The organism is Mycolicibacterium hippocampi, assembly GCF_010723735.1.
GTDB lineage: Bacteria > Actinomycetota > Actinomycetes > Mycobacteriales > Mycobacteriaceae > Mycobacterium > Mycobacterium hippocampi.
Genome location: NZ_BLLB01000002.1, coordinates 2,500,135 through 2,614,495 on the forward strand (window position 1 = coordinate 2,500,135; position 114,361 = coordinate 2,614,495).

The 114,361-nt window shown below is 67.4% G+C and carries 104 protein-coding genes, 1 tRNA gene and 1 pseudogene (2 of these 106 running past the window's edge); 57 read left to right on the forward strand and 49 right to left on the reverse strand.

The window, feature by feature from the left end:
• Both G6N53_RS13160 and G6N53_RS13165 read left to right on the forward strand, forming a co-directional pair.
• Positions 1–695, forward strand: partial view of an APC family permease gene (locus tag G6N53_RS13160; protein ID WP_163888934.1) — the 3' portion only. The gene continues 652 nt to the left of window position 1, outside the view; 695 of the gene's 1,347 nt are visible here — the last part of the coding sequence; its start codon lies beyond the left edge, outside the window; its stop codon occupies positions 693–695.
• A gap of 172 nt (positions 696–867) precedes the next feature.
• The gene (locus G6N53_RS13165; protein WP_163888935.1) at positions 868–1,551 is read left to right on the forward strand and encodes a sensor domain-containing protein; all 684 of its coding nucleotides are present in this window, start codon (positions 868–870) and stop codon (positions 1,549–1,551) included.
• Positions 1,552–1,558: 7 nt separating this feature from the next.
• On the opposite strand, the gene G6N53_RS13170 is transcribed toward G6N53_RS13165, so the two are convergent.
• The gene (locus G6N53_RS13170; protein WP_163888937.1) at positions 1,559–2,233 is read right to left on the reverse strand and encodes an alpha/beta hydrolase; all 675 of its coding nucleotides are present in this window, start codon (positions 2,231–2,233) and stop codon (positions 1,559–1,561) included.
• A 50-nt stretch (positions 2,234–2,283) separates the two neighbouring features.
• Positions 2,284–3,441 (reverse strand): LLM class flavin-dependent oxidoreductase, encoded by a 1,158-nt coding sequence (locus G6N53_RS13175; RefSeq protein ID WP_163888939.1) that lies wholly within the window; start codon positions 3,439–3,441, stop codon positions 2,284–2,286.
• 219 nt (positions 3,442–3,660) lie between these two features.
• Here G6N53_RS13175 and treS point away from each other — a divergent pair, with 219 nt between their 5' ends.
• Positions 3,661–5,901, forward strand: a complete 2,241-nt coding sequence (gene treS / locus G6N53_RS13180) for a maltose alpha-D-glucosyltransferase (RefSeq protein ID WP_163888941.1) — start codon at positions 3,661–3,663, stop codon at positions 5,899–5,901.
• Between the two features lie 150 nt (positions 5,902–6,051).
• Here treS and G6N53_RS13185 read toward each other — a convergent pair whose 3' ends face one another.
• Genes G6N53_RS13185 through G6N53_RS13195 form a run of 3 tightly spaced genes read right to left on the reverse strand, consistent with a single transcriptional unit; the run spans position 6,052 to position 8,761 of the window.
• Positions 6,052–7,314 carry a metal-dependent hydrolase family protein gene (locus G6N53_RS13185; RefSeq protein ID WP_163888942.1) on the reverse strand — a complete coding sequence of 421 codons (1,263 nt, stop codon included), beginning with the start codon at positions 7,312–7,314 and terminating at the stop codon, positions 6,052–6,054.
• On the reverse strand, positions 7,311–7,844 hold the full coding sequence (locus G6N53_RS13190; protein ID WP_371870886.1) for a nuclear transport factor 2 family protein: 534 nt from the start codon (positions 7,842–7,844) through the stop codon (positions 7,311–7,313). Before G6N53_RS13190 ends, G6N53_RS13185 begins: the two co-directional genes overlap by 4 nt.
• A 2-nt stretch (positions 7,845–7,846) precedes the next feature.
• Entirely contained in the window at positions 7,847–8,761 is a 915-nt protein-coding gene (locus tag G6N53_RS13195) for an NYN domain-containing protein (protein WP_163888945.1), read from the reverse strand.
• 90 nt (positions 8,762–8,851) lie between these two features.
• On the opposite strand from G6N53_RS13195, the gene G6N53_RS13200 reads away from it, so the two are divergent.
• Positions 8,852–10,291 carry a DUF2252 domain-containing protein gene (locus G6N53_RS13200; RefSeq protein WP_163888946.1) on the forward strand — a complete coding sequence of 480 codons (1,440 nt, stop codon included), beginning with the start codon at positions 8,852–8,854 and terminating at the stop codon, positions 10,289–10,291.
• A gap of 41 nt (positions 10,292–10,332) precedes the next feature.
• Here G6N53_RS13200 and G6N53_RS13205 read toward each other — a convergent pair whose 3' ends face one another.
• Together G6N53_RS13205 and G6N53_RS13210 are read right to left on the reverse strand one after the other, a co-directional pair.
• Positions 10,333–10,767 (reverse strand): SRPBCC family protein, encoded by a 435-nt coding sequence (locus tag G6N53_RS13205; RefSeq protein WP_163888948.1) that lies wholly within the window; start codon positions 10,765–10,767, stop codon positions 10,333–10,335.
• Positions 10,767–11,615 carry a 1-acyl-sn-glycerol-3-phosphate acyltransferase gene (locus G6N53_RS13210; protein ID WP_163888950.1) on the reverse strand — a complete coding sequence of 283 codons (849 nt, stop codon included), beginning with the start codon at positions 11,613–11,615 and terminating at the stop codon, positions 10,767–10,769. Before G6N53_RS13210 ends, G6N53_RS13205 begins: the two co-directional genes overlap by 1 nt.
• Before the next feature lie 203 nt (positions 11,616–11,818).
• Between G6N53_RS13210 and G6N53_RS13215 the strand changes: the two genes are divergently transcribed.
• Entirely contained in the window at positions 11,819–12,820 is a 1,002-nt protein-coding gene (locus G6N53_RS13215) for a glycosyltransferase family 4 protein (RefSeq protein ID WP_163888952.1), read from the forward strand.
• A 33-nt stretch (positions 12,821–12,853) separates the two neighbouring features.
• On the opposite strand, the gene G6N53_RS13220 is transcribed toward G6N53_RS13215, so the two are convergent.
• A complete protein-coding gene (locus G6N53_RS13220; RefSeq protein WP_163888954.1) occupies positions 12,854–13,213 on the reverse strand; it encodes an Rv2640c family ArsR-like transcriptional regulator in 360 nt (119 codons plus the stop codon).
• Positions 13,214–13,310: 97 nt separating this feature from the next.
• Between G6N53_RS13220 and G6N53_RS13225 the strand changes: the two genes are divergently transcribed.
• The 5 genes and pseudogenes from G6N53_RS13225 to G6N53_RS13240 all read left to right on the forward strand — a co-directional run bounded on the left by G6N53_RS13225 (position 13,311) and on the right by G6N53_RS13240 (position 17,136).
• Positions 13,311–13,778, forward strand: coding sequence for an ArsI/CadI family heavy metal resistance metalloenzyme (locus G6N53_RS13225; protein ID WP_163888957.1), 468 nt, complete (start codon positions 13,311–13,313; stop codon positions 13,776–13,778).
• A 119-nt stretch (positions 13,779–13,897) separates the two neighbouring features.
• Positions 13,898–13,999: pseudogene (locus tag G6N53_RS30620) on the forward strand (short-chain dehydrogenase); the annotation flags it as partial.
• Positions 14,000–14,075: 76 nt separating this feature from the next.
• On the forward strand, positions 14,076–14,642 hold the full coding sequence (locus tag G6N53_RS13230) for a DMT family transporter (RefSeq protein ID WP_163888958.1): 567 nt from the start codon (positions 14,076–14,078) through the stop codon (positions 14,640–14,642).
• Positions 14,639–15,691, forward strand: a complete 1,053-nt coding sequence (locus G6N53_RS13235) for a phosphotransferase (RefSeq protein ID WP_163888959.1) — start codon at positions 14,639–14,641, stop codon at positions 15,689–15,691. The genes G6N53_RS13230 and G6N53_RS13235 overlap by 4 nt, the downstream gene beginning before the upstream one ends.
• A 20-nt stretch (positions 15,692–15,711) precedes the next feature.
• Complete coding sequence (locus G6N53_RS13240; RefSeq protein ID WP_163888961.1) at positions 15,712–17,136, forward strand: SDR family NAD(P)-dependent oxidoreductase; 1,425 nt, start codon at positions 15,712–15,714, stop codon at positions 17,134–17,136.
• A gap of 106 nt (positions 17,137–17,242) precedes the next feature.
• Here the strand turns inward: G6N53_RS13240 and G6N53_RS13245 are convergent, their stop codons facing one another.
• Both G6N53_RS13245 and G6N53_RS13250 read right to left on the reverse strand, forming a co-directional pair.
• Positions 17,243–18,286, reverse strand: a complete 1,044-nt coding sequence (locus G6N53_RS13245; RefSeq protein ID WP_163888963.1) for a cupin domain-containing protein — start codon at positions 18,284–18,286, stop codon at positions 17,243–17,245.
• A 216-nt stretch (positions 18,287–18,502) separates the two neighbouring features.
• Entirely contained in the window at positions 18,503–18,979 is a 477-nt protein-coding gene (locus tag G6N53_RS13250; protein ID WP_163888965.1) for an acyl-CoA thioesterase, read from the reverse strand.
• Positions 18,980–19,070: 91 nt separating this feature from the next.
• On the opposite strand from G6N53_RS13250, the gene G6N53_RS13255 reads away from it, so the two are divergent.
• Positions 19,071–20,027: an LmeA family phospholipid-binding protein gene (locus G6N53_RS13255; protein WP_163888967.1), complete on the forward strand. Its 957-nt coding sequence runs from the start codon at positions 19,071–19,073 to the stop codon at positions 20,025–20,027.
• Between the two features lie 81 nt (positions 20,028–20,108).
• Here the strand turns inward: G6N53_RS13255 and G6N53_RS13260 are convergent, their stop codons facing one another.
• Positions 20,109–20,582, reverse strand: coding sequence for an Lrp/AsnC family transcriptional regulator (locus G6N53_RS13260; RefSeq protein WP_163888970.1), 474 nt, complete (start codon positions 20,580–20,582; stop codon positions 20,109–20,111).
• Between the two features lie 139 nt (positions 20,583–20,721).
• Here G6N53_RS13260 and G6N53_RS13265 point away from each other — a divergent pair, with 139 nt between their 5' ends.
• Complete coding sequence (locus tag G6N53_RS13265) at positions 20,722–24,216, forward strand: indolepyruvate ferredoxin oxidoreductase family protein (protein ID WP_163888972.1); 3,495 nt, start codon at positions 20,722–20,724, stop codon at positions 24,214–24,216.
• On the opposite strand, the gene G6N53_RS13270 is transcribed toward G6N53_RS13265, so the two are convergent.
• Together G6N53_RS13270 and G6N53_RS13275 are read right to left on the reverse strand one after the other, a co-directional pair.
• Positions 24,199–24,891 carry a cutinase family protein gene (locus tag G6N53_RS13270; RefSeq protein WP_163895850.1) on the reverse strand — a complete coding sequence of 231 codons (693 nt, stop codon included), beginning with the start codon at positions 24,889–24,891 and terminating at the stop codon, positions 24,199–24,201. The two genes, G6N53_RS13265 and G6N53_RS13270, sit on opposite strands and share 18 nt — an antisense overlap.
• 88 nt (positions 24,892–24,979) lie before the next feature.
• Positions 24,980–25,201 (reverse strand): hypothetical protein, encoded by a 222-nt coding sequence (locus G6N53_RS13275; protein ID WP_163888974.1) that lies wholly within the window; start codon positions 25,199–25,201, stop codon positions 24,980–24,982.
• 241 nt (positions 25,202–25,442) lie between these two features.
• On the opposite strand from G6N53_RS13275, the gene G6N53_RS13280 reads away from it, so the two are divergent.
• Together G6N53_RS13280 and G6N53_RS13285 are read left to right on the forward strand one after the other, a co-directional pair.
• Positions 25,443–26,375 carry a universal stress protein gene (locus G6N53_RS13280; RefSeq protein WP_163888976.1) on the forward strand — a complete coding sequence of 311 codons (933 nt, stop codon included), beginning with the start codon at positions 25,443–25,445 and terminating at the stop codon, positions 26,373–26,375.
• Positions 26,375–27,253, forward strand: coding sequence for a universal stress protein (locus G6N53_RS13285; RefSeq protein ID WP_163888977.1), 879 nt, complete (start codon positions 26,375–26,377; stop codon positions 27,251–27,253). Before G6N53_RS13280 ends, G6N53_RS13285 begins: the two co-directional genes overlap by 1 nt.
• A 14-nt stretch (positions 27,254–27,267) precedes the next feature.
• Here the strand turns inward: G6N53_RS13285 and dosR are convergent, their stop codons facing one another.
• Complete coding sequence (dosR, locus tag G6N53_RS13290) at positions 27,268–27,915, reverse strand: hypoxia response regulator transcription factor DosR/DevR (protein WP_163888978.1); 648 nt, start codon at positions 27,913–27,915, stop codon at positions 27,268–27,270.
• Between the two features lie 91 nt (positions 27,916–28,006).
• Positions 28,007–29,002 carry an Acg family FMN-binding oxidoreductase gene (locus G6N53_RS13295; RefSeq protein WP_163888979.1) on the reverse strand — a complete coding sequence of 332 codons (996 nt, stop codon included), beginning with the start codon at positions 29,000–29,002 and terminating at the stop codon, positions 28,007–28,009.
• 125 nt (positions 29,003–29,127) lie between these two features.
• Here G6N53_RS13295 and G6N53_RS13300 point away from each other — a divergent pair, with 125 nt between their 5' ends.
• Positions 29,128–30,591 carry a bifunctional aminoglycoside phosphotransferase/ATP-binding protein gene (locus G6N53_RS13300; protein ID WP_163888980.1) on the forward strand — a complete coding sequence of 488 codons (1,464 nt, stop codon included), beginning with the start codon at positions 29,128–29,130 and terminating at the stop codon, positions 30,589–30,591.
• Between the two features lie 46 nt (positions 30,592–30,637).
• The gene (locus G6N53_RS13305) at positions 30,638–31,438 is read left to right on the forward strand and encodes a sigma 54 modulation/S30EA ribosomal C-terminal domain-containing protein (RefSeq protein ID WP_163888981.1); all 801 of its coding nucleotides are present in this window, start codon (positions 30,638–30,640) and stop codon (positions 31,436–31,438) included.
• Positions 31,439–31,450: 12 nt separating this feature from the next.
• On the opposite strand, the gene G6N53_RS13310 is transcribed toward G6N53_RS13305, so the two are convergent.
• Positions 31,451–32,326, reverse strand: a complete 876-nt coding sequence (locus G6N53_RS13310; RefSeq protein ID WP_163888982.1) for a universal stress protein — start codon at positions 32,324–32,326, stop codon at positions 31,451–31,453.
• 198 nt (positions 32,327–32,524) lie between these two features.
• Here G6N53_RS13310 and G6N53_RS13315 point away from each other — a divergent pair, with 198 nt between their 5' ends.
• Complete coding sequence (locus G6N53_RS13315) at positions 32,525–33,121, forward strand: Rv1733c family protein (protein WP_163888983.1); 597 nt, start codon at positions 32,525–32,527, stop codon at positions 33,119–33,121.
• A 19-nt stretch (positions 33,122–33,140) separates the two neighbouring features.
• Here G6N53_RS13315 and G6N53_RS13320 read toward each other — a convergent pair whose 3' ends face one another.
• Genes G6N53_RS13320 through G6N53_RS13345 form a run of 6 tightly spaced genes read right to left on the reverse strand, consistent with a single transcriptional unit; the run spans position 33,141 to position 38,605 of the window.
• A complete protein-coding gene (locus tag G6N53_RS13320) occupies positions 33,141–33,389 on the reverse strand; it encodes an acyl carrier protein (RefSeq protein WP_163888984.1) in 249 nt (82 codons plus the stop codon).
• Positions 33,390–33,398: 9 nt separating this feature from the next.
• Positions 33,399–34,580: a dihydrolipoamide acetyltransferase family protein gene (locus G6N53_RS13325; RefSeq protein ID WP_163888985.1), complete on the reverse strand. Its 1,182-nt coding sequence runs from the start codon at positions 34,578–34,580 to the stop codon at positions 33,399–33,401.
• Entirely contained in the window at positions 34,577–35,554 is a 978-nt protein-coding gene (locus G6N53_RS13330) for an alpha-ketoacid dehydrogenase subunit beta (protein ID WP_163888987.1), read from the reverse strand. The genes G6N53_RS13325 and G6N53_RS13330 overlap by 4 nt, the downstream gene beginning before the upstream one ends.
• Positions 35,551–36,546, reverse strand: a complete 996-nt coding sequence (gene pdhA / locus G6N53_RS13335; protein ID WP_163888989.1) for a pyruvate dehydrogenase (acetyl-transferring) E1 component subunit alpha — start codon at positions 36,544–36,546, stop codon at positions 35,551–35,553. Before pdhA ends, G6N53_RS13330 begins: the two co-directional genes overlap by 4 nt.
• Positions 36,543–38,348, reverse strand: a complete 1,806-nt coding sequence (acsA, locus tag G6N53_RS13340; protein ID WP_163888991.1) for an acetate--CoA ligase — start codon at positions 38,346–38,348, stop codon at positions 36,543–36,545. Before acsA ends, pdhA begins: the two co-directional genes overlap by 4 nt.
• Positions 38,345–38,605: a hypothetical protein gene (locus G6N53_RS13345; protein WP_163888993.1), complete on the reverse strand. Its 261-nt coding sequence runs from the start codon at positions 38,603–38,605 to the stop codon at positions 38,345–38,347. Before G6N53_RS13345 ends, acsA begins: the two co-directional genes overlap by 4 nt.
• 187 nt (positions 38,606–38,792) lie before the next feature.
• Here G6N53_RS13345 and G6N53_RS13350 point away from each other — a divergent pair, with 187 nt between their 5' ends.
• Complete coding sequence (locus tag G6N53_RS13350; protein ID WP_163888995.1) at positions 38,793–39,215, forward strand: nitroreductase/quinone reductase family protein; 423 nt, start codon at positions 38,793–38,795, stop codon at positions 39,213–39,215.
• Positions 39,216–39,227: 12 nt separating this feature from the next.
• On the opposite strand, the gene G6N53_RS13355 is transcribed toward G6N53_RS13350, so the two are convergent.
• Positions 39,228–40,037, reverse strand: a complete 810-nt coding sequence (locus G6N53_RS13355; protein ID WP_163888997.1) for a universal stress protein — start codon at positions 40,035–40,037, stop codon at positions 39,228–39,230.
• Positions 40,038–40,198: 161 nt separating this feature from the next.
• On the opposite strand from G6N53_RS13355, the gene G6N53_RS13360 reads away from it, so the two are divergent.
• Together G6N53_RS13360 and G6N53_RS30770 are read left to right on the forward strand one after the other, a co-directional pair.
• On the forward strand, positions 40,199–41,182 hold the full coding sequence (locus G6N53_RS13360; protein WP_163888999.1) for a magnesium transporter: 984 nt from the start codon (positions 40,199–40,201) through the stop codon (positions 41,180–41,182).
• A 114-nt stretch (positions 41,183–41,296) separates the two neighbouring features.
• On the forward strand, positions 41,297–41,554 hold the full coding sequence (locus G6N53_RS30770) for an Rv2628 protein family (protein ID WP_163889001.1): 258 nt from the start codon (positions 41,297–41,299) through the stop codon (positions 41,552–41,554).
• Positions 41,555–41,598: 44 nt separating this feature from the next.
• Here G6N53_RS30770 and arcC read toward each other — a convergent pair whose 3' ends face one another.
• From arcC to G6N53_RS13390, 5 genes are all read right to left on the reverse strand, one after another.
• Complete coding sequence (gene arcC, locus G6N53_RS13370; protein ID WP_163889003.1) at positions 41,599–42,507, reverse strand: carbamate kinase; 909 nt, start codon at positions 42,505–42,507, stop codon at positions 41,599–41,601.
• Between the two features lie 6 nt (positions 42,508–42,513).
• Complete coding sequence (locus G6N53_RS13375) at positions 42,514–43,518, reverse strand: ornithine carbamoyltransferase (protein WP_163889005.1); 1,005 nt, start codon at positions 43,516–43,518, stop codon at positions 42,514–42,516.
• 12 nt (positions 43,519–43,530) lie between these two features.
• On the reverse strand, positions 43,531–44,790 hold the full coding sequence (locus G6N53_RS13380; RefSeq protein ID WP_163889007.1) for an arginine deiminase: 1,260 nt from the start codon (positions 44,788–44,790) through the stop codon (positions 43,531–43,533).
• The gene (gene arcD / locus G6N53_RS13385; protein WP_163889009.1) at positions 44,787–46,265 is read right to left on the reverse strand and encodes an arginine-ornithine antiporter; all 1,479 of its coding nucleotides are present in this window, start codon (positions 46,263–46,265) and stop codon (positions 44,787–44,789) included. Before arcD ends, G6N53_RS13380 begins: the two co-directional genes overlap by 4 nt.
• A 132-nt stretch (positions 46,266–46,397) precedes the next feature.
• Entirely contained in the window at positions 46,398–46,748 is a 351-nt protein-coding gene (locus G6N53_RS13390; RefSeq protein WP_163889011.1) for a cupin domain-containing protein, read from the reverse strand.
• Between the two features lie 139 nt (positions 46,749–46,887).
• Between G6N53_RS13390 and G6N53_RS13395 the strand changes: the two genes are divergently transcribed.
• Genes G6N53_RS13395 through G6N53_RS13415 form a run of 5 tightly spaced genes read left to right on the forward strand, consistent with a single transcriptional unit; the run spans position 46,888 to position 51,980 of the window.
• Positions 46,888–48,699, forward strand: coding sequence for an NAD(P)H-dependent oxidoreductase subunit E (locus tag G6N53_RS13395; RefSeq protein WP_237166514.1), 1,812 nt, complete (start codon positions 46,888–46,890; stop codon positions 48,697–48,699).
• The gene (locus G6N53_RS13400; protein WP_163889015.1) at positions 48,696–49,409 is read left to right on the forward strand and encodes a 2Fe-2S iron-sulfur cluster-binding protein; all 714 of its coding nucleotides are present in this window, start codon (positions 48,696–48,698) and stop codon (positions 49,407–49,409) included. Before G6N53_RS13395 ends, G6N53_RS13400 begins: the two co-directional genes overlap by 4 nt.
• Positions 49,406–50,023 (forward strand): NADH-quinone oxidoreductase subunit B family protein, encoded by a 618-nt coding sequence (locus G6N53_RS13405; RefSeq protein WP_163889017.1) that lies wholly within the window; start codon positions 49,406–49,408, stop codon positions 50,021–50,023. The genes G6N53_RS13400 and G6N53_RS13405 overlap by 4 nt, the downstream gene beginning before the upstream one ends.
• A 14-nt stretch (positions 50,024–50,037) precedes the next feature.
• Positions 50,038–51,507, forward strand: coding sequence for a Ni/Fe hydrogenase subunit alpha (locus tag G6N53_RS13410; protein WP_163889019.1), 1,470 nt, complete (start codon positions 50,038–50,040; stop codon positions 51,505–51,507).
• Positions 51,504–51,980, forward strand: coding sequence for a hydrogenase maturation protease (locus G6N53_RS13415; RefSeq protein ID WP_163889021.1), 477 nt, complete (start codon positions 51,504–51,506; stop codon positions 51,978–51,980). Before G6N53_RS13410 ends, G6N53_RS13415 begins: the two co-directional genes overlap by 4 nt.
• On the opposite strand, the gene G6N53_RS13420 is transcribed toward G6N53_RS13415, so the two are convergent.
• The 3 genes from G6N53_RS13420 to ppsA are packed head-to-tail and all read right to left on the reverse strand — an operon-like array spanning position 51,977 to position 59,356.
• Positions 51,977–53,236, reverse strand: a complete 1,260-nt coding sequence (locus G6N53_RS13420; protein WP_163889024.1) for an HNH endonuclease signature motif containing protein — start codon at positions 53,234–53,236, stop codon at positions 51,977–51,979. The two genes, G6N53_RS13415 and G6N53_RS13420, sit on opposite strands and share 4 nt — an antisense overlap.
• A gap of 49 nt (positions 53,237–53,285) precedes the next feature.
• Positions 53,286–56,963, reverse strand: a complete 3,678-nt coding sequence (gene otsB / locus G6N53_RS13425; protein ID WP_163889026.1) for a trehalose-phosphatase — start codon at positions 56,961–56,963, stop codon at positions 53,286–53,288.
• Complete coding sequence (gene ppsA, locus G6N53_RS13430; protein WP_163889027.1) at positions 56,960–59,356, reverse strand: phosphoenolpyruvate synthase; 2,397 nt, start codon at positions 59,354–59,356, stop codon at positions 56,960–56,962. Before ppsA ends, otsB begins: the two co-directional genes overlap by 4 nt.
• A 188-nt stretch (positions 59,357–59,544) precedes the next feature.
• Here ppsA and G6N53_RS13435 point away from each other — a divergent pair, with 188 nt between their 5' ends.
• Both G6N53_RS13435 and G6N53_RS13440 read left to right on the forward strand, forming a co-directional pair.
• A complete protein-coding gene (locus G6N53_RS13435) occupies positions 59,545–60,912 on the forward strand; it encodes a WS/DGAT/MGAT family O-acyltransferase (protein WP_163889028.1) in 1,368 nt (455 codons plus the stop codon).
• The gene (locus tag G6N53_RS13440; protein ID WP_163889030.1) at positions 60,912–62,285 is read left to right on the forward strand and encodes a wax ester/triacylglycerol synthase domain-containing protein; all 1,374 of its coding nucleotides are present in this window, start codon (positions 60,912–60,914) and stop codon (positions 62,283–62,285) included. Before G6N53_RS13435 ends, G6N53_RS13440 begins: the two co-directional genes overlap by 1 nt.
• A 3-nt stretch (positions 62,286–62,288) precedes the next feature.
• Here the strand turns inward: G6N53_RS13440 and G6N53_RS13445 are convergent, their stop codons facing one another.
• On the reverse strand, positions 62,289–63,008 hold the full coding sequence (locus G6N53_RS13445; protein ID WP_237166515.1) for an SRPBCC family protein: 720 nt from the start codon (positions 63,006–63,008) through the stop codon (positions 62,289–62,291).
• 202 nt (positions 63,009–63,210) lie between these two features.
• On the opposite strand from G6N53_RS13445, the gene G6N53_RS13450 reads away from it, so the two are divergent.
• Genes G6N53_RS13450 through G6N53_RS13460 form a run of 3 tightly spaced genes read left to right on the forward strand, consistent with a single transcriptional unit; the run spans position 63,211 to position 66,759 of the window.
• The gene (locus G6N53_RS13450) at positions 63,211–63,648 is read left to right on the forward strand and encodes an Hsp20/alpha crystallin family protein (protein WP_163889033.1); all 438 of its coding nucleotides are present in this window, start codon (positions 63,211–63,213) and stop codon (positions 63,646–63,648) included.
• Positions 63,649–63,706: 58 nt separating this feature from the next.
• Complete coding sequence (locus G6N53_RS13455) at positions 63,707–65,752, forward strand: erythromycin esterase family protein (protein ID WP_163889035.1); 2,046 nt, start codon at positions 63,707–63,709, stop codon at positions 65,750–65,752.
• Positions 65,753–65,790: 38 nt separating this feature from the next.
• Positions 65,791–66,759 carry a 1-phosphofructokinase family hexose kinase gene (locus G6N53_RS13460; protein WP_205390376.1) on the forward strand — a complete coding sequence of 323 codons (969 nt, stop codon included), beginning with the start codon at positions 65,791–65,793 and terminating at the stop codon, positions 66,757–66,759.
• Here G6N53_RS13460 and G6N53_RS13465 read toward each other — a convergent pair.
• Positions 66,750–67,634 (reverse strand): 3-oxoacyl-ACP synthase, encoded by an 885-nt coding sequence (locus G6N53_RS13465; RefSeq protein ID WP_163889037.1) that lies wholly within the window; start codon positions 67,632–67,634, stop codon positions 66,750–66,752. The two genes, G6N53_RS13460 and G6N53_RS13465, sit on opposite strands and share 10 nt — an antisense overlap.
• A complete protein-coding gene (locus G6N53_RS13470; protein ID WP_163889039.1) occupies positions 67,618–68,724 on the reverse strand; it encodes a 3-oxoacyl-ACP synthase III family protein in 1,107 nt (368 codons plus the stop codon). Before G6N53_RS13470 ends, G6N53_RS13465 begins: the two co-directional genes overlap by 17 nt.
• A gap of 116 nt (positions 68,725–68,840) precedes the next feature.
• Between G6N53_RS13470 and G6N53_RS13475 the strand changes: the two genes are divergently transcribed.
• The 3 genes from G6N53_RS13475 to G6N53_RS13485 all read left to right on the forward strand — a co-directional run bounded on the left by G6N53_RS13475 (position 68,841) and on the right by G6N53_RS13485 (position 73,159).
• Positions 68,841–70,565 (forward strand): sensor histidine kinase, encoded by a 1,725-nt coding sequence (locus G6N53_RS13475; RefSeq protein WP_371870824.1) that lies wholly within the window; start codon positions 68,841–68,843, stop codon positions 70,563–70,565.
• 73 nt (positions 70,566–70,638) lie between these two features.
• Positions 70,639–71,448, forward strand: coding sequence for a universal stress protein (locus G6N53_RS13480; protein WP_163889041.1), 810 nt, complete (start codon positions 70,639–70,641; stop codon positions 71,446–71,448).
• Position 71,449: 1 nt separating this feature from the next.
• Complete coding sequence (locus tag G6N53_RS13485; RefSeq protein WP_163889043.1) at positions 71,450–73,159, forward strand: SulP family inorganic anion transporter; 1,710 nt, start codon at positions 71,450–71,452, stop codon at positions 73,157–73,159.
• A gap of 35 nt (positions 73,160–73,194) precedes the next feature.
• Here the strand turns inward: G6N53_RS13485 and G6N53_RS13490 are convergent, their stop codons facing one another.
• Positions 73,195–73,635, reverse strand: a complete 441-nt coding sequence (locus G6N53_RS13490) for a pyridoxamine 5'-phosphate oxidase family protein (protein WP_163889045.1) — start codon at positions 73,633–73,635, stop codon at positions 73,195–73,197.
• A 184-nt stretch (positions 73,636–73,819) separates the two neighbouring features.
• Here G6N53_RS13490 and G6N53_RS13495 point away from each other — a divergent pair, with 184 nt between their 5' ends.
• Complete coding sequence (locus G6N53_RS13495; RefSeq protein WP_163889047.1) at positions 73,820–74,827, forward strand: Acg family FMN-binding oxidoreductase; 1,008 nt, start codon at positions 73,820–73,822, stop codon at positions 74,825–74,827.
• Positions 74,828–74,837: 10 nt separating this feature from the next.
• On the opposite strand, the gene G6N53_RS13500 is transcribed toward G6N53_RS13495, so the two are convergent.
• A complete protein-coding gene (locus G6N53_RS13500) occupies positions 74,838–75,698 on the reverse strand; it encodes a class I SAM-dependent methyltransferase (protein ID WP_163889049.1) in 861 nt (286 codons plus the stop codon).
• A 156-nt stretch (positions 75,699–75,854) separates the two neighbouring features.
• On the opposite strand from G6N53_RS13500, the gene G6N53_RS13505 reads away from it, so the two are divergent.
• Genes G6N53_RS13505 through G6N53_RS13515 form a run of 3 tightly spaced genes read left to right on the forward strand, consistent with a single transcriptional unit; the run spans position 75,855 to position 77,883 of the window.
• Entirely contained in the window at positions 75,855–76,562 is a 708-nt protein-coding gene (locus tag G6N53_RS13505) for a phosphodiesterase (protein WP_163889051.1), read from the forward strand.
• Positions 76,559–77,041, forward strand: a complete 483-nt coding sequence (locus tag G6N53_RS13510; RefSeq protein ID WP_163889053.1) for an SRPBCC family protein — start codon at positions 76,559–76,561, stop codon at positions 77,039–77,041. Before G6N53_RS13505 ends, G6N53_RS13510 begins: the two co-directional genes overlap by 4 nt.
• A gap of 2 nt (positions 77,042–77,043) precedes the next feature.
• Positions 77,044–77,883, forward strand: a complete 840-nt coding sequence (locus tag G6N53_RS13515) for an SDR family oxidoreductase (protein ID WP_163889055.1) — start codon at positions 77,044–77,046, stop codon at positions 77,881–77,883.
• A gap of 16 nt (positions 77,884–77,899) precedes the next feature.
• Here the strand turns inward: G6N53_RS13515 and G6N53_RS13520 are convergent, their stop codons facing one another.
• Complete coding sequence (locus G6N53_RS13520; RefSeq protein ID WP_163889057.1) at positions 77,900–79,417, reverse strand: FAD-dependent oxidoreductase; 1,518 nt, start codon at positions 79,415–79,417, stop codon at positions 77,900–77,902.
• A gap of 100 nt (positions 79,418–79,517) precedes the next feature.
• Between G6N53_RS13520 and G6N53_RS13525 the strand changes: the two genes are divergently transcribed.
• The 5 genes from G6N53_RS13525 to G6N53_RS13545 all read left to right on the forward strand — a co-directional run bounded on the left by G6N53_RS13525 (position 79,518) and on the right by G6N53_RS13545 (position 85,789).
• Positions 79,518–80,201 (forward strand): PAS and ANTAR domain-containing protein, encoded by a 684-nt coding sequence (locus G6N53_RS13525; protein ID WP_163889059.1) that lies wholly within the window; start codon positions 79,518–79,520, stop codon positions 80,199–80,201.
• A gap of 84 nt (positions 80,202–80,285) precedes the next feature.
• Positions 80,286–80,636: an STAS domain-containing protein gene (locus G6N53_RS13530; RefSeq protein ID WP_163889061.1), complete on the forward strand. Its 351-nt coding sequence runs from the start codon at positions 80,286–80,288 to the stop codon at positions 80,634–80,636.
• A gap of 1 nt (position 80,637) precedes the next feature.
• Complete coding sequence (locus tag G6N53_RS13535) at positions 80,638–84,786, forward strand: SpoIIE family protein phosphatase (RefSeq protein ID WP_163889063.1); 4,149 nt, start codon at positions 80,638–80,640, stop codon at positions 84,784–84,786.
• Positions 84,786–85,097 carry an STAS domain-containing protein gene (locus G6N53_RS13540; protein WP_163889065.1) on the forward strand — a complete coding sequence of 104 codons (312 nt, stop codon included), beginning with the start codon at positions 84,786–84,788 and terminating at the stop codon, positions 85,095–85,097. The genes G6N53_RS13535 and G6N53_RS13540 overlap by 1 nt, the downstream gene beginning before the upstream one ends.
• Positions 85,094–85,789, forward strand: a complete 696-nt coding sequence (locus G6N53_RS13545; protein WP_163889067.1) for an Ntn hydrolase family protein — start codon at positions 85,094–85,096, stop codon at positions 85,787–85,789. Before G6N53_RS13540 ends, G6N53_RS13545 begins: the two co-directional genes overlap by 4 nt.
• Here the strand turns inward: G6N53_RS13545 and trhA are convergent.
• The 3 genes from trhA to G6N53_RS13560 form a co-directional block, all read right to left on the reverse strand.
• Positions 85,786–86,460 carry a PAQR family membrane homeostasis protein TrhA gene (gene trhA / locus G6N53_RS13550; RefSeq protein ID WP_163895856.1) on the reverse strand — a complete coding sequence of 225 codons (675 nt, stop codon included), beginning with the start codon at positions 86,458–86,460 and terminating at the stop codon, positions 85,786–85,788. The two genes, G6N53_RS13545 and trhA, sit on opposite strands and share 4 nt — an antisense overlap.
• 278 nt (positions 86,461–86,738) lie before the next feature.
• Positions 86,739–89,192, reverse strand: coding sequence for a cadherin-like domain-containing protein (locus G6N53_RS13555; RefSeq protein ID WP_163889069.1), 2,454 nt, complete (start codon positions 89,190–89,192; stop codon positions 86,739–86,741).
• An 87-nt stretch (positions 89,193–89,279) separates the two neighbouring features.
• Positions 89,280–89,966: an HAD family hydrolase gene (locus G6N53_RS13560; RefSeq protein WP_163889071.1), complete on the reverse strand. Its 687-nt coding sequence runs from the start codon at positions 89,964–89,966 to the stop codon at positions 89,280–89,282.
• A 140-nt stretch (positions 89,967–90,106) separates the two neighbouring features.
• Here G6N53_RS13560 and G6N53_RS13565 point away from each other — a divergent pair, with 140 nt between their 5' ends.
• Positions 90,107–91,060: a DUF808 domain-containing protein gene (locus tag G6N53_RS13565; protein WP_163889074.1), complete on the forward strand. Its 954-nt coding sequence runs from the start codon at positions 90,107–90,109 to the stop codon at positions 91,058–91,060.
• A gap of 7 nt (positions 91,061–91,067) precedes the next feature.
• Here G6N53_RS13565 and G6N53_RS13570 read toward each other — a convergent pair whose 3' ends face one another.
• Entirely contained in the window at positions 91,068–91,262 is a 195-nt protein-coding gene (locus G6N53_RS13570) for a hypothetical protein (RefSeq protein ID WP_163889076.1), read from the reverse strand.
• A gap of 31 nt (positions 91,263–91,293) precedes the next feature.
• Between G6N53_RS13570 and G6N53_RS13575 the strand changes: the two genes are divergently transcribed.
• Both G6N53_RS13575 and G6N53_RS13580 read left to right on the forward strand, forming a co-directional pair.
• Positions 91,294–91,719 (forward strand): hypothetical protein, encoded by a 426-nt coding sequence (locus tag G6N53_RS13575; RefSeq protein ID WP_163889078.1) that lies wholly within the window; start codon positions 91,294–91,296, stop codon positions 91,717–91,719.
• Positions 91,720–91,773: 54 nt separating this feature from the next.
• A complete protein-coding gene (locus G6N53_RS13580; protein ID WP_163889080.1) occupies positions 91,774–92,406 on the forward strand; it encodes a GNAT family N-acetyltransferase in 633 nt (210 codons plus the stop codon).
• Between the two features lie 52 nt (positions 92,407–92,458).
• On the opposite strand, the gene mbtN is transcribed toward G6N53_RS13580, so the two are convergent.
• Genes mbtN through crcB (G6N53_RS13610) form a run of 6 tightly spaced genes read right to left on the reverse strand, consistent with a single transcriptional unit; the run spans position 92,459 to position 97,394 of the window.
• Positions 92,459–93,643: a mycobactin biosynthesis acyl-ACP dehydrogenase MbtN gene (gene mbtN, locus G6N53_RS13585; RefSeq protein WP_371870887.1), complete on the reverse strand. Its 1,185-nt coding sequence runs from the start codon at positions 93,641–93,643 to the stop codon at positions 92,459–92,461.
• An 8-nt stretch (positions 93,644–93,651) separates the two neighbouring features.
• Positions 93,652–95,226: a long-chain-fatty acid--ACP ligase MbtM gene (gene mbtM / locus G6N53_RS13590; RefSeq protein ID WP_163889084.1), complete on the reverse strand. Its 1,575-nt coding sequence runs from the start codon at positions 95,224–95,226 to the stop codon at positions 93,652–93,654.
• The gene (locus tag G6N53_RS13595) at positions 95,223–95,543 is read right to left on the reverse strand and encodes an acyl carrier protein (protein WP_264063484.1); all 321 of its coding nucleotides are present in this window, start codon (positions 95,541–95,543) and stop codon (positions 95,223–95,225) included. Before G6N53_RS13595 ends, mbtM begins: the two co-directional genes overlap by 4 nt.
• Positions 95,540–96,625: a putative PII-like signaling protein gene (locus tag G6N53_RS13600; protein ID WP_163889088.1), complete on the reverse strand. Its 1,086-nt coding sequence runs from the start codon at positions 96,623–96,625 to the stop codon at positions 95,540–95,542. The genes G6N53_RS13595 and G6N53_RS13600 overlap by 4 nt, the downstream gene beginning before the upstream one ends.
• 2 nt (positions 96,626–96,627) lie before the next feature.
• Positions 96,628–97,002, reverse strand: coding sequence for a fluoride efflux transporter CrcB (gene crcB, locus G6N53_RS13605; RefSeq protein WP_163889090.1), 375 nt, complete (start codon positions 97,000–97,002; stop codon positions 96,628–96,630).
• The gene (gene crcB / locus G6N53_RS13610) at positions 96,999–97,394 is read right to left on the reverse strand and encodes a fluoride efflux transporter CrcB (RefSeq protein ID WP_163889092.1); all 396 of its coding nucleotides are present in this window, start codon (positions 97,392–97,394) and stop codon (positions 96,999–97,001) included. The genes crcB (G6N53_RS13605) and crcB (G6N53_RS13610) overlap by 4 nt, the downstream gene beginning before the upstream one ends.
• 72 nt (positions 97,395–97,466) lie before the next feature.
• Here crcB (G6N53_RS13610) and pgm point away from each other — a divergent pair, with 72 nt between their 5' ends.
• From pgm to G6N53_RS13635, 5 genes are all read left to right on the forward strand, one after another.
• Positions 97,467–99,098, forward strand: coding sequence for a phosphoglucomutase (alpha-D-glucose-1,6-bisphosphate-dependent) (gene pgm, locus G6N53_RS13615; protein ID WP_163889094.1), 1,632 nt, complete (start codon positions 97,467–97,469; stop codon positions 99,096–99,098).
• 13 nt (positions 99,099–99,111) lie between these two features.
• Positions 99,112–100,380 (forward strand): MFS transporter, encoded by a 1,269-nt coding sequence (locus G6N53_RS13620; protein WP_163889096.1) that lies wholly within the window; start codon positions 99,112–99,114, stop codon positions 100,378–100,380.
• Between the two features lie 56 nt (positions 100,381–100,436).
• Positions 100,437–100,512 (forward strand) — tRNA-Ala (locus tag G6N53_RS13625).
• A 26-nt stretch (positions 100,513–100,538) separates the two neighbouring features.
• Positions 100,539–100,796 (forward strand): DUF3297 family protein, encoded by a 258-nt coding sequence (locus G6N53_RS13630; protein WP_163889098.1) that lies wholly within the window; start codon positions 100,539–100,541, stop codon positions 100,794–100,796.
• A gap of 169 nt (positions 100,797–100,965) precedes the next feature.
• On the forward strand, positions 100,966–102,861 hold the full coding sequence (locus G6N53_RS13635; protein ID WP_163889101.1) for a metallophosphoesterase family protein: 1,896 nt from the start codon (positions 100,966–100,968) through the stop codon (positions 102,859–102,861).
• A 51-nt stretch (positions 102,862–102,912) separates the two neighbouring features.
• Here G6N53_RS13635 and G6N53_RS13640 read toward each other — a convergent pair whose 3' ends face one another.
• Positions 102,913–104,376: a hypothetical protein gene (locus tag G6N53_RS13640; RefSeq protein ID WP_163889103.1), complete on the reverse strand. Its 1,464-nt coding sequence runs from the start codon at positions 104,374–104,376 to the stop codon at positions 102,913–102,915.
• Between the two features lie 270 nt (positions 104,377–104,646).
• Between G6N53_RS13640 and G6N53_RS13645 the strand changes: the two genes are divergently transcribed.
• The 5 genes from G6N53_RS13645 (at position 104,647) to G6N53_RS13665 (ending at position 112,194) form a co-directional block, all read left to right on the forward strand.
• Positions 104,647–106,002, forward strand: a complete 1,356-nt coding sequence (locus G6N53_RS13645; RefSeq protein WP_163889105.1) for a diguanylate cyclase domain-containing protein — start codon at positions 104,647–104,649, stop codon at positions 106,000–106,002.
• Positions 106,003–106,095: 93 nt separating this feature from the next.
• Entirely contained in the window at positions 106,096–108,513 is a 2,418-nt protein-coding gene (locus tag G6N53_RS13650; RefSeq protein WP_163895858.1) for an MMPL family transporter, read from the forward strand.
• A 68-nt stretch (positions 108,514–108,581) separates the two neighbouring features.
• The gene (locus tag G6N53_RS13655) at positions 108,582–109,739 is read left to right on the forward strand and encodes a polyprenyl synthetase family protein (protein ID WP_237166516.1); all 1,158 of its coding nucleotides are present in this window, start codon (positions 108,582–108,584) and stop codon (positions 109,737–109,739) included.
• Positions 109,739–111,247 carry a phytoene desaturase family protein gene (gene crtI, locus G6N53_RS13660; RefSeq protein WP_163889107.1) on the forward strand — a complete coding sequence of 503 codons (1,509 nt, stop codon included), beginning with the start codon at positions 109,739–109,741 and terminating at the stop codon, positions 111,245–111,247. The genes G6N53_RS13655 and crtI overlap by 1 nt, the downstream gene beginning before the upstream one ends.
• Positions 111,244–112,194 carry a phytoene/squalene synthase family protein gene (locus tag G6N53_RS13665; protein ID WP_163889109.1) on the forward strand — a complete coding sequence of 317 codons (951 nt, stop codon included), beginning with the start codon at positions 111,244–111,246 and terminating at the stop codon, positions 112,192–112,194. The genes crtI and G6N53_RS13665 overlap by 4 nt, the downstream gene beginning before the upstream one ends.
• On the opposite strand, the gene idi is transcribed toward G6N53_RS13665, so the two are convergent.
• Positions 112,191–112,736 (reverse strand): isopentenyl-diphosphate Delta-isomerase, encoded by a 546-nt coding sequence (gene idi, locus G6N53_RS13670; protein WP_163889111.1) that lies wholly within the window; start codon positions 112,734–112,736, stop codon positions 112,191–112,193. The two genes, G6N53_RS13665 and idi, sit on opposite strands and share 4 nt — an antisense overlap.
• Positions 112,737–112,964: 228 nt before the next feature.
• On the opposite strand from idi, the gene G6N53_RS13675 reads away from it, so the two are divergent.
• Both G6N53_RS13675 and G6N53_RS13680 read left to right on the forward strand, forming a co-directional pair.
• Positions 112,965–113,852 (forward strand): universal stress protein, encoded by an 888-nt coding sequence (locus G6N53_RS13675; RefSeq protein ID WP_163889113.1) that lies wholly within the window; start codon positions 112,965–112,967, stop codon positions 113,850–113,852.
• Positions 113,849–114,361 carry the 5' portion of a hypothetical protein gene (locus G6N53_RS13680; protein ID WP_163889116.1) on the forward strand. The gene runs 132 nt beyond the window's last position, so the window shows 513 of its 645 coding nt (coding positions 1–513); it begins with the start codon at positions 113,849–113,851; the stop codon falls past the right edge of the window. Before G6N53_RS13675 ends, G6N53_RS13680 begins: the two co-directional genes overlap by 4 nt.

Genomic DNA, 114,361 nt, shown 5'->3' on the forward strand with positions numbered 1-114,361 from the left:
ACTACTCGTTCGTCGGGTTCGAGACCTCGGCCAACGTGGCCGAGGAGATCCGCAACCCCAGCAAGGTGTATCCGGCGGCGCTGTTCGGTTCCCTCATCACCGCCGGGGTCGTGTACGCGTTGGTGGGGGTGGCCAGCGCCATCGCGCTCCCACCCGCAGAGCTGTCCGAGTCGTCGGGGCCGCTGCTGGCGGTCGTCGACGCGTCCGGCGTCGGCGTGCCGGCCTGGGTGTTCAGTGCCATCGCGCTGGTGGCCGTGGCCAACGGCGCCCTGCTGACCATGATCATGGCGAGCCGGCTCACCTACGGCATGGCCGACCACGGTCTGCTGCCTGCGGTGCTGAGCAGGGTGCTGCCGAACCGGCGCACCCCTTGGGTGGCCATCCTGGCCACCACGGTGGTGGCGATGCTGCTCACGCTGGTCGGAGATCTGTCGACGCTGGCCGAGACGGTGGTTCTACTGCTGTTGGTCGTGTTCATCTCGACCAATGTGGCGGTGCTGGTGCTGCGCCGCGACACCGTCACCCACGACCACTTCCGGGTGTGGACGGCCGTCCCGGTGCTCGGCGTGGCGTCGTGCGTGCTGCTGATGACCCAGCAGAGCGCCACGGTGTGGCTGTTCGCGGCGATCCTGGTCGCGGTCGGTGCTGTGCTGTACGCGGTGGCGCGGGTTGCGGATCGCCGCGCGGCGTCGTGAGGCCGGGCCCGCGGCCCGATCGTTATCAATAAGGGCCGTTCATCGTGACCAGGAAACACCGGAAGAGATTCCGTCGGTGTCGGCGACGTTGCTGCACCATTTTTTCAGTGCCGCGCTCGGGGGATGTCGCGCCACGTTCGTAGTTGGTCCCGGTTCGAAGGGGGAGTGGTACATGCGCCGATCGACGGCCTCGCTGGCGGCGGTAGCCATCTGTGTTCTCATCGCGGGGTGCACGAGCACCGGTCACGCCGAGTCGACGACACCGACCAGGACGTTGATTCCGCGTCCCCTCGTCGAGCGGGAACTGGCCAGCTTGCTGCTCAGCCCCGAAGAGGTCGACGTGGCCATGGGAACACGCGGGATGGCCGTCACCCAGAGCCAGTCCGCGATGAGCGACCACAGCGCCGCCATGTCCCCGCCGGAATGCCTGGCTGTCGACGGCGCGGCCGAGGCTCTGGTATACGCCGACAGCGGTTTCCGGGCCGAGCGCGATGAAAGCCTCAACAACGGTGACAACTTCACGCACTACCTCAAGCAGGCCGTGGTGTTGTTCCCGACCGTGGACATGGCGGCGGCGTTCTTCGACGCCTCGGCTGCGCAATGGCCGGCCTGCCGTGAGTACACCCATACCCAGAGCGGAACCCAGTGGTCGCCGGGGCAGATCACCAACGCTGACGGGATCCTGAGTACCGTTGCGACCCAACAGGATGCGGCGGCCCCGGGCTGGGCGTGCGGCCGTGCCCTGGCGCTGCGGAACAACATCATCGTCGACATCAACACGTGCAGCGCCGACCCCGCGGACTCGGCCCCCAAGATCGCCCGCCAGATCGCCGACGACGTCACGTCACGTTGGTGAGCGTGACTCAGCGCCCGAGGACCGCGGCGACGCGCGCGGCGACCTCGGCGGCCACCGCCAGCGTCGGCGCATCGTCGGCCGGGACGTAGCGGTCGGCGGCCGCGTCGTAGCGCGCCCCGGCGATGGCGCCGTGATCGGTGTCGATCTCGGCGATCTCCACCGGCCAACCGGCCTGCCGCAGCTCGGCGGCGAACTCCCGGCTCGAGCTGACCGGGACGACGTCGTCGTGGATCCCGTGCAGCAACGTGAACGGGGCGCCGACGACCGCCGAGCGCAGGCCGTCAGTCAGTGTCGCCCCGGAGATCGGGTCCCGCGCCGTGAACGCGCCGCCGAGGCAGACGGTGTGCGCCAGCGTGACGTCGAAGCCGGACGAATGCAAGGTCAGTCCCGCTGCGGCGGCAGCACCCATCGACCAGCCCACCAGAAGCAGCCCCTCAGCAGCTCCGGGCAGTCCCTGAGCGAACGCGACGGAGTTCAACAGGTCCGCGCGCCCGCCGTCGTCAGCGTGGGAGTTCCAGTCGGGCGCCGCGACGCCGAGGCCGTGGCCGGCGAGCATCCCGGCGAGCGGTCCGACCGCGGCGCGGGCATCGGTCTGCATGCCGTGCCACAGCAGCACCGTGGGGTCCGAGGTGTTTCCGTACACGTCGACCAGTCGTCCCGGGGCGTACCGCGCAGTCTCCATCCGGCAGGTGTTCCCCGAATACGGCGACCGACACGTCCCGTTCGAGCCGGCTACGGGGTGCTTTTGGCCGCCTGCTCGGCGGCGTGGTCCTCGATGGCCTTGCCGATCGCATGCGCGGCGCGGTCCACGAACTCGGTCCCGCTACCGGTCACCCAGTCACACGACGCGGCCGGCGCTGCGAGTTGGCCGGTGAAGTGCGGGATCACGTGCTGCGCGAACAGTTCGTAACTGTGCAGTTTCGCCGCGGGAGGGGCCCAGTCGTGATCGAAGAGCAGGAAGGCGCCGAACCCGCCGTTGCTGGCCTCGACGAGGTCTTCGATCTTGGCGACCGCGTCTTCCGGCGCGCCGATGACCGCGAAGCCGGATTCCCGGTTGTTCGCGATGATCTCGGCGGCGGTGTCTCCCTGAACCGGGCCTGCAGGCAGGATGTGGGTGAAATAGCGGGAGAATTCCGCGATTCCGTACTCGACGTCGCGCTCGGCCTGCTCACGGGTGTCGGCCAGATGCATCGGCCCGACAAGTCGCCACTTCGAGCGGTCGGCGACGTGCCCGTGCTCGAGCGCGACCTCCTCCCACGTCGACCAGTGCTGGGCGAGCAGGTCCATTCCCTGTTTGGCGGTGGCGGCGATAGAGAGCATTCCGATCCCGTGCTTTCCGGCGCCGCGCGGACCGGTGGGGGAGAAGGACGCCGCGACCGCGACGTCGAAGCAGGGATCGCTGTAGGGCCGCAGCTGTAACCGCGCGTCCTGGAGGGTGAACCCGTCGGTGTGCATCGTGACGGTTTCGCCGCGCAGCAGGCGCATGATCGCGTCGAGGGACTGCTCCATGCGCGGCCGCTGCTGGTCGGCCGGGATCCCGAGCATATGGGCATCCGAGGTGAGCTGGCCTGGTCCGCAGCCCAGCATGGCCCGGCCGCGGGTGAGGTGGTCGAGCAGCACCATCCGGTCGGCGAGCATCAACGGGTGGTGGTAGGGCAGTGAGCTCACGCCCGTGCCGAGCTTGATGTGTTTGGTGCGCTCGGCGGCGGCGGCGATGACGACCTCGGGGGAGGCGATGATCTCGAATCCCGCGGAGTGGTGCTCGCCGATCCATGCCTCCGAGAAACCGAGGCGGTCCATCAACACGATCAGGTCGAGGTCTCGTTCGATGGCAAGGGTGGGGTTCTGTCCGACGGGGTGGAAGGGGGCCATGAAGTTTCCGAAGCGCATCCGCCCATTGTGTCCAGGTGACGGGTCCTGATGTCAGCGTTTCCTCCCGGATCATCGGCTCGTCGCCGGCTGGACGGTATGAGGTGCTCCGAAGTCCTCTACCGTGGAGATGATCGATCTTGGAAGTCGGCGGCGTTTCCGTATGCGGCCAGATGGCAATACGGCCATGATCGCGTCGCGGCCGCTCCCGCGCGTGTTCGGACTGAGGAGGAGAGGCCCATGTCGGAGTTGGAGGAGTTCGGTGACGAGCACGCTCCGGAACCCGTGGAGCCGACGTACGCCGAGCACCTCCACCCGGCCCGCCCCCGCACGTTGCGGTTCCGGCCCCGCGTCAAGGCGCCCTTCACGCGCCGGTCGATCGCCCAGGACGGGTCGGCGAACGGCAACAACCCCGCTTACGTCGAGTGGTTGCGCGCCCAGTCGATGCTCGCCGACGCCAACGAGATCAGCCAGCAGTTCTCCGGTCAGGGTTCGATGTGGCAGAACCCGTATGCCACGCCGAATCCGCGCGCCGCGGTGGACACCGCCTCGGTCTGGTTCACCGCCTACCCGCTGTCGCTGATCACCCGGCCCGACGAGTCGTTTCTCAAGGCGATGGCCAGTGACGAGATGTGGCAGGCGTTCGCCGAGATCGGGATCGAGGCGATACACACCGGTCCGGTGAAGCGCGCCGGCGGTATCTCGGGATGGCAGTACACCCCGAGTGTCGACGGCCACTTCGACCGGATCAGCACCCAGATCGACCCCGCCTTCGGGACCGAGGACGAGTTCCGCCAGATGTGCGCCACCGCAACGTGGTACGGCGGCACCATCATCGACGACATCGTTCCCGGCCACACCGGCAAGGGAGCCGACTTCCGGCTCGCCGAGATGAAGTACGCCGATTACCCGGGCATCTACCACATGGTGGAGATCGATCCGAGGGACTGGCACGAGCTGCCCAAGGTGCCCGCCGGTGCGGACTCGGTCAACATCGACGCCGCCACCGAGGAATGGCTTGCCAAGGCGGGCTACATCATTGGCCGTCTCCAACGTGTCATCTTCTACGCCGAGGGGGTCAAGGAGACCAACTGGAGCGTCACCCGGCCGGTCACGGGAATCGACGGGGTCGAGCGTCGCTGGGTCTACCTGCATTACTTCAAAGACGGTCAGCCCTCGATCAACTGGCTGGACCCGTCGTTCGCCGGTATGCGGATGGTCATCGGCGACGCCCTGCACTCGCTGGCAGACCTCGGCACCGGCGCGCTACGTCTGGACGCCAATGGTTTCCTGGGGGTCGAGAAGGCCGCGTCCGAAGGCAGTAGCGCATGGTCGGAAGGCCATCCGCTGTCCGAGGCGGCCAACCACCTGATCGCGAGCATGGTGCGCAAGGTCGGCGGGTTCACCTTCCAGGAACTGAATCTCACCATCGACGACATCCGCCAGATCGGTGAGGCGGGGGCGGATCTGTCCTACGACTTCGTGAACCGGCCCGCCTACCACCATGCACTGGCCACCGGGGACACCGAATTCCTCCGGCTGACACTGCGCACCACCCTCGAGCTGGGGGTCGACCCGGCGTCGCTGGTGCACGCACTGCAGAACCACGACGAACTGACTTACGAACTGCTGCACTGGGAGAACGGTCACCGCGACGACATCTACACCTACAAGGCTGCCGAACTCACCGGCGAACAGATCGCCCATGCGGTGCGCAGCGATCTCATCGAGCGTCTGACGGGCCCGGACGCCCCCTACAACAGCCTGTTCACCACCAACGGCATCGCGTGCACGACGGCGACCGTCGTCGCCGCGGCACTCGACATCCGCGAGCTCGACTCCATCGAGGACATCGACCTCATCCGGCGCGCGCACCTGCTGCTGGCGATGTTCAACGCGTTGCAGCCGGGAGTGTTCGCGTTGTCCGGGTGGGATCTGTGCGGAATGCTGACACTGCCGATCAGCAAAGTGTCCGAACTGGTTTCCGGCGGCGACACCCGCTGGATCAACCGGGCTGCCCACGACCTGATGGGTATCAACCCGCACGCGCACCAGTCGACTGCCGGCATGCCGCGGGGCCGCAGCCTCTACGGGACGCTGCCCGAACAGCTCGCCGACGACACCAGCTTCGTGCGGCAGTTGCAGGCCATCCTCAAGGTGCGATCACACTACGGCGTCGCGACCAGCCGCCAGCTCGACATCCCGGAAGTGTCCCACCGCGGAATGCTGGTTCTGGTCCACGAGCTCGATGGGGAAGGACGCCTGCAGCTGACGGTCCTGAACTTCGCCCACGAGCCGATCGCCGGGACCGTGCGCTCGGAGCACCTACCTCCGGGGGCGCGGGTGTCCGACATGTTCACCGGACACGAGCTGGCGGCCGTTGACGATCTGCACAGCTTCGCTGTCGAGTTGACCCCGCTGCACGGGATGTCGCTGTTGGTGGAGAGCCAGGTCGAGGCCGACCCCGTCCTTCAGCGTTGAGGTCGAGCCCAGCCGTTCAGTTCAGGAACCGGTCGAAATAGCGCGTTCGCCAGCGCGGCAAACGAATTCGGCGAGCCATAGCATGCGGGAGCCGCAAACTTCGGTTGGCCGGCGACGGCGGAGGTGACGACGCTCGCAGAAGCGCCGACCTCAGTGTCCTGACGGCGAGTCGGTGCCGGTGAGGCGGTCGCGGTGCATCACGCCGTCCTTCATGACGAGGAGCAGGTTGGTCTCCGGCTGACACAGGATCCGAGCGTCGCGCAGCGGGTCACCGTCGACCACGAGAAGATCGGCGAATGCGCCTGGCCGGATGGTGCCGAGTTGGCCCGTCATCATGAGCAGATCGGCGTTGACCGCGGTCGCCGACCGGACGACGTTGCGGGACTCGTCCAGCTCTGAACGAAGCTGCAGCTCCCGCAGCTGGCTGCGGCGGGCGTCGGGACCCCACAGATCGGTGCCCAGGGCGATAGGCACACCATGCTTGCGCGCCCAGGAGTAGACGGTTCGCCCTTGCTCGATGGCATGGGTGATGTTGCCCACGACGGTGCCCGAGAGTCCGTTCTCTCCAGCACTTTCCACCCGCTGGACCAGGGAGATGAACGTGGGATCGAAAAACGCCCCGTGCTCACCCATCAACGCAACCGTCTCTTCGTCGACGAAGTTCGCGTGTTCGATCGATCGGACCCCGGCCTGCAGGCAGCGTCGAACAGCCTCATCGGTGTACGCGTGGGCCATCACGTAGGTGTCGCGAGCGGTGGCCTCCTCGACGGCCGCCGCCAGTTCCGAAGGCGAGAACTCATAGCGGGTGGCGTGGGATTTGGCGGGGAATACCACCCCGCCGGACGCGAAGAGCTTCAGCTGCGTTGCGCCCAGGCGCAGTTCCTCGCGGGAGGCCCGGCGCACCTCATCGACCCCGTCGACGATGACGGACATCACCGAGTGCGGCATCGCGTGTCCACAAGGATCGACAGACTCGTCCACGGTTCGGAAGTCCGCACCTCCGCCGGTCTGGGTCAACGCCCGTCCCGAATAGAACAGGCGGGGCCCTAAAATGTCACCCTGCTCCAGCCGACGGGCGATGCGGTGGTCGGCCCCGCCTGCCTCCCGGACAGTGGTGAAACCGTCCATCAGCGCACCGCGCAGGTATCCTGCTGCAGCCGCTGCGATCTCGTCCACCGTGGCCGCGGCGTTGCGTGGGCTCAGCGACAGCCCGGTGACGTGGGCGTGGGCGTCGATCAAGCCCGGCATCAAGGTCCGGCCGCCGACGTCGATCACCCGCTGCAGGCCGGACGCCGGGCCATCACCGCCGACGCTGCCGATCCTGTTGCCGTCGACGGTGACTCGGCACGGCTCGGTGAGTTGGTCGGCGTCGTCCAAGACGAGCCGTGCGTTGACGAACAGCGTCGAGCTCATCGGGTGTCCTTGGTCAAGAATGCGAAGAACCGGTACGACGGATCGCTCGCGTCCGGCGCTCCCCTCTGGGTCTGCCGTGTTATCGGGTGGCTCAGGTCGACGGTTGAGGGGTCGTTCACGTGCGCCCAGTCGGTGACGATCGTCCGTTCGGCGATTCGCCACGTGTCGTCCCGCTTCTGGTACCTGTCGAGATAGCGCCCGCCTACGATCACGTCGACGTCGTGATCGCCCGCGCCGAACGTGTGCGTCGCGATTGTGTATATCTCGCCTTCGGCGGTGTGGCCGCTGACGCCGAAGTTGACCGTCGTGATGTTGTGCTGCATCGACCGTAGATACGGGCGGGCGGCGTCGAGTTCGCGAAGGAAGCCATCGGCAGAGCCGGTCGAGAAGCCGCCGTGGCCGTCTTCGGCGTCGTGGTGGTAGAGCGTTCGCAGTGTCGCCATGTCCCCGCGATCGACGGCGCGGCAGTAGCGGTGCGCCAACTTGTGTAACTCGAACTCGTCCAGCATCTGCTGCAGCCGGGGGTCCATTGTCATGGCTTGTCCCGCAACCGCACCATCCGGGTGGTCGAGCTCTCGTCGAGTTCTACGACATCGGTGCGGGATCGCAGGAAATCGCTGAACGACTTGAATCCCAACGACTTCTCGCTGAACGACGGGTCCATGCGCTTCATCTGGGCTTTCACCGCGGAGTTGTGCAGCCAGTCCGCGTCGTCCTTCTCCAGCCCGATCCGCAGCGCCCGGGTCAGCAGCCCGGTGGCCGTGGCCTGCGGGTCCGGCGGCTCCGGCTCCTCGGGGGGCTCGGACTTGGCGGCTGCCTTGGCCCGCCCGGACCGTTTCTTCGGCGCCGGTTTCTCGTCGGTGGTGTCGCTGGGGCCGGGGCTGGGTTCCAACACCGGGATCCCCGGCAGCGTGTCGTAGGTGACGAACTCGTCGCACGCCGCCGCGAGCATCCGGCTCGACGATCCGGCCACCCCGATCCCCACCACGTAGCGGCCGAGGCGCTTGCACCGCTGGGCGAGCGCGATGTAGTCGGAGTCGCCGGCGACGATCACCACATGTGTCAGATCGGGCAGCCGGAACATGTCCTCGACCGCGTCGACGGCCAGCCTGATGTCGGCCCCGTTCTTCCCGTAGGCCGCAGCGGGGAACAGCTGCACAAGGTCGACCGCGCGTCCCACCAGCTGGCCGCGGTAGCCGGCGTTGATGTCGGCCGACCAGTCGGCATAGGCCCGGGTCAGCACCAGGGTGCCGAATGACGACGCGAAATCGATGATGGCCCCGACGTCGACTGTGGCGCGCGCCAGCCGGCCGGGGTCGTCGTCCAGACCCTTCGCCTTGTCACGCTGGAAAGAGTTGCGGCCGTTGACCTGGTCGTACCGCGAGATCACGATGTTGTCGAAGTCGAGGTACACCGCAACGCGGGCGGCGGCGCCGGATTCCGTCATGGCCCCAGTGTGCTCGATGAACCCCCCGGGTAGTCCCTCGACCGTGAGGATTCACTCAAGTCACCCCCGCAACACGGCTGATCGCGCACCATGAGAACGGTGAGCAGCGCCGCGACGGGTCCTGAACCGACCCGACACACCGTGCTGGCCGAAGCCGACAGCGGCGCCTACCACTCGCTGCGGCAACGGCCCGTGACCCGGGCCGAGCGGTATGCGCTCGGCAAGAGCCTGCGCAAGCGGGTGCCCCGACGATCGATGGCCGACTGGACTCCGCCCGCGGACCGACCCGACCCGATCGAGCTGATCAACGCCAACCATCGAGGCCGGCTGGAACCGTTGATCCCGGTCCGGGTGGGGCGCATGGTCGCCTCCCCGTACGGATTCCTGCGCGGCACTGCTGTGGTGATGGCCGACGACGTGGCCCGGCTACCGGCGACCGGTATCAGGCCGGTGGTCTGCGGTGATTCGCACCTGGGCAACTTCGGTTTCTACGCATCGCCGGAACGTGACCTGGTGATCGACCTCAACGACTTCGACGAGGCGCACCCGGGTGGCTGGGAGTGGGACCTGCGTCGCCTGGTGGCCAGCATCTGGGTGGCGGGTCGCCACAACGGTGCCTCCGAGGACGACTGCGGCTCCGCGGTGCGCTCCTGCGTCTCGGCCTACCGGCGGGAGCTGCGGCGACTGTCGAAGGAGCCGCTGTTCTCGCGGTCCTTCGCGCGGCTGGACGTCGACCAGCTCGAGGGGGAGGCAGCCGGTCCGCTGGCCGACGAGGTACGGCGTTCGGCCAAACGGGCGCGCAACCGCACCAGCGACCGCGCGCTGCCGCGATTCACCAAGGAGGTCGACGGTGTCCGCAGGATCGTCGAGGAGCCGCCGCTGATCAACCGGCTACCGCAGCGGGAGGCCGACGCGTTGGCCGAGGCGCTCGACGACTACCTGCCCACCCTGTCCACCCACTGGCGCCGCGTGCTGGGTGGTTACACCCTGCTCGATGTCGCGCAGAAGGTGGTCGGGGTCGGCAGTGTCGGGCTGCGCGCGTATGTGGCCCTGCTGGAAGGATCTTCACCGGAGGACGTGGTTTTCCTGCAGCTCAAACAGGCCCGCCGCTCGGTCCTGGCGCGCTACGTGCACGGCGAATCCGCGCTGCATGCGCATCAGGGTCAGCGGGTGGTGGAGTACCAGCAGGCGCTGCAGACGGTCAGCGACCCACTACTGGGCTGGACCACCGTCGACGGCCTGCAGTACTACGTGCGGCAGTTCCGGAACATGAAGGGGACCATCCCGCTGGACGCGATGGACTCCAAGGCGCTCATCGACTACACGGGTGTGGTGGGTCAGTTGCTCGCCAAGGGCCACGCCCGCACCAGCGGCGCCTCGATGATCGCGGGCTACCTCGGGCAGTCGAAGAAGGTGGACAAGGCGTTGGTCACCTTCGCCCGTCGATACGCCGACCAGACCGAAGCCGACCACGCCGCGTTGGTGGCCGCTGTGGACCGGGGACGGCTGCCGGTCGAGCGTGGTGTCTGAGGGTCGAGTGTCTGAGGGCCGAGTGTCTGAGGGTCGAGGGTCTAGGGCTCGACGAGCCTGCGCAGGTTGTCGAGGCTGGCGGACAGCACCCGGCCGACCTGGCGGGACGCGATGTGGTCGGCGAGCAGCCCGAGCACTCCGCCCGGTGACTGGTAGGTGAGCCGGAACGTCACCTTCGTGCCGTCATGGCCCGCGTCCCGCAGCCGGAACCGGCCGCGGATGCTGACCCCGGTGATGCTGACCCATGCCAGATCGCGCGCGGGGTCGAACTCGACGAGCTCGATCACGCCGCCCACCGGCGCCGCGCCGATCTTCCAGTGCACGGTGTAGCGGGAACCGATGCCGGCGGGGCCGTCGGTGACGGTCTCCCACCGTTCCAGGTTCGGCATGAAATCCGGGTAGTGGTCGGGGTCGCTGACAATCGACCACACGGTGTGGCGGTCGGCCCGCAGGATCCGGTGGCGTTCGACGCGCATCAGCCGATCACCGGGAACCTGCGCTCGGCCGCCAGTCGGTCCACACCGGCCTGCAGGCTGGCTCGGACCGCCTCGTCGACCGTGTCGTCGTCCCCGTCGACATCGATCGGGTCCTGGACCTCGATGGTGATCTTCGCGGGCAGCGGCACATGCCCGGCCAGGTCACTGATGTTCAGGCCCCACGGAAGGGCCAGCGAGATCGGCACGCTCTTGAGCCGCAGCCGCTTGTCCACCCCCAGCAGTCTGGCCAGCCATTGTCCGCGGTCCAGGAACAGCGCGGTCTCCTGGCCGCCGACGCTGGCCACCGGCACGATCTGCACCCGGGCTTCGCGGGCGAGTTGGACGTAGCCTTTGCGGCCGCCGAAGTCGACGACGTTGCGCTGCCACGACGGGCGGAAGACCTCGTAGTCACCACCCGGGTAGACCAGCAATGCGCTGGCCCGCCCGGCTTGCAGCGCCAGGCGGGCGTTCTCCGGGGTCGCGGCCACCGTGCCGAACTTCCGGAGCCAGCCCAGCCCGGGTGCGGACACCACCAGATTGTGGGCGAGCTGGAAGAACGGCCGCTCCACCCCGAAGTAGGAGCAGAAGGCCAGGGTGAACACAAAGGTGTCCGGTGGGACGTTGCCACCGCTGTGGTTGCCCACCAGCAGCACCGGTTTGTCGGGCGGAATCCGGTGCAGCCCACGAACATCGGCCCGGAAGTACAGCGACGCGAGCAGCCAGGTCCCGGGCAGCCGATCGCGGATGTAGTCGGGATCGCGATGGTCGAGGTCCGCCTCGGGGACTTGTGGCGTGACCTGCTTTTTCGCCCAACCGAGGGCATCGTCGAGCAGGGAACGCGCCGACATCGTCACGCGGCTCCGGTGACTGCGACAACCATCCTGGCGAACCCCCTCGTCCGTGCCCTTCTTTGCCGCGCTGCACCTGCGGTGCACTCCAGTACTGCCCCGATGTTTCCGGCGTCAAACTGGCGGGCGGCCCGACGACCGGGGGCGGGTAGCCTGAGACCATTCCCATCCGACCTGAGTCCGGCGGCCCGTTCCGCGTTGCCGTGCTGGCACCGATCGCGTGGCGGACGCCGCCGCGCCACTACGGGCCGTGGGAGCAGTTCGCCTCCCTGCTGACCGAAGGTCTGGTGGCGGCCGGTCACCACGTCACCCTGTTCGCGACCGCGGACTCGATCACCACCGCCGCTCTGCATGCGACCGCAGCGACCGGATGGTCCGAGGACGAGACGATCGACGCCAAGGTCGCCGAGTGTCTGCACGTTGCGTCGGTCTTCGAACGCGCCGACGATTTCGACGTCATCCACAACGGGTTCGACTTCCTGCCGCTGACCTACAGCGCCCTGGTCGCGACGCCGGTCGTGACGACCATCCACGGCTTCTCGTCGGAGCGGATCGTTCCGGTCTACGAGCGCTACGACAGCACCACCACCTACGTGTCGATCAGCGACGCCGACCGACACCCGAACCTGACCTACGCCGCCACCATCCACCACGGCATCAACACCAGTGCGTTCACCACCCACCCCGAGCCGGGCGAGCATCTGTTGTTCTTCGGGCGGATCCACCCCGACAAGGGCACCGCTGACGCGATCGAGGTCGCCCGCCGTAGCGGCCGCCGCCTCGACATCGCCGGAATAGTCCAGGACGAGAGATACTTCCGTGACCAGGTCGCTCCGCACATCGACGGCGACCGGGTGCGCTACCTCGGCGCCGTCGACGCCACCGCCCGTGCCGAAGTGTTGGGCGGTGCACACGCGCTGCTGCACCTGATCGACTTCGACGAGCCGTTCGGCTACAGCGTGGCGGAGGCGATGGCCTGCGGCACGCCGGTGATCGCGAACGACAGGGGGTCGATGAGCGAGCTGATCACGCACGGCGTCACCGGCGCTCTGGTCACAGATATCGACTCCGCGGTCGCCGCCGTCGCCGCTGTCGCCGACCTCGACCGCAGCCGGATCGCGGCGATCGCCGAAGAGCGCTTCGCCGTGGAGGTGATGGTCGACAAGTACGTGGACGTGTACCGCACAATCACCGACCGACGGTGAAAGCGCCTCTGCGCAAGGGAAACCCGTTGCCGCTCAGGTGCAGCAGTCAGGGTTGAGCACCGCGCACAGCGCGCCGAGCGCGTCGGTGGCCACCCGGTGGTAGACGTTCATGCCCCGCCGTTCGGATTCGACGAAACCGGCGCGGCGAAGTTGGGCCAGGTGATGGCTGACGGTGGATTCGCCGAGTCCGAGGACCCCAGCGAGGTCTCCGCTGTTTTCCGCACCGGCCGCCGAACTGTAGAGCAGCGACATGATCTTCACCCGTGCCGGGTCCGCCAGCGCCTTGAGGCGCAGCGCCACCTGCAGCGCATCGTCGTCGCTCATCGGGCCGGCGGCCACCGGCGCGCAGCACACCGGTGCGGAGATGTCGATGGTCGGCAGGGTCTTGGGCACGGCTCGATTCTGCCAGAAGATTGACATATATCAAAAAGGTGGCAGTGTGGCGGTAGCGCGCTAATTCGATATAAGTCACACAGGTATGGAGGTTCACATGTCCCGAGTTCAACTCGCCCTCAACGTCGACGACCTCGACACGGCGATCACGTTCTACACCAAGCTGTTCAACACCGCACCCGCCAAGATCAAAGACGGGTACGCCAACTTCGCGGTCGCCGAGCCGCCGCTCAAACTGGTCCTCATCGAGAACCCGGGCAAAGGCGGTTCGATCAACCACCTCGGCGTGGAGGTGGCGACGAGCGAGGCCGTGCACACCGAGATCGGCCGGCTCAGCGCCGAGGGTCTTTTCACCGAAGAGGAGATGAACACCACCTGCTGCTTCGCCACCCAGGACAAGGTGTGGGTCACCGGACCCGCAGGGGAGAAGTGGGAGGTGTACACGGTTTTGGCGGACTCCGAGGTGTTCGGCGCCAGCCCGCAGCATGCCGAGGGCGGTACCGGGGAGACCGGCGTCTGTTGCGGCGCTGACGCGGGCGACAAGGCGGAGAACGCCTGCTGCTGACGAATACCGTGATTTGCTGCGGACCCGGCGGCAGCGCCATAGATTGGTAGCGAGTTCGGCCACGCCACGCGCCGACCCACCAGAGGTGCAGGGTTGTGATTGCGAATTTCAAGACGGCGATGAGGCTGGCCGGAATGCGCCCCCTGCCGCGATGGCCCGCCCGCTCTGTGGTGGATCTGGCCGGCAAGCGGATCCTGTTGACCGGTGCGTCGTCGGGGATCGCACCGACCCGCGCCTACGACGGGGTGGCGGCGCTCACCCCGCAGGAGGCGGCCGACTGGATGGTGCCCGCTGTGGATGCCGCTGATCGCGTGGTGTGTCACGCGCCAGCGGGTCTCGGCCCCCACCTGGGTCGGTGCCGGTGTCGGTTTCGCCGGGGTGATCCTGGTGCTGCAGCCGCAGGGCCACAGCTTCGGCATCGGTGAAATGTCAGCGGTTGCCGGCGCGCTGTTCCTGGCTGTCGCCATGATGTCGGTGCGTTGGCTCGGCGCGACCGAGCCGATGACCCGGATCCTGTTCTACTACTTCCTGCTGTCTACGGTCATGGCGATCCCGCTGGCTGTCATCGACTGGCAACCGTTCCCGGCCCGGGCGTGGGGCGGGTTGATCGGTCTCGGGTTCGCCCTGTTGTTCTCGCAGGTTTTCATCGTGCTGGCCTACCGGTACGCATCGGCGGAGAAGGTCGGCCCGTTCATCTACACCGTGATCGTGTTCACCGCGCTGATCGACTGGATCATCTGGGACCACCGCCCCACGCTGACAACGTATCTCGGGATGGCGCTGGTCATCGGCGGTGGCCTGGTGGCGGTGCGCAGCAGGAACCGCGTCCCCGCGGGCACACCGGCCCTGGTGTCCCCGCCATGACCGTGCCGATCCACCCCGACGACATCACCGCCGAGGTGTTCCGGTCGTTGACGGGCCTGAACCAGGTCACGGACGTACACCTCACCGGTGCCGATCACGGCACCGCCGTGCGGGCGCGACTGGAGGTGACGGGCCCGCCGGGCACGCCGCGGCGGGTGTTCGCCAAGCTGACTCCCACCCGGCCGGTGGAACGGCTGTTCGACAATGTGATGCGGTTGGGGCGCAACGAGGTCGAGGTCTACCGGCGGCTGGGACCGGATCTCGGCGACGTGGCACCGACGGTCTACGGCGCCGCGTCGAGCGGGGGCAGGTCCGTGCTGTTGATGGAGGATCTGGCGCAGGCCGGTGCCCGCTTCGGCGACGTCGCCGGCTCGTGCACCCGCGACGAGGCCGTCGCGGTGGCCAGGGCGCTGGCCGGATTCCACGCGATGTTCTGGCAGTCGGCCCGGTTCGCGGCGGATCTGGCGGCGTTCACCCCGCCCGCGGCCAGGTCCGTGTCGTGGGGCCCCCAGACCTGGAGGCTGCTTGCCCTGCTGCCCCGCCGGTACCACGACGTCGTCCCGGCGAGGGTCCGCGCCGACGCCGTCCTGCTGCGCACCCGGCGCAGGGCCGTCGCCGCGGCGCTGCGCGATTTCCCGCTGACCTTCCTGCACGGCGACACCCACCGCGGCAACGTCTGTTTTGTCGGCGACCGCCCCGTCCTGTTCGACTGGCAGGTCGCTGCGCAGGGCCCCGGCCTCAAGGATCTCGCCTACTTCGCGGTCACGTCGCTGGAGCCCGAGCTGCGGCGCAGCGTCGAACGCGAACTGCTCACCGAGTACCTCGACGTGCTGTGTGCGCGGTCCGGGCCCCGGCTGCAGGTCGCAGCGGCCTGGGACGACTACCGGATGCTGGCCGTCACCGCCTACATCGCGGCCGCGGTCACCGCGGCTTTCAGTGGACGGCTGCAGGGGGAGGAGGTGACCCGCGCCGGCCTCGACCGCGGCGCGCAGGCGGTGCAGGACCTCGATTCGTTCGCCGAGCTCCGGCGACGCATCGGCGAGCGGTGAAAGCCCCGTACTCTTCCACCGTGACCGCGATCGATCCCGACAAGCTCAGCACGTGTCTACAGGTGCTGGCCGACATCGAGTCGTTGCCGCCCGAGCACCCCGACGCCGTCGCCGTCCGCCGGGCCACCGCGGGGATATTCAAGTCGGTGAAGAGGGCCCGCCGGCACGCCAAGCGCGACGCGGTCGCCGCTGCCGATCGTGCCGTCATCGCCGCCACCGCCACCGGCGCGCCCGGGCGCATCGACGACGAGACCGCCGGCCTGCCGCTGGTGTCCGCCGCGGCGGGAGCCACCGCGGGAACCCTGCTGCGGTCCCGGGCCTGCTACATCTGCAAGAACCACCACACGGTGGTCGACGCGTTCTACCACCAGCTCTGCCCGGAATGCGCTGCGCGCAACCGCGCCAAACGCGACGCCCGCACCGACCTCACCGGCAGGAGCGCCCTGCTCACCGGTGGCCGCGCCAAGATCGGGATGTACATCGCGCTGCGGCTGTTGCGCGACGGCGCCCAAACGACCATCACCACCCGGTTCCCGAACGACGCGGTGCGCCGTTTCGCTGCGATGGACGACAGCGCCGACTGGCTGCACCGGCTGCGCATCGTGGGTATCGACCTGCGCGACCCGGCCCAGGTGGTCGCGCTGGCCGACAATGTGGCCGCGCAGGGCCCGCTGGACATCCTGATCAACAACGCCGCCCAGACGGTGCGCCGCGCTCCGGGCTCGTACACCGCGCTGGTCGAGGCGGAGCGCACCCCGCCGGCCGAGCTCGCGGACGTCGACGTCGTCACGTTCGACCGGGTCAGCGACGCCCATCCGGCGGCGCTCGCCGGGAGCCTGGCCGAACACCCGGATCCGCACGCCGTCACCGAGCTCGCACTCACCGCGCGAAGCGCATCCCCCGAGCGGATCGCCGCGGGTACCGCGATCGACGCGGGGGGCCTGCTGCCCGACACCGCCGCGGTGAACAGCTGGACCCAGCGGGTACACGAAGTGGACGCGATGGAGCTGCTCGAGGTGCAGCTGTGCAATCAGACTGCACCGTTCATCCTGGTGAGCCGGTTGCGTCCGGTGATGGCCGCGTCACCGGCCCGCCGCAAGTACGTCGTGAACGTATCGGCGATGGAGGGGCAGTTCAGCCGCGCCTACAAGGGCCCGGGGCATCCGCACACCAACATGGCCAAGGCCGCGCTGAACATGCTCACCCGCACCAGTGCCGCCGAGATGCTGGAGCAGGACGGCATCCTGATGACCGCCGTGGACACCGGCTGGATCACCGACGAGCGCCCGCACCCGACCAAGCTCAGACTCGCCGACGAGGGGTTTCACGCTCCGCTGGATCTGGCCGACGGCGCCGCCCGCGTCTACGACCCGATCGTGCGCGGCGAGGCCGGTGAAGACCTGCACGGCTGCTTCCTCAAGGACTACTCGCCGACGAACTGGTAGCGGACACCCCTGGCTCGGCTCCCGCTTGGCCACCGCGAGCAGACACAAACTCGCACAAAAGCCGGGATGTTTGTGCGAGTTTGTGTCTGCTCGCGGCAGGGGGCGGTCAGTCCAGCGGGTTGACGCGGCTGACGATCAGCGGGTCGGCCGGGGTGAAGGGGAAGTTCGGCAGATCGTCGATGTGGGTGTTGAAGGCCGCGGCCAGCACTTCGCGGGAGTACGCACTCACCGAGGCGCGGTAACCGATGTCAGCGGGGAACGGCTGGTCGAAGAAGATCAGGAAGTGCCACTCGTCGGTGCCGATGTTCTCGATGTGGTGTGGGTAGGCCCGTGGGATGAAGTACATGTCCCCCGTGGTCATGGTCCAGGTGTCTAGTGTCCCATCGGGATTCATGACGGTCATCCGGGCGTCGCCGTGGTGGACGTAGCCCATCTCGGCGGTCACCGGGTGCCAATGCGGCTCGCGCATCCCGACTTCGCTGACCCGTAGTGAGTACATCGACATGTCCTTGAGCACCGGCCAGTACTGGTCGCGGGCGAAGCGGGCGCTGCCACTGACGTAGTTCAGTCCCGGCGCCTGGGTTTCGATGTCGAACTTGTGCGGATCGTTGAAAAGTGCGCGGGCCGGGATTTCGGGATCGCCGGTGCGGGCAGCCAATTTGTGGTCGGTGGTATCGCGGCGGATTTTGGCCAGGTCGGCGGCGGGCAGGTCGTAGGTGTTGCCCAGCACTGCGTCGGAGAACGCGCCCAGGGTGGCGGCGAAGCCGAAGTCCTCAGGCCGTTCGCTGCGGAACGCGATGATGAACTCGGCGACGTCGTCGCCGATGTTCTCGATGTGGTGCAGCGATCCGGAGGCGGCATAGAACATCTGCCCGGCGGTGACGATGAAGGTGGAGAACCTGCTGCCGTCGTCGAGGATGGACACCAGCGCGGTGCCTGACACACAGTAGGTGAGCTCGTTGGCGTTGGCGTGCCAATGCGGGGTGCGCATCGTTCCCGGGTTCAGGAGCACCCTCTTGATCGACAAGCCTTTCAGGATCGGCAGGGTGTCGGCGGTGACGCGCCGCATCGAGCCGAGTTCGGACTCTTCGACGACCTCACCGTCGAGGAGTGAGGCGGTGTGATTGCTGGGCGCGATGGACGTCGTCATGTGGTCCTCCTGAGTGTCATGTGCGGCGACTGGGAAAGACTCTGCTCGGTCAGCGGACCGCTGTCGATTTCGAGCCGGTGGCATCGCCGCACGACTCGATGCCGAGCTGTCGTACGAGTGACAAGGTGGAGACCAGGGTGTCGGGCACGTTCGAGGGTTCGCCGCCGGGGTCCGTCCGGATGGCCGTGAGCAGGGCATCGAACGAATGCTGTTCTGTCAGTTCACTTCCAGACGCAGCGACGCAAGGCGGGCGCGGGCGTCCTCCGGGATGGGTGTCGGCCCGCTGTCGTCGAGCAGCACCAGCACGGTGTCGCACAGGCTGATACATGTGTCGTCGTGAAACAGGGCGGTGGAGGCGACGAACGACGTCGTCCCCACATGGCCGATGCCGATGGCGGTGTCGATCGCTGCCGGCCACGGCGCCTCGTGCAGATAGTGCACGACGATCGTCGACGTCACGATGCGGAGAGTTCGCACGGTGCGCGCATACACATCAGGGAACACCTGCCGGTTGAGGCCTGCCCGGGTGTTCTCGTGCAGCGATTCCAGCGCGACGTTGTTGAGGTGTCCGTTGGCGTCCATGTCCCCGAAGCGCGCGTCGATCAGCTGGTGGACCGGGTACGTCGTCGCCTCCAGCCGTGCCGGGTGCGGTCGCGGCACGGAGCTGATCAACGGGTTCGATCCAGACTGCATGAGGTGAAACTAGCGCCTCGGTCATGTCTGGCTCGCCAGGCGCTGACGAGTCGGACCCGGCACTGGTGGTCGATGAGGCAGACTTGCGCAGGTGACGAACAGGCCGCAGCGACCCGGGCAGCCTGGCCGGCGCGACCGGGGTGCTCCGCCGTCCGACCCGGCGACCCATCGGCTCCCGCGTCCGGGCCGCCACGAGCAGCCGACCGAGAAGATCCGCGCGCGATCTGCGGATGCGGTGCCCACCGAGCAGTTCCGGCGGCCGCCGCCACCGCCGCCACCTCCTGCTGTGGACCGTGCGCAGCGGCCCGCTGTCCCCGGGCGCGGTGCCGGTCCCCGTAACCGGCAGACGAACATCCTGATCGCGGTCATCGTGGTCGCCCTGCTGGTCGGCGGCCTGGCCCTCGGCGAGCTCTACGCCAGACATCGCGCCGATGGCATCCTGGTCGGCGTGGCCGAATGTGTCGTCGAGGACGGCGCGACGATCTCCTACGGCGTGAACCCGCCGTTCCTGTGGCAGCACCTCACCGGTCATTACACGAACATCTCGGTACGCACCGCGGGGGACCGGGTGCAGTCCGCAGAGGGAATGACCGCGGCGGTCACCCTCGAAGACGTGCGACTGCAGGACTCCGGCGACTCCAAAGGCACCATCGGGTCGCTGGATGCCACGCTGACGTGGACATCGGCGGGCATCAGGGACACCGTCGCCGACAATCTTCCCGGTGTCGGCAGCCTCGTGACCGGCGTCGTGACCGACCCGGCGGCGGGCACCATCGTGCTGCAGGCGGGCGAGAACAGCGTCACGGCCAGGCCGGTGGTCACCGACGGCGATCTCGAGCTCGAGGTGCTCGATGTCGTCGGCCCGTTTCCGCGCGACGCCGTGCAGAGCGCACTCGACGACCTCACCACGCGGCTCAACGACAACTACCCGCTCGGAATCCAGGCCGACAGCGTCGTGGTGACCGACGCCGGCGTCGTCGGGGAGTTCTCCAGCCGCAACGCGTCGATCCCGCAAGAGGACACCAATCCCTGCTTCGCGCGACTCTGAGCACCTACCCGCCGGAACGGTACTCCAGCAGAGAAATCGCGAGTGGCGGCGTGCTGGAATACCGTTCCGGCGGAGGGCGGTTCACCGCCCGCGGGCCAGCTGCTCCAACAGCGGCCGCGTCCGGTAGGCAACGACCTCGTGCATCGCCACCGACATCGTGGTGCGTTGCACGCCGGGCACCGCGAGCACCAGTCCGGCGAGGCGGTACAGGTCATCGGCGTCGGTGGCAACCACCGCGATCAACAGGTCGGCCGCACCGGAAAGCCCCGTCACCTGGGTGACCTGAGCGATGGTCTCCAGCGCCGCGAGGACGTCTTCGAGCTGGTGCTGGTCGACGACGGCGGTGATGAACGCCTTGAGCGGATAACCGAGATCGCGCGGTGACACGCAGCGGTCGATCGGCGCGAGCACCTTCTCCTGCTCCCACCGCGACAACCGCGCCTGCACGGTGTTGCGCGCGAGGTTGAGCGTGGCCGCCAGTTGCACCCCGGTGGCCCGGGGGGCGTCACACAGCGCCAGCAGCAGACGGGCATCGGTGCGGTCCAGCTTCGTCATGCCGCGCAGTATCGCACGTCACACTCCACCGACAATGGGCAACATGCTCAATCCGATCGTCATTGCTTGCTCAGTCTGTATGTCAGTGCCACCCTGGAGGTAGCAACACACCCATCGAACGCCGAGGTGGTGAGCCCCGATGACCGATCTCGACACCCGCCGACCGGACCCGGGGCCCGACACGAATCCGTACCGACTTGGCGACCGCTACCGCACCGGGTCGGGCCGGGTTCTGCTGACCGGGGTGCAGGCCATCGCCCGGGCGCTGATCGAACAACACGAGCGCGACGCCCGCGCGGGTCTGCGGGTGGCGACGTTCGTCTCGGGTTACCAGGGCAGCCCATTGGGTGGGGTCGATCGGATGCTGTCCGGGATGCCTGAGGTGCTGCAGGCGCACGACATCACCTTCGTGCCCGGCCTCAACGAGGAGCTGGCCGCCACCGCGGTGTGGGGCAGTCAGGCCGACTTCGCAACGTTCTCCTCGGGCGCCGCACGCTACGACGGCGTGGTGGGTGTCTGGTACGGCAAGGGGCCCGGTCTGGACCGGGCCACCGACGCCCTGCGGCACGCGAACATCTACGGCACCAACCCACACGGCGGGATGCTGCTCTTGGTCGGTGACGATCCGGCGTCGAAGTCCTCCACCGTGCCCGCGGCCAGCGAGCGTTCGTTGGCCGCGCTCGGTATCCCGGTCCTCTTCCCGCGCAACGCTCGCGAGATCGTCACGATGGCCATGCACGGCGTGGCGCTGTCGCGGGCGTCGGGGTGTGTGGTCGCACTCAAGATCGTCGCCGACGTGGCCGACGGCGCCTGGTCCGTCGACGCCGCTGACGTCGACGTCGACCTCGTCGCGCCCGAAGTGCTCTGGGAGGGAGAGCCGTTCGTCTACCGGCAGCGTCCGATGGCGGCACCCGCCGCCAGCCTCGACGCCGAGGCGGATCTGTACGGACCACGGGCTGAGGTGGTGCGCGTCTACGGTGCCGCCAACGGTCTGGACGTCATCGAGCTCGACCCACCAGACGCCAGGATCGGCATCGCCGCCGCGGGAACGACCTTCGACTCGGTACGGCAGGCACTGCACGACCTCGGCGCCGACGACCTCGCACTGCATCGTGGTGGCGTCAGGCTGTTGCGGATCGGCATGCCCACCCCGCTGGGACCCGACGCCGTCACCGCCTTCGCCGACGGTCTCGACGAGATCTTGGTCGTCGAGGACAAGACCGCGTTCGTCGAGAGTCAGGTTCGGGAGATCCTCTACGGACGTGCCGGCGCGCCGCGGATCGTCGGCAAGAAGGACGCCGCAGGAAGGCCGCTGGTGCCCGCCGGTGGTGAACTGACCGCCGGACGGTTGATGGCGCCGCTGCGTCGTGCTCTCGGGGACCGGTTGGACTTGAAGAAGTCTCCGCCGCCGGCCCTGTCGCTGGAAGTGCTTCCCGCACAACGCACCGCGTACTTCTGTAGCGGCTGTCCCCACAACCGGTCGACCGTCGTGCCGGAAGGCTCGCTGGCAGGCGGCGGGATCGGCTGTCACACCATGGTGACGATGTCTGGCCGCACGGACACCGCGGTCACCGGGCTGACCCAGATGGGTGGAGAAGGCAGCCAGTGGATCGGCCAGGCTCCGTTCACCGACATTCCTCACCTGTTCCAGAACATCGGTGACGGAACGTTTTTCCACTCCGGTCAGCTCGCGGTGCAGGCCTGCGTCGCGGCAGGCGTCAACATCACCTACAAGCTGTTGTTCAACGACGTGGTGGCGATGACGGGCGCTCAGCACGCCGAGGGGGCACTCGCGGTCGCCGAGCTGACACACAAACTGGCCTCCGAGGGTGTCAAGCAGATCATCATCTGCGCTGAGGAACCCGGGCGCCACCGCAAGCGTGCTCTGGCCCCCGGCACCGTCGTCTGGCACCGTGACCGCCTCGACGAGGCGCAGAAACGGCTGCGTGACGTCAAAGGTGTCACCGTGTTGATCTACGATCAGCACTGTGCCGCCGATGCGCGCAGACAACGCAAACGCGGGACGTTGCCCGCCCGCACCACCCGGGTGCTGATCAACGAAGCGGTGTGCGAGGGCTGCGGAGACTGTGGTGTGAAGTCCAATTGCCTGTCGGTGCAACCGGTCGACACCGAGCACGGTCGCAAGACGCGCATCGACCAGAGCTCCTGCAACACCGACTACAGCTGCCTGGATGGTGACTGCCCGTCGTTCGTCACCGTCGAGGTGCAGCCTGCGCGGTCGTCGCACCGGACCCCTCGCCGGCCGGAGCCGCCGGCTCTGCCCGATGTCGAACCGGAGCCGGTGACCGGCACCCACAACGTCCTCTTCGCCGGGATCGGCGGCACCGGCATCGTCACGGTGAACCAGGTGCTCGCCACCGCTGCGCTGCGCACCGGCTACGACGTGGCGAGCCTGGACCAGACGGGGCTGAGCCAGAAGGCCGGCCCCGTGGTGTCCCACCTGCGGTTCGCCGCAGGCACACTCGACCCCGCCAACCGGCTCACCCCCGCCGCAGCGGACTGCATCGTGGGCTTCGATCTGCTGGTCGCCGCCGACGCCAAGAACCTCGGTTACGGTGACCCAGCCAGAACCGTCTGCGTGGTGTCGACGAGCAAGACGCCCACCGGAGAGATGGTGTACGACAAGACGATCGCGTACCCGGATACGGCCTACCTGCTCAACCGGTTGGACCAGGTGTCGCGCGATGTGCACTCGTTCGACGCCCTGGAGGTCTCCCGAGCGCTCTTCGGGGACACGGCCCCCGCCAATTTCCTGCTCATCGGGGCTGCTCACCAGAGCGGTGCGCTGCGAATTCCGGCCGAACACATCGAGGAGGCCATCACCATCAACGGTGTGGCCGTTCAATCCAACATCGCTGCGTTCCGGTGGGGCCGGCTCGCGGTCGCCGACCCCGTGCGGTTCGGTGATCTCGTTGCGCCGGAGCCTGTCCCGTCCGGGGCGGCTGACGGCACCCGCGTCTTGGAGGGCACCCGCGTCCTGGAGGAAACCACGTTCTTCGGGCACGTCGGTCATCTCATCAACAGGCGGGCCGCTGACCTCATCGCATTCCAGAGCGAGAAGGTCGCCCGCCGCTATGTCGAAGTGCTCGAGTCGGTCTGGTCAGCGGAGCGCGCGGTGGGGGAGCAGACCGAGTTCAGCGAGACCGTCGCCAGGGGGCTCTACAAGTTCACCGCCTACAAGGACGAGTACGAAGTGGCACGGCTGCTGACCGACGCACAGTTCCTGTCGTCGGTGCACGAGCAGTTTCCGACCGGCGAGAAACTGACCTACAAGCTGCACCCGCCGGTGCTGCGGGCGATGGGTCTGCAGAAGAAGATCGGCCTCGGCCCGCACAGCCACGTCGTTCTGCGCGTGCTGGCGAAAGGAAAACATCTGCGGGGGACCAAGTTCGATCCCTTCGGCTACGCCCACGTGCGCAGGGTCGAGCGCGGCCTGCTCGCCGAGTACACGGCCGTGGTGACCCGGCTGGCTGCCGAACTGGAGCGGTCCAACTATGGCCGGGCCGTGGAGGTTGCCGGCCTGGCGGACATGGTGCGGGGCTATGAGGACATCAAACTGGCCAGTGTGCGGGCCTATCACGATCGACTGCGCGACCTAGGAGTTCGCCGTTGACGGCTCCTGCTGCTGGACGTGCTTGGTGATCCACTGCGCGGCGAGCTTGACCAGGCCGGACTGCGGGTAGCGGCTGTGGGCGTCGAAATCGTCGCCACGCGAACAGATCGGGTCGTTGGTGTTGCACAGGTCGGCGGTACGGGCGCCGAAGTCGGGGCTCAGGATCGTCAACGGCCGGCCGAGTCGTGCCGCGGGGTTGCCGAACACCGCGACGGCGGCGACGTGGGGGACCACCGAGGCCGGCAACGGCGCGGTGTAACCGAACGCCGCGACCGGTGACGTGGTGACCACGTCGATGACAGCGGCGCCCTGCGAGTAGCCGCCGAGCACGATCTTGCTGTCGGGGCACGTGGCGGCGATGGACTGGATCCGTCTGCTGGCGTCATTGGCTCCCACCGCGACCTGAAGGAAGTCCCACGAAGCCGGGTACTTGACCGCATAGGTCCCGATCGTCTGGTCCTCCACCATGGGCGTCAGGGTGTCCACCAGCGCGCTGCCCACTTTGCCGAGCCCGGCGGGCTCGTCGGTGCCCCGGGCGAACACGACCTCGATGTCGTTGCACTCGGGCGCGGCGATGGCGGCTGCGGGGCTCAGTGCGCTCAGGCCGGTGAGGCCGGTGAGGCCGATGAGGACAGCAAGGGCTGACAAGGCGGCGCGCCGGGCGGCGGGGCGGATTGCCACGGTCTCTCCTCGACCTGAAGCGTGGGGGTGATCGTCCGCCAGTATCTACCCAATATTCACAGCTGTCACACCTGTAACACCGTCAGCGGAACAGCTTCACCCTCGAACCGAGCGCGAGGGCGCGTCGCCGTCCTCGAACGAGCTCGCGTGCCATCACCCCGCACACCACGCCCGCGAGGAAGACCCGGCGGGTGCGACGTCTCGGCCGGCGGGTCACCACGGCGGCGAAGAATCCGGACATGGCTGCGGCCACGGTGACGGCCAGCAGCAGCGAGATCAACTGTGTCGTCCCGAGTGAGTCCATTTCGCAACCTCCGGCCGTCGTCCGTGTCGGCGGCTCGCCCGATCCAACCACCGTTGCCGCCGGATCCGGCTCGACGGTGATCGTTCGTGACCGAAGCGAGCGCCAACCGTTAGCGCCGTCGTGAGGTCTTTAGGCCTCTGCGGGCGGGACCAACGCCAGCAGACGTGTGACGGTGGCCGAGATAGCGTCGGGGCCACGACGCAAACCAGGCCTCGACCTCACCGTCGAAGGGGGAAATGCCATGTCCGAGAGTTCTTCGCACTACGGGATCGTGGTGGGCGTGGACGGCTCACCGCAGTCCGACGCGGCGGTGGCGTGGGCGGCCCACGAAGCCGGGATGCGGGGCACGCGGCTGACCCTGGTTCACGCGCTGACCGATCCGACCGCCGCGGCATGGCTGGACGTTCCGTTGCCCGCGGAGTACTGGGAGGCGCAACGCGCACGGGCAACAGTCCTGCTCGAGGATGCGACCCGGATCGCCCAGCAGGAACTCCCAACCGACACCCCCGTCACGGTGGACCGACACGTTGCCTCCGACAGTCCGCGCGCGGTGCTGGTGGATTTGTCGAAGGACGCCGAGATGGTGGTGGTGGGCTGCCGTGGTTTCGGCGCCATCCAGCGGGCGCTGCTGGGTTCGGTCAGCTCGGGGCTGGTACGCCATGCCCACTGCCCGGTGGCTGTCGTCCACAACGACGACATCCACGACGACGACATCCACGACGACGACATCCACGACGACGACCCGACGCGGGACCGGCCCGCCGACGCACCGGTCGTGGTCGGCATCGACGGCTCGCCGGCATCTGACCGGGCGGTGCAAATCGCCTTCGACGAAGCCTCACGGCGAGGCGTCGACCTCGTGGCACTACACACGTGGCTGGAGAGCACTGACGACTTCATCGACGTCGGCTGGCCCAACGTCAGCGAGCGGGCCGAGGAGATACTCGGAGAACGACTCGCTGGCTGGCAGGAGCGCTATCCCGACGTCACGGTGCGCCGGATGGTCAAGATGAACAACCCCGTGCATGAACTGCTCGACCTGTCCGAGTCCGCCCAGTTGCTGGTGGTCGGTAGCCATGGCCGCGGCGGCATCGCCGGACTGGTGCTCGGTTCGGTCAGTTCGGCGGTGGTCCAAGGAGCCCGGATTCCGGTGATCGTCGCACGGCAGTCCTGATGCCGGAAGACAATCCACCCGTCGTCGTCGGGGTCGACGGTTCGGAAGGTGCAATCGCGGCGGCACGCTGGGCGGGGGTCATCGCCGCACAACTTCGCACCGGGTTGCACATCGTGCACGCGCTGCCCAGCATCGGACGCAACCTGGCCGAGTCGGCAGCGGCAATCGCGGCCGCGGCGATGAGCTACCAGGACGATGCAGTCGCGATCCTGCTCCGAGAAGCCACCGACGCGGTGCGCGCCGATCACCCCGCGCTGTTGATCAGCACTGAGGCGCTGGACATCCCGGTCGACAAGGCGCTGATCGAAGCCAGTCGCAGCGCGCGCTTGGTGGTTCTGGGTGGTGATGGCCTGATACCCGCGGTGGCACTGCTGGTCGGATCGACCACCCTGTCGGTGGCCACCCATGCCTGCTGCCCGGTCGTGGTCTGGCGTGGCGGACAGATGCCCGACGACGATCGCGCGGTGGTCGTCGGGTTCGACTTCACGCCGGCCGCGCGAAGCGCGCTGGAAAATGCCTTCATGGTGGCCGAATGCCTCGGCGCACCGCTGCGCGTGGTGTACTCCTGGCCGACGCGCACACCCGCGGCGCCGGTCAGTATCCCGTTCCTGATCGACTGGGAGGCGTTGGAAGCCGCAGAGTGGAGTCGGCTGGCCGACACCGTCAACCGCGCCAACAAACGTCATCCGGGTGTCAGTGCCGAATTCCGCATCGAAGCGGTCAGCCCGGCCAAGGCATTGCTGGGACGTAGCGCCGACGCTCAGCTACTGGTGGTCGGCACCCGAGGCCGCAACACCGTCGCCAGCGCGCTGCTGGGCTCGACGAGCATGAATCTTCTGCAGCACAGCAGGATTCCGATCATGATCTGCAGGCCGTAGCACGCCGGCCGCCGTCACTCCGCGGGGTGGCGGGACTGATCCAGCTTGGAGACGAAGATCGCCGCCTGGGTGCGCCGTTCCATGCCGAGTTTCGCCAGGAGCCTGGAGACGTAGTTCTTCACGGTCTTCTCGGCGAGAAACATCCGCGCCGCGATCTGCTTGTTGGTCAACCCCTCGCCGAGAAGGTCCAGCAACACCCGCTCCTGATCGCTGAGCCCGGACAGCGGATCGGAATGGTCGGCGTCGTGGCGCAGCTTGGCCATCAGCGCCGCCGCCGCTCTGTTGTCGAGCAACGAACGACCGGCGCCCACTTCCTTGATGGCTGCAGCGAGTTCCATGCCCTTGATGTCCTTGATGACATATCCACTGGCACCGGCGAGGATCGCGTCCAGCATCGCCTCGTCGGAGGTGAACGACGTCAGCATCAGGCATCGCAGGTCCGGGAGCAGCGAGAGCAGGTCTCGGCACAGCTCGATGCCGTTGCCGTCGGGCAGCCGGACGTCCAGGACGGCGACGTCGGGCGCCAGAGCCGGTATCCGGGCCAACGCCTGTGACACCGATCCTGCCTCGCCGATGACTTCGAGGTCGTCGTCGGCGCTGAGGAGGTCGACCAGCCCGCGACGAACCACTTCGTGGTCGTCGACGAGAAATACTCTCACCACACGACGTCCTCCCTGCCGATCACCCGCTACCCAGAGAGTACGTTCTGCAGTTCCCGGATGACGCCGAACCGGTCGGCTGGGTGAGGACAGGCTAATTCTGCGGGGCGACGCGCCGGACTTCGAAGACCTCGTCGATCGGCCGGCGCGGGGTCGGGGCAGGGACATCGGCGGCGGCCGGGGCGAGCCCGACCCGGACCAGGACCTGTGGCGTGTTCGACCCGCTCAGCGTCGCCACGATCTCCCGGGTAGCCGGCAACTCCATCAGGTGAGTCACCGTGCAGGTGGCCAGCCCTGCCATCGTGGCGTCGAGGAGAAGGGCGGACAACGCTTCTCCACACCGCAACACGCTGTCACGGGTGTCGTCGAACGTCGACAACACCACGATCTTGGAGCGGTCCTCGCTGACTTCTGCACGCCGGTGCGAGTCGCCGGTGACCGGAAAGCTGCGCCCGACGTCGACGCGGTCGCCTTCGGCCGCCGAGACCAGCGCGCTCTGCGGGATGCCTTCGTCGCGGGCCGCACCTGAGGTCCACCAATGGATTTCCTTGTGGTAGGACGAGTCGTACAGACGCAGCGACTCGACAAGATCAGAGGCCTGCGCGAGTTGTGGTCGATGCTCCTCCGCGACCACCGCGACCGGCACCGCTGCGGTATCGAGCGTGGCGCGCAGTTCCGACTCGAACAGCTTCCAATCCGGTGGCGCGGCGAACGGGAGCCTGTCGGTGCGCCTGGCCAGGATCGCCTCGGCGCGACGGCGATGCCCCTCTGTGACGAACGTGTTCGCGCTGAAATCGATCGAGGCCAGATGGTCGAGGTCATTGGGGTTGGGAAATCGTTCGACGTGGGCGGTCCACCCGGACGCGGCCATCGCCACCCGGAAGTGGTCGAGGACCGCTCCGCAGCTGATCAACGCCTCCCGGCCGGAACGGTCGGTGGACGGGGCGACGTGGTCTGGATCGATGAACAGATGGACGGCATCACCCTCGAGTGTCCAGCGCCAGGGCTGGCTGTTGTGCACCGACGGCGCCCGGCAGGCCAGCTGCACCGCGCTTTTGATGATCTCGGCGTCCACCGGAAAGTCCCGCATCGGTACTACCTCCTCATTCACCACCATCGTCGTCCGGCCCTGCGGGGCAGGCCAGGGCCAATGGTCCTCTCTGCGGTGGCCTAGTGCTCTGGCGACACCGAGGACCGCGGTCGAGCCTTGAGGGCATGAACGGTGACCTGGCCGCGCAGGTGCGAGAAACACATACCGGCGTTGTCCTGCTCCTCGGTGACAAGGCATACAAGGTCAAAAAGCCGGTCGCGACCGACTTCCTGGACTTCAGCACCACTGCCGATCGGGAACGCGCGTGCCGGCACGAGCTCACCCTGAACAGGCGGCTCGCCCCGGGCAGTTACCTCGGCGTGGCCCATCTGAGCGATCCGCAGGGCGGCCAGCCGGAACCGGTGATCGTCATGCGGCGACACCCGGATGCGGCCCGGCTGTCGACGCTGGTCAAGAGCGGCCGATCGGTGGGCGACGAACTGCTCGCCATAGCGGGTGTGCTGGCGCGCTTTCATTCGACGGCGGAGCGCGGGCCCGCAATCGACAGCCAGGGTTCTGTCGAGGCCGTCTGGGGACGATGGCAGCAGAACCTGCGGGAACTGGAGGCGTTCACCGAGCACGTGCTGCCGCAGGACTCGGTTCTGGAGTTGACGCGCCTGGTCGGTCAGTTCGTTGCAGGCCGTGAGCAGCTGTTCACCCGCCGCATCGAGGAGGGCCACATCCTCGACGGACACGCCGACCTGCTGACCGACGACATCTTCTGTCTGCCCGAAGGGCCCGCGCTGCTGGACTGCCTGGAGTTCGACGACCGACTCCGCTACGTCGACGGCATCGACGATGCCGCGTTCCTCGCGATGGATCTGGAGTTCCTCGGAAGGCGTGACCTCGCCGACCACTTCCTTGCTCGGTACACACAGCTGGCTCGGGACCCCGCACCGAGCTCGTTGGTCGACTTCTACGTCGCCTACCGTGCACTTGTCCGCGCCAAGGTCGACTGCGTGCGGGTCTCGCAGGGCCACCCCGAGGCAGCCGACGACGCCCGCCGGCATCTCGACATCGCCGTGCAACGGCTGCGCGCAGGCACCGTGCGGCTCGTCATCGTCAGCGGCGGCCCGGGAACCGGAAAAACCACTCTGTCAACAGCGTTGGCTGCGCAGATGACAGCCCACGTCGTCTCGACCGACGCTGTGCGTCGGCGGTTGCAGCAAGACGGCGTGATCTGCGGAGCGGCCGGCGAGCTCAACGCCGGTCTGTACTCACCGGAAAACGTTGCGGCGGTGTACGACGCGGTACTGCGCGAGGCGCAGACATGGTTGCACACCGGGCATTCGGTGATCCTGGACGGCACATGGCGAGAGGTCAGGCAGCGTGACCGCGCACACGAACTCGCCGGCCGGACATCGGCAGCACTGGTCGAATTCAACTGTTCGGTACCGATCACCGAGGCATCGGCCAGGATCGAGCTCAGACCGCGGTCGGATTCGGATGCCACGCCGCAGATCGCCGCGGCCCTCGCCGATGCCGGTTGCGGTCGCAGCGGTGCCCACGACATCGACACCTCCCGGCCCCTGGCGGACACCGTGAAAGAAGCTGCGGAAATTTGTTCCCGGACAACGGAGTCGCAGTGACCTTTGGCCCTCGCCGCAACCGCGGGCCCGGCGTAGGAAGTAGAGCATGAGCAACAGAGCCGACCTGCCGGACACCATCGATGTCACCGTGACGACCGACGGTCGACTGCCCGGGGCCGCCGAATACGCCCGCAACCGAATCAGCGAGATCGCCAGGTTCACCGGCCGGCCGGTGCTGCACGCACGTGTCAGACTCACCCGGCACACCGACCCGGCGGTGGCGCGACCAGTCGTCGCTCAGGCCAACCTCGACGTCGACGGCCGACTGGTCCGGGCCCAGGTTGATGCTGCCACCGCACGCGAAGCCATCGATCGGCTCGACGAACGGTTGCGGCGGCTGCTCGACAAGACAGCCGAGCACTGGGAAGCGCGGCGCGGCCGGCTACCCGAATCGGCCCCGCACGAATGGCGCCACCAATCCGAGCCCACCCAGCGGCCACGCCATCATCCCCGGCCTGCGGAGGACCGCCAGATCGTCCGTCGCAAGTCGTTCACCATGGCCGCCTGCACCATCGACGAAGCCGCACTCGAAATGGAGCTGCTCGACTACCGGTTCCACCTGTTCACCGAGAAGGGCAGCGGTATCGCCAGTGTGCTCTACCGCAGCGGGCCGACCGACTACCGGCTTGCCCAGGTGGTAGCGGTGTCACCGGAGCAGCTGGCGCCGTTCGAGCTGCCGGTGACCTTCAGTTCGCAGCCGGCGCCCTGCATCACGGTCGAGGCGGCCACCGAGCGGCTCGGGATCCTCGACTTGCCGTTCCTGTTCTTCATCGATGCCGCGCAAGGCCGGGCCAGCCTGCTCTACCACCGCTATGACGGCCACTACGGGCTGATCACCCCTGCGTGACGATGGGCATGCCTAGCCGCGGACGACCGTCACCGGGGCGTGTGCTGCCCGGGCCACCGCAGCGCTCACCGACCCCAGAAGCATCGAGGTGAACCCGCCGCGACCGCGGCTGCCCACCACGACCAGCCCTGCGTTCTGGGATTCGTCGATCAACCATCGACCAGGCCTGTCGCAGACGATCCGCCGGTGCACATGGACGTCGGGATACTGTTCCTGCCAGCCGGCCAGCCGTTCGGCCAGCGCTTCGTGGCCCTGGTCCTCGTACTGATGCCAGTCCGCGCCGAGGATCGTGAAGACGCCGACGTCGCTCCACGCGTGCAGCGCAACAAGATCCACACCCCGGCGGGATGCCTCGTCGAAGGCGAACGCAGTGGCCGCTTCGGAGGCGGGCGAGCCGTCGATGCCCAGCAACACCGGCGACTGCGAACCAGTAGGGCGGGCGTCATCGTGGACGACGGTCACCGGACAACGCGCATGGTGCAACACTCCACCGCTGACCGAGCCCAGCACCGCACGGCCGACGCCGCCGATCCCAGTGCTGCCCACGACCACCATCCAGGCGTCCGGCGCGGCGTCGACCAGTGCCGTGACGGCGCCCGCGTATCGGATCTCGACGCGCACCGATAGTTCGCTCTCGGTTTCACTGGCGGACAGGACCTTCTGCGACGCAGCGATGACCGCGCGGGCGTTGTCCTCCTGCCATTCGGCGATGTTCGCCTGGACCGGACCCATCGGCCAGCCCACGATGACGGGCGTGACGACGTGCATCAGTGTCAGCGGCAAAGCGCGCAGCACAGCTTCGTGCGCTGCCCACCGGACGGCTGCATCGGACTGCGCCGACCCGTCGACCCCGACGAGAATTCCGTACCCGGCCGCGTTCTCTGACATCGTGCCCCCACCTGTTCGGCTGAGTGGAGACTAAGGGCTGACTCCGCCGATGGCCAGGGTCGTTCGTCACCGATGTCGACGCCCGCGGGCACTTCATCCTGTGACGGTCGCAAGGCCGTTCGCCCCTGGAGCGGCGACGCGGTCGTTGCCAGGATCGATGCATCAGCAGGCGCACGCCGCCGGCACAGGAGGCATCTGATGGACACCGTGACGTTCTACCTCCGACGGAGCTGGTTGGCGCGCGCCTTCGGGAGCAGCCCCTTGGTTCGAACCACCGACCGAGTGGAAGCCCTGGTGCTAATCCTGGCGTTCACAGCCGTCGTTGTGGTCACACCGATCGCCGGGGCGATCGGCACCGCCGTCCACGAAACCCGCGCTCACCTCTACGCCGAAGAGGCTCGCGGTCATCAGGCGGTGGTCGCCACGGTGACGGGCAGCCCGGCATCGAACATGCAGTCCGACCGCGTGGTCATCACCGCGCCGGTCGAATGGCGTGTCGGCGACGTCGAGCGACGCGGCGAAGTCGAGGTCGGTTCCGCGACCGAAGTCGGTGACCGGCTGCAGATCTGGGTGGACGAGGACGGCGACCAGGTCAGGCAGCCGCCTGCGAAGTGGCGGGCGGGAGCTGACGCCCTGGCCGTGGCGACCGGGTTCTGGCTGAGTGCGGTGGCCTCGGTGGCGGGTCTGACCGTGTGGCTGCGGTCCCGTCTGGCCCGGCAACGTGACGCTGCGTGGGAACGCGCCTGGAGGTCGATGATCGACAACGGTGGCGGCCGGACGGACAGCCAAGCCTGACTGCTCGGGGGCGCGCCCGTCAGCGGTCCGAGTGCTGGGCGACGTATCGCACGATGTCGTCGAGTGTCCGCAACTTCGCGTATTCGGATTCGGGGATGTCGACGTCGAGTCGCTTGTGGAGGCCGACGAGGAAGTTGAGCCAGTCCATCGAGTCGAGATCGACCTGATCACGAAGCAGGAGATCGTCGCTGATGTCGTCGGGATCGACTTCAGGGGCGATCGTGGTCAGCACGGACAGGACTTCGCCGCGGACATCGTGGTGCACCATGGTCGGGTCTCACTTCTCCAGTTCATCTGGCTGCTGTAGCAGTTCGTTGATCGTGGCCAGGAACAATGCGCCCCGGTGGCCGTCGCTGGCGCGATGATCGGCGGCGAGCGACGCCTGCACCGTGGTGGCGATCCGGATGCCTCCGTCGACCGCACACACCCGTTGCGCGGCTTTGCCGAAACCGACCAGAGCGACCTGAGGGGGATAGATCACCCCGAACACGGAGTCGACGCCCTTGTCTCCCAGGTTCGTGACGGTGATGGACGGATCCGACATCTCGGAGCTGCGCAACGACCCGGCCCTGGCGCGGGCGACCAGATCGGTGAGGTCGGCCATCAACTCGTCGAGGTTCTTCTCCGGCACATCATGGATGGCAGGCGCCACCAATCCGCCGCCGCGCAACGAGATCGCTACGCCGACATGCACTCCCGTGGCAGGTTCGTAGCCCTGGTCACGCCAGAACCCGTTGAACTCGCCGTAGCGCGCTGCCGCGACGGCCACGGCTTTGAGTTGCAGCACGGCCGGCAGCACGCGTTCGGTGATCGGCCGCTGCGTATTGCGCTCGGTCAGCCAGGTCAGTGCCCGGTCCATGGTGATCTCGTCGGCCAGGTAGTAGTGCGGGATCTCCCGCTTTGACCGGCTCATCGCCGCCGCGATCGACTTGCGCATCGCAGCAGCGCGGTCGGAAACCGCGGTGGCCCTCGGCTTTTCTCGGGGAGCCGCCGCAGCGGCATGTTCCACGTCGCTGAGCGTGACCGCGCCCTGTGGGCCGCTGCCGGTGAGCGTGTCGACGTCGACGCCCAGCGAGGCGGCCAGCCGGCGTGCAGCGGGGGACACCCAGCGGCGGCGGTGGAACGCACCGGGTGGGCTCGGCGGGACCGCGACGGAAGGCTCCGCGACGGCTGGCTCCGCGGTCTCCACGGCCGCCTTCGGGCGGCCGCCGTCGTCGGTCTCGTCGGGACTCACCAGGGTCGCCAGCGGGGTGCCCACCTGAACTGTGTCGCCGACCGGTACCAGCAGCTCCTGAACCGTCCCGGCGTGCCAGCATTCGATCTCCACCGCGGCCTTGGTCGTCTCGACGACAGCGACCACCTGGCCGCGAGCCACCTCGTCACCCGGTTTGACCAGCCATTCCTGCAGGGTTCCCTCGTCCATGTCCGAGCCGAGAGCCGGCATCTTGAACTCGATCATGGTCGGCTACCGAAGAGGCTCTTCACGGCCGCGACGATCGTGGCAGGTTGCGGCAGGGCAGCCTGCTCCAGGTGTTTGGCGTACGGCATCGGCACCTCGGCGCTGCAGACCCTGCCGACGGGAGCGTCGAGTTCGAAGAATGCGTTCTCGACGATGCGGGCGCTGATCTCCGCCGCCAGACTGCCGGTGCGCCATGCCTCGTCGACGATCACCGCGCGGTGGGTCTTGCTCACCGACGCGACGACGGTATCGGTGTCCAGGGGGCGCAGCGACCGGAGATCGATTACCTCGCAGTCGATTCCGGCCAGTGCCAACTCGTTGGCCGCATCCAGGGCCTTCGGTAGGCAACCGCCGTAGGTGATCACCGTGACGTCGCCTCCACTGCGACGGACCGCGGCACCCGACAATTCGGTGGGACCGAGCGCCTCGACGTCCGTCGCCGTGTTGTAGAGCTGGACGTGCTCGAAAATGATGACCGGGTCCGGGTCGGCGAGCGCGGCGCCGAGCATTCCGTAGGCGTCCTCCACCGTCGCCGGGGCCACCACCTTGATGCCCGGGATGTGCGCGTACCACCCCTCGAGGCTGTGTGAGTGCTGAGCTCCGAGCTGCCGTCCGGCGCCGGTGGCCATCCGTACCACGAGTGGGACCGAGAACTGGCCGCCCGACATGTGCCGCAGCGCCGCGGCGGTGTTGACGATCTGGTCGAGCGCCAACAGGCTGAAGTTCACGGTCATCACTTCGACGATCGGGCGCAGCCCACCCAGAGCGGCCCCGATGCCGATTCCGACGAAGCCCAGCTCCGACAGCGGGGTGTCGCGAACCCGATCCGGGCCGAACTCGTCGAGCAGACCCTTGGACACGGCATACGTTCCCCCGTAGCGGCCGATATCCTCCCCCAGCAACACCACTCGGGTGTCCGCACGCATGGCGTCGCGGATCGCGTCGTGGATCGCGGTGCGATAGGTCGTCTTCACAAGACCATCTCCGAGGGTGGTGTCAACACATCGCGTTCGAGATCGTCGACGCTCTCCCATGTCCCGGCCTCGGCGAACGCCACTGCCTCGGCGACCTCACGGTCGGCCTCGGCCTCGATGGCAGCTACGTCTTCGGCGGACAGGGTGTCTTCGGAGAGACATTTCCCGGAGAACGCGGCGATGGGGTCGCGGTGGCGCCATACCTCGACTTCGGCCTTGTCGCGGTAGAGCTCGGGGTCGAACATCGAGTGCGCACGGAATCGATAGGTGCGGAACTCGATGAAGAACGGGCCACCGGAGTTGCGGATGTGGTCGGCACCCTGTCGGGCCGCCTCGTGGCAGGCGACGACGTCCATCCCGTCCACCGCGAGGGTCGGGATCCGGTACGACGCCGCCTTCACCGTGAGGTCCGGCTGTGACTGCTCCAACTCCAGCGCGGTGCCCATCGCATAGCGGTTGTTCTCGCAGCAGAACAACACCGGCAGCTGCCACAGCTCTGCCATGTTCAGCGATTCGTGGAACGCCCCTTCGGCGACAGCCCCCTCGCCGAAATAGCAGGCCGTCACCCGGCTTTGGCCGAGCATCTTGTCGGCCAACGCCAACCCTGCCGCGACCGGCAGGCCGCCGGCGACGATGGCGTTGCCGCCGTAGAACCGGGTGGCGGCGTCGAACAGATGCATCGACCCGCCACGGCCACGTGAGCAGCCCTGCTGCTTACCGAACATCTCGGCCATGATCGATTTCATCGGGATGCCCCGCAGCAACGCATGTGCGTGCTCGCGGTAGGTGGCGACCACGGCGTCGCCGGCGGCCAGGGCGCGCAGCGACCCGACGGCCACCGCCTCCTCACCGACATAGAGGTGCAGAAAGCCGCGAATCTTGCTTTCGCCGTACAGCTCTGCGCATTTCTCCTCCATGCGCCGCACCCGCACCATGTCGGAGAGCAGTGCCCGGGCCCGCTCCGGGTCGGGCGTGGTATCGGTATCGGTCATAGTGAGGCCTCTGTCACGTGGGTGTCGGGCGTCGACTCGATGGTGGACGTGTCACCTTCGGGCAGACCCAGTTCGCGGGCCTTCAACAGGCGGCGCATGATCTTGCCGCTGCGGGTGTGCGGCAGCGCGTCGACGAACTCGATGTGCTTGGGCGCCACCGCAGCTCCGAGCCGTTTGCGGGCGTGCCCCAACAACTCCATTCGCAGTGCGTCGTCGGCGTCGTACCCGTGCTTGACTGTGACGAACGCCTTCACCACCTCGCCGACGGTCGGATCCGGGATTCCGATGACGGCAGCCTCTGCCACCGCGGGATGATCGGTCAAAGCGCTCTCCACCTCGAACGGACCGATGAGATGCCCGGCCGACTTGATGACGTCGTCGGCGCGACCGACAAACCAGAAGTAGCCGTCGGCGTCGCGTTTGACGAGATCACCCGTCAGGTACATGCCATCGGTGAAGGATTTCCGGTAGCGCTCCTCCTGGTGCAGGTAGCCGCGGAACATCGACGGCCAACCCGTTTTCAGGGCCAACTCGCCCTCGACGTCGGGCTCATCGACAACGGACACGGAGCCGTCCTCACCGCGGCGGACGACGTAGGCATCTACGCCGGGCAACGGCCTTCCCATGGAGCCCGGTTTGATGTCGAAGGCCGGGGTGTTGGCGATCATGATGCCGCCTGTCTCGGTCTGCCACCAGTTGTCGTGGATCGGCAGGCCCAAGACCCGCTCTCCCCACCAGACGGCTTCTGGGTTGAGGGGCTCGCCGACGCTGGCGATGAACCGCAGCTGTGGGAATCGGTAGTCTCGGGCCACTTCCGCACCCGCTTTGATCAGCATGCGGATCGCCGTCGGTGCGGTGTACCACACGGTCACATTCTGGTCCTGCAGGATTCGGTACCAGCGGTCGGCGTCGAACTCCGCCTCGTCGACGATCGAGGTGACGCCGTGCAACAGGGGAGTGATCACGCCGTACGACATTCCGGTGACCCATCCGGGATCGGCGGTGCACCAGAAGATGTCGTCTGGGTGCAGGTCGAGAGCGTAGGACCCGGTGACGAAGTGCATCGTCACGGCGCCGTGGACGTGGATGGCGCCCTTGGGGGTACCGGTGGTGCCGCTGGTGAAGTGCAGCAGGGCTGGGTCGTCGGCGGTGGTGGGCTCGATGGGAGCGACGTCGTCGACGGCCTCCATCCGGTGCCAGAAATCCAGCGGTGCGTCGTCTCCGACGACTTCTGCTTTCCCGTCGTCTCCGACGAGGATGACATACCTGACCGAGGCCAGCCTGTTCCGGATCTTGGCGATCTTGCGCCGGTAGAGGGCCTTGGTGGTGACCAGCACATCGGCCTGGCCGATGTCGATCCTGGTCGCGATCGGCTCGGGGCCGAATGCGGAGAACAACGGAGACACCACGCTGCCGTTGCGCAGCGCACCGAGAATGGTGATGTACAGCTCGGGGATGCGGTCCATCATCGTGAAGACCCGATCACCTTTGCCGATGCCCAGCGAGCGCAGCACATTGGTGAATCGCGCCGTGAGGCTTCCCAGTTCGGCAAACGTCAGGTCGCGTGTGCCGGGTGTGCCGTCCTGATCTGACTGCGTGACGAACCGAAGCGCGGTGCGGGCCGCCGTGGGACCGTCGACGTGCCGGTCGACCGCCGCGTAGGCGATATTGCATCCGCCGGAGGGCATGCCGGCGCAGACGTCGGGAACTTCGGTCCAATCGAAAGTCGCCCGGGTCTGCTGATAGTCGACGAAGTTGGGCTGCAGTCGCCAGGTTTCCGGAGTCTTGTGGATGACGGTCATGACGGGACCTGTTCCTTTGGCGGACTCAACACGCCGCGACGGAGAGCGGGACCGATGTTCGCCATCACCCGCTCCAACAGGGCAGCGCATACGGTTCCGTCGTTGGCGATTGCGGTCAGGCCGCGGTGGCGAAGGTATACCTGCAGCCGCCGGTCGATCGACCACTCGGCGTAAGTGGGCCCGGTGAACTCGGACTTCAGGAATTCCCAAGAGATCGACTCCAGATCCTTGTACATCGGGGTGTTCGGCGGCGTCATCGGCGATCCCTTTCAGTCGCTGCAACCCATCGTTCGCGAACCCGGATGGCTGAAATAGAGACAAAAGTCACTTACACTTCCGGCGGTTGTATCGCTACATCGGGGCCCTGACAGAGGCCCTAAGTCACTTCGCTTCTGGTCCGGTCGGCTCTGTCTGACCCATCCTGCGGCGCACGACAATCGACAGATGCCTACCAACAGGATGATCTGGGACGCGGTGCGGACCTTCAACAAGCATGTGCTGAACCCGGCGATGCTGTTGTTGGCCGGCCGGAAGCACTGGTATGCCGCGGCGCTGCGGCACACCGGGCGACGCTCCGGGAAGACCTACACCACACCGGTAGTGGCCGAGCGAGTGGCGGACGGTGTCATCGTGCCGTTGCCGTACGGAACCGGAGTCGACTGGCTACGCAACGTGGTCGCCTCTGGGGACGCCATGATCACCGTGCACGGCCGGACCTACGCGGTCACCGATCCGCAGCTCATCGATGCCAAAACCGCCGGAGCGCAGCTGTCACTTCGGCGACGGCGCGTGTTCGAACGGTTCGGCGTCGACTGCTTCCTCAAAATGCGGTGGGACGAAAGCGATAGCGCGCGTTTCCGTCAGTGACGGACGACTCGGTCAGTGACGGACGACCAGGACAGAACATTCGCTGTGGTGGAACCAGGGATGGCCGGCCGGGCCGACGATGTCGGCAAGTTGGCCCGACTGCGTGCCACCGATCACGGCAAGGCCGACCTGCTGGTCGAAGTGCTTCAGGAAATACGCGACATCTGCCTGATCGGCGACCGGATAGATGTGTACGTCGGGATGGCGTTGTCGCCATTTGGTGACCGCGGCGTCGAGACCTTCACCTGACCCGAGGCGGGTTTTGTGTTCCCCGATGACGAGTACCGGGCCGTCGCGGAGTTCCGCCTCCCGGAACGCGTGCTCGACGACCTCGCCGGTGTCGGGTTCGTCGTTGACCCCGACGACGATCCAGCTGATATCTCGCGACGACTCGTCGTCTGTGTGGGTGCGGATGATCGCAACGGGGCAGTGCGCCTTCTCGGCCAGATCGGTTGCCGTCGATCCCAGTATCGAGCGGACGTAGCGTCCGATCCCGACCGAGCCGACGCAGACCAGCTCGGCATCATCGGATTCCGCGATCAGAGCCGCACCGGGAGGTCCCGTGACGATGGCGGTCTCGACCTTCACCGGACGGCTGCAAGCTTCGACGGCAGCCTGTGCCGTGTGTAGCGAGGCTTTGCCGTGCTGCACGTCGCTTTCGTAGTCCTCAGCCGACGGGTGGGTGGCCTTGGTCACGTAGACCAGACGCAGCGGCACGTCTCGGCTGAGGGCTTCGTCGACCGCCCACAGGGCCGCCTGCACAGCCGCTTCGGAACCGTCGATGCCTGCGATGACCGGCGCGGTGGGGTGGTTGTCGTTCATCGTCTCACCCTTTCCTCTCCACTTCGTGTCTCAACGGTATCGGGAGTCGGCACGAGCGGATTGAGGCGAAAGTCCCCGTATGTGGGCCGATGGTCCTCTCATCAGGACCCCAATTTTCGCCGATCACTGTCTCAACTCGCCAGTCGGTAGAGTCCGGTCGCATGCCGCGTGACCTCATCCTCGATCCGATCGGAGCTACGGGCACCGCGCTGTCACATGCATCGACGCGGGTGCCCATTGCCGCAGCCGATGACTTGGCCACTGCAACGCTCGACCGAATGCGCGGTGCGAAGTACGACAGTGCCGCGACGGTAGCGGTGCTCGACAGCGATCGCCTGATCGGCGTCGCCACCATCGAGAGCATCCTCGCTGCGCCGGAGGGCGCCACGCTGTCGGATGTGATGGATGCGACGCCACCGGTCGTGGCACCCGACACCGATCAGGAGCATGCGGCGTGGCAGGCGGTGCAGCGTGGAGAACCCGGCCTCGCTGTGGTCGACGGCGAAGGGCGATTTCGCGGACTGATCGCCCCTCAGCAGTTGCTGGCGGTCCTGCTGGCCGAGCACGACGAGGACATGGCACGGTTGGGTGGCTTCCTGCACTCGGTCCAAGAGGCGAGAACGACCACAGTGGAGAGTGTCAGGCGGCGGCTGTGGCACCGAATGCCGTGGCTGTTCGTCGGGCTCATCGGCGCTATGGTCGCCGCGGGGCTGATGGCGGCGTTCGAGGCTCGACTCGGCGCGACGCTCGCGGTCGCATACTTCGTGCCGGGCATCGTCTACCTTGCTGATGCCGTCGGCACGCAGACCGAGACCGTCGCCATCCGCGGGCTGTCGGTGGGCGTGGGAATCCGCCGCATCCTTCGTCCGGAAGTGCTGACGGGGCTCCTGGTGGGCGTGTTGCTGGGCGTTGTCATCTTGCCGATGGTGGGTCTGATGGTCGGCGACTGGATGCTTGCCTGCGCGGTGGCCGTCGCTTTGCTGGCCGCCAGCGCGATCGCCACTCTGGTGGCACTGGTGCTGCCCTGGCTGTTCAACCGGCTGGGCAAGGATCCCGCGTTCGGTTCGGGACCGTTGGCCACCGTGATCCAGGATCTGCTGTCGATCGGAATTTACCTTGTAGCGGTGACGCTACTGCTTTCGTGACTGCCGAAAGTCCTCCTCACTGCGGGACCTAGGCAGCATCGAGCACGTGCCTTCGCCCCTCACCTCAGACGTTCGCTGGTGGTCTGATCGAGGGATAGGGCGAGGGGGCTGATCATGAGATCACTGAACCACCGGATACGTGCACACCGGGATGCCGCGCCGACCTACCAGCTCACGGACCGGTTACACGAGGGACGTACTGCTCGCGTGTCGGTTGACGGGATCGCCGGCACGGTGTCGGCGTGGCTTGCCGACCTCGACGTGCACAGCCCGTTGGCCGAGGATCTTGCACAGACGGTGCGTGACGGCCAGTGGGCGGCTGCGTATGCGATCGCTGACCGTCTCTCGGTCGAAGTGACGATCGCTGTCTAGAGCTTCCGGCGGATCGGCGCGGGACGAGGCGTTTGTGCACGGCGTCACGGCATTCGGACGCGTGTTCCCGCGCTGCCCTCGACGATCCCGGTGATGTCGCTGAGTGCCCCGATGACGGCTTCGTTGCCGGTGTGGCGCGTGAAGTCGCATGCGGCTTGGACTTTGGGGCCCATCGAACCTGCCGGAAAGTCCGCACCCGCGAGGTCGTCGGGGGTGACTCGGCCCAGGCGCGTCTGAGCCGGGGTGCCCCAGTCGAGGTAGACGCCGTCGACGTCGGTGGCGATGACAAGCAGGTCGGCGTCCAGTTGCTCGGCCAGCAGCGCGGAGGCGAGGTCCTTGTCGATGACGGCTTCGACGCCACGCAGGTCCCCGCGTTCGTCGTACATGGTCGGGATACCGCCACCACCGGCACAGATCACGATCGTGCCGTGCTCGACCAGGTTTCGGATCGGTCCGATCTCGAAGATTCGCTTGGGTTTCGGGCTGGGCACCACCCGCCGGAACATGTCACCGTCGGCGGCGATGGTCCAGCCGCTGGCCGCTCGCAGTCGCTCTGCTGTGGCCCGGTCGTAGACCGGCCCGATCGGCTTGGTGGGGTGGTCGAACGCGGGGTCGCCGCGGTCGACCTCGATCATCGTCAGCAGGGTGGCCAGCGACTGCTCAGCCGGCAGCAGGTTGCCCAACTCCTGCTCGATGACGTAGCCGATCATCGCCTCGGTCTGGGCCCCGAGCACATCGAGTGGGTAGGGCGCCACCTCGTGGTAGGCCGCGGCCTGCAGCGCCAACAGCCCGACCTGGGGTCCGTTGCCGTGCGCCACGACGATCTCGTTCCCCGCGGTGATGGCGGCGATGCACTCCGCGGCGATGCGGATGTTCGCCCGCTGATTGTCCGCGGTCATCGGTTGGCCCCGCTTCAACAGCGCGTTCCCGCCCAGCGCGATCACGATCCTCACAACGGATCAGCTCAGTGCCGAGACGAGCACGGCCTTGATGGTGTGCATCCGGTTCTCCGCCTGCTCGAAGGCGATGTTGACCGGGCTCTCGAAGACATCCTCGGTGACCTCGATCCCGTTGGACAGCACCGGATACTGGGCCGCGATCTTGGCGCCGAGTGTCGTCTCGCAGTTGTGGTAGGCCGGCAGGCAGTGCATGAACTTCACCCGCGGGTTGGCGGCTGCCTTGATCAGCGCCGAGTTCACCTGGAAGGGGAGCAGCATGTCGATCCGCTCACCCCACGTCTCCAGCGGTTCCCCCATCGACACCCACACATCGGTGTGGATGAAGTCGACCTCGCTGACCGCCTCGCCCGGATCATCGGTGATGGTGATCCTCGCCCCGGATGCGGCGGCGAAGTCCTGGCACATCGCCACGTGGGCATCGCTGGGCCACAGTTGCTTCGGCGCGCCGATGCGGACATCCATTCCCAGTTTGGCTCCCACCAGCAACAGGGAGTTGGCCATGTTGTTGCGGCCGTCGCCGACAAACGCATACGAGATGTCGTGCAACGGTTTCGGGCAGTGCTCGGTCATGGTCAGCACGTCGGCGAGCATCTGGGTCGGGTGGAACTCGTCGGTGAGCCCGTTGAAAACGGGCACCCCTGCGTACTCTGCGAGTTCGTCGACGGTCTCCTGGGCGGCGCCCCGGTACTCGATGGCGTCGTACATCCGGCCCAGCACCCGTGCGGTGTCCTTCATCGACTCCTTGTGCCCGATCTGCGACGACGTCGGATCGATGTAGGTGACGTGAGCGCCCTCGTCGTACGCGGCGACCTCGAATGCACAGCGGGTACGGGTGGACGTCTTCTCGAAGATCAGCGCGATGTTCTTGCCCGCCAGGCTGTTACGCGGACTGCCTGAATATTTGGCGCGCTTGAGATCGCGCGCCAGATCGAGCAGATAGTGCAGGTCCCGATCGGTGTGGTGAACGAGGCTGAGCAGGCTGCGGTTTCGGGTGTTGAATGCCATGGCAGATGTCCTTCAGGTGTAGAGCGGGTCGCGCAGGATCGGACAGGTCATGCACCGGCCACCGCCGCGGCCGCGGCCCAGCTCGCTGGCGTCGATGGTGACGACCTCCACCCCGGCCTTACGCAGGGCGGTGTTGGTCAGGGTGTTGCGGTCGTAGCCGATGACCACGCCCGGTTCGAGCGCGACCACGTTGTTGCCGTCATCCCACTGTTCGCGCTGCACGCCGTAGACATCACCGGCGGTGGTGACGACCCGGAACTCCACACCGACGGCGTCGCCGATCGTCTCGATCAGGCCCCGGGGTTCGCGCCGGACGTCCAAGCCGGATGGTGAGCTGTCGTCGGGCCGAAGGCTGATCGGCACGATCCCGTCGACGATCGGCGCGAACACCGTCACCAGGTCGCGGTCGCAGAAGGTGAACACCGTGTCCAGGTGCATCGCCGAACGGGTCTTCGGCAGGCTGGCGACGATCACCCGTTCGGCCGCCCCGGCGGCGAACAAGTTGCGGGCCACCTGCGTGATCGCCTGGTGGGAGGATCTCTCGCCCATGCCGATCACGACGAGCCCCTTGCCGATCGGCATCACGTCGCCGCCCTCGAGGGTGGCCAGGCCGCGATCGGCGGGCAGTCCGTCGGGATCGCCCAGCCACACGTTGTACTCCTGATCCGCGAAGGCAGGGTGGAACCTGTAGACGGCGGTGGTGAGCAGCGTCTCGCGGCGCCGTGCCGGCCAGTACATCGGGTTGAGCGTCACGCCGTCGAAGATCCAGGCGGAGTTGTCGCGCATGAACTGTGTGTTCGGTAGCGGCCGGACGACAAACCCTGCGGGGTCCAACTCGTTGAACAGCGACAGGAAGCCGCTGTCCACCTCGTCGATCACGTCCTGGTAGGCCACGCCGCCGATCAGGAACTCCGCCAGCCGGTCCGGCGACAGTTCGGTCAGCCAGGACCGGATCTCCCGGGTGAGCGCCGGTCCGACGAGGTCGTCGGTCACCGTGCGATCCAGCACCCACTCGCGGGCGTCGGGCTTGGCCACGACGTCGCCGAGCAGATCCTGGAGCTCGAGCACCTCGACGCCGCGGTCGACCATCTTGGCGACGAAGTCGAAGTGGTCACGTCGGGCCTGCTGCAGCCAGATGACGTCGTCGAACAGCAACTCGTGACAGTTCTGCGGGGTGAGCCGCTGGTGGGCCAGGCCGGGAGCGCAGACCATGACGCGACGCAGCTTGCCGGCCTCCGACCAGACGCCGAGCCGGGATTCGGTCGCGCTCACAGGACCGACAGGTTTCCGGTTGCCATCAGCACGGCGGCCAGCACCGATGTCAGCGCCACCACCGCCACCACCACGAATTCGGGCTTGCTGAACGCCGGGAGCCGGCTTTCTCGTCGTGCCCACAGGTACAGCGCGGTGCCCGCGAGGTAGAACATCGCCGCCACCAGCAGGTACTGCCACCCGCCCGCATACACCAGCCACACCGCGTACCCGAGCGCGACGATGCCGATCAGCAGATCGCGGGTGCGTCCACCGCCGGACGCGTACGTCTCGCCGCGCACCGCCAGCAGCACCTGGTAGGCGGCCGACCACAGGTAGGGCAGCAAGATCAGCGACGTCGCCAGGTACACCAGGTTGGTGTAGGTGCTGGCGTTGGCCAGAGTCCACAGCAGCAGGGCCTGAACACAGATGTTAGTCAGCCACAAGGCATTTGCCGGTGCGCCGTGAGAGTTCTCCCGAGCCAGCGCCCGCGGCATCACATGTTCGAGGGCGGGTAGCCGCAGGATCTCGACACAGAGCATCACCCACGCGATCAGGGCGCCGAGCAGTGAGACCACCAAACCGATCGAGATGAATGCCGCGCCCCAGGCGCCCACCTCGTTCTCCAGCACCCCGGCCATCGACGGATCGGCGACCCCGGCGAGCTCGGCCTGGGTCATCAGGCCGTACGACAGCAGGTTGACCATCAGCAACAGGGCCAACACCCCGACGAAGCCGAGCACCGTGGCGCGGCCGACATCGCGACGCTTGGCGGCACGCTGCGAGTACACGGCGGCACCCTCGATGCCGATGAACACCCACACGGTCACCAGCATCATGTTCTTGACCTGGGTCATCGTGTCCCCGAGCGGCGCACCGTCGATCTCCGCCGTGCGGCCCCAGAAGTCGGCGCTGAACAGTCCGGCCCGGAACCCGACGGCGGCGATCGCGATGAACACCAGGATCGGGACCACCTTCGCGATGGTCACCACCACGTTGACCGCCGCGGCCGTTTGGATGCCGCGAAGCGTCAGGAAGTGCACGACCCACAACACGATCGAGGCGCCGATGATCGCGGGAACGGTTGCGCCGCCCTCGAACCCAGGGAAGAAGTAGCCCAGAGTCGAGAACAACAGCACGAGATAGGCCACGTTGCCGACCCACGCCGACACCCAATAGCCGAACGCCGAGGTGAACCCGATGTAGTTGCCGAAACCGGCGCGGGCGTACCCGTAGACACCGCCGTCGACGTCCGGTTTGCGGCTGGCCAGGGTCTGGAAGACGAATGCCAGGGTCAACATGCCGACCCCGGTGATCGCCCAACCGATGAGCAGTGGGCCCGGGGCCGCACTGCCGGCCATCTGCGAAGGCAGCGCGAAGATTCCGCTGCCGATCATCGAACCGACGACGATCGCGGTCAGGGCGGCCAGGCCCAGGCCGGGTTTCGCACCGGTGGAGCGGGCTTCAGGGGGTGGAGACACCAGTGTCTCGGACATCGTCGTCCTCCATGCTCGAGTGGTGGTGTGCCAGATCACACCGCGCCACCGACGCTATGGACACCACCGGCGTGCAGAGAGGAGGCTTTGGTCCTCGGTTTCGGACGCTTAGGTCACCTGCCCGCGCCGCGGCTACGAGCCGGCTTGTGGGGAAGTGGATTTCGCCACGGTCAGCAGCACACTGGAACCCTCGACGGCCTCCAGTGAGTGGCGTGAATCCGGCACGATGATGAGATCCCCGGCGGAACCCTCCCAGCTGTCGTCACCGGCGATCAGCCGTACGCGTCCATGCAGGACGTGGACGGTGGCTTCGCCGGGATTCTGGTGTTCGTCCAGCTTCTGACCAGCCACCAGTGCGATCACGGTCTGCCGCAGGACGTGTTCGTGGCCGCCGTACACGGTGTGTGCACTACGCCCGCTGGAAGCACGTTCAGCGCCTGCCAGCTGCTCGCGGGCCAACGCCGTCAGCGAGATCTTGTTCATGGACCCTCCTCGGTCGGGTCGTGCCCGGACAGTCGTCGAACTGTTCACCGTATCTCTTGGACCAGACCAGTTCCGGCACGATGTCGCAAAGTGACCAAATGCCCTGGTCACTCCTCAGCAACAGAGGAAGATGGTTTCGGTGAACCCGGACATCGACGCCGTGCTGCGGCGCTATGGCTTCGACGGCACCCGGCTGATCGACATCCTCTGGGACATCCAGAATCTGTACGGCTACATTCCCGATGACCACCTCCCGCCGATGGCGACCGCGTTGAACCGGACTGCACGTGACATCGCGGAGACGGCGTCGTTCTACCACTTCTTCCACACCGAGCCGTCAGGCAGGTACCGCATTTTTCTGAGCAACACGGTGATCGCCAAATCACGCGGATACCAGGCGGTGCACGACGCGCTGGAGCATGAGACAGGGGTCCGCTTCGGCGAGACCGGGACAGGGATGTTCGGCCTGTTCGAGACGCCGTGCATCGGGCTCAGTGACCAGGAGCCGGCGATGTTGCTCGACGACGTGGTGTTCACCCGGGTGACGCCCGACAGCGTCGCAGACATCATCGGCCAGTTGAAGACGGGCAGAACCCCCGCGGACATCGCCAACCCGGCCGGGCTTCCCGCTGACGACGTCGGCTATGTCGACAGCCTGGTGGAGTCCAACGTCCACACCCGCGGCCCGGTGTTCTTCTGCGGTCAGGTCGATCACCAGGTGACACTGAAGCGCTGCCTCGCCGGTACCCCTGAGCAGATCATCGACGCCATCACCGAGTCAGGGCTGCGCGGATACGGGGGTGCCGGCTTCGCCACCGGGCTGAAGTGGCGGCTGTGCCGGGCTGCGCCGGGCGCCGACAAATATGTCATCTGCAACGCCGACGAGGGTGAACCCGGCACGTTCAAGGACCGGGCGCTGCTCACCCGCTCACCCAAGGACGTTTTCACCGGTATGGTCGTCGCCGCCTACGCGATCGGCGCCAGGCACGGGATCATCTATCTACGAGCCGAATACATCTACCTCCGGCGGTATCTGGAACGCCAGCTGCAGGAACTCCGCGACGACGGACTCCTCGGATCCGATGTCGGTGGGCTGCCGGGCTTCGATTTCGACATCCGCATCCAGATGGGCGCCGGCGCCTACGTCTGTGGCGAAGAGTCCGCACTGATCGAATCCTGCGAGGGCAACCGGGGGACACCGCGGCTGAAACCGCCCTACCCGATCCAGCAGGGATACCTCGGCAACCCCACCTGCGTGAACAACGTCGAAACCTTTGCTGCCGCAGGTCGGGTCGCGGCCGAAGGCGCCGAATGGTTCCGCAGTATGGGTACACCCACCTCGGCAGGCACGCGCCTGCTGAGCGTCGCCGGCGACTGCGGCCGACCGGGCGTCTACGAGGTCGAATGGGGTATCACCCTCGACGAAGTGCTGGCCATGGTCGGCGCCCAGGACGCTCGGGCGGTCCAGATCAGTGGCCCTTCGGGGGAGTGCCTCTCGGTGAAGGCCGACGGTCACCGCCGGATCGCGTACGAAGACATCCCCTGCAACGGCGCCGTCACCGTCTTCGATGCCACCCGCGACCTGCTCGACTGCGTCAAGGACTACACCCGGTTCTTCCGCGACGAATCCTGCGGCATCTGTGTTCCGTGCCGGGCGGGCACCGTCGATCTGCACGAGAAGATGGAGCGCATCCTCGCGGGTGTCGCGGTCCAGAGCGACCTGGACGACGCGGCCAGTTGGGGAGCCCTGGTCCAAAGGACCAGCCGGTGTGGACTCGGGGCCACCGCAGCCAATCCGATCCTGACGAGTCTGAACAAGTTTCCGGAGATGTATCGCAGCAGGCTGCGGGGCGGGGAGACAGACGTCCTGCTGCCGTCGTTCGACCTCCAGGCGGCCCTCGCCGGATACGGCGATGCACTCACCGAATTGGGAACGGATCCGACGACATGAGCATCCGAATCGAGATCGACGGAACTCCGGTGTCCACCGAGGAGAATCGCGTCCTGGTCGATGTCGCCGCGGAGGCAGGTGTGTACATCCCGACACTGTGTTACCTCGAGGGCAAACCATGCCTGGGGACCTGCCGGGCGTGCTCGGTCAAGGTGGACGGCGTCGTGGTCGCGGCGTGCACGGTTCGGGTGCGCGACGGGATGATCGTCGAGGTCGACGAACCGGAGACCAAAGACATGCGGAAGGCATTGGTGGAGTTGCTCTTCACCGAGGGCAACCACAACTGTCCGAGTTGCGAGAAGAGCGGCCGCTGCACTCTCCAGGCGGTCGGCTACGAGGTGGACATGCTGGTGTCCCGCTTCCCGTACCGGTTCCCGGTGCGCGAACGCGACCACGCGTCCGAGCGGATCTGGCTCGAGCGGGATCGCTGCATCTTCTGCCAACGGTGCGTGGAATTCGTCCGCGACGACGACGGGCAGAAGATCTTCAGCATCAGCCACCGCGGTCGCGAGTCGCGCATCGAAGTTGATGCCGAAAGGGCCGACGCCATGCCGATCGAGCAGGTCCGCTACGCGGTGGAGATCTGTCCGGTAGGCGCCATCCTGGAAAAGGGGGTCGGATACGACGTGCCCATCGGCCGCCGCAAGTACGAAGTGAAATCCGTTCGCGACCGGGCCCTCGACCCGGCAGACGAGTCAGAGGCACCGTGACCGAGGAAACCAGGTCGGACCAACTACCCAAGACGCCACCCGATCCTGCCCTGTCGGCGGGCCGCGACGGCAAGATCAACGTGGCGATGATCAGTCTGTGCGGCTGCTGGGGATGCACCCTGTCGTTTCTCGACATGGACGAGCGGATCGTGCCGCTGTTGACGAAAGTCACCATTCACCGGTCCTCGCTCACCGACATCAAACGGATCACCGAACGCTGCGCCATCGGGTTCATCGAAGGTGGTGTCGCCAACGAGGACAACATCGAGACACTGCGCCATTTCCGGGAGAACTGTGATGTGCTCATCTCCGTCGGCGCCTGTGCCGTCTGGGGCGGCATCCCGGCGATGCGCAATGTCTTCGAGTTGAAAGACTGTCTGGCGGAGGCCTATCTCGACTCGCCGACAGCGGTCCCGGGCGCCGAACGTGTTGTCCCCTCCCATCCGGACATCCCCCGGATCACCACCAAGGTCCACCCCTGTCACGAGGTGGTCGAGATGGATTACTTCATCCCCGGCTGCCCCCCGGACGCGGACGCCATCTTCACCGTCCTCGACGACCTGATACACGGTCGACCGGTCGTGTTGCCCCGCTCGCTGAACCACTACGACTGACCTCGGAGACCCGCGTGAGCAGAAAACTCGTCATCGACCCGGTCACTCGGATCGAGGGGCACGGCAAGGTGACCGTGAACCTCGACGACGACGGCAACGTCGTCGATGCCCGGCTGCACGTCGTCGAGTTCCGCGGATTCGAGAAGTTCGTACAGGGCCATCCGTTCTGGGAGGCGCCGATGCTGATGCAGCGCATCTGCGGAATCTGTTTTGTCAGCCACCACCTCTGTGGCGCAAAGGTTCTCGACGACATCGTCGGCGTCGGTGTGCACTCGGCAACCGGGATCACGCCGACGGCCGAGAAGATCCGCCGTCTGGGCCACTACGCGCAGATGCTGCAATCCCATGCGACGGCGTACTTCTACCTCGTTGTCCCCGAGATGATGTTCGGGATGGACGCCGCGCCCGAGCAGCGCAACCTACTCGGCCTCGTCGAGGCCAACCCCGAACTCATGCGACGGGTGATCATGCTGCGCAAGTGGGGTCAGGAGGTCATCAAGACCGTCTTCGGGAGGAGGATGCACGGCATCAATTCGGTGCCGGGAGGTGTCGACAAGAATCTCAGTCGTGCCGAATGTGACCGGCTGCTCAACGGCGAGGACGGTTTGCCATCGCTCGACGAGGTACTCGACTACGCCCAGGACGGCCTTCGCCTGTTCTACGACTTCCACGAGAAGAACCGCAGCCAGGTGGACGCTTTCGCGAACGTTCCGGCTCTGAACATGTCCCTGGTCGACGCCGGCGGCAACGTGGACTATTACCACGGGGCACTGCGGATCGTCGACGAGAACAAGCGCATCGTCCGTGAACTCGACTATCACGACTACCTCGACCACTTCTCGGAGGCTGTCGAACCGTGGAGTTACATGAAGTTCCCCTTCCTGAAGGAGCTTGGTCGGGAGAAGGGCTCGGTTCGGGTAGGCCCGCTCGCGCGGATGAACGTCACGAACTCCCTGCCGACCCCACTCGCGCAGCAGGCGTTGGAGCGCTTCCACGCCTACACCGCCGGCGCACCGAACAACATGACGCTGCACACGAACTGGGCGCGGACCATCGAAGTGCTCCACGCCGCGGAACTGATCGAACAGCTGCTGCGCGACCCCGACCTGCAGAAGGAAGACCTAGTAGTGACACCCGCGGCGGGCGACTGGGTCGGTGAGGGTGTCGGCGTCGTGGAAGCCCCTCGTGGCACGCTGCTGCATCACTACCGCGCCGGCGCGGAAGGCGACATCACCTTCGCCAACCTCATCGTGGCGACCACACACAACAACCAGGTCCTCAACCGCACGGTGCGTTCGGTGGCCGAGGACTACCTGGTGGGCCACGGCGAGATCACCGAAGCGATGATGAACGCCATCGAGGTCGGGATTCGGGCGTTCGACCCCTGTCTGAGTTGCGCGACGCACGCGTTCGGGCAGATGCCGCTGATCGTCACCGTCGAAGGGCCGGCGGGCAACGTGATCAACGAGCGTGTTCGGTCGTGAACCTCGACGAGTACGACGACGACTCCTGCCTGATCTACGGGATCGGCAACGTGGGCCGACAGGACGACGGCCTGGGTTGGGCCTTCATCGACTGGCTCGAGGCGAACGGACACTGCCCGAGTGCCCAGCTGCAGCGCAACTACCAGCTGCTACTCGAGGACGCCGAACTGCTCAGCACCAAGAGGCGGGTGCTGTTCATCGACGCCACCAAAGACGAAGCGGTACAGTCGTTCACGCTACAGCGGGCGGTGCCGAAAATGGACTTCACGTTCACCTCCCACGCCATCTCGATCCCCGCGATCATGGCGACCTGTCAGCAGTGCTTCCAGCGCCTGCCGGAGGTGCACGTCCTGGCGATCAGGGGGTTCGAGTTCGAACTCGAGATCGGTTTGACCATGGCGGCGCAGCGCAACCTCGAAGACGCGACGGCCTATCTCTCGTCGCAGCGCTCAGATCGACTACCGGCAAGCTAGTTGTCGGTTGGTGGTGGTGGTTGGTAGGGGGTGTACCACTTCCATTGGGCGCGTTCGCCGGTCGGTCCTCGGTAGGGGGCGACGGCCGGGGGTGGCGTAGTGGGTGGTCGGGCCAGGGATCCCGACCTGAGTTCCTGGCCGTCGTTGTCGGTGACTGTGAGGCGGTGCGCAGGTCCGGTGAGGGTGATCACGCCGAGGTGGTGCATGCGGTGGTGGTAAGGGCAGAGCAAGACCAGGTTGTCGAGTTCGGTGGGGCCGCCGTCTTCCCAGTGCCGCAGGTGATGGGCGTGCAGGCCGCGGGTGGCGCCGCAGCCGGGGACCACGCAGCAGCGGTCGCGGTGCTCCAACGCCCGGCGTAGCCGCCGGTTGACGGTGCGGGTGGCCCGCCCGGCGCCGATGACGCGGCCGTGGCGTTCGAACCACACCTCACAGGTGGCATCACAGAGCATCATGCGGCGTTCGCTGTCGGACAGCAGCGGCCCCAGATGCAGCGACGCGACCTGCTGGTCGACGTCGACGAGCATCACCGCGGTGGTGCGTTGGCCGTGCGGCCGGCGCGCCACCTCGGTGTCCCAGCCGGCTTCAACCAGGCTCATGAACGCATCCGCGGTGCTCGGCAGCGGCGGCGCCTGATCCGACACCCGACTGCCGGTGTTGTGGTGGTGTTTCCAGTCGGCGGCCAGCGCCTCGAGGTGGGAGGCCAGCGCGGCGTCGACGACCGCGGCTTCGTCGTGCGGGAGCCGGATCCGGTAGGTGGCGTGGGTGTCGTCGCCGGTTTTGATGACCGACCGCTCCCACACCGGGTCGGGCTCCGGTTGGGGTTGCGGCTTGGGTTCGGGTTTGGGTCGGGGGGCGGCTTTGAGGGCGGTGTGTAGTTGGGTGACCGTCGCCGATTCGGCCAGCTGCGCGTAATGGGCGTCGGAGCCGGCGGCGGCGCGTCCGGCGATCACCCCGACCTGATCCAGTGACAATCGCCCGTCGCGTAACCCTCGGGTGCAGCGCGGAAACTCTGCGAGCCGGCCTGCGATGGTGGTGATGGTGTGCGCGTTGGTCGGTGAGGTGCCCAGTTTCCAGGCCACCAACCCGGCCACCGATCGGGCCCCGGTCAGACCGCAGAGTTCGTCGCGGTCGATCTCGGCGACGATCTCCACGATCCGACCATCGATCGCGTTACGCTGCCCCGCCAGCTCCGACAACTCGTCGAACAACACCTCAAGACGCTCCTTGGGAGCCAAAGAAGTTGCCGCCGAAGACATGCCACCATCAAAGCAGAAGCCACCGACAAGAAATCTCGCTCGGCCCCGCTCAGTCGGGAAACCGGACGGTGGTTCCGGGCATCAACTGAACGACGCGCCCGCGACACTCCACCTCGATGCCGGCGGCATCGCGGGGATCCACGCTGATGATCACGCCCTTGCCGCTGACCCGCAGGTGCAGGTGCAGTCCGCGGTAGTGGATCGGTATCGCCAGCACACCAAGTGATTCCGGCCAGTACGGCGACAGGATCAGTCGATCGGACCGGGTCTCCAGCCCGGTGAAGCAGCGCTGCATGAGGTCCACGGTGCCCGCCATCGCCGCGAGGTGGACACCCTCGGACGTGGTGCCGCCCTGGATGTCGGAGACGTCGGACTTCAGTGCCAGCTGGAAGAACTCCAGCGCGCGATCGCGGTTGGCCCGGGCGAGCACCCAGGTGTGCACCACTCCGCTGAGCGTGGACCCGTGTGAGGTGCGGGCCAGGTAGTAGTCCACCATCTCGGGCACCTGCTCGGGCAGGAAGCGGTACCCGAGCCGGTCGAGCAACTCGATGAGTTCGGTCGCCGACAACAGGTAGAGCAACATGAGAGCGTCGGCCTGTTTGGATGCCTTGTAGCGGTTGACGTCATCGCCCTCCGCTTCGAGGATGCGGTCCAGCCGCTGGATGTTGCCGTACTGCCCGCGAAGCCGGTCCCAATCCAGTTCCGCCAGCTCTCCGTAGCCCTCGAACTGGCTGATGACACCGGCGTGGAATGGGACGTGCATCCGCCTGCTGACCTGGTCCCAGTGCGCCAACTCCGCACTGCTCAACCCCAGGGACTCCATCAGATCAAGCCGATTCGGCAACGGCAGCAGGTTCAGCGCTTCGAGTGCCCGCATGATCACCCACACCGCCATGATGTTGGTGTAGGCGTTGTTGTCGATGCCGTCGTAAGGCGCCTCGGGGTAGCCGGAATGGAATTCGTCGGGACCGATCACGCCGTTGATACCGAACCGGTCAAGTGCTTCGTCGTGGTGGGCCAGGCTGACGAAGAACCGTGCGACCTCGACGATCAGCTCGGCGCCGTAGTCGATCAGATAGGCGAGATCGCCGGTGGCCTGATAGAACTGCCACGCGCTGTAGGCGACGGCGATGCCGATGTGGTGGGCGCGGGCGCTGGCATCCGGATTCCACCGGCCGCTTCGCGGATTGAGGTGTAACCGCTGACTCTCCTCGCGTCCGTCGCTACCCGACTGCCAGGGGAACATCGCGCCGGCATGACCGGCGGCGCGGGCAGCCTGGCGGGCTTCGGGCAAGCGTCGATAGCGGTAGCCGAGCAGCGAGCGGGTGATCATCGGGAAGCGCAGGTTGAACACCGGGTAGATGAACAGTTCGTCCCAGAAGATGTGGCCGCGATACGCCTCACCGTGCAATCCGCGGGCCGGCACCCCGACGTCGAGGTCGGCGGAGTTCGGAGACACGGTCTGCAGCAGGTGCAGCAGATGCAGGCGCAGGATTCGCACTTCGTCGGTGTAGTCGTCGAACTCGATCGACAGCCGCTCCCACAGATGCGCCCAGTCGGTCAGATGGCCGGCCAGCAGCTCGGCGAACCCGCCGAGCCGGGTGACCCAACGTTGGGCGTCGATTCCTGGTTCGGAGGTCGCCACGTCGCGGCCGGTGTAGACGGTGACGACCTTCTCCACCCGCACCTGCTCGCCGACCGACAGTTGGACTGCGATGTCGTGTCCGATCTCGGCGTGGTCACGAAACAGCTCGAACGCTGCGGGAACGGGCTCACCGTCGCGCCACACGTTGGTTCGCGCCGCCACCGCGACGGGGATGCGGGACTGGGTGGTCTGCACGGTCAACAGCACTGCATCGTCGGCGATCTCGCGCGCGTCCACCAACTCCAGATGCTCGTTTGCCAGGTCGCGATAGCGCTCGACCAGTGAGTTCGTCACGTTTCCGTCCACCGTGGAGCGGAACTCGATCGTTCCTGACCAGTTCTCGGCCGAGACCGTGGTCTCCAGCGCGCCGACGTGAGCCAGATGCATGGCCACGAACCGTCGCTGCGTCAGTGAGCTGGTCCGGCCGGCGCTGTCGAGGAAGCGAACTTCGCGAGTCAGCACCGCCCCGCGAAGATCCAGTGTCTGCCGGTACGCCAGAACGGTGACCGCGTCGATGTCGAACCAGTCGCCGCCGTCGATGCGGAAGGTCAACGGGAGCCAGTTGGGCAGGTTGACCAGGCTTTCGTTGTCGATCTCGGTTCCCGCCACGTTGTCGACGAGGCGGTTGAACACCCCGGCCGCGTAGGTGCCCGGGTAATGCACCTGCCCGGCCTTGGACTCCGGCGCCGCACCCCGGGTGGCGAAGTAGCCGTTTCCCAACGTGCACAATGCCTCCCGCAGTTTCTCGGTCTGCGGGTCGTAGCCATCAAAAACGTAGTCCCACGCCTCACCTGAGACCTTCTGTTCGTACGCCAGCCACTGTGCCCCGCGGTGGATGAACTCGCGTACCTGGTCAGGGCTCTGCAGGGTGAAGTGCGCAGCGGTCTTGCGGTCACCGTCCTCGTCGTGTTGCACGACGATGCCCACCCCATCGAATCCGACCGCGTCGAAGGCGTCTTCGTCGGTGAGGTCGTCGCCGATGTAGATCGGCATGAGTGAACCGCTCGGATCGACACGGTCGCGGATCCAGGCCAGCGTGGTGCCCTTGTCCCAGTCGATGTCGGGCCGGAGCTCGACAAGCATCCGCCCGCTCGTCACGCGGAGTCCCGACTGTGCTGCGAGCTGCTTTGTCGCCGAGATGATCTCGCCCACATATTCCGGAGCCACCTCACGGTAGTGCACCGCGACGGCAAAGTGCTTGTTCTCGACCCGCACGCCCCTGATGTGAGCCAGGGACCGGTTCAGCTCGGTGGCGGCGTGCTCGAGGGCGGGCACGGACGCGGCTGCCGCGTCGTTGCAGTGGTACGTACCGTCCGGCCCGGTCAGCTCGAACCCGTGGCTGCCGGCGTACCACAAGCCGGGGATGCCGATGCGGTCGCTGATGTCCGCGAGGCCGCGGCCGCTCAGCACGGCCACCGGACACACCTCGGACACCAGCTTCAAGGCCTCTGCCGCGCCCTCGACGAGGCCGGCCGCGCCGGGATCGGACACGATCGGAGACAGCGTGCCGTCGAAGTCCAGGAACAGCATCGACCGGCGCATGCTGGTGATGCCGACGAGCTGGCCGTACGAGGCCAGGGCGTTGGGCAGTTCCGAGATCCGCCGGTCACCCGTGCGGACGGTGATGTCGGCCAGCTCGTCGAGTACGACGTCGGCACCCTGGCGGGCCAACTCGTCGGCGCTACCGATGCCGTCGATGCCGACGATCAGTGCGAACCCGCCGGCGCGACCGGCTGCCACGCCGGCAGCGGAGTTTTCGACGACAACACACCGCTGTGGCCGCACCCCGAGTTGCCGGGCAGCTTCCCGAAGCACTGTGGGATCGGGTTTGTCGATCGTTCCGCGTTCACCGGCGGCGCCCCCGATGTAAACGCTGAACAGGTCGTCGATGCCGGCGGCCTCGAGAGCGTGGCGGCACTGTGGACTCGACGAGTAGGCGGCCAGCGCGACGCCGATGCCCCGCAGCTTTGCGGCCAGGTCGACAGTCGCCCCGAACAACGGCGCTTCACTGGTCAGCGCGCCATCGAGGTCCAGCAACACCGCATCGTGGTATCGCGGGTCGATGATGACCGGAAGCTTCATGGCACCGGCACGAGCTGTTGTTCCAACTCCAGCACTTGCCGGGTGGTCTTGACCACGGTGTCCGGATTCAGGCTCATCGAATCGATGCCCAGCCTCACCAGGAATTCCGCCATGTCCGGGTAGTCCGACGGCGCCTGGCCGCACAGCCCCGAATGAATACCGTTGCGGCGGCAACCTTCCACGGCCAACCTGATCATCTCCTTGACGCCCTCGTCGCGTTCGTCGTAGTCGAATGCCACGACCTCGCTGTCCCGATCGACCCCGAGGGTGAGTTGGGTCAGGTCGTTGGAACCGATGGAGAAGCCGTCGAAGCGCTTGGCGAACTCGTCGATCAGGATGACGTTGTTCGGGATCTCACACATCGCATACACCTCGAGTCCGTTCTCGCCGCGCTTCAACCCGAGGTCCGCCATGGTCTGCAGCACGAGGTCCGCTTCGGCGACACGACGCACGAAGGGCAGCATCAGGATGACGTTGGTCAGGCCCATCTTGTCTCGCACCCGTTGCATGGCGCGGCATTCGAGCGCAAAACCCTCGGCGTAGGACGGGTGCGCGTACCGCGAGGCGCCGCGGAACCCGAGCATCGGGTTGCTCTCCGACGGCTCGAAACCGCGGCCGCCGACCAGACTGGCGTACTCGTTGGTCTTGAAGTCCGACATCCGCACCACCACAGGCTTGGGCCAGAAGGCCGCAGCGATGGTGCCTATGCCCTCGGACAGGCGCTCGACAAAAAACGCGCTGCCGTCGGAATAGCCCTCGATGAGACGATCGATGGTCCGGCGCGCTTCGGGGTCGTCGACCTGATCCGGATGCAGCAGCGCCAGCGGGTGCACCCGGATGTACTCGCTGATGATGAACTCCATCCGTGCAAGTCCCACACCGTCGTTGGGTAGAAACGACGTCTTGAACGCCAGGTCGGGGTTGCCCAGGTTGAGCATGATCTGCGTGCGGGGCCGGGCCATGTCACCGACCTCGGTACGGTCCACGTGGAAACTCAACGCGCCGTCGTACACCCGGCCGGTGTCTCCCTCGGCGCACGACACCGTCACCACCGCACCGTCGGGGACCTTCGTGGTGGCGTTGCCGGTGCCCACCACGGCCGGGATGCCGAGTTCGCGGGCGATGATCGACGCGTGGCAGGTACGACCACCACGGTTGGTGACGATCGCTGCGGCGGTCTTCATGACCGGCTCCCAGTCGGGGGTGGTGGTGTCGGCGACCAACACCTCACCGGGTTTGAACTGTGAGAGTTGCCCGAGGTTGTCGATGCGTCTGACCGCACCCGAGGCGATCCGTTCACCGACCGAGCGGCCTTCGGCGAGTGTTTCGCCGCCGCCTTCGAGCACGTAGGACTCCAGCGCGGTGACGCTGTGCTGGGAGGCAACGGTTTCGGGACGGGCCTGGACGATGTAGAGCTTTCCGTCGAGTCCGTCCTTGGCCCACTCCATGTCCATCGGCCGCCCGTAGTGCGCCTCGATGGCGCACGCGTAGCCGGCCAGTTCCAGGACGTCGGCGTCGTTGAGGCAGAACCGGGCACGGTCGGACTTCGGAGTGGGGATGTTGCGGGTGGTGTTCTTCGTCTCGCCCTCGACGAGGATCATCTTCACCGCCTTGTCGCCGAGCAGGCGACGCAGCACCGTACGGTGGCCGGCGAGATAGGTCGGCTTGTGCACGTAGAACTCGTCGGGGTCCACCGCGCCCTGCACCACGTTCTCGCCGAGTCCGTAGGCGCCCGTCACGAACACCGCGTCACGGAAGCCCGACTCGGTGTCCAGCGAGAACATCACCCCCGACGAGGAGATGTCGGAACGCACCATCTTCATCACCCCGATCGAGAGCGAGACCTTGAAGTGGTCGAAGCTCTGGTCGATGCGGTAATGGATCGCCCGGTCGGTGAAAAGGCTGGCAAAGCAGCGGCGGCAGGTGTCGAGCAGGCTCTCGTCGCCCTTGATGTTCAGGTAAGAATCCTGCTGACCGGCGAAGCTGGCGGTCGGCAGGTCCTCCGCGGTCGCCGAACTCCGTACCGCCAGGCTGACCTCTTCGCCGTACTCCTGCTGCAGCGCTCGGTAGCCCTCCAGGATCTGGGCAGCCAAGTCGTCGGGAAGCCCGGCGCCGTAGACGATCTCGCGGGCGCGCTTGGCTTTGCGTGCCAGGGCTGCCACGTCGTCGGGGTCCAGATCGTCGAGTTCGGCATGTAGACGCTCCCAGGCGCCGGCCTCGTCCAGCATGTGGCGGTAGGCGGCGGCGGTGATGGCGAACCCGTGCGGCACACGCACGCCCTGTCCGGCCAGCTTCTGGAACATCTCGCCCAGCGAGGCGTTCTTGCCGCCGACCAGCGGCACGTCCTCGATGCCCATGTCTTCGAAAAAGCGAACATATTCAGACGTACCCATGACGTGTCCTCTCGTAGCGCAGCACCGGTGCCGCCATCCGACCTCAAACTCCCACAACCCAATCTGTGCAGACAGGGCCGAAGGTCCCCCCGCCCGGGCGTGACGCCCCCGGTGCGCACGACGTTGTGCCTTCGGGTTGAGGACTTGCGACCCTGCCGGGGTTGCCGTGCCTCGGGCAGGGTCACTGTATGGAGCGCCTGAGCATGCTTGACGCGAGCTTCCTCGAGGCCGAGGACTCCGATCCTCACGTCAGCCTCGCGGTCGGCGCCGTGTCGATCATCGAGGGCCCGGCGCCGGGCTACAGCGAGCTTGTGTCGGCGTTCGCCGAACGGGCTCAGAGCATTCCGCGCTGCACGCAGAAGCTGCACACCCTGCCCTTCGACCTCGGCGCGCCGGGATGGGTGGAGGACCCCCACTTCGACATCGGCCACCATGTGCACCACGTCGCCCTGCCGGAGCCGGGTGACGACGCCGAACTGTTCTCGATGGTCGGCTACATCATGGAGCAGAGGCTCGACCGCGAGCGCCCGTTGTGGGAGTGCTGGGTCATCGAAGGTCTCGCCGAGGGTCGGTGGGCGACGCTGATGAAGATCCACCACTGCATCGCCGACGGCATCGCGACCGCGCAGATGCTCGCGAAGCTGAGCGACGGCGGCGCCGGTGAGACGTTCGCCGGCAACATCCGTGCGGCGCAGGAGACGGGGCCCTCGATCCTGGGACTGTTGCGGCCGAGGCTCAACCCGGTCAGCTGGGTGGGTGACGTCTGGCGCGCCACGCTCGCCGCCACCAGTGCTGCGGAGCACGCCGTGGTGGGGGCGGCCGAGCTGACCGCCCGAGTGCTCAGCGCGGGCCAGGAGTCCTCGCTGAACGGTCCGGTCACCCGGATGCGCCGATACAGTGCGGCCCTGGTGGATCTGTCCGTCATGAAGGACGTGTGCCGGGACTTCGACGTGACCCTCAACGACGTGGCGCTGGCTGCCATCACCAGCAGTTACCGGGCCATGCTGCTGAGCCGCGGTGAATCGCCGGGATCCCACGCGCTGCGCACCCTGGTTCCGGTGTCGATGCGCTCGGCGGATCACTTCGACGTCACCGACAATCGGGTATCGGCAATGCTGCCGTTGTTGCCGGTCGACGAACCCGACCCGGTCAAGCAGCTCGAGATCGTGCACCAACGGCTGACCGAGGCCAAGGGAAGTGGTCAACGAGAAGGAGCCAGCGCGGTGGTCGCGGCCGCCGGGAACCTTCCGTTTGCGCTTTCGGCGTGGGCCATTCGCCTACTCACCCGGCTGCCGCAGAAGTCGGTGGCCGCGCTGGCGACCAACGTGCCCGGCCCCCGTGGCCGCCAACGGGTGCTGGGCCGGGAAGTGCTGGAGATTCTGCCGATACCGCCGATCGCGCTGCACCTGCGCACCGGTATCGCGATGCTCAGCTACGCCGGCCGGTTCTCTTTCGGCATCACCGCCGATTTCGACAGTGCCCCCGACGTCGACGCTCTCGCGCGCGGGATCGAGGATGCGGTGCGGTACCTGGCCAAAGTCGACGGCGACCGCTGATGGCGGAGTTCATGCGCAACAGCGATGCGTTCACCTGGGCGATGGAAACTGATCCCCGGCTGCGCTCGACGGTGGTCACGGTGATCGTCCTCGACCGATCGCCGGACTGGGATGAGGTGCGGGGTCGTTTCGAGGAGATCACACTCGCGGTACCGATGTTGCGCCAGCGCGTCGTGCCCTCCCCGCCGCCGGCGCCGCCGAGATGGGAGCACGCGCCGGACTTCGACCTGGACTTCCACATGCGACGGGTTACCGCGCCGGCGCCCGGCACCATGGACGCGGTGCTGGAGATGGCACGGGTCGCGGCGATGGAGGACTTCGACCGCGCACGCCCGCTATGGGAGGCCACGCTGATCGACGGTCTGGAAAACGATAGTGCGGCAGTGGTTCTGAAGTTCCATCACGCTCTCACAGACGGAGTCGGGGGAGTTCAGATCGGCATGATCCTTTTCGACCTGTCCGAAGCTCCGGAGCGGCACGGGCCGGTCGCGGCGCTGCCGGAGGTGCCACCGCCGCCGTGGCTGAGCGGTTATCGCGACACCGCGGGCTACGACGCGCGTGTGGTGGGCAACGCGCTGATAGGTGCGCTGAAAGCCGCGCCCAAGCTGGTTACGCAGAGCGTTCTGCGGCCGGTGGACACCGTGTCGTCGGCCGCCGGTTTGGTCGCCTCGGTCTACCGGACGGTGCGTCCGGTGAACCGGACCGGCTCGCCGTTGATGACTGACCGCAGCCTGGTCCGCCGCCTCGGCGTGCTCGAGGTCCCGTTTCCCCGACTTCGTTCCGCAGCGCACCGCGGGGGTGGCGCGCTGAACGACGCGTTTGTCGCCGGCGTCGCCGGAGGGTTGCGGCGATACCACGACAAGCACGGCGTCACGGTCGGCGACCTGCACCTGACGATGCCGATGAGCTTGCGGGAAGAAGGCGACGAGATCGGCGGCAACCGGATCACCATCATGCGGTTCGACGTTCCGGTCGGTGTCGCCGATCCGGCCGAGCGTATCCGTCAGATCCACGACATCACCGCCAGGGTCCGTCACGAGAAGTCGGTGCCCTACACCCAATGGATCGCCGGAGCGCTGAACATGATGCCGCGGTGGTACATCGGCTCGATCCTGCGCAACGTCGACTTCCTGTGCAGCGACGTGCCGGGAATCCCGGTGCCGGTGTTCCTCGGAGGCGCAAAGGTGCTGACCCAGTACGGCTTCGGCCCGACCATCGGCTCCGCGGTCAACGTCACGCTGTTGACCTACGTCGACGTCTGCACGCTGGGTATCGATGTTGACACCGGCGCGATCCCTGACTACGAGGTGTTCTTCGAGTGCCTGGTCGCCGGTTTCGACGAGGTGCTGGCGCTGGCCGACAGCGAAGCCTGACGGCTATCGCGCTCCTGTTGACCGTCGGGGATGCAGTGGCACCGGTTCGACGGTCAACGGTCCTCCGAGAACCTCGTTCGCCGGGTCGTGGTTCGGCATCGCGACCTCGACGACCCTGCGCTTGATCCCGAGTAGCAACCCCCGGGTGAGCATCGAGGTCAACGGACCGGCCAGTTCGACGCCGAGAACCTCCCCGGGATGCCGCAGTCGGGTGCGGGTGCGGACCAGCAGTCGGCAGCGGTCCTGCCAGCGGGGCAGCAGATGAAAGGACCACACGGTCTCCCAGGGGAACCCGGGCGGAGTGCCGCGCAGCACGAGGGTGCTCTGGTCGACGACCTGGTCGACGGTCAGGGTCAGCCCCTGCCGCAGACCCATCCAGCCGTCCGGTGCGAATCGGATAGTGTCGCCCGGCGCCAACCGTTGCCACTCCGGATGAATCCGGTTGGCCGTGTCGTAGTCCAGGCCGACGAGGTTCTCGACCGTCTCGAAACTGTAGAGGCCGCCGCGGTCTTGGCCGATCTGGACCAGCCACGGCCAGACCGACGCCGGCGGCGCATCGATCCATACGCCTTCGGTGGACTGGACCGACGGGGGGCGGATCAGCTCGTCGCCGGGGAGGCGCATGGCGCACTCTTCCTTGGTCGTGCCCCAATTGCGGTAGTACCGGCGTGCCGCATAGAGCACTGCCGCCGCTCCGGCGACCCGCGCCAGGTTTCCAGTCATGAACTCACTCTGCGAGCCCGCGAGCCGGTGAACTAGGGCCGGTAGTCCTCTGATGGTGGCCGATAGACACGCAGGGGCCGGTCACGGCGGCGACCGTCTCAACGCAGACCAACTACTCCACGGGCCGGGACTTCGGTCCCTAGTGACGCCCCCCGGCAAGTGGTCGGATCAAGGTACAAGTCATTCAATCTGAGGGGATGTCATGACCAATCTTCCTGTTCAACACCACCACCGCCGGTCGTTTTTTCCGGAGTTGTCCGAGCTCCTGGAGGGATTCCCGTCGTGGGCGAGCCTGCGGCCGACATTCGGCAACCACATCATTCGGGTCGAGGACGAGACCAAAGAGGGCAGCTACGAGGTACGTGCCGAGGTACCAGGGGTCGATCCCGCCAAGGACATCGACATCACGGTGAGTGACGGCGTCCTGACGATCAAGGCCGAGCGCAGCGAAAAGAAGGAGTCGAATGGGCGCTCCGAGTTCTCGTACGGGTCTTTCATGCGGTCGGTCACGCTGCCTGCAGGTGCCGACGAGGATGCCATCAAGGCGACTTACGACAAGGGCATCCTCACCGTATCGGTACCCGTTGCCGAGGCGGTTGCACCTGCCGAGAAGCACGTCACGGTCGAGTCCGCGGAATAGTCGATCTACGGTCTCGGCGCTACCGACGCTCCGGGACCAGGGAACAGGGGCTATAGCGATGACCCGCATACAGGATCCGACACACAGAGCGCCACGGCGGGTGTTCCGCGATCGTCGGGAAGCCGGCCGAATCCTGGCCGATCTGCTCGGCGCATACCGCGGGCGTACAGATGTGGTCGTGCTCGGTCTGGCGCGCGGTGGCGTGCCCGTCGCATGGGAAGTGGCGGCGGCCCTGGGTGTTCCGATGGACGCCTTCATCGTGCGCAAGCTGGGAGCACCCGGCCACGAGGAGTTCGCGATGGGGGCGTTGGCCAGTGGCGGCCGGGTCGTCGTCAACGACGATATCCTGCGCGCGCTGCGGATCTCACCGCAGCAGTTGCGTGATGTCGCCGAACGCGAAGGGCGGGAGCTGATCCGGCGGGAAGCTGCGTACCGGGGTGGGCGACCGCCGGTCGACGTCGCCGGCAAGACCGTCATTCTGGTCGACGACGGGCTCGCCACCGGGGCCAGCATGCTGGCCGCCGTACAGGCATTGCGGGAGGCCGAACCGGCCGAGATCGTCATCGCGGTGCCTGCGGCTCCGGAGTCGACCTGCCGGGAGTTCGCCGGTCTCGTCGACGACGTCGTGTGCGCGACGATGCCTACCCCGTTCCTCGCGGTCGGGGAGTCCTTCTGGGATTTCAAGCAGGTCAGCGACGATGAGGTCCGCGACTACCTCGCCACATCCACGATGGGTGCGGCCACCGCGACGATCCGGACCGAGGAGACGCCCGCAGCGGTCGTCAACCGGGGCGCCGTCGACGCCCCGGCCGGCATACCGCCGACGGAGGCGCTCGAGGAGATCATCGGTGACGCGCGAATCGTGCTGATCGGCGAGAGCTCACACGGCACCCACGAGTTCTACGAGGCGCGGGCGGCGATCACGAAGTGGCTCATCCAGGAGAAGGGCTTCTGCGCCGTCGCCGCGGAGGCCGACTGGCCCGACGCCTACCGGGTCAACCGTTATGTCCGCGGGTTGGGCGACGACACCACCCCCGATGAGGCTCTGAGTGGATTCACGAGGTTTCCCGCCTGGATGTGGCGAAACGTCGTCGTGCGCGACTTCGTCGACTGGCTGCACACGCATAACCGGCGACGCCGACAGGACGGGCAACGACAGGCCGGTTTCTACGGGCTGGATCTCTACAGTCTCCACCGGTCGATGCAGGAAGTGATCGGCTACCTCGACAACGTCGATCCCCGGGCAGCGGCGCGGGCACGGGCCCGGTACGCATGTTTCGACCACACCTCCGCCGACGACGGTCAGGCCTACGGTTTCGCCGCAGCATTCGGCGCGGGCCTGTCCTGTGAACGCCAGGCGATCGAGCAGCTCGTCGAGATGCAGCGCAACGCAATGGATTATGCGCGTCGCGACGGCCTCCTCGCCGAGGACGAGGTGTTCTACGCGCAGCAGAACGCCCAGACCGTCCGCGATGCGGAGGTCTACTACCGGGCGATGTTCGGCGGTCGTGTCACGTCATGGAACCTGCGCGACCAGCACATGGCGCAGACGCTGCACGCGCTGCTCGCCCACCTGGATCGGCACCGCGAGGCGGAACCGGCCCGGATCGTGGTGTGGGCGCACAACTCTCACGTCGGGGACGCCAGGGCCACCGAGGTGGGCGCTGACGGGCAGCTGACGCTGGGGCAACTGGCGCGGGAGCACTACGGTGAGGACACCCGGCTGATCGGGTTCACCACGTACCAGGGCACGGTGACCGCAGCCAGCGAGTGGGGCGGCATCGCTGAACGCAAGTCCGTCCGGCCGGCGCTCAACGGCAGCGTCGAGGAACTGTTCCACGAGACGGGCAGAGCGGAGTTCCTGGTGTCCGCAGCGATCAGTCACGCGGTGCGCGAGCCCTTGGACGGTGTCCGGTTGGGACGGGCGATCGGTGTCATCTATCAGCCTGCGACGGAACGACAGAGCCACTACTACCACGTTCGGCCCGGTGACCAGTTCGACGCGATCATCCACATCGACAGCACGCGGGCACTGGAGCCGCTCGAGGTGACGAGTACGTGGTCGAAGGGCGAGACACCGGAGACTTATCCGACGGGACTGTGATGCCGCGGAACCCCACCAACGAACGGAGCACCAGCGCAATGTCATCGTCGCCGTCACCCACCATCGTCACCCTGACGATGAACCCGGCACTGGACATCACCACCGAGGTCGACGTCGTCCGCCCTACAGACAAATTGCGTTGTGCGGCTGCGCGATACGATCCTGGTGGCGGCGGCATCAACGTCGCCCGCATCGCGCACGTACTGGGCGCCTCCGTGGCGGCGGTGTTTCCCGCGGGTGGGCACACCGGCCATCTGCTGACCCGCCTCGTCGGCGAGGCCGGCGTACCGCTGCAGCAGATCGAGATCGCCGAACCGACCCGGGAGAGCTTCACCGTCGACGAACGCAGCACCGGCAAGCAGTATCGCTTCGTGCTCCCAGGGCCGCGGCTCAAGTTCACCGAACAGGCGCAGTGCCTAGACGAATTGCGCAGTGCGGGGGCCTCGGCCCAGTTCGTCGTGGCCAGCGGCAGCCTGCCGCCGGGCGTCCCGCCCGACTGGTACCAGCGGGTGGCCGACGTATGCCGGCCGATGGGCGCGCTGCTGATCCTGGACACCTCGGGCGGTGGGCTCACTCACATCAAGAACGGCGTATTCGTGCTCAAGACGAGTCTGCGCGAACTGCGCGAATGCGTCGGTCGTGAGCTGACCACGGAGGCCGAGCAATTGGCGGCAGCCCATGAGTTGGTCGACCGGGAGATCGCACAAGCGGTGGTGGTGTCGCTGGGATCCGAGGGCGCACTACTGGCAACCCCCATGCACAGCAGGCGCATCTCGGCGGTGCCGGTCCGGGCTGTCAGCGGTGTCGGCGCCGGCGATGCGATGGTCGCGGCGATCGTGGTCGGCCTTAGCCGGTCCTGGACATTGACCGAGTCGGTGCGGTTCGGGATCGCCGCCGGCGCCGCGATGCTGCTGACGCCCGGAACCGCCGCCTGCACCCGCGATGACGTCGAACGCTTCTTCGGGATCGTTCCCGACGCCGAGGACGTCGACGCGGTTCACACCTGATCGGGCGGGAAGCGGTACACCCCGGCCCCGGCGGTGATCCCGGCACCCGCGGCGACCAACAGGATGCTGCCGCTTCGCCGGACCCCGCCCGCCGCCCTGTCGAAAGCGGCAGCCAACGAGGCGGTGTGCATGCCTGCGTCGTCGGCGACGACGATGTGCGACCCGGATACCCCGAGGTGGTCGGCGAGAGCGGTGCGGAACCCGGGCTGTGCCGGGGCGGCGACGATCGCATCGAAGTCCTCGAGCTCGAGTTCCGACCCGCGCAGGCACTCGTGCACCGCCCGTGCCGCTACCTCGGCGTACCTGTCGTCCTTCGCCTCCGACTCCGAGAAGCGGAGCACGTTGCGTCCGTCGACGAGTCCCACTGTGGCGTTGAAGTTCTCGCCGGAATCCGCAGCACTGACCCAGTGGATCGGCCCGAGCCCGAAGTCATCCTCGGCCCAGCCGCACAACAGGGCCGCCCCCGCGGGGGAGAACGGGAAATCCTGACTCATCCCATGCCCCGGATTGGCATCGCTGGCGACCACCACCGCGCACCCGACGGTGTGCGACCTCAGGAAGCCGTCGACGATCTGCAGCGCAGTCAGCAGCCCGCAGCTTCCGTTGGCGACATCGAACGAGAACGTGCCGTGCGCACCTGCGTGCGGATCCTCCGGGTTGGCGTCGACGTCCTGCTGGATCATCGCCGCCAGCGCGGGCTCGCCCAGGTTCCGATCCCGGTAGACCCCGGCATTGATCAGCAGATCCACGTCGTGGGGATTACATCCGGCGGCGTGCAGGCAGTCCCTGACCGACTTGACTGCCAGCCGTAGCGCGCTGTGGCGGGTCCGCCAGCCGCCGTGGGTGACGGCCACCCGGTCAATGACGGTGCCCATACCGGTCCACCAGTTCCTTGTCCAACGTCACCAGAACGACGCCGATCTCCAGCCCGGACGCCAGCGCGATGAGCGCGATCGTCTCCCCGGGCAGGATGTGGCCGGCTTCGAGCTCTTCGACAAGGGCCACCGTGTGCGTCGTCGACGCGGTGTTGCCGTAACGGTCGACGGTGATCACCGCGTCATGCCGGGGACTGTCACCGAACGATGCCGTGAGTTCGGCCATGCCCTTGCGAATCGCCCGTGCCGAGGTCTGGTGGGTGATCACATGATCGATGTCGTGCATCGAGATGCCCGCCGCGTCCAGCACCTCGTGAAGCAGCAACGGGGTGTTCGACATCGCTGCCCGGTGAATCCCCCTGGCGTCGGTGAACATCCGGGCGCCCGGCTCGTTTCCCTTCGGGTAGCCGAGGCACAACCGGCTGTAGTCGGCCACGGTGGTGAAGCCGGCGCGCCGAATCCCGTCGGATCCTGCGGGAGCTCTCTCCAGCAGAAGCGCCGCCCCCGCGTCGCCGAGGGTCAGCGACGCCAGTTCCTTGCTCATGATGTTGCGGATGTGGCGCGCCGCGTTCTGGCCCAGCTGGGAGATGTACTCACCGCTGACCACCAGCACGCGTTCCACCGCGCCGTGGCGGATCCAGTTGTTGGCGATGGTGACGCCGGTGAGCATTCCTGCGCAGGCGTTCGAGACGTCGAACGTCATCGCGCTCTGGGCCCCGATGGCGTCGGCCACGGCGCGGCTCATCGTCGGCTCCAGCCACTGCGTCAGACCGCCGTGGAACTTCGTGATGCTGCAGCTGATCACGACGTCCACCGAGGAGCCGGGGCGCCGTGCCCTGTCGAGGCAGTCGAACGCAGCGGCCGTAGCGAGGCTGTAGGAGTCCTCATCACCCACCGAGACCCGGCGCTCGCGAATCCCGGTCAGCCGTTCGAGGTCGATGTGTGTGTGGTGACGGGTCCGCGACATCAACTCCGACGTGCTCAGATGTGTCGCGGGGAGGTGGCGCCCAGCCCCCGCCAGGCGGGTGCGGTACGGAGCGGAGCACTCCCCGCTGTGGGGCTCCATCACCAGCCACCGCGTCCGCGTCATTGACACATGGTGGTCGCACCGCCCGGAGGCGGATAGAGAACTTCGGGCGCTGCCTGCGAGGACCTTGGACCCTCCGGCCGCCGAAACCCCTTGCCAGAGGTTCTGGTGGTGGGACCATGGGTGTTGTGACAGACAGGAGTGAACGGGGCCCGCAAGCCAGAATGTCGCCGCTGCGGGACACGCTGTCTCAACTGCGGCTGCGCGAGCTGCTCATGGAGGTCCAGGACCGCGTCGAGCAGATCGTCGAGGGCCGGGACCGCCTCGACGGCCTGGTCGAAGCCATGCTGGTGGTCACAGCAGGGCTCGAGCTCGACGAGACTCTCCGCACGATCGTGCACACGGCAATCGACCTCGTTGATGCGCAGTACGGGGCGCTTGGCGTACGGGGGCATGGCCACGAACTCGTCGAGTTCATCTACGAGGGCATCGACGAACAGATGCGCGAGAAGATCGGTCGCCTCCCCGAGGGCCGCGGTGTACTCGGTGTGCTGATCGACGATCCAAAGCCCATCCGGCTGGACAATATCTCCCACCACGCCGCATCGGTGGGCTTCCCGCCCCACCATCCGCCGATGCGAACGTTCCTCGGGGTGCCGGTACGGATCCGCGACGAAGTGTTCGGCAACCTGTATTTGACAGAGAAAGCTGACGGCCAGCCGTTCAGTGAGGACGACGAGGTGCTGGTCCAGGCGCTGGCCGCGGCGGCCGGGATCGCCATTGAGAACGCCCGGCTCTACGAGCAGTCGAAGATGCGGCAGGCGTGGATCGAGGCCACCCGGGACATCGGCACCGAACTCTTGTCGGGAACCGATCCGGCCACGGTGTTCCGCCTGGTCGCCGACGCATCTCGGGTGCTCAGCGGCGCCGAGATGACGTTCGTGGCGATTCCGGAAGACCCCGAGTTGCCCGTCAGCGAGACGACGGAACTCGTCGTCGCGGCAACCGCCGGCGAAGGCCCGGTCACGGACCTGCACTCCATCCCGGTCGAGGGAACCATCGTCGGTTCAGCCTTTATGCAACGCGCGTCCGCCCGGTTCGACAGGTTCGACGTCACCGGCGAGGGCATGTGGGCCGGCCCGACGCTGGTCCTGCCGTTGCGTGCCGCCGGCGCCGTCGCCGGCGTCCTCGTCGCGCTTCGACCCGTCGGGGGCGAACCGTTCACCGAAGAGCAGCTCGACATGATGGCAGCCTTTGCCGACCAGGCGACGCTGGCGTGGCAGCTGGCGAGGACCCAGCGCCAGATGCGCGAGCTCAGCATCCTGACGGATCGCGACCGCATCGCGCGCGACCTGCACGACCACGTGATCCAACGGCTGTTCGCCGTGGGACTGGCACTGCAGGGAACGATCCCACGAGCACGGGCACCCGAGGTTCAGCAGCGGCTCATGGGCTGTGTCGACGACCTGCAGGAAGTCATTCAGGAGATCCGTACCGCGATTTTCGACCTGCACGGCGGCTCGTCGGGCGTCACCCGGCTGCGCCAGCGCCTGGACGAGGCCGTCGCTCAATTCGCCGGTGCGGATCTGCGGACGACCGTGCAGTACGTCGGTCCGCTGTCCGTCGTCGACGCGAGACTTGCCGACCACGCCGAAGCAGTTGTCCGCGAGGCCGTCAGCAACGCCGTCAGACACGCGAAGGCCAGCAACCTCGCGGTCAACGTCGTCGTCGAGGACGACCTGTGCATCGAGGTCAGTGATGACGGCCTGGGGATATCCGACGAGGTCACCGGCAGCGGGCTGATCAACCTGCGTCGACGCGCCGAGGACGTCGGCGGGGCGTTCAGCATCGTGAACTCGCCGCGCGGCGGAACGGTGTTGCGGTGGTCCGCACCGCTGCCGTGACCGCGACGTCCCCGCGGGCAGGTAGCGACCAAAGGCCCTAACCGGTTGGCGCGGCCAGGGATACCGTTCATCCATGAGTACCGCGCACGACTCGGGCCCGGCTCATGCGGTGTCCGCGGACAGTGACAAGCCCATCGTCGTCGGCTTCGACGGGTCGCGGACCGCCTTCAACGCCCTGAGGTGGGCGGTGCCGGAAGCCGAGTCCCGCGATGTGCCGCTTCGGGTGGTCCAGGTGACCCCCGGCGATGACCGGCACGACGGATCTGCCGCGGCCCATGGCGCCGGGTCGTCCGTCGACGCAGCGGTGCTGTCGGTCGAGGCGGAAGCTGAGCGCACCGGCAAGTCCATCCGGGTGGAGTCGGTGCGGGTCGACGGCGATGTCGCCGACGTTCTCATCGCCGAATCCAGGGATGCCCTGATGGTTTGTATCGGGGTTCCCTGGCGGGCCCGGTCCAGCGAGCGGCTGTTCGGGCCGACAGCCGCCGCGCTCGCCGCCCACGCGCACTGCACAGTCGCCCTCATCCGATCCGACTCGGCGGGGTCGCCCCCCGAGTCGGGGGTGATCTCAGTCGTCCTCGATGACGAACCGGACAACAACTCGGTTGTCCACCTCGCGATGCAGGAGGGTCGGCTGCGTGAGGCGACCGTGCGGCAGGTGGACAGACGCGTCGACAGTTGGATCCGGCGGTTTCCCGACGTGCACGTAGAGATGGTCGCCGCGGGAAGCGGCCGCCCTTACCTCCCCGGGCATCACGGCGCCCAGGGAGTGCAGTTGGCCGTCGTGGGTCAGGCGGATGCCGACCGCATCACCGACCTCGAGGTCCCGAACTGCCACCCGATCGTGGGCTACCCGGACTGCTCTGTGCTGTTGGTCCGCCACTGACATGATCGCGCCGGCGAAGCGACGGTCGCGGGCGAACCTCTTGCTGCCGGGGCTCTCCCAGTTCCAGGAGTATGAGACCGGTTGGTTGCGCGCCGACCTGACTGCAGGCCTGACCGTCGCGGCGTATCTGGTTCCCCAGGCGATGGCGTACGCCACCCTCGCCGGAGTCTCTCCGGTCGCCGGGCTGTGGGCCGCCCTGGTGCCACTTGCGGTGTATGCCGTGCTCGGATCCTCCCGGCAGTTGTCGGTGGGACCCGATGCCAGCACCACGGCGATGACCGCCGCGACTCTGGCGCCGATCGCCGGCGGTGACGACGCGCGCTATGCGGCCTCGGCGGCCGTGCTCGCCGCGCTCGTCGGTGTCATCTGTCTGTTGGGCGGGGTAGCGCGACTTGGTTTCCTCGCAAACCTGCTGTCCCGGCCGATACTCATCGGCTACATGGCCGGCATTGCGCTGGTGATGATCGCGGGCCAGCTGGGCAGGCTGACGGGTACCGAGGTGACAGGCAACGAATTCATCTGGCAGACCGGCTCTTTCGTGGCCCGCCTGGCCGACGTGCACTGGCCGACGGTCGCGTTGGCTAGCGCTGTGGTAGCGGTGCAAATCGTGTCGTCGAAGCGCGGGGTGCACGTGCCCGGACCGTTGATCGGCGTCATCCTCGCATCGGCTGCCGTCATGTTGTTCTCATTGCAGACACGCGGGATCGCCGTCGTCGGATCCGTTCCCTCCGGACTCCCGGACCTCGGGATCCCGGGGCTGCGCGTCGACGATCTGCTACCACTGCTGCTCCCTGCGGTGGGGATCGCGATCGTGGCGTTCTCCGACAACCTGGTGACCGCGCGGGTTTTCGCCGCCCGAAGCGGTCAGGAGATCGACGCCAACGCCGAAATGCGGGCGTTGGGGGTGTGCAACCTCGGTGCGGGGCTGGCATCCGGTTTCCCGGTCAGCGCCAGCGGGAGCCGCACCGCGATCAGCCATTCACTGGGCAGCCGCACCCAGCTCGCGTCGCTGACCACCCTGGCCGTGGTTCTCGTGGTGCTGACGTTCGGGGGCGGCCTGCTGTCGGCGGTGCCGCTGGCGGCGTTGGGGGCGCTGGTCCTCGTGGCTGCGTTGCAGCTCATCGATGTCTCGGAGTTTCGTCGCCTGGGGCAGTTCCGGCGCAGCGAGCTGATATTGGCGTTCGCGACCACCGCGGCCGTCCTGGGCCTCGGGGTGCTCTACGGAGTGCTGGCCGCGGTGGCGCTGACCATCCTCGACCTGTTGCGCCGGGTCGCCCGCGCGCACGACAGCGTCCTCGGTTTTGTTCCCGGCCTGCCCGGCATGCACGACGTCGACGATTATCCGCAGGCGGAAATGGTGCCGGGCCTGGTGGTTTATCGCTATGACGCTCCCCTGTGTTTCGCCAATGCCGAAGACTTCCGCAAGCGAGCGCTGGATGCGGTGGCGGCCTACCCGCAACCAGTGGAGTGGTTTGTGCTCAACGCCGAGGCCAACTCGGAGGTCGATCTCACCGCGCTCGACGCCGTGGACCGGTTGCGCGTCGACCTGGCGCGGCGAGGCATCCGGTTCGGGATGGCACGGGTCAAGCAGGATCTCCGAGATGCGTTGCAGGCGGCCGGGATGCTCGACGCCATCGGAGCCGAGCACATCTACCCGACGCTACCCACGGCGGTCGCCGCGTTCCGGCAGCGGGACGACCCCGTGGGCTGACCGCTGCGGCGATCGCCGGTCAGACAATGGTGAACTCAGACGACGGTGAACTCGCGGTCCGGTTCGGAACCGAAACCGAACCGGCGGCCGGTGATCCGCGTCGGAAGCACCCGGACGTAGTGCTCCTTGACCGTCGCAGTCCACGGCAGGAGCTGGGCGCGTTCGGCTTCCTCGATCTCTTCGTCGGTGTGCAGGCTGCGGGCCACCCCCTTGACGATCACACTCCAGCCGTCGGTCGCAGTGTGGTCGTCGGCCTCGAAGAGCACGTCCTTGTTGATGGCGGTGCTGACGAGCTTGGTTCCCTCTGCTGTGCGGAACAGCACGGTGCGGCGCTGGACGACGAAGTTGACGGGAAAGATCTCGGGCACCCCGTCGGCGCTGGTCACCAGCCGGCCGAGGGCAGCGCGGGAGAGCAGTTGCCAGCATTCGCTTTCGGGCAGAATCGTCACCGGTCGCGGGGTGGCTTCATCGCTCATACGGCCACGCTAGCCAATCGTGGGCGTCCGGCCTGTGAGGCGTTGTTCCCTGGTGCGAAGGACCAAAGTAACCAGTCGGGCATCCGGGCAAAGGTCCCCGCGATGACGGGACTTCCGTCTCTGTGCGACAGCCCTCACCCAGAGCAAACTCGGAGGTGTAAATGCCAGAGAGGAAACCACATACATGGCCGCACAGTTTCCCGATGCCGACACCATCCGCGCGGCGTTGACGTTGGCAACCCGCGCACCGTCGGTGCACAATTCCCAGCCGTGGCTTTGGCGGGTGGGGCCGCAAAGTCTGCACCTCTACGCCGATCGGTCTCTGCACTTGGAGCACACCGATCCCGACCGGCGCGATCTGCTCGTCAGCTGCGGCGCCGCGCTTCATCACGGCACCATCGCGTTGGCGGCGTTGGGCTGGTACGCCACCATTCACCGCTTGCCGAATCCCGATGAGCCGGATCACCTGGCCGCGATCAGCCTGCGTCGCCACACGGCGGACGAGACCGATATCGCGCTCGCCGCCGCGATCACCAAGAGGCGCACGGATCGACGCAACTTCAGCTCGCAACCGGTAGCCCTCGGCGATATCGCCTGGATGGGTGCCCGGGTGGCCCGGATGGGCGTGTCGCTGCGCCGCGTCGAGACCACCACCGATTTCAAAGCGATCCTGACCCAAGCGATGTGGCAGCACGCAATCGATTCCGGATATGCCAAAGAGCTCACGACGTGGAGTGGTCGACATGCTGCGGACGTGGGGGTGCCTGCGCGCAACACGCCTGAATCCGATCCGGTGGCGGCGGTGCCCTCCCGCGTTTTCGCCGGGACCGCGTTGAGCCAGCCACGGTATGCACCGCCTGCCTATGACAACGGCGTGCTGCTGGCCCTCGGCACCTCGGCCGACGATGACCTGAGCAGGTTGCGGGCCGGGGAGGCGACCAGCTCGGCACTGCTCACCGCGACGGCCAGGGGACTGGCGACCTGCCCGGTGTCGGAGGTGCTTGAGGTGGCCGAAACCCGCACGATGGTGCGATCGGAGATCTTCGACGACCGGTACCACCCGCAGATGCTGATGCGCGTGGGATGGGCCCCGGTCGACGCCGACCCACTGCCGGCGACGCCTCGGCGGCCGATCAGCGAGAGAGTGACCCGGCTCGACGGCTCACCGTTCGACGGCCCCGAGGACGAATAGCGCGCCACCTTCAGTTCTTGGTGGCGGTCACCAGGAGGTACTCGGCGGAGTATGCCGTGCGGTCCGGCTCCGATGCCTCGTTCCAGGTCTCCAGCAGGGTCAGGAAGTCGCGGTCCAGAGTCGCGGTCCGCTCCGCGTCGGCCTCGTTGAACCGGTACGTGGCGATGGTGGGCCCGTAGTTGGCCTTCCAGTACTCCCGGAACTGCAGTGCGCTTGCGCAATGATCCATCAGCACGGTTTCGCGGCGGACGGTCAGGTCGCTCACCCTGTGGCCGAACAGCTCTCGCACATGGTTCTCGTCGCCCCACATCGGCGCCGGTGATGCTCCCGGCGGCGGAGGGGGAGCATAGGGCTTCATCGTGGCGAACAGCTGACCGATGAATCCTTCGGGCGTCCAGTTGATCATCCCGATGGTTCCGCCCGGGCGGACCACCCGCACGATCTCGTCGGCAGTGGCCTGGTGGTGGGGTGCGAACATGGCCCCGACACTCGAAAGAACGACGTCGAAAACACTGTCGTCGAACGGCAGGGCTTCGACATCGGCCTCGATCCATTCCAGCTCCACTCCGCGCCGCGCGGCGATGCTGCGGCCCGCCTCGAACAGTTCCGGCGTCAGGTCACTGGCAGTCACGGTGGCCCCGGCTACGGCGGCGGGGATGGCGGCATTGCCCGCACCCGCTGCCACATCCAGCACCCGCTGTCCGGGCCGGACGCCGCATGCCTGAACCAGGCGGGGACCCAGCTCCGGAATCAGGTCCGCGGCCACCGCCGGGTAGTCGCCCGACGCCCACAGCGCCCGGTGTTTGGCCTTGAGCGCCCGATCGGCGTCGTGTTCGGGCTGTGAGACCGGTGCGGCGTCGGATGTGCTCATCGACCTTCTCCTTCGGTCGCCAGCGGATCACCAGGCCGTGCTCCGCACGCTGGGCGGCACCTGCGAATCATAGCGACAAATGCGGTATCACCAGCCCAAACAGCCGATTTTGCGACTGATCGGTTTGATCTTCATGCCCAGCGGTATACGTCGCGCATGAAAGCTTCCGAAATCGTGGGTGCACCGTTCGAACTGGGTGCGGCAATCCGTCATCGCCGGTTGTTCCACCCCGCGGGGGTGCTGGCCAACGGCGCCATCGAGCGAGTGGCCGCACCCGGCGAGGGGTTGCCCGTGGAGTCCGGGCCTGTCGTCGGCAGGGTCTCCAAAGCCGTCGGGATCCCCGGGAGTCTGCCCGACGCAGCCGGGTTGGCGTGGCGGATGCCGCCCACGGCCCCCGGGGCCTGTCCGTGGGACGTGCTGCTGGTCACCGCAGGGGTGGGCAGTGCGTCGATGCTGCCCAACCGGCTGCTGCTGCGGCCGGTCACGTCCTGGTCGGACGCGCTGTACTCCAGCCTGATGCCGCTGAGCTACCGGGACCGACTGTGGTGGGTCCGTGCCCGCCTCACCATGCCGGAGAACGTGCCGGGGCTGTCCCTGGACACCGTCGTCGACGGTATCGGGCGCGGCGGACTGCAGTTCGACATCGAACAGGCCGGCGGCTCTGCGCCGTTCGAGCCGTTGGCGCGGCTGACACTCACCGACATCGTGCGGGCAGCCGAACACCCCGACGACGACGTGGCGTTCGACCCGGTGCGCAACAGCGCCCCGGGTGTGCAGTTGTGGCCGGAATGGCTGCTGCGGCTGCGTCGGCTGGCCTACCGGAGCAGCCGCGAGGGACGCGACGCGGAAACGGTGGGGCGATGACCACTTCCGAAGCGCACAACTCGCTGACGGTGACCCGGGAGACGACGGCGTCGGTGCAACGGGTCTGGGACCTGCTCGCCGACGGGTGGACCTACTCCCAGTGGGTGGTGGGCAACAGCCGGATGCGGGCGGTGGACCGTGACTGGCCGGCACCGGGGAGCCAGATCCATCACTCGATCGGGTTGTGGCCGTTGGTCATCAACGACACCACCACCGTCGAGAAGTGCACGCCGCTCGAAGAACTCGTGCTCCTGGCCAAGACCAGGCCGTTCGGTGCGGCACGGATCACCATGCGGCTCGCCCCGACCCCCACCGGATGCCGTATCGAGATGGCAGAGGTCCCTGCCAACGTGCCGCTGAGATGGCTGCCCGACTCGGTCGGGCTCGCGGCGGCATGGCCCAGAAATCGCGAATGTACCTGGAGGTTGGCGTCCCTCGCGGAACGCCGCGACCTCGAGGCCGCCGAAGAGAAAGGTTGACGATGGGTTTCCCACCACAACAGCAAGAAGTCCCCGGACTGCAGTCGGCAATGAACCCGGTACCGGACTGCGGTGAATCCAGCTACCGCGGCACAGGTCGCCTCGAGGGCAAACGGGCGGTGATCACGGGTGGCGACAGCGGCATCGGACGCGCGGTGGCCATCGCGTACGCCCGAGAGGGCGCCGACGTGTTGATCGCGTACCTCAACGAGGACGACGACGCCGCCGAGGTCGAGCGCTTTGTGCAGGATGCCGGGCGTAAGTGTGTGCTCATGCGCGGTGACCTGGCTGATCCGGCCCACTGCCGCGCGGTGATCGACCGTGCGGCCACCGAATTCGGCGGGATCGACATATTGGTCAGCAACGCCGCGTTCCAGATGTCCCACGACAGCCTCGACGAGATCAGCGACGAGGAATGGGACCACACGTTCCGGCTCAATGTCGGTTCCTACTTCTACCTGCTCAAGGCGGCGCTGCCGCACATGCCGGCCGGAGCATCGGTGATCGGCAGTTCCTCGGTGAACTCCGATACCCCGTCGCCCACCCTCGCGCCCTACGCCGCCACCAAGGCCGCGATCGCCAACTTCTCCGCGAGCCTGGCTCAGATGCTGGGGGAGAAGGGGATCCGCGTGAACAGCGTGGCGCCTGGGCCGATCTGGACACCGCTGATCCCGGCCACCCTGCCCGAGAAGAAAGTCGCCAACTTCGGGGACGACACCCCGCTGGGCCGGGCGGGCCAACCAGTCGAACTCGCCCCGGTCTACGTGCTTCTCGCCTCTGACGAGGGCAGCTACATCTCCGGCGCCAGGGTGGCGGTGACCGGCGGTCGGCCCGTTCTCTGACGGGCGACCGCCCGGTTCAGCCGCTCACCTTCTGGGCTGACGGTGTGAGACCCCGGGTGGCCGGGCCTTCGAGCAGTTCGCCGTCGGGTGCGAAGCGCGAGCCGTGCAACGGGCACTCCCAGGCCTGGTCGGCATCGTTCCATCGCACCACGCCACCGAGATGTGGGCACACCGGGGAAGTCGTGTGTGCGACTCCGTCGACGATGCTGTCGGCGTGCATCCGCCAAGGTGGTCCACTGACCACGCCACCGTCGTGCGGCACCTCTGAACGGCTCAGCCACGGGCTCACCCAGCCTTTCGCCAGGTTGAAGCCGACCTCCAGATTGGCCTGCAGCGCCGTCGGTACCCCCGCCAGTTCGGCTGTTCGCCAGCTGGCGAAGGCAGCGGACCAATCCATTCGGCCACCCAGTATCCGGCTGGTCAGCGCCAGTGCCGCGGCAACGCCGTTGGTCATCCCCCACTTGTCGAACCCGGTTGCCACATAGATGCTTTCGCTGCCCGGCAGAATCGGTCCGACGTAGGGCAGCTCATCGACCGGCGTGTAGTCCTGCGCCGACCAGAAGTGGGTCTGCACGGCGCCGGGATAGTGAAGTCGGGTCCAGTGAGTCAGCTCCGCGAGGCTGCGGGACGGTGAGCTGGCGCGGCCGACGGTATGTCCGGCACCGCCGACGACGAGTTTGTCCCCGTCGGCGCTCGGCGCGTAGCGCAGCGAGCGGGTAGGAGAATCAACCGACAGGTACATCGATCTGGTGACATCGCCGGGGACGTCGAACGCCAGACAGTAGGAACGTTCCGGTTTCAGCCGCGCGAAGAACCCGCCCCGGTCCAGGATCGGGATGCCGGTGGCGAGGACGCACCGCGGCGCGGTGATCTGGACCGGCCGGGGAGCGCGCGGGTCGTCGGTCGACAACCGCACGTCGACGCGTACCGGGCCGCGGCCCGACACCGAGTGCACCCGGGCGCCGGAGATCACCGTGCCGCCGTGGCTTTCGAGCTCGGCCGCGAGGCTCTGCAGCAGCGGAACCGGGTCGATCTGTGCCTGATCCGGAAGTCGGACACCACCGTGGTACGGGAACGGCACGTCGGCATCAGCGCACCAGCTGACGTCCAGGCCTGCCGCGCGTCCGGCGGCAAGCTCGTCTTCTGCGGTGCCGACCCCCTCGGGCGATTGCGCGTAGCTGAACGCATCCTCGCGCTGGACGTTCAGACCGTGCTCGTCGCAGTACCTCAGCAGCCAGTCCTGGCCCTCCATGTTCCCGGTGGCGTAGGCGCGCAGCACGTCGTCACCATGCTTGGCCGCGATCCGGGACAACTTCGTGCCCTGCAACAGGCTCACCTTGCCCGTGGTGTTCCCGGTCGTGCCCGCCCCGATGTAGCGGGCCTCCAGGACCACGACGTGCTTGCCGGCTCTGGCCAGCAGGGCGGCGGTGGTCAGACCGGTGATGCCGGCGCCGACCACCACCACGTCGGCGCGTTGAGGAACATCGGGTCGAGCCGCCGAATCCGCACGGCCCGTCAGCCACAGAGAAGTCATATCGGCGCGACTACCCCGCAGCGACACCGCCAAACCGTTCCCCCGTCGATTGGGTTCGCGAAAACATGTGCGGTGACCAGCACGATGTCAAAATGAGCGGGTGTCGGACCGTGAGAGCACGTCAGACGCCGATCGGGACGCTTCCGGTGACGGGCTCCAGCGACTGCGGGTCGGCGGCTTCCGCTTCTGGTTCCTGGGGCAGCGGTGGGAGTGGTCGGAGGAAGTGGCGCGCATGCACGGCTACGAACCGGGGACCGTCACCCCGACCACCGAGCTGCTGCTGTCACACAAACACCCCGACGACCGGCGCCCCGTCCAGGACCTGCTGGACCATGCCCTGCACTTCGACGGATCGTTCTCCAGCCGGCATCGCTTCATCGACACCGGCGGCGCCGAACACAACGTCATCGTGCTCGGCGACCGGATGGTCGACGGCAGCGGAGCGGTCGTCGGCACCGAGGGGTACTACGTCGACCTGACACTGAACTTCGAGCAGGTCCGCCAGGAGGCGCTCACCGACACGCTGTCGGACATCTTCGACGCGCGGGCGGCCATCGAGCAGGCCAAGGGGGCGCTCATGCTGGTCTACCGCATCGACGCCGACGAGGCGTTCGAGCTCCTGCAGTGGCGGTCGCAGCATTCGAACACCAAGCTGCGCCTGCTGGCGACACAGATCGTCGCCGAGCTCGGGACGCTCAGCTTCGACCCGCAGGCTCTCCGCGAGCAGTTCGACCATCTGCTGCTCACGGCCCACGAGCGGATTCCCGGCCGCGGCGGTGGATGACGCGGCCGCTGGGGAAAGCGCGAGTGTGTGCGGGACCCTGATCGGGTAACCCGCCGCGAGTGACGGTGACAAGAGGATGCGCACGTGGGACTGGACGTACGGCAGGAGGTTTCTGATGCGGCGGTGGTGGTGTCTGCCGGTGGCCACATCGATTCGATGACCGTTGATGCATTCCAGTCCTCGTTGCGCGCGGCCCTGGATGTCGCCGCAGCTCATCCGGCCGGCAAGCTGGTGATCGAACTCGAGGGCCTGACCTATTTCGGCAGCGCCGGCCTGAACGCGGTGCTGGCGTGCCATGAACGCGGTGTGGCCTGCGGGGTGACGGTGCGCGTGGCCGCCGTCAACCCCATGGTGGTCCGGCCCCTGCAGATCACCAAACTCGACTCGGTGCTACGGCCCTACCCCTCGGTCGACGACGCGATCGGCGGTGGCTGAGGTGGATGCAGACAGCGGCTCCTCGTCTGCGCTGTTCGCAGCCGGCGGCGACGTCGGTCGCGACCATGCGCGGGTCGACTGGGCCGCCACTGCGCTCGGTCCGACCGAGAGCTGGCCGCAGAGTCTGCAGACGGCCGTGAGCATTCTGCTCTCCTCCAGGTTTCCGATGTGGATGGCATGGGGCCCGGACCTGACGTTCTTCTGCAACGACGCCTATCGCCGCGACACCTTGGGCCAGAAGTACCCGTGGGCGCTCGGCCGTCCCGCCCGTGAGGTGTGGGCGGAGATCTGGAAGGACATCGGGCCGCGGATCGATCAGGTGCTCTCCACCGGAGAGGCCACCTGGGACACTTCCCTGCTGCTGTTCCTGCAACGCTCCGGATATCCCGAGGAGACCTATCACACCTTCTCCTACAGCCCGCTGCGCGACGACCACGAACAGGTCGTCGGCATGCTCTGCGTGGTCAGCGAGGACACCCAGCGGGTGATCGGGGAACGGCGGATGGCCACGCTGCGGGATCTGGGATCCGACCCGAGCGTGGTGCGCAACGAGAGCGAGATCCTCAGCTTCGCCGATCGCCAGCTGAGCCAGAACCAGCGCGACCTGCCGTTCACGCTGACCTACCTGTTCGACGAGGACGGTGCCGGGGTCCTGGCCGGTGCCACCGGGATCGCCCACGGGCATCCCGCCGCGCCGTTGATCCAACCCTCGGCCGGTGAGGCGGTGTGGCCGATGCAGGCCGCCGCGCGCGGGGAATCCGTGCTGGTGGACCTCGACACGGCGAAGTACGGCGAGGTGCCGACGGGGGACTGGCCCGATGCGCCGATGCAGGCTCTGGTGGTGCCGCTGCTGCAGCAGGGCGGCTCGCCCAGCGGTTTCCTGGTGGCCGCGCTGAACCGGTACCGCCCCGTCGACGATGCCTACCGTGGCTTCGTCACCCTCGTCGCCGGTCACATCGCGGCCGGGCTCGGTCTGGCTCGCAGTTACCGGGTCCAACAGCGCCGGGCCGACGAGCTCGCCGAGCTGGACCGGGCCAAGACGGCGTTCTTCTCCAACATCAGCCACGAGTTCCGCACTCCGCTGACGCTGATCCTCGACCCGGTCGCCGAACTGCGACAGGCCGAGGATGTCAGCGACCGCACCCGCCAGGAACTGGATGTGGTGTGGCGCAATGGACTTCGTCTCACCAAGCTCGTCAACACGCTGCTCGAGTTCTCCCGCATCGAAGCCGGGCGCACCCAGGCGCGTTACGAGCCCGTCGACGTCGCCACCACCACCGCCGAGCTTGCCGGCGTGTTCCGCTCCGCCGTGGACCGGGCCGGGCTGACGCTGGCGGTGGACTGCCCGGCGCTGGACGAGCCGGTGTACCTGGACCGCGACATGTGGGAAAAGGTGGTGTTCAACCTCCTGTCCAACGCGCTGAAGTTCACCTTCGAGGGCGCCATCTCGGTCGGTGTGCGGCGCGAGGAGGACCAGGCGGTGATCACCTTCGCCGACACCGGGATCGGCGTGCCCGCCGCGGAGATACCCCGGCTCTTCGAGCGGTTCCACCGCATCGAGAACGTACGTGCCCGGTCCAACGAGGGAAGTGGTATCGGGCTGGCGCTGGTCGAGGAACTGGTGGCCCTGCACGGCGGCACCATCGAGGCCGACAGCGCCGAAGGGGTGGGCACCACGTTCACCGTCCGGCTGCCGTTCGGCGCCGCGCACCTGCCCCCGGATGCGGTCGTCTCGACCCGGCCGGTGCGCACGGCCGACACCACCGCCGAGACATATCTGCAGGAGGCGCTGCGGTGGATGCCCGGCGCCCCCGACGGCGGGGCCCCGGCCGAGGATGCGGCCCCGGCGACGACACCGCAGGCAGCCGGCGCCGACGAGCCTCCGGTGCGGGTGCTGATCGCCGACGACAACACCGACATGCGCGACTATCTGGCTCGGCTGCTCCGCGGAGACGGATACGCCGTCGAAGCCGTCGGCGACGGTAGGCAGGCGTTGGATGCGATCCGGGTCAGTCCGCCCGACATCGTGATCAGCGATGTGATGATGCCGCGGCTGGACGGCTTGGAGTTGGTCGCCGCCCTGCGCGCCGACAGTCGCGCCTCCGCCGTGCCGGTGCTGTTGCTGTCCGCACGGGCCGGGCAGGAGGCCTCCATCGGCGGTCTGCAGGCCGGCGCAGACGACTACCTCGTCAAGCCGTTCGCCGCGGCGGAACTGCTCGCCCGGGTGCGCGCCAACGTCGAACTCGCGCGGCTGCGCAATCACCAATCGCGGTGGCGGGCCGCGCTGGTCGATTCGCTGCAGGAGGGATTCTTCGTCTGCGACGAGCACGGCGCCGTCATCGAGATCAACGCGGCGTTCACCGAGATACTCGGCTTCGGCTCCGACGGACTGCCCTACGAACCGCCCTTTCCGTGGTGGCCTTCGCTCGACAGCGATTCCGCGGCCCATCGGCAGGCAGTGGAAGCGCTGGACCGGCTGCTCGAGCAACCGAACGGAAATCTGCCGGAGATCCCCGTCACCCACCGTGACGGTCATCGCCGCTGGGTCAGCGCGAACTTCAGCCACGCCACCGACCCCGACACCGGCCGCCGCGTCATGGTCGGGACCATGCGCGACGTCACCGCCGAGAGGTACGCCGTGCAGCGCGAGACAGCGCTGGCCGCACTCAACGAGCGGCTCGTTCAAGCCGCCACCGTCGACGACGCGGTGTCGGGGGCGGCCGAGGCATTGCTCGGCGTGTGGGACGCCGAGAGGGTGCACGTCGCCGTGTTTCCCACCCACGCCCTCCCCGGCACCCCCGTCCCCCAGCTCGGCTGCGCCGGCGCAGAGTCGGCCGGCTGGGAAGCGTTGCCCCGAGGCACCCGACAGGCGATCACCGCGTTGTGCGCCGGTGAGCTGCTGGTGCCCGAAAGCAGGGTCCCGGGTGCGATGGGTATCGCGCTGCAGCACCCCCACGGGGTGCTGGTCATGTATCTGGAGCTCAGAGAGCCACGGCCCTTCACCACCGAGGACCACACTCTGCTCACCGTGCTCGCCGGGCGCCTCGGCCAGGGCCTGCAGCGGGTGCATCAGGTCGATCAGCAGCGGGAGACGGCCCTGGCCCTGCAGCACGCGATCCTCGGGCCCGCGGTGCCCGCCGGGTTCGCGGTGCGCTACCAGCCCGCGACGCGCCCGCTCCAGGTCGGCGGCGACTGGTACGACGTGGTGGACCTGGACGACGGCCGGATCGGCCTGATCGTCGGCGACTGCGTGGGCCACGGCCTGACAGCCGCGACGGTGATGGGCCAACTCCGCAGCGCCTTCCGCGCGCTTCTGCTGGAGAACCCGAGCCCGGCGGCGACGCTGTCGGCCGTGGACCGGTTCGCGAGGCGGTTGCCCGGAGCGCGGTGCACCACGGCCTTCTGCGCGGTGCTCCGCCCCGACACGGGGGAGTTGGTCTATTCCAGCGCCGGCCATCCGCCGCCGATCCTGGTCGGGCCCGACCACGGCCCCGTGCTGCTCGACGGCGCCGCCGCCACCCCGCTGGGACTGGCCGACCGGGACCGGCCGGATGCCCAGATGACGATGCCTCCGCGGGCCACGTTGCTGCTCTACACCGACGGCCTGGTCGAGCGACGGCGCGAGGGGATCGATGACGGCATCGCGAGGGCAGCCGAGGTGATGGAACACGCGGATGCCGCCACTGTCGATGACCTGGCGAAACTGGTCATGGCGCGCTTGGCGCCCGGTGGTGGATACCAGGACGACGTGGCCCTGCTGCTGTACCGCCAGCCGGCACCGCTGGAACTGGACCTCGCCGCCGACGTCGGTGAACTGGCGGGCAGCCGTGCCGCGCTGCGCGGATGGCTCACCCGGGCAGGCGTCAACGCCGAGCAGACGCTCGACGTGCTGATCGCCACGGGCGAGGCGCTGGCCAATGCCATCGAGCACGGCCACCGTCACCTCGACCGGGGCACGGTGACCCTGCGCGCGACCGCGGTGGCGGACCGGTTGCACGTCACCGTGATCGACAGCGGCTCGTGGAAAACCCCCGTGGCCGCTGTGCACCGCGGCCGGGGCATCGCCCTGATGAAGGGGTTGATGCATGATGTCACGATCGAACCGGATGTCGGCGGCACCACCGTTCACATGCACGCGAGGATTGTTTGATGGTCACACCGCTGAGCCTGTCCACCGACAGCAGTGACGACGGCTCACTGGTGGTCAGAGCAATCGGTGAAGTCGACCTGAGCAATGTCGCGGAGTTCTCCGCAGCCGTGGCCGAGGCCCGCAGGGCCGGGCCGCAGCGTCAGCTCGGTATCGATCTCAGCGGTGTCGACTACCTGGACAGCGGCGCCATCGGGGTGCTGTTCGACCACGCCGACGGCATCTACATCGTCGTCAACCCGATCCTGCTGCCGGTCCTGACCATCAGCGGGCTCACCGAGGTGGCGACCGTGAAGCCGGCGTCGTCGTCGTGACCGTCGTCCTGGCCGTCCGCTGCGCCAACGGGATCGTGATGGCGTCGGATTCGCAGATCACCGATCCGGGCAGGGGCCTTTCCTATCCCGCGCAGAAGCTGCACTCCCTGGGCGAGCACGCGGCGTGGGGCGGCAGCGGGTCGCGGGCGGTGCTCTACGACATCGAACAGATCTTCAACGACGAAGCCGACGCCGTCATCGAGGCCAAGAACATCGGGCACGCCCTTCAGGCCAGGGCGGTACCTGTGTTCAAGTACCACTACGAGAACTTCATCTCCGCGGTGCCGGGGCAGGAAACCGCGGGCACCCCGGCCACCTATCTGCTCGCCGCCGGCTATTCCGGGGACGTTCCGTTCATCATCGACCTCGACCCGAACGGCCTGATCGGTCACCACGAGGAGACCGGATTTCAGGCTGTCGGCAGTGGCGCCCCGATGGCTCAGCAGGCACACGCGTTGCTCGCGCACTTCCAGATGCGCGAGCGGGACATCAACTACGGGGTGGTCGCCGCGTTGCGGGTGCTCGACGCGCTCGACGCGTCCTCACCCAGCGTGGGCGGGCCGATGGACATCTGCCGGATCACCCCCGACGGAGCCGACCATCTCAGCCCGACCGAAGTCGAGGACGTGCGGCGACAGGTCGGCCGATGGGTCGAACTCGAACACCGAGCGCTCGATCAACTCTTCGACTAGACGATCAGGCCCCAGGCCGCGAAGTAGTGGCACAGGGCCGCCGCGGCGGTGAAGGCATGGAACAGTTCGTGATGGCCGAACGTCCGCGGCCACGGATTGGGCCAGCGCAGGCCGTAGAAGACGGCGCCGATGTTGTACAGCACGCCGCCCAGCACCAGCAGCCCGACCACACCCCAGCCTGCACCGTCGACCAGTACTCCGGCGAACCAGATCGCGGAATAGCCGAGTAGCAGGTAGAGCGGCAGCCCGACCCACCGCGGGGCGGAGGGCCAGCACATCTTGAGCACGACGCCGGCGGCCGCGCCGGTCCACACCAACGTCAGCGCTTCGGCGCCGGTGTGCGGTGGCATCGCGAGCACCGCGAAGGGGGTGTAGCTGGCCGCGATGAACACGAAGATCACCGAATGGTCGATCCGCATCATCCATTTCATCGCCGCCGCGGAGCGCCACTGCACCCGGTGGTAGGCCGCGCTGATACCGAACATCGCCACGATGCCGACGGCGTAGATCAAGGTGGCCCAGCCCGCCTTGGGTGACACGGTGATCCATGCGACGGGTACCAGTGCAAGCCCCGCCACGATCGCGGTGGCGGCCGAATAGAAGTGGATCCAGCCGCGGGCACGGGGGGTGTGCAGCAGATCGGTGATGGTGTCGGCGACGACCTGAGGCATGTCGTCGTCGACGACCGTCTCCACCGGTCCGGTGATGGCGGCGTCGTCAGCGTGGCTGAGCGCCCACACCGGCGTCGTCGCATCGGCCGGCCGGTATGTCACGCGCCAACCATCAACGATGAACGGATACTCAGAACGCCTCCATTGTCGATGCCGAGGACCAGCATAGAGGCACAGGTGAGGCTTTCCGGTAACGCCACGGAGACAAGCCGGCAAACCAGCCCGCAACTCTTCCGCCTGCGGCCACGCCCTCGACGAGCTGAACACCCCGAGGTAGGTCAGCGGATCTGCCAGCCGGCGGCGGGGTCGAGGGCCAGACTCGCGGCGTCGACCGCCTCGAAGAGGTTGATCGGGATGGTGTTCAGCTCGCTCTTGGCGGTGACGTAGTCGGTGTCGGCCCAGCCGTTGCTCATCGCGAGCAGGCCGGCGCCGTCGGTGCCGGCGCCCTTGGAGTCGAACACCACCGCCCCGTGGACCTGCAGAGCGCGGAGGATGACCTGGGTGGATTGGGCGTACTGGCTGATGTCGACGTCCCCGCGCAGCCGCAGCACCGTGCCCATCGGGATGCCGTCCTCGGCGCTGCCGTCGCCGGCGCGCGCCGGCCAGACGTAGCCCGCGCCGACGTCCTTGGCGATGGTGATGCCGAGCATGTGGTCGATGTAGCCGCGCTCGAGGTCGTCCGGACGCAGGATCATCGGCAGGTACGGGAGCCTGGACGCGTTGGCGTGGCCGATCTCCGGGTACAGCGGCGAGCTCATGTCGTACTGTGCGCCCGCCTCGGCGATCCAGCTGGAGCCCCAGATCGCCGCGTAGGCGGCGTTGCCGAGGATATCGAGGAGTCCGGCGCCCGGCAGTTCTACACCGTTGGCGACGTTGTAGAGCTCCTGTGAGATACACGTTCCTTCCTGGAACACCAGCAGGTGGCGGTCCCAGGCCGGGAATGACGGCATGCCTTCGACGAGCGGCCGGTCCGGGATCGCGTAGGGCCGGTCATCGATGCCCGGCCCGGTGGTCGAATAGCCGCGGTTGAACACCACGTCTTCTGTGGGATGGTCGGCGCCGACGACGTTGACCGGCATGCCGCCGGTGCTGCCCATCCATTCATTGCCTGCCCAGGCGGCGCGCAGGGTGGCTCCCCGGTCACCCCCCAGAAGTCTGATCCACGTCTCGGACTCGGGCATTGCGGGAAGGTCGCGCAGATCAGCGCGGAAGATCGTGTCAGCCGGCATCAGGATGCATCCGCAGAACGTCGAAAGCGGAGGTACTGCAACGGCTTCAGCACCAGGGCTGATCACCACGCTGACCGGAATCGTGGTGAGGCCACCGTGGCCGTCGTCGACGGTGACACGGAACGAGTCGGAGGTGTCGTAGGACAGCGCCTGAGGGTGCGCAGCGTGGTAGCGCGCGGTGTCCGACGGGGTGTAGCTGAAGCTGCCGTCGTCATGCACGACGACGGTTCCCTTCAATGTGGCCGTCGGCCCGCTGTAGGTGAGTGTGTCGCCGTCGGGGTCGAACCCGAGCACGGTGCCGGTGACGACCCCGTCGCCCGGATCGGGGCCCTCGACGTCCGCCGTGCCGGTGGGCGCGGTGTTCGTGGGGGCGATGCGCACGGTGACCGGGATGTGGGTGAGTGCGCCGAACTCGTCGGAGACCGTCACGGTGAACGTGTCGGTTCTGTCCGCGGTGCCTGCGGCGACGGCCGCTGCCCGGTGGCGCGCGGCGGCGGTCGGGGTGTAGGTGAAGGTACCGTTGCTGCGGACCGTGACGCTGCCGTGGGTGGTCTCCGCGGTGGCGGCGAGATAGTGGATTCTGTCCCAGTTCGGGTCGGTGGCTTTGGCTGTGCCGGTAACGATTCCGGAGGAGCTGTTGGGTGAACCGATGGTGACCGCACCCGGTCTGGGTGCGGAGTTGATCGGCACGATGGTCGTCGTCACCCGCACCGACGTCGCAGCACCCTGGCTGTCGGTCACGGTCACCGAGAACCGGTCGGACCTGACGAACGGCAGGAAACGGGCCAGGATCCGTCCGAAACGAGTGGGTGTGTAGGTGAATTCGCCGGCAGTGACACCCGCGGCCACCGTCCCGAGGATCGGTCGGGTGGTGGTGTACGTCAGCGCATCCGGTTCGGGGTCGTCGGCGGTGACGGTGACACGGGTGGCGCCCGAAAGCGGATCGGGGTCGGCGACCGAGGCGGTGACGACCGGCGGACTGTCGACATTGGCTGTCGAATCAGGTTCGGGCACAAGAGTGGTGGATGTCGCCAGCGGCGGATCGGAGGTCACTTCGGCGACGTCGAGGGACGGGCGGCGTGCGGCGGCCATCATCACCGGCACCGCCTGGCTCTGCACCGGGGCGGGGTCGTCATCGGGTTCCGGAGAGGCCGTGTCGGTGACAGCCTCATCCGAGTCGTGGTCGGTCACCGCCACGGTGCTGCGGCGTTGCGACCCGTCTGCCGAGTCCTCGTCTGATCCGCGCTTGTCTCTACTCGGCGACCGGGCCTCAGGGCCTTCGCGCTCGGATCGATTCGACGGCTTGTCGTCGGTGCCGGCCGATTCGGCAGACCGTTTCGTCGGCTCATCGGACCCGGAGTCCGCGCTGCTCGTCGACGACGCCGACGAGGAGTCGGTGGGTTCCGCGGCGGCTTCGCTGAGTCCGCCGATGACTATCGCCAGACCGATCCCCAGCGAAACAGAAAGGCCGGCGGCCCGACCCGTGCCTCTTCCCACTGCCATGGAAGGCCCCCTCACGCGCAGATCGACGCTAGCCCTCGCGGAAGAAGCCTGTACGTGGAATGCCGAAAGTTGGTGGAGCGACCGGGCTCAGCCGGTGCGGCGGCCGGACAGCGCGCCGATCCCGGTTGCGTCCAGCTGGCACAAAAGGTCGCCCGCATCCTCGAAAACCGCCGAGGCGCCGGCCTCGAGCAACTCCGCGCGCGACGTTCCGCCGCTCAGCAGACCGATCGACGGAACCCTCACCCGGGCGGCCGCTTCGCAATCCCATACCGCGTCGCCGACGAACACCGCGTTGTCGGCGCTCACCGACGCGCGGTCCAACGCCACCTGGACGATGTCGGGCTTGGGTTTGGCGGTCTCCACATCCTGCGACGACGTCACCGCCGCGACGACGTCGTCACAATCGAGCACCTTTCGCAGCATGGCCAGCTCGTCCTCCGGCGCCGAGGTGGCCAGCACCACCTGAAGTCCTCGGTCGGCCACTGCGCGCAGCAGGTCTCTCGCGCCGGGGAGCGGAGCCAACAGCGGTGCGCTCTCTTCGTAGAAATCGCTGTGGCCCTTCTTGAGGCGGTCGAGCAATCCCTGGCCGGCATCGCCGGAGAGCGTGCGCACCAGCGTGGTGCCGTCCATGCCGATGCAGCGGTGGATGCGCCACGCGTCGACAGACAGCCCTTCGGCGTCGAACGCGCGCAGCCACGCCCAGACGTGCAGGTAGTTCGAATCGACGAGGGTGCCGTCCACGTCGAACAGCACGGCCGGTGGCGAGGTTGGCATGAGTCGTCCTAACGCTGATCGGGTTCCCGGCAGATACCCGAGCGGCGGGGGGCTGAAACGCCGGAGCTCCCGCGCGCCCGGCCCGGCGTGGTGCGGGTAATCTTCGATCCCATGGTCGCAGAACCGATCACGGTGACGCCGTGAGCGCAGGCTTGTTCGCGCTCCTCGATGACGTGGCGGTGTTGGCGCGGCTGGCCGCGGCCTCGGTCGACGACATCGGCGCTGCCGCCGGGCGTGCGACGGCGAAGGCCGCCGGAGTCGTCATCGACGACACCGCCGTGACACCGCAGTACGTCCACGGACTCGCCGCCGAACGTGAGCTGCCGATCGTCAAGCGCATCGCGATCGGTTCGCTGCGCAACAAGATCGTCTTCATCCTGCCTGCGGCGTTGCTGCTCAGCCAGTTCGTGCCCTGGCTGCTCACCCCGATCCTGATGCTCGGGGCGACGTATCTCTGCTACGAGGGCGCCGAGAAAGTCTGGGGCAAGATCCGCGGCCACGACGCGCACAGCGCGCCCGTCGCCACCGTCGGGCCGGAGGCCGAGCGCCTCATGGTCACCGGCGCGATCCGCACCGACTTCATCCTGTCGGCCGAGATCATGGTGATCGCCCTCAACGAGGTGGCGGACCAGTCGTTTGTGCCGCGCCTGATCATCCTGCTCGTGGTCGCCGTGGTGATCACGCTGGTCGTGTACGGCGTCGTCGGCGGCATCGTGAAGATGGACGACATCGGCCTGCGGCTCACCCAGCAGTCCTCCGGTTTCGCCAAGAAGATCGGCCGCGGGCTGGTCGCGGGCATGCCCAAGCTGCTGGCCGCGCTGTCGGTGATCGGGACGGTGGCGATGCTGTGGGTCGGCGGGCACATCCTGCTCGTCGGGACCGACGAACTCGGGTGGCGCTCGCCCTACGGACTGGTGCACCACCTCGAGGGATACGTCCACGACGTCGCGGGCGTCGGTGGTGCGCTGGCCTGGATGGTCAACACGGCGGCATCGGCGGTCATCGGGCTTGTTGTCGGCCTGCTGGTCGTGGCGGTCATGTACGTGCTGCCGTTCGGTCGCAAAGACAAGCACCCCGCCGAGGCCGAGGCGTAACACGCAGCTACTCGTCGCTGCCGTCGCGGTCGCCCACATATCCGAGCAACCGCGGGTCGTCGGTGGTGAACCGGCCCACCTCCTCGCCGCCGTCACAGGTCAGCAGCACCACCGTCAGCGCGCCCGAGGTTCGGGAGAGCACCCGCCAGAGGGCTCCGGCATCCTCCCAGCGCTGTAGTTCGGCGACCCGATCGACGTCCACCGCTCCACGATGTCACCGTAGGATCGCGTCCGTGCACCCCGCCTCCGCTGTGGCCGCCGCGGCCGTGCTGATCTGGCTGGGGATGGTGCTGGCGATCTCGTTTCTCGAAGCGCCGCTGAAGTTCCGTGCCCCGAACGTGACGCTGCAGATCGGTCTCGGGATCGGTCGACTGGTATTTCGCGCGCTCAACGGATGCGAACTGGTGCTGGCCGCCGCGATCGCCGTCGCGTTCCTGGTGGAACCCCCGGCCCCGGGCACCGTTGTCGCGGCGCTGACCGCCGGGGTATCGCTGCTCGTTCAACTGATCGCCGTGCGGCCGGCGCTGAGCAGGCGCTCTGATGCCGTGCTGGCCGGGGAGCAGGGACCGCGGTCGCACGCGCATTTGTGGTACGTGGGCCTGGAGGTGGTCAAGGTCGCCGCACTCGTCACCGCGGGTGTGCTGTTGCTGACGCGATGACCGAGGGATGAAGGTAACCCTGCCCTAATCTTCTCCGGTAGGCTGCTCGGTCAAATGACCGACATCGACGAGGCCCTCAGACCTGTCCTGCCGCGCGAGCTCACCTCGATACCCGACGACGTGCGGATGGTGCCGGGCCCGCCGACACCGCCGGTCGACGAACCGTACGGGTTGCGGGTCGCCGATCCCGTCGCCGACGCGGAGTTGGTGTCGGAGTGGATGAATCGTCCGCACCTGGTCGAAGCCTGGGAGTATCCCTGGCCGCCGCAGCGCTGGCGGCGCTACCTGCAGGCCCAGGTCGACGGCGAGTACTCGCGGCCGTTCATCGGCAGCTTCCGGGGCCGGGAGGTGGCCTACATCGAGATCTATCGGGCAGCAAAGGATTCCATCGCCACCCGCTACCACGCCGACCCGCACGACCTGGGCCTGCACGCGGCGGTCGCCGACCTCAAGCTGGTCAACCGCGGCCTGGTGCCGCTGTTGTTCCCCAAGCTGGTGGCCAGCCTGTTCGAAATCGAACCCCGCTGTCGTCGGGTGATGTTCGACCCGGACCATCGCAACACCAGCGCGCGCCGGGTGTGCGAGTTCGCCAAGTGCGCGTTCCTCGGTGAGCACGACATGGCCAACCGGAGGATGGCGCTCTACGCGCTGCCCCGCACCCCCGACGACATCCCGGCCACGCGCTAGCCGCCCCTCCGCCCGTCGCGAAATATCATTCCGGGTCGCGATCTGGCAAAAATCACAGCCCGGAATGATATTTCGCGGGCGAGGTGGGCGAGCCGATCGTCTCGGCGTAGCCGTCGAAGTCGGGTTTCATGGCCGCGGCCACCAACTCCCACAGCACCTCGTCGGTGCCGCCGCCCACCCGGGCCAGCTTCATGTCGCGCCACCACCGACCCAGCGGCGTCTCGTCGACCAGGTAGCCGGATCCGCCGAAGATGTGCATGCACTCCGAGAGCACTTCCTCGCCCAACCGCGCGGCGGTGACCTTGACCGCCGCCGCGGCCCGCAGATCCAGGCGGCCCTGTGCGGCAATGCCGTTGAGACCGTGCCGGAGCAGATCCACACGCGCCTGCAGATCGGCCATCCGCATCCGCAGCGCCTGATGCTCGAACAGCGTGGCACCGAACTGGCGGCGCTGGAGCATCCGGGCGTGGGTCACGCCGAGCACCCGCTGGCACGACGACGCGACCTGCCCGGCGATCGACATCCGTTCGTGGGCCAGGCCCCATGAGATCGCGGCAAGGCCGGTGCCGGCTCTGGCCACCAGATGGTCGGCGGGAACCCAGGTGTCGATGTGCACCGCCGCAGTGTCCAGCGGACCGGCACCCACCTTGCGGTACGGCGCCTGGACCTGCACCTGCGTCGTCGGCACCGCGATCACCAGGACGTTTCCATGCCTGCTGGCGGGGTCGCCGTCCACACCCCGGGCGACCACCATGATGTGGTCGGCGATCGGCGACAGCGACACGAACTTCTTGATCCCACGGACCTCGAAACCGTCACGGGCGGTGCGGACTTCGGTCTCGACGATCTGCAGGTCCGAGCCGCCCGACTCCTCGGAGGCCCCGATGCAGAGCACGGTCTCGCCGTCGACGGCCTTCTCGCAGATGGTCCTGAGGTGATCGGATCTGCCGAACCGGCGCAGGATGGCGATCGCCGAATCGTGCAGGCTCACCCCGACGCCGATGCCGGCGGAGCCGAGACGGCCGAGCCGGAAGGCCAGTTCGTTCAGCTTGGCGACGTCGGGGTGTTGGTCACCGGCGGGCCCCCACTTGCCACGAAACACCCCGCTGCTGCCCAGATGCTCGATCAGCTTGCGGGGGAAGCGCTCTGAGGCCTCGGCCTCTGCAGTCCACGTGACGATCCGCTCGCCGAAGACGTCGTCGAGCAGCTCGCGGTAGTCATCGATGCCGGCACCGATCGACGCGGTCACGCGCGCACCGCCTGCAGGTTCTGTTTGACTTCGAGCCGGCGGAGCTTGCCCGACGACGTGCGGGGCAGCGACCCGGGCGTGAGGAACACCACCTCCGCAGGTACCACGCCGCACTGAGACGCGACCCGCTGCACCAGATCGGCTCGCGCTCCGGCCTCGTCGGGTCCGCGGAACTCTGCGGCGATGACCAGCCCCTGGCGCGCCGAGTCGCCTTCGGTGCCCACCGCGACGACGGCGCCCTCGCGGACGCCGCGCACCTGGGCGGCGACGCGTTCGATCTCACTGGGAAACAGGTTGCGTCCCGCCACCGTGATCAGTTCCTTGATCCGTCCGCACACCACCAGCCCGGCGTCGGTCAGATAGCCCAGGTCCCCGGTGGGGAACCACTCGCCGGGCACCAGCGGCGCCTGGCCGAGATAGCCCGACATCATCGAGGTGCCCCGGATCTCGACCTCGCCGATCTCGGCACCGCCCTGGGAGTGGTCGGTCGGGGCGATCCGCAACTCCATGCCGGGGATGGCGGTGCCGAGGACAGCGTGCCGGCTGACCGAATCGGTTGCCGGATCCAGGATCTCGTGGACTTCCAACCCTGTTCCCGGACGGGGGGAGGTGACGGCGCAGGTGGATTCGGCCAGCCCGTAGGAGGGTGCGGCGGCGTGCGGATCGAGGCCGAAGCGGGCCATCTCGGTCAGGAACAGCTCCAACCCCGCACAGTCGATGGGTTCGCCACCGTTGATGGCGAATCGCAGGCTGCCGAGGTCGACGTCGGGCACCCGTCGGGCGTACTTGCCGAGTACCGAGTACGCGAAATTCGGTGCGGCGGTGACGGTTGCGCGGCTCTTCGACAGCCAGCTGAGCCACCGGAACGGGGACGCGGCGAAGGCCGCCGTGGGTGCCAACCACATCTCGGCGCCGCTGATGGCGCCGGTGAGCAGGAACGTCAAACCCATGTCGTGGTACAGCGGCAACCAGGTACACCCGACGTCGTGACCGGGGGACACCCCGGTGTGCGTGCGCAGTCCGGTGACATTGTCCATGACCGCCTCGGGCGACAGCACGGCGGTGCGCGGAGTTCCGGTGGAACCTGCGGTGCCCTGCAGGACCGCCGGGGTGCCCTCGGCTGTCGCCTGCTGAGCGAAAGTCGAGGAGCGCTGCTGGTGGCCGACGGCGACGACGTCGTGGACGGTCAGGCGGGTGCCGTTGGCGCGCAGGGGGTCCAGGTGTGGATCGAGACTGAACACCTGGGTGACCCCGATGCCGTCGAATCTCTCTGCGGTGGTGCGGGCCCACTGCTGGGCATCGGCGCCACGGATGGGGCCGGGAAGCACCGACAGCGAACGGCCGGCCAGCCATGCACCCTGGATCGCCGCGACGAACTCCACGGTGGGCTCACCGACGAGGCCGACGGCGCCGGCGGGGCCGTCGAGGATCCGGTCGGCGATGTTCTCGGCCCGGGCATGGACCTCCTGCCACGGATGGGGAGTCCACTGTCCGCTGGCGCGGTCGAGCACCACGAGATTGTTCGTGGACGTCGTCATCGCCTGCGACAGTGCGGTCGCGAGCGCGCTCACCGGTCGGCCGGCACCTTCGCCAGGATTGCCTCCTCCAGGTCGCCGACCGTATCGCAGGTCAGCAGATCCTCTTCGGACAACGCCACGCCGATCTTGTCTTCGATGGCCACCATGCCGACCGCGAAAGCCACCGAATCCAGGCCGACGTCGTCGATCAGCCGTGACTCGCGGGTCACCCGACCGGTGTCGACATTCAGGTCGTCGCGCAGGATCTCCTCGAGGGCCGCGCTGACGGCTTCCGGGGTTGACGTCTCCATGCGGTGGGACGTTACACCCCGAAGTAAAGGTAGGCTACGCTTACCCCGGTTGGTCCTCAGTAGTCGTAACTGGCCAGCTCGACGGTGCCTGGTGGCCTGTTCTCGTCGATCGAGGCTCGCGCCGGCACCATCTCACTGGTCACCAAGCCGTGCTGCTGCGTGATCTCGTCGACGATCTCGAAACTTCGAGCAATGCTGCCCGGGGTATCCACCACGATCGTCGTCACCGGAACGCCCCGGCCGAGTTGCAGGAACCGGTCCCCATGGGGTGGGTCACCGCCGTGGAAGCCCCATATGCCGCGCAATGCTGTTGCGCCACTGGCGCCCTGGGTTGCACGCAACCGTCGGATCAGCGCGCGATGGACAGGTACCCCGTCGTAGAGCGAGTCCTCCGAGGTGTACACCATCAGCTTCTGGTGCAAGGCCCGGCCTTTGCCGTCGGTGCCGGGGAGATGGTCCGGCCGGGCCAACAGACTGCCATCGCGCTTGCACACTCGAACGCGTTCGATCGTCATCAGTGGCCGGCTCAGCAGGCCGTCGAGTTCAGACACTGCGCCGCCGACGCTGTCCGCGCTGCCGACGGCGATGATCATCACCGGTACGTCGACGTTGCGGCCGAAAAAGCCGGCGCGGTGGCGGTCTCCGTTGACGGTGCCGTCCACCCCCAGGAAGGTGGACGCCCCGTCGAGTCCGTGCCGGAACAGCAGGTCGCAAACGGCGAGGTAGGCCGGCCGACGCTGCACGCGTTCCTGTCGACCGACGTAGACCGTCAGTTTGACGCCATCGTGGAGTGCCGAGGCCATCGCGAAGCCGTGACCCTCGCGTTCGCCGCCGATCAGGCGCGCTCGTTCCACCGTCACGAGCCCGCGCGGTGTGAGGCCGACGACCGCATCCACCAGGCCCGAGATCTTGACGTCCGTGTCGACGGCCGCCACGGCCACCGGCGGGTCTTCGGACAGGCTCAGGGAACTGTCGGTGCGCAGTAGATGACGCGGCCCGAAACCGGCTGAGCCGCGCAGCATGATGCTGATGGCCACGCATTCGCGGTCGTACAGGTCGAGCAGCGCCTCGGCGAGAAAGTGCCCGTCGGTGCGCTGGCGCTCGCCGAAGTACGTCGTCAGTTTCAGACAGTTCTCGTTCACGATCAGTTCCCGTTCACAGCCATTCCCAGCCACATTCCGGCGGCCGCCGCCATCAGGCCCAGCGAGACGCTGACGAAGATGTTGGCCGCCGCGTGCCTGGCCTGACGTTCCTCGCCGAGGCGTTGGGTCTCCAGCATCCAGGTCGAGAACGTGGTGTAGGAGCCGATCAGAGCCGTTCCGGCCAACAGGGCGACCTCATGGGGCAGCGCCAGACCGGTGAGGAAGCCGAGTACCAGCGCGCCGCTGAGGTTGACCACCAGGGTGCCGAACGGGAACGAGCCTGCGGTACGGCGCGCCACACTGCGGTCCACCAGGAAACGTGCCACCGCGCCGAGGCCGCCGAGGACCAGCACGCCGCTCCAGACCAGGACGTTCACCGCAGCACCCGGACCCGTCGTACCAGCATCGTCGCGACATACACCGCGACCAGGCCGGCCGAGATGCTTCCGGCGGTGTAGCCGACCGCCAGCGCGTAGTGACCGTGCTCGATCATCGAAATGGTCTCCACCTGCATCGTCGAGAAGGTCGTCAGGCCACCGCACAACCCGGTGCCCAACAGTGGGCGCCGGTAGCTGGACAGCGGCAGCCGCTCCAACAACCGCGTGGTGAAGTAGCCGAGTAGGAACGCGCCGACGATGTTGACGACGAACGTCGGCCACGGCCATCGTCCGGGGTCCGGGGCCGCCAACGTCTCGAACGCGGCACGGGAGAACGCGCCCAAGGCGCCTCCGACGAACACCGCGGCGAGTTCCCGCCGGTCGTAGGCCATGTCCGAGGAGTATGCCTGCTCGGTCGTGCTCCAGTGTTCTTTACCGGAGGCAGACGTAGCACAATCGAGACCATGGCGAACCCGCGTGCCGGCCAGTTGGCGCAACCCGAGGATCTCATCGATGTGGCTGCGGTGGTGACGGCGTACTACACCGTCGACCCCGACCCCGACGACGTCGACCAGCAGGTGGCGTTCGGCACCTCGGGACACCGCGGATCCAGTCTGGACGCAGCGTTCAACGAGGCGCACATCCTGGCCACCACCCAGGCCATCGCCGAATACCGGGCCGCACAGGGCACCACAGGTCCGTTGTTCATCGGGCGCGACACCCACGCACTGTCGGAGCCGGCGTGGGTTTCCGCGCTGGAGGTGCTGGCCGCCAACGACGTTGTCGCCATGGTGGATTCGGCAGACCGCTACACCCCGACGCCGGCGGTCAGCCACGCGATCCTGGCGTTCAATCGGGGCCGCGACACCGGTCTGGCGGATGGCATCGTCGTCACGCCGTCGCACAACCCGCCCCGTGACGGCGGGTTCAAGTACAACCCGCCCAACGGCGGCCCGGCCGACGGCGACGCCACCGGCGTCATCGCAAAGCGCGCCAACGAGATCCTGCGCGACGGCCTCAAAGCGGTCAAGCGGGTGCCGTTGGCCAGAGCGTTGGGCACCGCCCAGCGCCACGACTATCTCGACGCCTACGTCGCCGATCTACCCAACGTCGTGGACATGCACGCGATCAGCGCGCAGGGCATCCGCATCGGTGCCGATCCGCTCGGCGGTGCCAGCGTCGACTACTGGGGTGCCATCGCCGAGCGGCACAACCTGGAGCTGACGGTCGTCAACCCGCTCGTCGACGCCGCGTGGCGGTTCATGACGCTGGACACCGACGGCAAGATCCGGATGGACTGCAGCTCGCCCAACGCGATGGCCTCGCTCATCGGCGGCATCGGGAACTACCAGATCGCCACCGGTAACGACCCCGACGCCGACCGGCACGGCATCGTCACGCCCGACGGCGGCCTGATGAACCCGAACCACTACCTCGCGGTGGCGATCGACTACCTGTACTCCAACCGTCCGGACTGGCCCGCCTCGATCGCGGTCGGCAAGACGGCGGTGAGTTCGTCGATCATCGACCGGGTGGTGACCGGTCTGGGTCGCGAACTGGTGGAGGTGCCGGTCGGCTTCAAGTGGTTCGTCGACGGCCTGATCGGCGGCACCATCGGCTTCGGTGGCGAGGAGAGCGCCGGGGCGTCCTTCCTGCGCCGCGATGGATCGGTGTGGACCACCGACAAGGACGGCATCATCCTGGCGCTGCTGGCTGCGGAGATGCTTGCCGTGACCGGTTCGACGCCATCGCAGCGGTACGCCACGCTGGCCGAAAAGTACGGCGCCCCCACGTACGCCCGGGTCGACGCCCCGGCCGATCGCGAGCAGAAGGCACGGCTGGCCAAGCTGTCAGCCGAGCAGGTCACCGCCACCGAGCTGGCCGGGGAGCCGATCACCGCGAAGCTGACGACGGCGCCCGGCAACGGCGCCCCGTTGGGCGGGCTCAAGGTGACGACCGAGAACGCGTGGTTCGCCGCGCGGCCGTCGGGAACCGAGGACGTGTACAAGATCTACGCCGAATCGTTCCGCGGACCCGAGCATCTCGCCGAGGTGCAGGACGCCGCCCGCGAAGTGGTCAACAAGGTCATTTCGTGAACAAGGTCAAAGCTTGAGTTCGCGCCCGGAGGGCGAGTGTCAGGACAAGACCAAACGCCGACTTCCCCGTGAAGTCTGGGTCCTGGTATTCGCCAACGTTGTCGTGGCGCTCGGCTACGGCGTGGTGGCGCCGGTGCTGCCGCAGTACGCACGTCACTTCGGAGTCAGCATCAGCCTCGCGACATTCGTCATCACCGCGTTCGCCGTCATGCGACTGGTGGGGGCGCCGCCGGCCGGCTGGATGGTCCAGCGCCTGGGGGAGCGGAAGGTCTACATCAGCGGACTCGTCATCGTCGCCCTGTCGACCGCGGCGTGCGCGTTCGCCGAAACATACTGGCAACTCCTGTTTTTCCGCTCCCTGGGCGGAGTCGGGTCGGCGATGTTCACGGTGTCGTCGCTGGGATTGATGATCCGGATCTCCCCGCCCGACGCGCGTGGCCGCGTCGCCGGGCTGTTCTCGTCGGGGTTCATGTTCGGCTCGGTGGGCGGGCCGATCCTGGGGAGCCTGACCGTCGGGTTCGGTCTGTCGGCACCGTTCCTGATCTACGGCGCTGCGCTGTTGGTCGCCGCGACCGTCGTTTTTGTCAGCCTGCGCAATTCCGCCGTTGTCGCCCAAGCTGACGAAGAGGCGGCGCCGCCGGTGCCGCTCCGGACGGTGTTCCGGCACCGGGCCTATCGGGCTGCGTTGTTCTCCAACTTCGCCACCGGGTGGGCGTCATTCGGTCTGCGGATAGCGTTGGTGCCGTTGTTCGTGGTGGAGGTGCTCGGCGGCGGGCCGGGCGCGGCCGGTCTTGCGCTGACCGCCTTCGCGGTGGGAAACATCTCGGTCGTCATCCCCAGTGGATATCTGTCGGACCGCCTGGGGCGCCGCAAGCTGTTGATCTTCGGGTTGGCGCTGGCGGCGGTGTCGACCGCGCTGGTGGGATTCACCACCTCACTGCCGGTGTTCCTGGTCGCTGCCGTCATCGCCGGTGCGGCGACCGGCATCTTCATCTCACCGCAGCAGGCCGCCGTTGCCGACGTGCTGGGCAACAAGTCGCGGGGCGGGTCGGCGGTCGCCACCTTCCAGATGATGGCGGATTTCGGCTCGATCGGCGGATCGCTGCTGGTGGGCCTGATCGCCCAGTACACCTCCTTCGGGTGGGCGTTCCTGGTCAGCGGGCTGATCCTCGGCATCGCGGCGGTGGGCTGGATCTTCGCCCCGGAAACCCGGCCGCGGACTGACACCGAGCACACGCAGGTCCGTCCGCTGGGCCCCGAAGCCGGCGGGGAAGTACCGTGACCTGCGATTTTGAACGGCCACCGCGGGTGGTGTAACTTCGATGAGCACAACATCTAGGGGCTATGGCGCAGTTGGTAGCGCACCACACTGGCAGTGTGGGGGTCAGGGGTTCGAATCCCCTTAGCTCCACCAGGGAACAGCATTCAACGAAAGCCATCATGTCCGAGGACCAGATCTCCGACGTTCCACCCAATCACCTCTCCATTGATCCGAGAAGCCCTGGCTATGACGAAGAGGTGCTCAGCCGGGACGTGGGTATTCGCTTCAACGGCGTCGAGAAAACCAATGTTGTCGAATACAACGTGGCCGAGGGTTGGGTGCGTGTTGAGGTTCCCACCGCCAAGGATCGTCGCGGAAATCCTATGGTCGTCAAGCTCAGCGGCACGGTCGAACCCTATTTTCGCCCCGAAGAATAGCGCGCGACGCACCGTATCCGTTGCTAGCAGCGGACGGAGCGATCAGCCGCTCGAGGGTCTCCAGCGCCTCGGCGTGGCCTTCTTCCCGAGCGGCTTTCCGGTGTACTGCGGGTGACAATCCTCTGGTAGTCGGGTTTCCATGCGGCGGGACGCGTCACTCGCAGGAAAGATGGTTCCCGTGCGCCCGCACCACTCGTCGCTGTCACACGTTGCCCGTGCCGTCATCGTGACCGCATCGGTTGCGGGCTTCATCGGAGGGTGTGACAGCGAGCCGGAACCGACGCCGGCATCGGCAGAGCCGGTCGGGTCGCTGGAGTTGCTCACCGACCCTTTCCTGCAACAACCGGCCGAGGACTCCGTCGAAGTGGCATGGTTCACCGGATTTGCCGGCGATACGCATCACGTGCTCGTTGGGGACCGCGTCGGTGCGATGACGGAAGCCGAGTTGCGGGACGCGGTCACAGGAGGTGACGTGGCTGGAGTCACCGTGTCCCCGGCGGAATCCCTCCGGCTGTCGCGCGTTGCCGAGGACGGCGCGTCGGAACTGCACGCCGATGAGAAGCCTTCCTCCGGCATCGCTGGGCGGGAAGTCTTCCGGCACCACGCCGCCGTCGCCGTCCCGGGGCCCGGCCGCCATCCGTACCGCGTCGTCAGCACCCGGGGCGACGACCTGATCGGCTCGGGCGCCTTCAGTCTCCGCGGAGCACTCGGGTCCGGTGAGCCGGCGGTGATCATGCTGACCTCGGATCACCAGGCGAAGGTCAATACGCCGGCCAACCTCGAGTTGGCGACCGCGACGATCACCGCGGAGCTCGGCCGAATCGACGCCGTCTTCTTGCCTGGTGACCTGGTGAACACTCCCGACCGGGCTTCGGAGTGGTTCGACGATCGTCGTGGGTCGGCCTTCTTCCCAGCGCTTCAGGGCAACGGCGCGCGCGGGGCCACCGACGGCAAGGTCTACCGCGGCGGCGAGGTGATCCAGCATGCCCCCATCTACCCGGCGATCGGCAACCACGAGGTGCAGGGCCGCAGGTCAGCGCACACCTCTCTCGACGATTCCTTCAACAACCCAGTGCCCCGTGCCGTGGCCGAAGCCGAGTACGGCAAGGTCTCCGATGTCGTCAACCCGACGGGTGATCCGTTGGTCAAAGCCCAATGGATTGCTGACAATTCGTTCTCGACCGCCACCTATGAGGAGATCTTCTCGCTTCCGACGTCGGACACCGGAGGCGAGCGGTATTACGCCACCACCGTCGGGGACGTGCGTCTGGTCTCCCTGTTCGCGACCCGCATCTGGCGCTCCACCGAGGCCGACCCCGACCCGAGCGTCCGCACCGCCACCAGCCGCTACCAGGAGGCTCGAGCCGACCTGGACGACCGCCTGGCCCAGGGCTACGGCGAGTTCATCTTCGAAGACCTCGCCGTCGGGTCGCTGCAGCATGACTGGCTGGTCCGGGAACTGAATTCGGCGGCGTTCCGCGACGCCAAGTACACGGTGGTGATGATGCACGAAGGTCCGCAGGGCCTCGGCGACAACGCGACACCGCCGTTCACCCACCCCGAACGTATCGAGGAGCCAGGCGACCGAGGGGCGCCCGGCGGCGCCCGCTACGAGTACCCGGCGGCGGAGGACATCCTGTTGCGCGACGTGCAGCCACTCTTCGAGCAGGCGGGGGTCGACCTGGTTTACAGCGGACACAGCCACCTGTGGAACAGGTTCGTCTCCGCGAACGGGGTCAACTATCTGGAGGCGTCCAACACCGGCAACAGTTACGGTGCCTTCCACGCCCTCTCGGGCGAGAGCCGCGAAATTCCGCCCGAGCCGTGGCATGCCGAAAACTACCTGGCGCAGGGCAATCCCGGCGGCCTCGAACCGGTGGTGCCCACCATCGCGCCGCTTCGCAGCGCCGACGGCAGGCCGTTGCCGTTCATCGCCGACAACAACATGGTGGTATTCCAGGCGCTCGACACCGGCACCGGCACAGTGACGAGCTGGTATGTGGACATGCGGGACACGCAGAACGGAGCGGTGAAGTTCGACGAATTCAGCCTGCGCCGCCAGTGACGAACGGCCCCCTCGCCTCGGCGAGGGGGCCGCGCGTTTGATCGATCCTGGTTAGTCGTCGCTGCCCGACTTGCTGGTGCCCGACTTGCTGGTGTCGGACTTGCTGTCCGACTTGGAGTCGGACTTGCTGTCACCCGACTTGCTGTCGTCGGACTTGCCGCCGTCCCGCTTCTTCTCGCCCTTATCGGCATCGGCATCGGAATCGGCGTCGGCGTCGGCGTCGGTCGCACTGTCGTCGTCGGCCTCGTCCTCGGTGACCTCATCGGCGTCGGCACCCTCTTCGGTGCTTTCGTCCGTCTCCGTCACCGTGTCGGTCGCCTCTTCGGTAGCCTCCTCGGTCTCTTCCTCGGAGGATTCCTCGGTGGTCTCCTCGTCGGTGGTCGCCGGCACCACTTCGCCGGCCGGCTCGGTCGGTTCGCCCTCCGTGGCATCAGCCTCAGCGGTGCCCTCCGCGCTGGTTTCGGCGCTGACGTTCAGCGTCACCAGGTCGGCGTCGGCGACGAGTTCGGCCGATGAGACGTCGGTGCCCTCATCGGTCGTCTCGGTCTCCGAGTCCTCCTCCGACGCAGCGGCGAGTGCCGCCGCGATCGTCTTGGGGAGTTGGACGAAGAAGGCGTCGATCGGACCACCTTCGGTGAACAGTCCCGGGAATGTTTCCCATTCGGGGGAGATGCTGGCCTGGTAGCCGTTGAGGAACGCGTTGAGGACCTTGGCCGGGGCGTTGATCACCTCGCTGACCGCGGTGACCAAGTCGCCCTCGTACAGCGACCCGGAGATGACGTTCATGATGTCGGTCAGCTGGTACATCGCGGTGAGCGGCGGGCCGAGCAGCGAGTACGCGTATCCGGTTGTCGTGGTGTCGCCGACGAACAGCGCGTCCAGAACCACCCCGACGGTCGGCGCGCCGAAGTCGCGCGCGATCTGGCCGGGGATCTCGAAGGCGGGCGCCAGCGGCCACGCCGAATAGCCCAGACCGAAGATGCCCCAGCTCACTACCTTCGCGAACGCCTGGGTGAACTGACCTTGCAGCGCGAAGTCCCACGCCTCTTCCAACGCAACCGGCAACTCGGCGAAATGGTCGGTCAGGCCTGCGTTCGCTTCCTCGAGGCCTGCGCCGATGGTGGCAGCGTAGGTCGGCAGGTTGGTGAAGAACTGCTCCAAGCCGGGGAACGGGTTGAAGACCGCTTCGGCGATCTCGGTGTACAGCGACGAGTTGGAGATGATCTCCCACGCCGCGGGCAGGCCTTCGCTGAAGACTTCGTTGCCTCGGGTGCCGACGTTCTCGACGGTGGTGGTGATCGTGTCTCCCACCACGCCGATCGGGTCGATCCACGCCGAGAGCTCAACGGCGCGGTCCTGCACGGCGGGCAGGGTGGGCGCCACCGGGTTGATGGCGATGACCGAGGCGCCCGCGATCGCGACACCGGCCAGCAGCAATCTCTTGTCGCGGGGATTGGATGGCGACGGCGCAGACCAGAAGCTGCGGTCTGAGTCGGCACGAAGGGCTAATAGCACGGCGGAACTCCTGAATAGTCACAACGGGACGGATAGCCACTACGGGCCAGACGGGAGGTTAGCCGAGGCTTACCTCACCTACAAGAGCTACCTATCCAGCCTGCCTAACCTTGTTTCACTCCGACGGCCGCTCCCTCGACGATGTGGCAGCCCCGCTGCTTCAGGGTCTGCCACTTGTTAGCCTGACACCGCAGCAGCGGATCAGCGGGCGTGGGGTCGCATGCCGTTGACGGGGGAGCATGTGCCGAAAAGGGTTGTGGTGAAGACACGATGCGGGGCGCCGGACCGATGACGCCCGGCCACGATCCCGGCCACGATCAGCGAAGCGCCGAAGCGGATTACCGCCGGTTGCTGGACCGCAGCCCGGCGCCGGTGTGTGTGCACGACGGTCAGACGGTGGTCTACGTCAACCCGGCCGCGGTCCGCGTTCTCGCAGCGGCAACGGAGGCGCAGATCGTCGGACACCCGATCACGGACTTCATCCATCCCGATTCGCTGGCCGGGGTGCACGCCCGTCTTGCCGATCTGCTCGGGGACGGCGACGTCTCCGAACCGTCCGAGGTCACTCTGCTCCGTGTCGACGGCACCACGTTGGCTGCGCACTCCGTCGCCGCGGTGAGGAAGACCGACGACGGACCGACGTATGAGGTCATCTTCGACCGAGTCCCGCTGTCGGCCCGCGAGATCGGCGCCGAGTCCGTACCAATGACGGAGACCGCGGATCAGCGGTTCCGCGCGGTGCTTGACCTTCTGCACGACGGCGTGGTGATCATGGGCAGCGACGGCCGCTTCGAGTTCACCAACGCAGCCGCGCGCCGCATTCTGGGCAGCGAGGCAGGGGATCTCGTCGGTGTGCACCACAGCAACAGTGGGATCGATCTTCCGCTGTTCAACGCTGGAGGCCAACAGATCAGTGCGGATGCGCATCCGATCCGGTGGATCCAGCGGACCGGGCTGAGCCTCGGCGGGGACGTCGTCGGCGTCGATCGAGTCGACGGCAAACGGGTTTGGATCACCGGGCGCGGTTGCCTGATCGATCCGACCGACCCCCAGAACTCGTCGGTGCTGTTCTCCTTCACCGACATCACCGAGCACCACGACGCCCGGGAACGCCTGCAGTACGACGCCACCCATGACTGGCTCACCGCCCTGCCCAATCGGGTGCACGCGCTCAACCAGGCCGCCGCGGGTCTTGCGGAAAGCGGAGAAGGTCGCCTCTCCGCGGTGCTGTTCGTCGATCTCGACAGGATGAAATCGGTGAACGACAGTCATGGTCACCCGGTCGGTGACGACGTGCTTCGGGTCGCCGCGCAGCGGATGCAGTCGGCGATGAGACCGTCCGATCTCGTCGCGCGTATCGGTGGCGACGAGTTCGTCGTGCTGATGATAGGACCCACGAGCGGCGATGAGGTCGAAGCCCTCGCCGCCCGGCTTCACGACGTCCTTTCCGCGGACATCGTCATCGGGACGCTGACCCTGCAGATCGGGGCGAGCATCGGGATCACGACGGTGTCCCGCGCCGATCGTCGAAGTCTCGCCGAAGTGCTCCGGGACGCCGATACCGCGATGTATCGGGCCAAGGCCCGAGGCCCAGACGACAAAGCTTATTTCGAGCAGAACCCGTAACGTGCCCCCGCGACCGATCCAAACGGCCGACAGCGCCGAATCCACCACATGGATCCGGCGGTCACCCAGGCAGCCGTCCCAGAGAGGGCGAACGTGCTGCACCGGATCGCCGGGTTGGCCATCGCTGCACCACGCCGCGTCCTCGCTGTCACCGCGCTGTTGATGGTCCTCGCCGGGGTGTTCGCCCTGCCGGTGACCAAGAGCCTCTCCGCCGGCGGATTCCAGGACCCCGCAGCGGAATCGGCGCGGGCGGCCCAACTGCTGAGCGACAAGTTCGGCCAGTCCGACATCCAGCTCATCTTCATGGTCACCGCCCCGGACGGGGTGGTCGGCGCGGGCGCGCGCGCTGCGGGCACCGAGATCGCCGACTACCTCGACGACGAGCCACACGTGACCGGGGTGATCTCTGCCTGGACCGCACCCGAACCGGCGGCCGGCAACCTGATCAGTGTCGACGGGAAGTCGGGTCTGGTCGTCGCGGGCATCGCCGGGGGCGAGAAGCAGGCACCCGCGCGGGCTCAGGCGATGACGGACGCCGTCGCCGATTTCGTGCAGCTCCGCCACCCCGACGTCACCGTGCAGGCGGGCGGGTCGGCGACGGTGTTCGCCCAGATCACCTCGCAGACCGGCCGCGACGTGCTGCTGATGGAGGCGATCGCGATTCCGATCAGCTTCGTGGTGCTGGTGTGGGTGTTCGGGGGACTGCTGGCGGCGGTGCTGCCGGTGATGGTCGGTGGGCTGGCGATCGTCGGCTCGTTGGCGGTCCTGCGTCTCATCGCGTCGGCCACCGACGTGTCGATCTTCGCCCTGAACCTCTCGACCGCACTGGGGCTGGCGCTGGCCATCGACTACACGTTGCTGATCGTCAGCCGCTACCGCGACGAGATCTCCGCCGGCGCACCACGAGAGCAGGCGCTGGTCCAGACGATGCTCACCGCGGGGCGCACCGTGGTGTTCTCGGCGACGACGGTGGCGCTGTCGTTGGCCGCGATGGTCCTTTTCCCGATGTACTTCCTCAAGTCGTTCGCTTACGCCGGCATCGCCACCGTCGCCCTGTGCGCGGTGGCGGCGCTGGTCGTCACGCCGGCGGCGATCGTGTTGCTCGGCGACCGCCTGGACGCCTGGGACGTGCGCCGCGGGATTCGGCGGCTTCGCGGCCGCGGCGAGCCGCCGCCCACCCCGGTACCGCAACGCTTCTGGTACCGATGGACGATCTCGGTGATGCGACGCGCGTTGCCCGTCGGCCTGGCCGGCTCTGCGGTGCTGATCGTCGCCGGTCTGCCGTTCCTGGGGATCACCTGGGGTTTTCCCGATGACCGGGTGCTCCCGCAGTCCGCCTCGGCCCACCAGGTCGGTGATCGGATGCGCGAGGGCTTCGCCGACGATTCGGCGACCGCGGTGACCATCGTGATACCGGACGCTGCGGGTCTGGCCCCGCAAGAGATCGAACGTTACGCCGCGCGGCTGTCGACCGTGGCCGACGTCGCAGCGGTCAGCGCCCCCACTGGCGCTTTCGCCGAGGGGACCAGGATCGGTGCACCGGTGGCTGCCGCAGCGCAGGCCGATGGCAGCGCGTTCCTGACCGTGACCACCGAGGCGCTGTTGTTCTCGGCGGCATCGGAAGCTCAGCTCGACCGGTTGCACGAGGTCGGCACGCCCGGCGGACGCCTCGTCGAGTTCGCCGGCATGGCGCAGGTGAACCGCGACAGCGTCGCGGCGATCACGTCCCGGGTGCCGGTGGTTCTGGCCGTGATCGCGGTGGTCACCTTCGCGCTTCTGTTCCTGCTCACCGGAAGTCTCATCCTGCCGGTCAAAGCGCTTGTGCTGAACGTTCTTTCGCTGACCGCAGCCTTCGGCGCGTTGGTGTGGATCTTTCAGGAAGGTCACCTCGGCGCCTTCGGAACCACACCCACCGGCACGTTGGTCGCCACGATGCCCATCCTGTTGTTCTGCATCGCGTTCGGCCTGTCGATGGACTACGAGGTCTTCCTGATCGCCCGGATTCGGGAGTACTGGCTGGCAAGCGGGCGCACGCTGGCAGACAACCACGAGAGCGTGGCCCTCGGCCTGGCGCACACCGGGCGGGTCATCACGGCGGCCGCGCTGGTGATGTCGATCTCGTTCGCCGCTCTGATCGCCTCGCAGGTGTCGTTCATGCGGATGTTCGGGGTGGGGCTGACCCTGGCGATACTGGTCGACGCCACCCTGGTCCGGCTGGTTCTGGTGCCGGCCTTCATGCGGGGCATGGGGCGCTGGAACTGGTGGGCACCGCAACCGCTGGCGCGTCTGCACCGCAGGCTCGGGGGCGACGCCAAGGTCGGCGTCGAGGTCAAAGTCGAGGTCAACGTCGAGAAGATGAAGCCTGGTCCGCTGGCAAAAGCGCAGGTCACGGACCCAGCGAAAACTTTCCTGCTCGTCAACCCAACCAAAGCGCACCCGGCGCCGAATGACCTACGGACGCGGGGTCCGCAATGGTGCGGGCGCGGTGTGACCGACAGAGAGCCGGACTGAGTGTGATTGGGGAGCGCTGAGTTGCCGAACGTGCGAGATCCACATCTTCGAGGTGCCTTCCCAGTGTCGTGCGGGAGGACGTGTTGTTGAGCGGTGGTGACGGTGGGACCCGTGCGATGATCCCGCCGCACCGGCACATCCGCGGGCGCCGGGGCCGAACCGGTACGCCGGTACCGATTCGCTGGCGCGACGACATTCGCGGCGCGGTGCGGTCACACCTCGGTGAGTTCGTGGCCGGTCAGTGCCGCGACGACCTCGGTGCGGCCAAGGTCGACGTGGCCGGCGAGATCCTGTCCGGGTTCGTCGACGGCGGCAAGTACGTGCGCTCGACGTTCATGTACCTCGGCTGGCTGTGTGGAGCACAGGAGGACGAAGCGGCGCTGCGCGCGTCGGCCAGCCTGGAACTGTTCCATGCGTTCGCGCTGATGCAGGACGACGTCATGGACGAATCGACGCTGCGGCGGGGGCGGCCCGCCGCGCACGTGATGTTCAGCCGCTGGCACCGCGACCGTGGGCTGACCGGCGCCTCGGCCCGGTTCGGTGAATCGGCCGCCGTGCTCCTCGGTGATCTGTGCCTGGTGTGGGCGGGCAAGATGCTGCGCGAGAGCGGCATAGGCGCCGACGCCCTCGCGCGGGTGTGGCCCCACTACGACGACATGCGGATCGAACTCGCCATCGGGCAGTTCGCCGATCTGGTCAACGATGCACACGCCTTCCCGACGCTCGACGAGGTCCTCGACGTGTTGAGGCGAAAGTCGGGCAACTACACCGTGCGTCGCCCCCTGGAGATCGGCGCGGCGATGTCGGGGTGCCCGCCCGATGTCGTCGACGCTCTCGGCGGGTACGGGGCAGCCATCGGAGAGGCCTTCCAACTGCGGGACGACCTGCTCGGGGTGTTCGGCTCGCCCACGCTCACCGGTAAGTCGGTGGGCACCGACCTGGCGGCGCAGAAGGCGACCAGCGTCGTCGTCGCTGCCCATCAGCTGGCCGACGCCGGTCTGCGGCACCAGCTCTCCGAGCTGATGAGCACCCGCGAGCTGAGCTCAACAGACACCGAACGGTGGCGGACGTTGATCACCGCCAGCGGGGCCGTGCAGTGGATCGAACAGGTCATCGCCGAACGTCTGACCCACGCGCTGGACCGCCTCGGCTCTGTCCAGATTCCCGAAAAGACCCGTGCGGCACTTGAAGACATGGCCGTGCTGTGCACCGAAAGGGCTGCGTGATGCGTAGTTTCGAGGGAAGAACCGACCGAGTCGTTGTGGTCGGGGCCGGGTTGTCCGGATTGTCCGCCGCGCTGTATCTGGCGGGGCGCGGTCGCAATGTCACCGTCGTCGAACGTGAAGCGGTTCCCGGTGGCCGGGTGGGACGCGCCGACATCGCCGGCTACCGCCTGGACACCGGACCCACGGTGCTGACGATGCCGGACATCATCGACGACGCCATGGCCGCCGTCGGCGAATCGCTGACCGACCGTCTGGACCTGATGCCGGTACACCCGGCCTACCAGGCGATGTTCGCCGACGGGAGCACGTTGGCAGTGCACACCGATGCGGACGCGATGTTCACCGAGGTCGCCCGCTTCTCCGGCCCCCGGGAGGCAGACGCCTACCTGCGGCTGCGTGCCTGGTTGACCGAGCTGTACCGCACCGAGTTCGACGGGTTCATCGCCGCCAACTTCGACTCACCGCTTTCACTGGTGACTCCGCAGCTGGCCCGGTTGGCCGCGATGGGCGGATTCAGGCGCTGGGAGAAGGTGATTCGCCGGTTCCTGACCGACGAACGACTGCAACGGGTGTTCACCTTCCAGGCGCTGTATGCCGGCGTGCCGCCACAGGGTGCCCTGGCGGTGTATGCCGTGATCGCCTACATGGACACCATCGCCGGGGTGTACTTCCCACGCGGCGGCATGCGGGCGCTGCCGGATGCGATGGCGGCCGCAGCGGCCGCTGCAGGGGTCGAATTCGTGTATGAGTCAGCGGTTTCCGATCTCGAATGGAGCGGATCGCGGGTCACCGGCGTGCACACCACGTCCGGGCACCGCGTGCCTGCCGACGCCGTGGTGCTCACCACCGAGCTGCCCGACACGTATCGACTGTTGGGTCACACGCCACGCCGGCTGCTCAAACTACGGCCGGCCCCTTCGGCGGTGGTGGCCCACGTCGGTTGTCGCGCAGCCGATGACCGAGTCGGCCACCACAGCATCCTGTTCGGCGACGCCTGGCATCAGACCTTCCGTGACATCATCGACGACGGCCGCGTGATGGGGGATCCGTCGCTGCTCGTGACGCGACCCACGGCCAGTGACCCGAGCCTCGCGCCGCCGGGCCGCGATCTGCTCTACGTACTGGCTCCTGCACCGAACACCCAAGTTGGGCAGGTCAACTGGGATGCCGCCGGGACGGCCTACGTCGACGAGATGTTGGGCGCGGTCACCGCGCGGCTGCCCGAACTCGGAGACGACGTCGAGCTGCTGCGGGTGGTGACGCCGGCCGACTGGGGCCGGCAGGGCATGGCTGCGGGCACCCCGTTCGCACTTGCGCACACCTTCGCCCAGACCGGGCCGTTCCGCCCGGCGAACACCGTGCGCGGTGTCGACAACGTGGTGTTGGCCGGCTCATCGACCGTGCCGGGGGTGGGGGTGCCCACCGCGATCCTGTCCGGGCGGCTGGCCGCCGACCGGATCACCGGAGTAACCACCCGTCGTCCGGAACGCGAGGTGTATCAACGATGATCGGATCCGAGCTCGATGCCGCCGGTGTGCGGGACCCCTCACTGCGCGAGGCGTTTCGACGATGCCGGGAGATCAACGCCCGGCACGGCAAGACCTTCTTCCTGGCCACCCGGCTGCTGGCGCCCCGACAGCGTCCGGCAGTGCACGCACTCTACGGGTTCGCCCGGCGTGCCGATGACATCCTGGACGACTTCGACGCTCGTGGCAGCGAAGCGCGCGCCGACGAACTCCAGTCACTGTCCACCCGACTGTTCAACGCGCTGGTCCAGAACCAACCGTGTGATGACGACCCGACGTTGACGGCGGTGGTGCACACCGCGCGCAAGTACGACATCGGCTGGGGACTGTTCGACGATTTCCTGGCGGCGATGCGGATGGACCTCACCGTCACCGACTATCCGGATCGTGCCGCGCTGGAGCGTTACATGTACGGGTCTGCCGAGGTGATCGGCCTCCAGCTGCTGCCCGTGCTCGGCACCTGCGGACCGCGGGAGGACGCCGCCCCGCACGCGGCGGCGCTCGGAAAAGCCTTCCAGCTCACCAACTTCATCCGGGACGTCGACGAAGACCTGCGGCGAGGCCGGATCTACCTGCCCGCCGATGAACTCGCGGCACACGGCGTCGACCGCGAGCTGCTGAACTGGTGCCAGGACAACGGGCGCACCGAATCGCGGGTGCGACGGGCTCTGATGGAGCAGCACGCCGCGGCGCGGAAGGTGTATTCCGAAGCCGAGCCGGGGCTTGGCATGCTGGCCCCGACGTCACGCCCATGCGTGGCTGCGGCGTTGACGTTGTACTCGGAGATCCTCGAGCGCATCGAGGAGATGGATTTCCAGATCTTCGGTCAACGGGCCACCGTCGGCAACGCCCGGCGACTCACCGTCGCCGCCGGCGGCATCGTCCGGTCCTGGAACGCCCGCCTGCGGCACGGCGGTGAATGCGCCTAGTTGTACTGGTCGACACCTGCGTCATCGAGCAGCGGGATCTGTTCGATCGCCCAGGGACTCAGTGCCCACGGCAACCGCGCAGGAGTACGCAGGTCATCCCACGGCACCCACGCGGAGTCCATGATCTCGTCGGGGTCGGCGCTCACCGGGCCGACCGTGCGGGCGCAGAAAACCGGGCAGACCTCGTTCTCCACGATGCCCTGGGCATCAACGGCCTGGTAGCGAAAATCCGGCAGCACGCAGTGCAGTCGGGCGATGCCGACCCCGAGCTCCTGGCGGGCCCGACGTACGACGGCGTCGTCCATCGCCTCCTCGGGGCCAGGGTGGCCGCAGAACGAGTTGGTCCAGATCCCCGGAAACGCGCGCTTGTGCAGGGCCCTGCGGGTCAGCAGCACCCTGCCGGCGTCGTCGAACAGATAACAGGAGAACGCCAGGTGCAGCGGCGTCGAGCCGTGGTGGACCTCCGATTTGCACGCCGTGCCGATGCTGCGGCCCGCATCGTCGAGCAGAACGACGAGCTCCTGACCAGTTACCGAGTTCATGGACACCACCCGCAAGAGCGCTCGAAGGGACACGAAGGCATATTCAGCCGATGCTGCCGATGCTATTGAACGATTCGTTGCCGCCCCCGAGGCGGATTGGGCGGACCGGCCGGAAGGACTTTCGTCCCACCGTAGCGTGGACCCTCGCCCCCTATACCGCGATGCGGTCCGGCGATAGCGTCGAGGTATCGGCGGCATCGTCCGCTACACATGTGAGGAGACACACCGATGTCCACCCAACCAGCACCTCTCGGCATCGTTGTCGGCGTCGACGGCTCGGCAGGTTCCCGAGTGGCCGTCGACTGGGCCGCGCGCGACGCGGCATTGCGGTGCGTCCCGCTCACGCTGGTGCACGTGCTGCCCGGGGCCGCGGTTCAAGCATGGATCCAGGTCCCCCTGCCACCGGCGTTCGTTGAGGACGAACAGAAGGCGGCGCGGGAGATCCTCGCCGACGCGGTGGCAGTCGTCGAGGCCGCCACCGAAGGCGGGCAGCCGGTCCGTGTCGACCAGAAGATCGTCACCGGCCAGGCCATCCCGGCGCTGGCGGACCTCACCAAGGACGCCGACATGATCGTCGTCGGTAGTCGCGGGCTGGGGAAGTGGGAGCGACGGCTGCTCGGGTCGGTCAGCACCGGGTTGGTGCAGCACGCGCACTGCCCGGTGGCGGTGATCCACGACGAAGACCCGTTGATACCGCATCCTGACAGGGCGCCGGTGGTCGTCGGCATCGACGGCTCTCCGGCCTCCGAGCACGCCACCGAGATCGCGTTCGACGAGGCATCGCGCCGCCGTGTCGACCTGGTCGCCGTGCACACCTGGAGCGACGCCGGCTACGAACTGCCCGGCGTCGGATGGAGCGAGATCCAGCCCGAGGAGGAGATGGTGCTGGCCGAGCGGCTGGCCGGCTGGCAGGAGCGCTATCCCGATGTCACGGTGCGCCGGGTGGTACACCGCGACCGGCCGGGTCACCGGCTCTTGGAGGAAGCAGGCCAGGCGCAGTTGCTGGTCGTGGGCAGCCACGGCCGGGGCGGATTCGCCGGAATGCTGCTCGGTTCGGTCGGTTCCCAGGTGGTGCAATCGGCGCGGATGCCGGTGATCGTGGCGAGACGGAAATGACTGCGAGGGGTCGCCTGGCCACGGCGATGGCGTTGGTGGGCCTGGCCATCGGCTATCAGACCCGCGTCCGGCCCTGGATGTACTTCTGGGGCGCATCGCGGGAGGAGATGGCCCAGGGGCTTCCCGGTGACGAGCTGGTCGACACCGACGGACCCCGCACCACCCGTGCGGTCACCGTCGACGCCGGCCCGGAGGCGATCTGGCCGTGGCTGGCGCAGATCGGCGAGAACCGTGGCGGGTTCTACAGCTACAGCTTTCTCGAACGTGCGGTGGGCGCAGACATCCACAACGCCAATGTCATCCATCCGGAATGGCAGGACGTTCAGGTCGGTGACACCGTATGGCTGGCTCGCCGCGGCGGCGACAGGGGGAGACAGGTGGTCGCCGCCGCGGTGCCGAAATCCCATCTGGTGCTGATGTCGCCCGAGGACTACGAACGGCTACAACGCGGCGAAAAAGCGTCGGGCAGTTGGTCTTTCCATCTTCTTCCGGAAGGCCGGCGGACCCGG

Coding starts and splice junctions, on each gene's coding strand:
- G6N53_RS13165 (WP_163888935.1), top strand. CDS start 868: ATGCGCCGATCGACGGCCTCGCTGGCGGCGGTAGCCATCTGTGTTCTC.
- G6N53_RS13170 (WP_163888937.1), bottom strand. CDS start 2,233: ATGGAGACTGCGCGGTACGCCCCGGGACGACTGGTCGACGTGTACGGA.
- G6N53_RS13175 (WP_163888939.1), bottom strand. CDS start 3,441: ATGCGCTTCGGAAACTTCATGGCCCCCTTCCACCCCGTCGGACAGAAC.
- treS (WP_163888941.1), top strand. CDS start 3,661: ATGTCGGAGTTGGAGGAGTTCGGTGACGAGCACGCTCCGGAACCCGTG.
- G6N53_RS13185 (WP_163888942.1), bottom strand. CDS start 7,314: ATGAGCTCGACGCTGTTCGTCAACGCACGGCTCGTCTTGGACGACGCC.
- G6N53_RS13190 (WP_371870886.1), bottom strand. CDS start 7,844: ATGGACCCCCGGCTGCAGCAGATGCTGGACGAGTTCGAGTTACACAAG.
- G6N53_RS13195 (WP_163888945.1), bottom strand. CDS start 8,761: ATGACGGAATCCGGCGCCGCCGCCCGCGTTGCGGTGTACCTCGACTTC.
- G6N53_RS13200 (WP_163888946.1), top strand. CDS start 8,852: ATGAGAACGGTGAGCAGCGCCGCGACGGGTCCTGAACCGACCCGACAC.
- G6N53_RS13205 (WP_163888948.1), bottom strand. CDS start 10,767: ATGCGCGTCGAACGCCACCGGATCCTGCGGGCCGACCGCCACACCGTG.
- G6N53_RS13210 (WP_163888950.1), bottom strand. CDS start 11,615: ATGTCGGCGCGTTCCCTGCTCGACGATGCCCTCGGTTGGGCGAAAAAG.
- G6N53_RS13225 (WP_163888957.1), top strand. CDS start 13,311: ATGTCCCGAGTTCAACTCGCCCTCAACGTCGACGACCTCGACACGGCG.
- G6N53_RS13230 (WP_163888958.1), top strand. CDS start 14,076: ATGCCGCTGATCGCGTGGTGTGTCACGCGCCAGCGGGTCTCGGCCCCC.
- G6N53_RS13235 (WP_163888959.1), top strand. CDS start 14,639: ATGACCGTGCCGATCCACCCCGACGACATCACCGCCGAGGTGTTCCGG.
- G6N53_RS13245 (WP_163888963.1), bottom strand. CDS start 18,286: ATGACGACGTCCATCGCGCCCAGCAATCACACCGCCTCACTCCTCGAC.
- G6N53_RS13250 (WP_163888965.1), bottom strand. CDS start 18,979: ATGCAGTCTGGATCGAACCCGTTGATCAGCTCCGTGCCGCGACCGCAC.
- G6N53_RS13260 (WP_163888970.1), bottom strand. CDS start 20,582: ATGACGAAGCTGGACCGCACCGATGCCCGTCTGCTGCTGGCGCTGTGT.
- G6N53_RS13265 (WP_163888972.1), top strand. CDS start 20,722: ATGACCGATCTCGACACCCGCCGACCGGACCCGGGGCCCGACACGAAT.
- G6N53_RS13275 (WP_163888974.1), bottom strand. CDS start 25,201: ATGGACTCACTCGGGACGACACAGTTGATCTCGCTGCTGCTGGCCGTC.
- G6N53_RS13280 (WP_163888976.1), top strand. CDS start 25,443: ATGTCCGAGAGTTCTTCGCACTACGGGATCGTGGTGGGCGTGGACGGC.
- G6N53_RS13285 (WP_163888977.1), top strand. CDS start 26,375: ATGCCGGAAGACAATCCACCCGTCGTCGTCGGGGTCGACGGTTCGGAA.
- G6N53_RS13295 (WP_163888979.1), bottom strand. CDS start 29,002: ATGCGGGACTTTCCGGTGGACGCCGAGATCATCAAAAGCGCGGTGCAG.
- G6N53_RS13300 (WP_163888980.1), top strand. CDS start 29,128: ATGAACGGTGACCTGGCCGCGCAGGTGCGAGAAACACATACCGGCGTT.
- G6N53_RS13305 (WP_163888981.1), top strand. CDS start 30,638: ATGAGCAACAGAGCCGACCTGCCGGACACCATCGATGTCACCGTGACG.
- G6N53_RS13310 (WP_163888982.1), bottom strand. CDS start 32,326: ATGTCAGAGAACGCGGCCGGGTACGGAATTCTCGTCGGGGTCGACGGG.
- G6N53_RS13315 (WP_163888983.1), top strand. CDS start 32,525: ATGGACACCGTGACGTTCTACCTCCGACGGAGCTGGTTGGCGCGCGCC.
- G6N53_RS13320 (WP_163888984.1), bottom strand. CDS start 33,389: ATGGTGCACCACGATGTCCGCGGCGAAGTCCTGTCCGTGCTGACCACG.
- G6N53_RS13325 (WP_163888985.1), bottom strand. CDS start 34,580: ATGATCGAGTTCAAGATGCCGGCTCTCGGCTCGGACATGGACGAGGGA.
- pdhA (WP_163888989.1), bottom strand. CDS start 36,546: ATGACCGATACCGATACCACGCCCGACCCGGAGCGGGCCCGGGCACTG.
- acsA (WP_163888991.1), bottom strand. CDS start 38,348: ATGACCGTCATCCACAAGACTCCGGAAACCTGGCGACTGCAGCCCAAC.
- G6N53_RS13345 (WP_163888993.1), bottom strand. CDS start 38,605: ATGACGCCGCCGAACACCCCGATGTACAAGGATCTGGAGTCGATCTCT.
- G6N53_RS13350 (WP_163888995.1), top strand. CDS start 38,793: ATGCCTACCAACAGGATGATCTGGGACGCGGTGCGGACCTTCAACAAG.
- G6N53_RS13355 (WP_163888997.1), bottom strand. CDS start 40,037: ATGAACGACAACCACCCCACCGCGCCGGTCATCGCAGGCATCGACGGT.
- G6N53_RS13360 (WP_163888999.1), top strand. CDS start 40,199: ATGCCGCGTGACCTCATCCTCGATCCGATCGGAGCTACGGGCACCGCG.
- G6N53_RS30770 (WP_163889001.1), top strand. CDS start 41,297: ATGAGATCACTGAACCACCGGATACGTGCACACCGGGATGCCGCGCCG.
- G6N53_RS13375 (WP_163889005.1), bottom strand. CDS start 43,518: ATGGCATTCAACACCCGAAACCGCAGCCTGCTCAGCCTCGTTCACCAC.
- arcD (WP_163889009.1), bottom strand. CDS start 46,265: ATGTCCGAGACACTGGTGTCTCCACCCCCTGAAGCCCGCTCCACCGGT.
- G6N53_RS13390 (WP_163889011.1), bottom strand. CDS start 46,748: ATGAACAAGATCTCGCTGACGGCGTTGGCCCGCGAGCAGCTGGCAGGC.
- G6N53_RS13400 (WP_163889015.1), top strand. CDS start 48,696: ATGAGCATCCGAATCGAGATCGACGGAACTCCGGTGTCCACCGAGGAG.
- G6N53_RS13420 (WP_163889024.1), bottom strand. CDS start 53,236: ATGTCTTCGGCGGCAACTTCTTTGGCTCCCAAGGAGCGTCTTGAGGTG.
- otsB (WP_163889026.1), bottom strand. CDS start 56,963: ATGAAGCTTCCGGTCATCATCGACCCGCGATACCACGATGCGGTGTTG.
- ppsA (WP_163889027.1), bottom strand. CDS start 59,356: ATGGGTACGTCTGAATATGTTCGCTTTTTCGAAGACATGGGCATCGAG.
- G6N53_RS13435 (WP_163889028.1), top strand. CDS start 59,545: ATGGAGCGCCTGAGCATGCTTGACGCGAGCTTCCTCGAGGCCGAGGAC.
- G6N53_RS13440 (WP_163889030.1), top strand. CDS start 60,912: ATGGCGGAGTTCATGCGCAACAGCGATGCGTTCACCTGGGCGATGGAA.
- G6N53_RS13445 (WP_237166515.1), bottom strand. CDS start 63,008: ATGACTGGAAACCTGGCGCGGGTCGCCGGAGCGGCGGCAGTGCTCTAT.
- G6N53_RS13450 (WP_163889033.1), top strand. CDS start 63,211: ATGACCAATCTTCCTGTTCAACACCACCACCGCCGGTCGTTTTTTCCG.
- G6N53_RS13455 (WP_163889035.1), top strand. CDS start 63,707: ATGACCCGCATACAGGATCCGACACACAGAGCGCCACGGCGGGTGTTC.
- G6N53_RS13460 (WP_205390376.1), top strand. CDS start 65,791: ATGTCATCGTCGCCGTCACCCACCATCGTCACCCTGACGATGAACCCG.
- G6N53_RS13465 (WP_163889037.1), bottom strand. CDS start 67,634: ATGGGCACCGTCATTGACCGGGTGGCCGTCACCCACGGCGGCTGGCGG.
- G6N53_RS13470 (WP_163889039.1), bottom strand. CDS start 68,724: ATGACGCGGACGCGGTGGCTGGTGATGGAGCCCCACAGCGGGGAGTGC.
- G6N53_RS13475 (WP_371870824.1), top strand. CDS start 68,841: ATGGGTGTTGTGACAGACAGGAGTGAACGGGGCCCGCAAGCCAGAATG.
- G6N53_RS13480 (WP_163889041.1), top strand. CDS start 70,639: ATGAGTACCGCGCACGACTCGGGCCCGGCTCATGCGGTGTCCGCGGAC.
- G6N53_RS13485 (WP_163889043.1), top strand. CDS start 71,450: ATGATCGCGCCGGCGAAGCGACGGTCGCGGGCGAACCTCTTGCTGCCG.
- G6N53_RS13490 (WP_163889045.1), bottom strand. CDS start 73,635: ATGAGCGATGAAGCCACCCCGCGACCGGTGACGATTCTGCCCGAAAGC.
- G6N53_RS13495 (WP_163889047.1), top strand. CDS start 73,820: ATGGCCGCACAGTTTCCCGATGCCGACACCATCCGCGCGGCGTTGACG.
- G6N53_RS13500 (WP_163889049.1), bottom strand. CDS start 75,698: ATGAGCACATCCGACGCCGCACCGGTCTCACAGCCCGAACACGACGCC.
- G6N53_RS13505 (WP_163889051.1), top strand. CDS start 75,855: ATGAAAGCTTCCGAAATCGTGGGTGCACCGTTCGAACTGGGTGCGGCA.
- G6N53_RS13510 (WP_163889053.1), top strand. CDS start 76,559: ATGACCACTTCCGAAGCGCACAACTCGCTGACGGTGACCCGGGAGACG.
- G6N53_RS13515 (WP_163889055.1), top strand. CDS start 77,044: ATGGGTTTCCCACCACAACAGCAAGAAGTCCCCGGACTGCAGTCGGCA.
- G6N53_RS13520 (WP_163889057.1), bottom strand. CDS start 79,417: ATGACTTCTCTGTGGCTGACGGGCCGTGCGGATTCGGCGGCTCGACCC.
- G6N53_RS13540 (WP_163889065.1), top strand. CDS start 84,786: ATGGTCACACCGCTGAGCCTGTCCACCGACAGCAGTGACGACGGCTCA.
- trhA (WP_163895856.1), bottom strand. CDS start 86,460: ATGCCTCAGGTCGTCGCCGACACCATCACCGATCTGCTGCACACCCCC.
- G6N53_RS13555 (WP_163889069.1), bottom strand. CDS start 89,192: ATGGCAGTGGGAAGAGGCACGGGTCGGGCCGCCGGCCTTTCTGTTTCG.
- G6N53_RS13560 (WP_163889071.1), bottom strand. CDS start 89,966: ATGCCAACCTCGCCACCGGCCGTGCTGTTCGACGTGGACGGCACCCTC.
- G6N53_RS13580 (WP_163889080.1), top strand. CDS start 91,774: ATGACCGACATCGACGAGGCCCTCAGACCTGTCCTGCCGCGCGAGCTC.
- crcB (WP_163889092.1), bottom strand. CDS start 97,394: ATGGCCTACGACCGGCGGGAACTCGCCGCGGTGTTCGTCGGAGGCGCC.
- pgm (WP_163889094.1), top strand. CDS start 97,467: ATGGCGAACCCGCGTGCCGGCCAGTTGGCGCAACCCGAGGATCTCATC.
- G6N53_RS13630 (WP_163889098.1), top strand. CDS start 100,539: ATGTCCGAGGACCAGATCTCCGACGTTCCACCCAATCACCTCTCCATT.
- G6N53_RS13635 (WP_163889101.1), top strand. CDS start 100,966: ATGGTTCCCGTGCGCCCGCACCACTCGTCGCTGTCACACGTTGCCCGT.
- G6N53_RS13645 (WP_163889105.1), top strand. CDS start 104,647: ATGCGGGGCGCCGGACCGATGACGCCCGGCCACGATCCCGGCCACGAT.
- crtI (WP_163889107.1), top strand. CDS start 109,739: ATGCGTAGTTTCGAGGGAAGAACCGACCGAGTCGTTGTGGTCGGGGCC.
- G6N53_RS13665 (WP_163889109.1), top strand. CDS start 111,244: ATGATCGGATCCGAGCTCGATGCCGCCGGTGTGCGGGACCCCTCACTG.
- idi (WP_163889111.1), bottom strand. CDS start 112,736: ATGAACTCGGTAACTGGTCAGGAGCTCGTCGTTCTGCTCGACGATGCG.
- G6N53_RS13675 (WP_163889113.1), top strand. CDS start 112,965: ATGTCCACCCAACCAGCACCTCTCGGCATCGTTGTCGGCGTCGACGGC.